Raw genomic sequence first — 82,935 nt, forward strand, 5'->3', positions numbered from 1 at the left:
CCAGATCGCCAGATGCGTGACACCCCGTTCCCGCGCCGCTTCGCAGATGCGGCGACCGCGGTGCACGAAGCGGGCCAGCCGCGCAACGGTCCGCGCCCGGTCCGTCTCCGGTCGCCCGTTTCGCCCCTCACGCGCCGCGATCAGCGCCTCGGCAGTTACGTGGTCGGCTGGCGCGGCGAACGGCAGGCGAAACATGTAGGGGCCGCGCCGGGCCGGCACCTCCGCGGCGGCGAACAGCTCGCGCCACATGGCGAGCTTCGAGACCGGCGATGGATAATAGAGGACCCGCGACATCGGCTGGTTGTGGCCGATGGCGCGGGTGGAGGCAAGCATGGTTCGAGGCTTTGTCTTCTGTTCGCGGGCAAAACACCGCGCCGAACCGGAGACCGGCGAGTGTTTACTCAGCCGTTGCCCGCTATGGCATTTTCGACATCGCCCGAATTGATTGGCATCTTGGCGATCGCCAGAAGGTCCCCGATCGTCCACTCCTTGCCCGCATTGGGACGGCGCGGTCCGCCTGCGAGCAGCGGATCCTTGTCAGGCGACCAAGTCGGGTTCTGGCTGACATAGGAGAGGTGGTCGCCTTTCAATAGTCCGGCGAACACCGCTGCAACGATTGTGCCGCCGACTTGGCCGAGTGTATTTCCACCCTGTTGCACTTGTGCTTCGTGCAGGATGTAGACCCAAAGCGCATTTTGCATCTCGTGCTCCATCTTCACCGGCTCGAAGCCCATGGCTTGTGCTACGGCGGGGCCTGATGGCAGATGGAACCGCCATCCGCGTTGGATGTTTAGGCTGGCCAGTGGATTTGGCGCGCTGTCGTCCTCGGACGGTATATTGGTGACGCCCGGCGACAGGGTGGTATCGAACAGCCCTGCCTTTTGCGGAAAGCCGTCTTCGCCATCCAGGTCGAAGAAAAAATCCCATTGCACGGTATGATCCTTCGGAAGCTGTCGCCCGCCGCGCAGGTCGTCAGTCTTGGAACCATCGGGATTGAAGATCGGAAGTTCGTGCTCGGTGCCGAAGGCACCCTGTCTTGGGAAGTTGAGCTGATAGCCCCTGCGGATGAGGCTATGGCCAAAGCGGTAGGCCGCGACGGAGAATTCGACCGGAATATAGGGGTTCACCTCCCAGCTATAGACCCCCTTGTAGCCGAGTTCGAGGCCCAACCCCTTGCCTTTGTCGGCAAGTGCAGTAGCCCAGATGTCATCCGGCACTATCCGTTTCACGAAGTCGTTCCAGACCAGGTACTGATAGAACCAGCGCACCACGCACTGCGCCTCGTGAAACCGCTCCATTGTCGACAGGCCGGGTGATGCTTCGCTGACACGGGCGAGCACCACGTTGTGCAGGCGGATGATGGCCAGTTGCAGTTGCGAGACGATGATGTTCTCGTCGTTGCGGGGATCGCCTATGAGCGCCACCGCCTTGTTTTGCTGAGCCACCCGCGCCAGGTCCGGCTCTTTGCCGTTTGCGCCGACGCCGGTGATCAGCAAGCCGGTCGTGTTCCCTTTCTCGTCGTGCTCGTACAAATAGGGCTGATCCTTTGGTCCGCGGCCATAGACGCTGTCGAGATCGAGCCGCGGAGTGCGGAAGTTCTTCAGTCCGTCTGGGTCGTTCTGACGTTCGAGACTGGAGGTCGGATCGAAAGTTATATCGTGGTCGATGAACTGGCCGAAATAGGTGTAGCCGGCTGGCAGCGTAGGGTGATCTTGCGGGCTCCCATCATCCTTCGGGAGCATGTGATTGATGGCAAAATCCTCGATGTTACGAATTCGATCCTCATCCTTGTCGCCAGGGGGGACCCAAGGCGGCAGGCGGCCGAACAGGCGCCCGAAGCGGCCGTCGTAGCTGGTTGATCGCGGCACGAAATCCGGGGTGATGGAATGCGGCTTCATGTGTTGCATGGCTGTTGTCTCCCTCCTGTGATCGACGGAGTGAAGCGCAGGCAACCCGTGGTGAAATCAGCAGTTTCCCGTTCGTACTGTCCCCAAGCTTATGGAGCGCGCATGCGAAAACGGCGCGCCGGTTGCCCGACGCGCCGTTTCCGAAGTCCGTGACTGGGTAGTCTGGACTAACTGGTGAGCGGGAGAGCCGGGCTTAGAAGCCCATGCCACCCATGCCGCCCATACCACCCATGCCGCCCATGTCGGGAGCGCCGCCGCCCATGGCGGGCGCGTCGTCCTTGGGAAGCTCGGCAATCATCGCCTCGGTGGTGATCAGCAGCGAAGCAACCGAAGCCGCGTCCTGCAGGGCGGTGCGAACCACCTTCACCGGATCGATCACGCCCATGGCGACCATGTCACCATATTCGCTGGTCTGGGCATTGTAGCCGAAGTTGACCGAGTCGTTCTCGAGGATCTTGCCCACGACGACCGAACCTTCGTCACCGGCATTGTTCGAGATCTGGCGAACCGGCTCCTGCAGAGCCCGCTTGACGAGGTTGATACCGGCCTGCTGGTCGGGGTTCTCGCCCTTGACGGTGAGGGCGTTCGAAGCGCGCAGCAGCGCAACGCCACCACCCGGCACGATGCCTTCTTCAACAGCGGCGCGGGTCGCGTTCAGAGCGTCATCGACGCGATCCTTGCGCTCCTTGACCTCGACTTCGGTCGAACCGCCGACCTTGATCACTGCAACGCCACCGGCGAGCTTCGCCAGACGTTCCTGCAGCTTCTCCTTGTCGTAGTCCGAAGAAGTCTCTTCGATCTGCGCCTTGATCTGCGAAACACGGCCGGCGATGTCGTCCGCGGTGCCGGCACCATCGACGATGGTGGTGTTTTCCTTGGTGATCTCAACGCGCTTGGCAGTGCCGAGCATGTCGATGGTCACGTTCTCCAGCTTGATGCCGAGTTCTTCCGAGATCACCTGGCCGCCGGTGAGGATTGCGATGTCCTCGAGCATGGCCTTGCGGCGATCGCCAAAGCCCGGGGCCTTGACGGCAGCGACCTTCAGGCCGCCACGCAGACGGTTGACGACCAGCGTGGCCAGAGCCTCGCCTTCGATGTCTTCCGCAATGATCAGCAGCGGGCGCTGCGACTGCACGACCGACTCGAGGATCGGCAGCATGGCCTGGAGGTTCGAGAGCTTCTTCTCGTGCAGCAGGATCACCGGATCCTCGAGCACCGCAGTCATCTTCTCGGCATTGGTCACGAAGTAGGGGCTGAGATAGCCACGGTCGAACTGCATGCCCTCGACGACGTCGAGCTCGGTCTCGGCGGTCTTGGCTTCCTCGACGGTGATGACACCCTCGTTGCCGACCTTCTGCATCGCCTGGGCGATCATCTCACCGATGGCAGCTTCGCCATTGGCCGAAATGGTGCCGACCTGCGACACTTCGGAGTTCGAGGAGATGACTTTCTTGGACTTGCCGAGGTTCTCAACGACTTCCGCAACGGCGAGATCGATACCGCGCTTCAGGTCCATCGGGTTCATGCCGGCCGCAACCAGCTTGACGCCCTCGTTGACGATCGCCTGACCGAGAACGGTCGCGGTCGTGGTGCCGTCACCGGCAATGTCGTTGGTCTTGGAAGCGACCGAACGCAGCATCTGCGCGCCCATGTTCTCGAACTTGTCTTCGAGCTCGATTTCCTTGGCAACGGTCACGCCGTCCTTGGTGATGCGCGGGGCACCAAAGGACTTGTCGATGACGACGTTACGGCCCTTGGGGCCCAGCGTCACCTTGACGGCATTGGCGAGAATGTTGACGCCACGGACCATCTTGTCGCGTGCGTCAGTGGAGAATTTTACGTCTTTCGCGGCCATGTGAGGCGCTCCTTACGATTTGGAATGGGAGTTCGGAAGATCGGCGCGGTGCGCTGATCAGCCGATCACGCCCATGATGTCCGACTCTTTCATGATCAGCAGGTCCTGGCCGTCGAGCTTCACCTCGGTGCCGCTCCACTTGCCGAACAGGACGCGGTCGCCTTCCTTGACGTCGAGGGCAACAACCTTGCCGCTGTCGTCACGGGCGCCCGGACCGACCGAAACGATCACGCCCTCGGAGGGCTTTTCCTTGGCAGTGTCGGGAATGATGATGCCGCCAGCGGATTTCTCTTCGCTGTCGACGCGCCGGACGACCACACGGTCGTGCAGGGGACGGAAAGCCATTTTTGCTCCTATCAACCTCTATGATTTCGGGCCTTGTTAGCACTCACTATGGAGGAGTGCTAATGGGCACGGCGGATATAGGAGGGGGGCCTGGCACTGTCAAGGCGATCGGCGAAATCGCTTGCCCATCTACTAGGCGGAGCGTATCCAGCGCCGCTCGCCCACGGGATGGTCCCTTGCGACGAGATGTGACGGGTTGCTAGCGGCACTTTGTGACCACAAGGTGAAGCGGCGCGGCCGGACAGTGGAGAACAGCAGTGGCGGACACAAAAAAGCACGACATCACCCTGCGCCGTACCGGTGGTGCCGGCCCCAACAGCAACTGGCAATGGGAAATCCGCAAGGATGGTCAGGTGATCAAGCAGGGCACGGCGCTGGGCGACGAGGGCAGGGCCTTCGCGACCGCCCGCAAGGTCGCCGACAAGCTCGCCAAGGGCTGACGGCAACACGCCGCGCCATGGCGCGGATCTGAAGAAAGAATGCCCGCCAGGCTTGAGCCGGCGGGCATTGTTACAAGGGCATCACGGGCTGATGTCAGTCGAGCAGGTCGGCAGGCACTTTGCCGCCGTTGGCGGCCAGCTTTTGCAGAACCTGCTTGTGCAGCCAGATGTTCATCGAAGCCGAGTCCGATTTGTCGCCGCTGTAACCAAGCTCGTCGGCCAGTTCCTTGCGCGCCGAAAGACTGCTGTCGATCCCCAGTGCCTTCATCAGATCGACGATCGACGTGCGCCAGTTGAGGGTCTGTCCGCTGTCGGCCACGGCCTGATCGAGAATGGCGGCGACATCGACCTGCGACGCTGGCGTCGGTGCGGCGCCGGCCGAGGCAGGTGCCGTGGACTGCGTGGCTGCAACGGTCTCGGTCGGGGCTGACGGTGCAGGAGCGCCGGGCTTGGGATTGCCGAAAGTGGTCGGCGTTGCCGGCTTGGCGGTTTCCGGGGCACGGTTGAAGATCTTGTCTACGATGTCGCTGAAAAAGCCCATGGTGCTTGATATCTCGCAGTGTTGGCACATGATCGTGCGGTTGGAGGCGATCCGTTCAACCGTTAGCTGTCTGGATCGGGTCGTTGCCCTATCAACGCGCCACGGAGCCGATAGGCTGCACGCGCGCTGTGGTGAGCAACCGAAGCCTGCACCGACCGTTGGTTCGAACAACGCGCCCGAAATGCGTGAAACGGAGTGAACGATGAGCGTAGCCTTCACCAAGGAAGAGAGTTCCGAGACCGCATCGGAAACCCAGCTGCCGCATCGTCCCGTGTCCCAGCACCCAAACCTCGTGACGGCCGAGGGGCGCGCCGCGCTCGAAGCCGAGCATGCGGCGGCCAAGGCCGCGCTGGACGCCGCCAGTGCCATCGAGGATGTCAACGAGCGGCGCCGGCAATCGGCGACGCCGATGCGTGACCTGACCTATCTGGCCGAGCGCCTGCGCACCGCGGAGCTTGTGTCGCCACCCAAGACGACGGACGCCGTGGCCTTCGGCAGCACCGTCGCCATCACCCGTGATGACGGGCGGACCCAGCGCTATCGCATTGTCGGCGAGGACGAGGCCGACCCGAGAGCGGGCACCATTTCGTATGTGTCACCCATGGCCCGCGCGCTGTTCGGACGCGCGGTCGGCGACGACGTCACCGTCGGCGACCATGACTTCGAGATCACAGAAATCGCCTAGGCCTGAGGGTCAGGCGGCGCCGCGGGCCTCCGCCATTTCGGCCCAGGCCTGACGCTTGCGATAGATGGTGGAGGGGCTCAATTCGAGCGCAGCGGCTGCGAGGGTGATATTGCCGCCGAAACTGGCGATGGCGTCTTCGATGATCCGCTGTTCCTGTTGCCACAGAGGCAGGATGGGGCTGCGTAGGCTGGGTTGGATGGCCGGTTCGTCGGGTGTGGCTGAGCCGAGATCGGCGGCGGCCAGCATGGCGGCAGTGACGTCGCCGCCTTCAAACATCACCGCGATGCGTCGCATCAGATTGCGCAGTTGACGCACATTGCCCGGCCAGTCGGCGGCATTGAGATGGTCGAGCGCGTCGGCGCTGAAGCCGGTGAACTGGCGATGCGCCTCGCCGGCGAACCGCGACAGGAACTGTCGGGCCAATTCGCCGACATCGCCGGTGCGCTGGCGCAGCGGCGGCAGGTGCAGGGGCAGCACGTGCAGACGATAGAACAGGTCTTCGCGGAACCTGCGTTCGCCGATCAGCTCCATCGGGTTGCGGCAGGTGGTGCAGATGACCCGTACATCGACGCGGCGGGTGCCGGTTTCGCCCAGCCGGCTGACGGTGCCGGTCTGCAACAGGCGCAACAGCTTGCCCTGCAGGCCGAGATCCATCTCGCTGATCTCGTCGAGCAGCAGCGTGCCGCCATCGGCGCGTTCGGCGGCGCCCGGGCGATCCTCTGAAAGGCCCGCAACGGCGCCATGCGTGACACCGAACAGCTCCTGTTCGAGCCGGTCGCGGCCACTGCTGGCACAGTCGACGGCGACGAACGGACGTGCCGCGCGGCGGCCCAGCTTGTGCAGCACCTCGGCGCCATGGGTCTTGCCGGTGCCGCTCTCGCCGGTGATGAACACCGGGTCGGCCGCCGTCGCGATGCGCGTGATCTGATCGTAGACGACCCGCATCTGGCTCGAAGACCCGATCAGCCCGCCGACCGGACGGCCGGCATCGCCGCTGCCGAAACTGAGAGATTTGCCGTGCCGCTCGGCGAGTTCGGTGATCCGCGCGGCGAGGCTGGTGCCGCCGACCGGGCGCGCCACATGATCATGCGCGCCGGCCCGCATGGCGGCGAGCGATGCCGAGACCGATCCACCGTCGGAAAGCGCGATGAGAAGGGCGCCACGGCTGAGTCGGGCGAGACGCGACACCGCATCCTCGGTGCGCTCGGACAGATCAGTCAGCGCCGCAAGGTCGGCCAGCACGACGTCGAAACTGCCCGAGCGCAGCACGTCGGCAGCCTGGCGGCCGCCGGTGGCACTTTCGATGGCAGGTGCGGGTCTCAACGCCGTTGCAAGGGAGTCGGACAGGGCCGCACTGGCGGACATGTCGCGCTCGACGAGGAGAATCCGGACGGTGGCAGGACCGGGGCCGGAAGCAGTCATCTCAATAGTCCTCGGGCGTCGCTATGGCCTTCGAGTGTTGCCCAACAGGGTAAACAAACCGTTCTGACCAGGCGATCCGGCGGTGAATTGTTGAGCAGCCAAAGCCTTGGCTTTCGACGGCGCCAGCGCAATGCTAGAAGGGAGCAGGGCGTCGAATCCATCGTGCGAACGGGGGCGCAGGAAGCGCAGTGCAGGGCCTCGTCTACATCTTTATCGCACTCGCTGCCGTCGGCGTGGCGGCCGCAGCCTATTTCGGCCTGACCTTTTCACCGATCGAAGCGATCGTCACCGCCATAGCCTTCGGCTCGGTGGCCGTGACGCTGCTCGAGCGCCAGCTGCGCCAGCGCTCCGAGGCGCGGCTCGAAAAGACCCTCGAAGACATGGCGCGCATGCTGTCGAGCGATGCGCGGGCCGGCCAGGTGCTCAGCCAGCGCGTCAACGCCATCGCCGACGTCAATGTCGGCAACCGGCTCGATGGCATCGAGGCCGATATTTCGGTATTGGGCACCGTGGTGCGCCAGGTCGCCGAGGCCGTTGCCGATATCGAGCAGGAGCGCCGCAGCGCAGCCGATGGCTTTGCGCCCGAAGCGAGTGACGAAACCCGCAGTACCTATGCCGCGCCGATCGTCGATGACGATGCCTTCCCCGATCCGCCGATTCCGCCGTCCGAACTGCTGGCGGCGCTCAACGATGACCGGCTGATCTTCCACATCGAACCGATCGTCGTGCTGCCGCAGCGCAAGCCGCTGGGCTATGATCTGGTGCCGCGCATGCGCCACGCCGATGGCGGGCTGGCCGAGCCGGTGGAATTCATGCCGCGACGCGATGGCGACCATCTGATCCGCCGCATCGAGGCCATGGCGCTCGACGAGGCCGTGGTGATTGCCCGCCGTTCGCGCACGGCCGGCACGCCGATCCGCCTGTTCTCGCCGCTGAGCGGCGCGACGCTGCATGACGAGCTGGCGCTCGACCAGATGCTGGTAACTCTGTCGGCCAACCAGGCGATCACCGGCACGCTGCAGATGGTCATCCCGCAAGCCGACTGGAAATCGCTGGAGCCGTTCGAAAAGCGCCAGCTGATCGAACTGCGCAAGGCTGGCGTCGGGTTCGTGCTGAGCGATTCGCCGTCCCTGCGGCTCGATTATGGTGAGCTCGAAGGCATGGGCTTCAGCTCGGTGCGCTTTGATGCGGCGCATTTCCTGAACCGGCCGCAGGACTTCACCGACTTGCATACCTCCGACATTGTTCCTTATGTGAGCCGCTTCGCGATCGAACTGTGCGCCACCGGGGTGATCGACGAGCAGCAGCTGCTCAGCCTGTTCGAGGATGGCATCAAGCTGGCGCAGGGCCCCTATGTGGGTCGCCCCGGCCCGGTTCGTCCCGACCTCGTGGTCGAAAAGCTGCAGGCCGGCACCAGCCGGCGCGCCGCACAGGTCTAGGAGACAGTTCATGGACAATTCGACCGGCCTGCGCGATCTCGCGCCGCGCTATGACGCGGTGCTGAGCGATGTCTGGGGCGTGGTGCACAATGGCATCGTCGCCCATCCGAGCGCCGTGGAGGCGCTGGTCGAATATCGCCGCGGCGGGGGCAGGGTGGTGCTGATCACCAATGCCCCGCGACCCTCGCCGCTGATCGTCGACATGCTCGATGAACTGGACGTGCCGCGCGAGGCCTATGATGCCATCGTCTCCTCGGGTGACGCGACCCGCGACATGCTGGAAAAATTCTCCGGCAAGTCGGTGCATTACGTCGGCCCGCCGCATGACAATGACGCCCTGTTCGAGGGGCTGGACATCACGCTCGGGCCCGCGGAAACGGCGAGTGCCGTAGTGGTGACCGATCTCGACACCGATGACGATACGCCCTCGATGTACACCGACCGGATCACGGTCTGGCTGCAGCGCAATCTGCCGCTGATCGCCGCCAACCCCGATCGTGTGGTCGAACATGGCGACCGCCTGATCTATTGCGGCGGTGCGCTGGCCGATCTTTACGAGGCGCGCGGCGGCATGATCCGCATGGCCGGAAAACCCTATAAGCCGATCTATGCCGAGGCGCTGCGGCTGGCCGAGAAGGCGGCCGGCAAACCGCTGGACAAGTCGCGCATCCTCGCCATTGGCGACTCGGTGCGCACTGATGCGACGGGGGCGGCCGGGTTCGGCATCGACCTGCTGTTCATTACCGGTTCGATCCACGCGGCCGAGCTCGATGCCTTCGGCAATCCCGACCCGGCAGCGATCGAGGCGCTGGTGGCACCTTCCGGTGCGACCATGGCGGGCTACATGTCGCGGCTGGCCTGGTAGGTCAACTTGCCGCCTCCGGGTTCTGGATCAGCCGGATCAGGCTGCCATTCGGATCGAGCAGATAGCCGACGCGGCCGCCCCAGGGTTCGACCCGTGGCGGCTGGAGGCGCGGGAAGCCTGATTTCTGTTCCATGATGCCCGCGTCGCGGCAGACGGCATAGAAACCCTCGAGATCATCGAGCCGGATGCAGCAGCTGAACCAGCTCAGGCCCGGATCGAGATCCGGGTGCGGGAAGAATTCGAGGATCAGCGGCCCGCGTCTGAGGATCATCCAGTTGGCGTCGCGCCAGCTTTCGCGAAAGCCGAGACGCGCAAAGAATTCGGCTGTCTCACGGAAGTCGCGGGCCGGCAGGTTGGGCGTCGTGTGATCGGCCATGGTCTTTGCCTCGCCAATGATGCGCCTGTACTGTTGGGTAGCTTGACCGGTTTTTGCTTCGGAGAAAACCGGATCGGTGCTAGATATTTGCTGTCGGCACTTCTGCCCGGCTGCTCCCACAGATCAGCGACTGCCCCGCACCCTCGGTGCCGACTTCACACATCGCCAAAATCCGAAAGGACGCACATCATGCGTTACCACACACTCGGTGGGACGGGCCTGCTCGTCTCAGAACTTTGCCTTGGCGCCATGACGTTTGGTGGCACGGACGGCATCTGGGCCAATGTCGGCAAGCTCGACCAGGACGCAGCCGATGCCATCGTCACCCGCTCGCTCGATGCGGGCATCAATTTCATCGATACCGCCGACGTCTATTCCGGCGGGCGCAGTGAGGAGATCACCGGCCAGGCGATCCGCAATGCCGGCCGCCAGCGCTCGGATGTCGTGCTGGCCACCAAGGTCAACGGCGCGGTCGGCGAGGGCGCCAATGACCGCGGCTCGTCGCGCAAGCACATCATGGATTCGGTCAAAGCCAGCCTGAAGCGGCTCAACACCGACTATGTCGACCTTTACCAGATCCACGGCCAGGATATGGTGACCCCGGTCGAGGAAGTGGCGCGCGCCATGGAGGATCTCGTGACCGGCGGCTATGTCCGCTATATTGGCTTGTCGAACTGGCAGGCCTGGCGGATCGCCAAGGCGCTGGGGATTGCCGACAAGCACGGCTGGAACCGCTTCGTGTCGCTGCAGGCCTATTACACCATCGCCGGCCGCGACCTGGAACGCGATATCGTGCCGCTGCTCAACGACGCGCAGATGGGCCTGATGGTCTGGAGCCCGCTGGCGGGCGGCTTGCTGAGCGGCAAGTATGACCGCGACGGCAATGGACCGGATGGCGCCCGGCGGACGACCTTCGATTTCCCGCCCGTCAACAAGGACCGCGCCTTCGATGCGGTCGACGTGATGCGCGAGATCGGCGACGCCAAGGGCGTGTCGGTGGCCCGGATCGCCATTGCCTGGCTGCTGCACCAAAAGCATGTGACCTCGGTGATCATCGGCGCCAAGACCACCGACCAGCTCGATGACAATATCGCCGCGACCGAGGTGGAACTGAGTGCCGAGGAGCTTGAACGGCTCGACACGGTCAGCGCCCTGCCGCCCGAATATCCGGGCTGGATGGTCGCCCGCCAGTCGGAGGGCCGTATCCCCGGCAAGTAAGTCTCGACCCTATTGATCGCGAGGCTGTTGGGGTACCCGGCAGTCCGTGCATGGCAGACGCGTCGCCGGACGCCTTGCCAGCCTCGCGGTTTCTTGTCATTACCGCTGCACTTCAAGGGCGGGTAGGAATTTGACCGGCTTCACCAGGCTCGCCGGCCTCGACCAGGTACCAGAGGCGCTCAAGGGCGCCATGGTCGCGATCGGCAATTTCGACGGCTGCCACCGCGGCCACCAGCACGTTTTCATGGCGCTCAAGGCGCGCGCCCGCGAACTCGGTGTGCCAGCGCTCGTGTTGACCTTCGAGCCGCACCCGCGCGACGTGTTCGCGCCCGAACCCTTCATGTTCCGCCTGACCTATGCCGATCAGAAGGCGCGGCTGGCCGAGGCACTGGGGCTCGATGGCATTGTGGTGATGCCGTTCTCGCGCGAATTCTCGCAGATCGAAGCCGAGGATTTCGTCACCCGCTTCCTCGTCGATGCGCTGGCGGTGAAGGGCGTCGAGGTCGGCGCCGATTTCCACTTCGGCTATCAGCGCAAGGGGACGCCCGACTTCCTGCGCGACGCCGGGGCGCGGCACGGCTTTGGCGTCGATATCCTCGATATGCTCGATGAGGGTGACGACCACATCTCGTCCTCCCGCATCCGTACGGCGCTGGGCGAGGGCGATGTTACGGGCGCCAGCCAGCTGCTCGGCTACCACTGGTTCCTCGGCGGTACCGTGGTGAAGGGCGACCAGCGCGGCCGCGAACTGGGCTTTCCGACCGCCAATATCGCAAGCCCCACCGGCTTCGGCCTGCTGCAGGGCGTTTATGCGGTGCGGGTGCGGCTGGGCGACCGGCTGCTCGATGGCGTCGCGAGCTATGGCAAGCCGATGTTCAACAATGAGCGCCCGCCGTTCGAAACCTGGATCTTCGATTTCGACGAGCAGATCTATGGCCAGTATCTCGAAGTGGCGCTGCTCGGCCATGTCCGCGGCCAATTGAAGTTCAAGGGCCTCGACGAACTGATCGCCGCCGTGAACCGCGACGCGACCCAGGCGCGCAAGCATTTGCAGCTTGCCGTGCCGGTTTCGGAGCTCGATAAGAAGCTGAAGTTTTTCAGGTAGTTATCGGATTGTGTCAGGCGCTGCTGCATAATTGCCGCGGGTTTGACATGCCGATGAACGGGTGCTGAGCGGTTTGGAGTGTGCCCGCCGCGTCTTTCGGCGGGCCCAGGATGAGGCGTCTCGAACCACGAGGCCGGGTGCGATCGGGCCGTTGCGAAGCCCTCGATCCCCAATTGAGCCTTTCGTCACTGCGCCGGCCTTGCTACAAGCCCGCAGCTTTCAGGGTATTTGATGATGACCGACACTGCACCAGGCGGCGCGGAGACCGACTACAGCGCGACGCTTTTTCTGCCTCAGACCGAGTTTCCGATGCGGGCCGGACTGCCCAAGCGCGAGCCCGACTGGCTGGCGCGCTGGGAGAAGATGGACATCTACGCGCTGCAGCGCGAGCAGGCCAAGGACCGGCCGCTGTTCACGCTGCATGACGGCCCGCCCTACGCTAACGGCAATATCCATATCGGCCATGCCCTGAACAAGGTGCTGAAGGACCTGGTGTCGCGCTCCAAGCAGATGTTGGGCAACAACGCTGCCTATATCCCCGGCTGGGACTGCCACGGCCTGCCGATCGAATGGAAGATCGAGGAACAGTACCGCGCCAAGGGCAAGGACAAGAACGAGGTTCCGGTGGTGGAATTCCGCCAGGAATGCCGCACCTTCGCCGAGCATTGGGTCGATGTGCAGCGTGAGGAGTTCAAGCGGCTCGGCGTCAATGGCGAGTGGGACAACCCCTATCTGACGATGAGCTTCGATGCCGAGGCGCAGATTGCGCGCGAGCTGATGAAGGTCTCGATGTCGGGACAGCTCTACCGCGGCTCGAAGCCCGTGATGTGGTCGGTCGTCGAGCGCACCGCGCTGGCCGAGGCCGAGATCGAATATGCCGACCACGAGAGCGACACGATCTGGGTGAAGTTCCCGATCCACTCGGGCAATGCGCCTTTCGACAGTGACGCGTTCGAGGATTTCGGCTCGGCCTATGTGGTGATCTGGACCACGACCCCGTGGACCATCCCGGCGAACCGCGCCATCTCCTATTCGAGCCGGATCGAGTACGGCCTTTATGAAGTCACCGAGGCGCCCGAGGGCAACTGGGCTTCGGTTGGCGAGAAATATGTACTCGCCGACAAGCTGGCCGAGGAGGTTTTCGCCAAGGCCAAGGTCGACGCTTATGTGCGGATTGCTTCGGTCGATTGCTCGAAGATCGTTTCGTGCAACCACCCGCTGCGCGGCCTCGCCGGTGGCTACGAGTTCGAGGTGCCGTTGCTCGATGGCGAGCATGTGACCGATGACGCCGGCACCGGCTTCGTCCATACCGCGCCGGGCCACGGCCTCGATGACTTTGGCATCTGGATGGACTCGACCCGCCACCTGCAGGACCTCGGGATCGACCCGAAGATACCCTATGTCGTCGACGACGCAGGTTTTTACACCAAGGACGCGCCGGGCCTCGGGCCGGACGCCGAGGGCGGCGCCGCGCGGGTCATCGACGATTCCGGCAAGAAGGGCGACGCCAACAAGCGCGTCATCGCCGAACTCGCCGCGCGCAACGCCATGGTCGCCCGCGGGCGGGTGAAGCACCAGTATCCGCACTCCTGGCGCTCGAAAAAGCCGGTGATCTTCCGCAACACGCCCCAGTGGTTCGTCTATATGGACATGCCGCTGGACGGCGCTGAGGACACGCTGCGCCACCGGGCGCTGAACGCCATCGACGCGACCAAGTTCTACCCCGCTGCGGGCCAGAACCGCTTGCGCGCCATGATCGCCGACCGGCCCGACTGGGTGCTGTCGCGCCAGCGCGCCTGGGGCGTGCCGATCACCGTGTTCGTGCATCGCGAGACCGGCGAAATCCTGCGCGACGAGGCGGTGAACCACCGTATCGCCCAGAGCTTTGAGGAAGAGGGCGCCGACGCCTGGTTCAAGGACGGCGCCGCCGAACGCTATCTCGGCGAGAACTACGCCGTCGCCGACTATGAGATGGTGCGCGACGTCCTGGACGTGTGGTTCGATTCCGGCTCGACGCATTCGTTTGTGCTGCGCAACAAGCAGAAGTGGCCGCATCTCAAGTTCCCGGCCTCGATGTATCTCGAAGGCTCAGACCAGCATCGCGGCTGGTTCCATTCGTCGCTGCTCGAAAGCTGCGCCACCAATGGCCACGCGCCCTATGACAGCGTGCTGACCCATGGCTTCACCATGGACCACAACGGCATGAAGATGTCGAAATCGCTGGGCAACACCATCGCCCCGCAGGACATCATCAAGCAGTATGGCGCCGATATCCTGCGCCTGTGGGTCTCGACGATCGACTATTCCGAGGATCACCGTATCGGCGACGAGATCATCAAGAATGTCGTCGAGATGTATCGCAAGCTGCGCAACTCGATGCGCTGGATGCTGGGCAACCTGGCTCACTTCAAGCCCGAGGAAGCCGTGCCTGCTGCCGAGATGCCCGAGCTGGAGCGGCTGATGCTGAGCCGGCTGGCGAGCCTCGATGCCGTGGTGCGCGAAGGCTACAACGCCTATGACTACAAGCGCGTCATGTCGGCCGTTTCGAACTTCATGAACCTCGAGCTGTCGGCCTTCTACTTCGACATCCGCAAGGATGCGCTTTATTGCGATCCGATCTCGAGCCTGAAGCGCCGCGCGGCGCTGACCGTGCTCGACCAGTTGTTCAATCATCTCGTGGTCTGGCTGGCGCCGGTGCTGACCTTCACCATGGAAGAGGCCTGGCTGGAGCGGAACCCCGGCGACCACAGCTCGGTGCATCTCGAGCTCTTCCCCGACGTGCCGGCCGACTGGGCTGATGCGGCGCTGGAAGCCAAGTGGCGGAAGATCCGCACCGTGCGGCGCGTCGTCACCGGCGCGCTGGAAATCCAGCGCAAGGACAAGACCATCGGCTCGTCGCTGGAAGCGGCACCGGTGGTGCATGTGACGGACGCGGCGCTGCGTGAGTCGCTGACCGGCGAGGACCTAGCCGAGATCTGCATCACCTCGGACATTTCGATGACCGACACCGATGGCCCCGCCGACGCCTTCCGGCTCGACGATGTCGATGGCGTCGCAGTAGTTTTCGAACGCGCCGAAGGCAGCCGTTGTGCGCGGTCGTGGAAAGTGTTGCCGGAAGTCGGGTCCGACCCGGATTATCCCGACGTCTCGCCGCGCGATGCCCAGGCCCTGCGCGAACGTGCGGCGGCGGGGCTCTAGCGGCTTGACCGCGACCGCATGAGCGCGCTCCGCCGCCCCTATCTGGTGCCGTCCCTGCTGGTGGGGCTCGCTGTGTTCGCGCTCGATCGCGGGCAGAAGTTTGCGCAGATCGAGCTGGCCGGCTGGCGCGGTGGCGAAGTGGTCCGGGTCACGGACTTCTTCGACTATGTGCTGGTGTGGAACACCGGCGTCTCGTACGGCCTGCTCGATACGATGCCGCCGCTGGTTCTTGGACTGATTGCACTGGTGGCGATGACGGCGCTGGCCATCTGGTGGTGGCGGACACCTGATATGCTGGTGCGCTTTGCGCTGATGCTGTGCCTGGGCGGCGCGCTATCGAACGCGCTCGACCGGTTGCTCTACGGCGCCGTCGCCGACTTTTTTCATTTTCACTGGCAGGCCTATTCGTTCTACATCTTCAACATTGCCGACGTCGCCATCTCGGCAGGAGTGTTGCTATTGATCCTCGATTTGGTGGGGATCGGCCGCCGCAAACAGCTGTGATCGTATTGGCGCCTCAATCTGGTTTTACGGCCCCTCATGGTCTATAAGGCCACCGCAGGGGAATAAGGGAAGTCTCAATGCTGCGTGAACTGTCCGGGCGACGGCCCGTTAGCCAAGCCGTGACCCGGGGCGTGCTGTTGTCCCTTGGCCTCGTGAGTGCGCTGGCGCTGAGCGCCTGCACCACCACCGAGGGCACCAACGCCTTCACCGATATCGGCACGTTCGAGCGCGAAGTCGCGACGGAGACGCTGCGCGGTCTCGGCATGATCGAGCGTGAAGAAAAGGACGAGGACGTCACCCCGCGTGGACCGCTGGTGATGCCCAAGACGGCGTCGTTGCCCGCGCCGCGCGAGCGCACCGCCGCCGCCCAGCTGCCCGAGGATTCGGACACCGTTCGCATCGAAGGCGTGTCCGAGGCCGACCTGCGGCGCCTGCGCAACGCGCGTGTGCTTGATGGCCGCACCCAGTCCGGACGTCCGCTGACCGCCGAGGAAACCCGCCGCATGACCGCGCGGATGCAGGGTGCCGCCGTGCAGCGGGCCGAGCGTCCGCTCTACCTGCCGCCGGAAGACTATTATACCACCGTCAAGGGGCAGGATCTCGTCTGCCTCGCGGCCAACGGTGAGCTCGTGCCGCTCACCGATCCGTCCTGCCCGCCCGAGATTCGCAAGTCTCTCGGGGGCTGACCCCAACTCGAAAGATGCGCCGCCCATGAGGGCCCGCAGGAGTTCCAAGAATGTCCAATATCCCCGCATCCTCAGCGGCCGGTGAACGGCTGGCCAAGGTCATCGCGCGTTCCGGCCTCTGTTCCCGGCGCGACGCCGAAGGCTGGATCAAGGATGGCCGCGTAACGGTCAATGGCCGCAAGGTGCTGACCCCGGCCTTCAACGTCTCCGAACGCGACAAGGTCGCCGTCGACGGCGAGCCGCTGGCCGCCCGCCAGGGCACCCGCGTCTGGCTTTATCACAAGCCGCCGGGCCTCGTGGTGACTGAGAAGGACCCCGAGGGCCGTGAGACGATCTTCGATCATCTCGACGAACTCGGCCTGCCGCGCGTCGTCTCCATCGGCCGGCTGGATATCAATACCGAAGGCCTGCTGCTGCTCACCAATGATGGCGGGTTGAAGCGCGTTCTGGAACTGCCGGCGACCGGCTGGCTGCGCCGCTATCGCGTGCGCGCCTTCGGCTCGATCACCCAGCAGCAGCTCGATGGGCTGAAGGACGGCATCGAGATCGACGGCATCCAGTATGGCCCGATCGACGCCGTGCTCGAACGCGAGCAGGGCTCCAACGTCTGGCTGGTGCTCAGCCTGCGCGAGGGCAAGAACCGCGAGGTCAAGAACGTCCTCGGCGAGTTGGGCCTGCAGGTGAACCGGCTGATTCGCATCAGCTTCGGCCCGTTCCAGCTCGGCGACATCGGCGTCGGCAAGGTCGAGACCGTGCCCGCCCGCGTGCTGCGCGAGCAGCTGGGCAAGCGCCTCGCCGCCGAGGCCAACACCGATTTCGACAGCGAAATGCCCGAGATCGACGTCAACCGGCCCAAGGCGGTAAACCCAAATCTGCGCGCCGCGGCCCCCGGCAAGCCGCTGAGCCGCGATACGCCGCGCCGCGATGTGGTGAGCCGCTTCCGCTTCGAGGACGGCACGACCCCAGAGCGCAACGACGCCGACCGGCCGGCCCACAAGGGACGTCCGGGACGATTCGAGCCGGCCCGTCCGTCACGCCCGATGCGCGAGCCCGAAGTCTCCCAGACCCGGCGCGTGTTTTTCGAGGATGGCACCCAGGGCGAGGTGAAGCTGAAGCCCAAGCGGCGCGATGACGATGACCGGGGCGACAAGCCCTTCGGCAAGCGCCCGCCGCGTGCGGGGGGGAAGCCCGCTTTCGATGGCAGCAAGCGCGGGGCCCGGCCGGACTGGGCCGAGCGGCCCAAGCGCGGTGCCGGCGACCGGCAGGAGGTGCGCGCCGGCCGCGGTGGCGAGCGCTCGCAGCGCGATTTTCCCGACCGGCCGAAACGCGATTTCGGCGATCGCCCCAAGCGCGATTTCAATGCCGGCCCGAAGCGGGATTTCGGTGACCGTCCGCAGCGTGGGCCGCGGCCCGATGGCGGCGCCCCGCAGCGCAGCTATGGCGGCAAGCCCGCCGGCGATCGGCCGGCGCGTGGCCCGGGCGACAAGCCGGGGCGGCAGTATCAGGGCAAGCCTGGCGGCAAGCCGGGGGGCTTCGACCGTGGCGCCAAGCCGGGTGGCTATGGCAAGCCCGGCGGTTTCGACAAATCCGGCAAACCCGGTGGCTATGGCAAACCCGGTGGCCGGCCGACGGGCGGTCGTCCGGGCGCTGGACGTCCCGGCGGCGGACGGCCTGACAGCCGCGGGCCGCGTCCCGATGGCGGTGCGCCGCGTGGCCCCAGAAAGCCGCGCGGCTGATGCGGATTGTCGCTGGCAAGTTCCGCGGCAAGACCCTGCTCTCGCCGTCCGATGACAGCATCCGGCCGACCGCCGACCGGGTGCGCGAATCGCTGTTCAACATTCTCGCCAGCCGGCTGTCGCCGCGCTTCGACGGGCTGAAAGTGGCGGACCTGTTCGCCGGCACCGGCGCGCTGGGGCTCGAGGCCCTGTCGCGCGGCGCCGCGAGCTGCATTTTCGTCGAGACCGGCGCCGAGGCACGCGGGCTGATCCGAGATCACATCCAGGACTTCGGCATTGCCGGCATCGCCAAGCTGCTGCGCCGCGATGCGACGACCATGGGCCCCGTCGGCAATATGGGGCCGCTCGACCTGGTGTTTCTCGACCCGCCCTATGGCCGCGGGCTGGGCGAACAGGCGCTCGATTCGCTCCGCGCCGGCGGCTGGCTGAAGCCGGAGACGCTCATGGTGCTGGAAGAGAGCGCCGAGGTCGAACTGGCGCTGCCCGAGGGCTTCGTGCTCGAAGACCGGCGCGAATATGGCGCGGCGGCCATTCACCTGATTACCCAGGCCTGATCGCTTTTTGACGAGCGGCTCGCGGTGCTACCGCGTCCGGCCGAACAGCCGTTCGATGTCGCCCTTTTTCAGCTCCACATAGGTGGGGCGGCCGTGGATGCACTGGCCGGAATGCGGCGTCGCTTCCATGTCGCGCAGCAGCGCGTTCATTTCCTCGAGGCGCAGGCGTCGACCGGAGCGGACCGAGCCATGGCACGCCATTCGGCCGATGATGGCGTCGAGCCGCTCGCCGAGCGCCGCGGCTGAATCCCATTCGGCCAAACCATCCGCCAGATCGCGCACCAGCCCGTGCACATCGGCCTGGCCGAGCAGCGCCGGGGTTTCTCGCACGGCGATGGCGCGCGGCCCGAAGTTCTCGAGCCGCAGCCCGAGCTTTTCGAGCACCGGGGCCGCCTCGAGCAGCCGGTCGCAATCTTCCTCGGGCAGTTCGAGGATCACCGGGATCAGCTGCATCTGGCTGGCGACCGGGCCATCGGCCAGCTGCGCCTTGAAGCGCTCGTAGACCAGCCGTTCATGCGCCGCGTGCTGATCGACCAGCAGAAGGCTGTCGCCGTTCTGCGCGACGATGAAATTGTCGAACATCTGCGCCCGCGCCGTGCCGAGCGGATAGTCGGCGGCGGGGGCAGGGGTCGGTTCCGGCGTGGCGTCGAACCGTGCGCTGGGTTCGGCAAAGCCGGTGAAGGTCTGCGGGGCCGGGGCGGAGGCGGGGGGCGGCCGATAGCCAGACGGCGCGGCGGGGGCAGGGGCCGACGAGGGGGCCGCAGGTGCGGCGGCAGGCATCGGCGCCTGGAAGGCCTCGAGCACGTCTTCTGCCACGCTGGAGGACGCCCGGTGACCCGCGGCTTCGAGCGCATCCCAGATAGCGCGGATCACCGCCCCGCGCACGCCGCCCGGGTCGCGGAAGCGCAGCTCTGCCTTGGCCGGATGGACGTTGACGTCCACCGCCTGCGGGTCGACCGCCAGATAGAGGGCGACCACCGGAAAGCGGTCGCGGAAGGTGTAATCGGCATAGGCGGCGCGGATGGCGCCCATCAGCACCTTGTCGCGCACCGAGCGGCCATTGACGAAATAGAACTGGCTGAGCGAATTGGCGCGGGTGAAGGTGGGAAGCCCGGCGAGGCCTCGGACCACGACGCCATGGCGCACCGTTTCGAGCGTCACCGCGTTCTCGGCGAAATCCGCGCCGATGACCTGGGCGAGCCGCGCCGCCATGGCCTCGGGACCGCGTGGCGTGCCCGGCCAGTTGAGCGGCGCGCGGTCGCTGCCTTCGAGGCGGAAGTGGACACCCGGATTGGCCATCGCGAGCCGCTTCAGCACATCGGTGATGGCGCCGGCTTCGGCCCGGTCGGACTTGAGGAATTTCAGCCGCGCCGGCGTATTGGAGAAGAGCTCGCGCACCTCGACGATGGTGCCACGGTTCATCGCCTGCGGCACGATCGGGCTGCGCTTGCCATAGGCCACCGCGACCCGCAGCCCGCTGTCGGCCTCGGCGGTGCGCGAGGCGACGGAGAGCGCCGCAACGGAGCCGATCGAGGCCAGCGCCTCGCCGCGAAAGCCCAGCGTGCGGATATCGTCAAGCGTTTCCTCGTCGAGCTTGCTGGTGGCATGACGCTCGATCGACAGCGCCAGATCGTCGGCAGTCATGCCGATGCCATCGTCCTCGACCCGGATCAGCGCCTTGCCTCCCGCGCCGGTGGTGACGGTGACTCGCGACGCGCCGGCATCGATGGCGTTTTCGACCAGTTCCTTGACGACGCTGGCCGGCCGCTCGATCACCTCGCCGGCGGCGATGCGGTTGATCAGGTCTTCGCTGAGTTGGCGGATGGGCAAGGGCGATTCTCCTGATCGCCAAAATAGGCGCCGTGGGCCGCCTGTCATACACCCAAGGCGCCGCGTCACCAGATGTTCGCTGCTAACCGATGGAAAGCGCCGCAAGATGACGAAAAAGGCCGCCCCGAAAGGCGGCCTCTCGTGCACGCGTCCGATCGTCGCCGGCGGCGGGGATCAGGCGAGGAACGGCTGCGCGGCAGCGAGCACTTCGTCCTTGCTCATCGGCTCGTCGAAGGCACCATCCCAGCTCTTCTTGCCGCCGATCTTGCGCACGATCGCGGCGTGACGGGCTTCGACCGAGTGGATCTGCAGGGCGGTCTGCAGGATGTCGTCATTGGCCATGAGATTGCCGGCCTGGCCCTTGTAGGCCGCGACGCCGAGATCCTCGAACGTCTGGCTGAGGGTCAGGTAGGTGTCGAAATTGGTCAGGACGTCATCGTACTTGCCGCCCGCTGTCGCATCGATCGCCGGCCGCTTGACGGCATCGGCCCCGAGGACGCTTTCGAGCAGCGCCACATGCTCGGCTTCGTGCAACCCGATATGGCGGAAGATATCGACATATTCATGCGGGATCAGGCCGTCGGCTCCGAGGCCCGAACGGTAGAAATAGTCCTCGATATGCTCGAGCGTCAGCGCGAAGTTTAGGACGTCCTTGATGTCCTGCGGCAACTCCTGACCGAAGGCCTGGGTGGCGCCGACGGCCATGGCGAGCGGCGCACTGGCGAGCAGGGCGAGCTTTCCGGCATTGCCGAAAAAGAAGTCGCGCTTGCCGGCATCGACGCGCTCGACCAGCTCGGGATCAAGGCCGCCGAGAATGGTGTTCTGGTTCTGGTGTGTCATGGTGTTTCTCCTCAGACCAGCGAGTTGGCGGTGACATCGGTGGTGATGAACGGCGCTGCCTTGGGCAGTACGTCGGCGGGCGCATAGGCGACGTCGAGGCCGTTCTCGTCGACCACGTCCGGGCCGGCGAAGGCGACGCTGTTCGGGTTGAGCAGGTCGCGGATGGCAGCGGCGTGACGGGCTTCGACGGAGACGATCTTGCCGGCGGCCAGCAGATAGTCGCCGTTCTCGATCAGCTTGCCGGCGCCGTTATAGGCCCCGACGCCCAGATCTTCGAAGGTCCGCGCCGTGGTGAGCACCGAGTCGCGGGACGTGAAGTCCACTGCGGAAAAGTCGACCTCGAGTGCCGGAATGGCGTTGTCGCCGAGCGCATCCTTGAGGAAGTCGCGATGGGTGACCTCATGGTCGCGAAGGTCGGTGAGAATTGCGGTCTCGTCCTCGGTGATGCCCTCATAGGGGTTGTCGATGACCATGGTGTAATAGGCCGCCTCGAGTTGCTCGAGCGCGTAGGCATAGTTCAGCACCCCGACATCGCCTTCGCCCAGATCGGCCGCGAGCGCACTGGTGATCCCGAAATTGGGCAGCGCAATTCCGCCGATGACCAGCGTCGCTCCGGCGGTGCCGGACCACTTCAGCAGTCGACGGCGATCAATCTTGAAGTCATTTTTCATGTTCTTGCTCCTCATGTCCTGTAGCGAAAGCAGCTACGTGCGGGTGAGGGCAAGAGTTGCGTTATCGTCAAGAAAAGCAACGCAGATATATTTATTTTGGCGAAAATAAACGCGCAACCAAATCAGCAGAACGATCGTTCACACTGACCAAATTATATAAACAATAGTTGATGGAACAAATGCGAAGGCTCGAGCATTCGCGTGGCGCACCCCGCAGAGTGTCATATGGCTGTGTCCGCTCTCCCCTAGTGTCGCGCCGACATGGAGAGCCTGATGACCCGAGAGCCTGCCGTCTCGCCCGCGCTGATGCGGTTCGCCAAGAGTGCCAACGATCTTCCGCCGGCCCATTTCGGCACGCGCTATGACGCGACCGGGCGCTTCCTGCCCGAGCCGGGCAACACCGTGGTCTGTCATCTCGAACCGGGGTCGGCCACCGAGGCGGCGCTCGCCAAGGCGCGTGCGCGGCTGATGACGATGCCCGACGCCGGGCAACTGGCCTTCACGCCGCTTGCCAGTCTGCACATGACCCTGTTCCAGGGGATCATCGAAGGGCGGCGCCGGCGGCCCTATTGGCCTGACGACCAGCCGCTCGAAACAGCGATCGACGAGATGACGCGCATTTACGGCGACCGGCTCGCCGATTTTCCCGGCGGCCCCGACTTTTCGGTGCGGGTCGCCGAGGCGCTGCCGACCGGGCTGACCGTGGTGCCGGCGTCCGCAGCCGATGATGCGGCCCTGCGCATCTGGCGCGACGCGCTCGCGAAGCGCTTCGGCTACCGTCACCCGGATCACGACAGCTATGTGTTTCACATCACTTTCGCCTATGTGATCGACTGGCTGGACGACGCGGAATTGCCGGCCTGGCAGGAGATGTTCGACGAACTGGTCGAAACGATCGCCGCGCAGGCGCCGGTTTTGCAGCTGCGGCCGCCGGCCTTCTGCAGCTTCGAGGACATGAACCATTTCGAGGAACTGCTGGTGCTGGCCCCCGCAGCCGAAGCGGTCGGCTGATCAGCGGGCGCTTGTCCGCGGGGCGGGCGGGCGCTAGGGATCGGCATGGCCGACATCCAATCCTCATCGCCGATGGATCGCGCACTCGAACTCGCCGCCGAAGCCGCCGCTGACGGCGAAGCGCCGGTGGGTGCGGTGATCGTCGAGGACGGGCGCGTGCTGGCCGCCGAGCGCAACCGCATGCGTGCACTGAACGATCCGACGGCCCATGCCGAATTCCTCGCCATCCGCGCGGCCCTGGCGGCGCGGGGCACCGGCCGTCTCGATGGCTGCGACCTCTATGTGACGCTGGAACCCTGTGCCATGTGCGCCGGGGCCATCGCCCATGCGCGGCTGCGCCGGGTCTATTATGGGGCGGAAGACCCCAAGGCCGGCGCGGTGGACAATGGCGTCAGGCTGTTCGCGAGCCCCGCCTGCCACCATCGACCCGAGGTTATCGGCGGGCTGGGCGCGGGCAAATCCGCCGCGCTGCTGAAAAGCTTCTTCGCCGAGCGCCGCTAGCGATCTTCCGCGCGCATCGAGTCTTCCTGATGGGTCTGGAAGGCGTTGATCTTGGCTTCCAGCGCGCGCTTGAAGTGATCCTTGTCCTTTTCGACATGCGCGATGATCTCGCGCACCCGCCAGAATTCCAGGGCGCCGAAGCTGTTGAGGTGCGGGCGCACATAGATGTCGGGCGGATAGGCCGCCATCATGTGCGCGGTCAGCGAATGCATCATGATCTGCGCCGAGCCGAACCACACGTCGATGGCGTTGTGATTGATCTTGGTCATCTGCTCGCTGGGGTCGCCGTTGACGTCGATGCCGACGAGGATATCGGCACCGGCGGCCTGATCGAGCGGCAGCGGATTGACCACGCCGCCATCCACGAGGAGATGATTGGCGAAGGCGACCGGTTTGAACAGGCTCGGAATGGCGATCGAGCCTGCAATCGCCTCGCGCAGCGCCCCCTCTGAAAACACCACCTGATGCCAGGACTGGAAATCGGTGGCGACGACGTAAAAGGGGATCCTGAGTTCCTTGAACTCGAGCGGAAAGGGCTGGGGCAAAAAGGCATCGACGACGCGGGTGGCGTCGAGCTGCACGTTGAACCCGTTCTGAAAAAAGCTGCCGAGGTTGCGGATCTGCGCGCCCCACAGTCGTCCGGCGATCATCCGCATGGTGCCCAGCACGTCGATGGAATGTTCGCGCAACTCGCGCCCGGCCATGCCGCTGGCCCAGCCGGCCCCGATCAGCGCGCCGATCGAGGTGCCCGAAATGACGCTGGGCTTGAGCCCGAGCTCGTCCATCGCCTCGATGAAGGGGATATGGGTGAGGCCCCGCGCCGAGCCGCCGCCGAGCGCCACGCCGATGCGCGGTTCCGACCCCGCCGGGGGTGTTTTCTTGACGAACTCGCCGCGCAGCCGCCGAACGATATCCATGCCCCGCTGCTGCAGCGGAGTGAGGTCGGTCCGGACTGTCGGTTCATTACTCATCGTGGGACCGTTCTAGGCCCGCCGCTGTTGATAACTGGTTCAGCGGTGTGGTTGGCGTTCCCTTACCACTGCGCGCCAGCCGATATCACGCCGACAAAAGCCTTCTGTCCAATCGATTCTGTCGACGGCGGCATAGGCCCGGGCCTGCGCCTCGGCCACCGTGTCACCCAGAGCGGTGACATTGAGTACCCGCCCGCCATTGGCGATCAGCTGGCCGTCGCGCCGCACCGTGCCGGCATGAAAGACCATCAGATCGTCGCTATCGAGCCCTTCGGCCCCAAAAATCTCGCTGCCCTTTTTCGGATTGGCGGGGTAGCCCTCGGCCGCCATCACCACGGTCAGGGCAGGGCGCGGATCGAACTCGGGCGTCATGCCCGTCAGATCGCCCCGCGCCGAGGCAAGCAGCAGCTCCAGTATGTCGGAGCGCAGGCGCAGCATCAGCACCTGGCATTCGGGATCGCCGAAGCGGACATTGTGTTCGATCAGCTTGGGACCGCTATCGGTGATCATGATACCGGCGAACAGCACCCCGGTGAACGGCGTGCCGCGCGCCGCCATCGTGCGGATGGTGGGCGCGATGATTTCGGCATCGACCCGTGCGGTCAGTTCGGGCGTCATCACCGGGGCCGGGGAATAGGCGCCCATGCCGCCGGTATTGGGGCCGGTGTCGCCATCGCCGACGCGCTTGTGATCCTGCGCGCTGGGGAGCAGGACGTAGCGGGTGCCATCGCTGACGGCAAAGATGCTGGCCTCTTCGCCCTCGAGGCATTCCTCGATGACGACGCGGGAGCCCGAAGCGCCGAACGCGCCGGCAAAGCAGTCGCGGACCGCGGCCTCGGCTGCGTCCAGCGTGGCGGCCACGGTGACGCCCTTGCCGGCGGCGAGGCCATCGGCCTTGACGACGATCGGGGCGCCCTGGCTGCGGAGGTAATCGAGCGCTGGCTCGAGCGCATCGAACTGCGCATAGGCGGCCGTGGGGATGCCGGCCTCATCACAGAGTTCCTTGGTGAACCCCTTCGAGCCTTCGAGCTGTGCCGCGGCCATCGACGGCCCGAAGCAGAGGAGCCCGGCCGCGCGGACGGCGTCGCCGAGACCGGCAACCGCCTGTGCATCAGCGCCGATGACGACGAGATCGACGGACTTTTCCTCCGCGAACGAAACGACGGCAGCATTATCGGTGATGTCGAGCACGACGTTTTCGGTGATCGGCGCCGTGCCACCATTGCCGGGGGCGACAAACAGCGTGTCGCACAGCGGTGATCTGGCGATGGCCCAGGCCAAAGCATGTTCGCGACCGCCGGACCCAACCACCAAAACCCGCATCTTTTCTCCGCCGAACTTCGTGCGCCCCATCCGCCGAGCCAAGCGGCGGGTTTCGGCTCCGTCTAGCATGGGGCCAGAGGCCGGGCCACCCTTGACGGCGCGACCGGTTTCCCGCACCTCTGGCCCATGGCCCCACCGCTGACCAACGCCGCCGAATTCACCGTTTCCGAGATCGCCCAGGCCGTGAAACGCTCGGTCGAGGACGAGTTCGGCCATGTGCGTGTGCGCGGCGAAATCTCCGGCTTTCGCGGGCAGCATTCCTCGGGGCACGCCTATTTCACCCTCAAGGACGAAAACGCCGGCATCGACGCCGTGGTGTGGCGCGGGACCTGGCCGCGCCTCGCTTTCAAGCCCGAGGAGGGGCTGGAGGTCATCGCCAGCGGCCGGCTGACGACCTTCCCGCGCGCCTCGAAATATCAGCTGGTGATCGAGCAGATCGAACCGGCCGGCGCCGGGGCGCTGATGGCACTGCTCGAAGACCGGCGGAAAAAGCTCGCCGCCGAGGGGCTGTTCGACACCGACCGCAAGCGGGCGCTGCCCTATCTGCCGCGCGTTATCGGCGTCATCACTTCGCCGACCGGTGCGGTGATCCGCGATATCCTGCACCGGCTCGCCGACCGCTTCCCCTCGCATGTGATGGTCTGGCCGGTGCGGGTGCAGGGCGACACTTCTGCTTCGGAGGTCACCGCCGCCATCGAGGGCTTCAACGCACTGCCGCCGGATGGAGCCATGCCGCGCCCGGACCTGTTGATCGTCGCGCGCGGGGGCGGCTCGATCGAGGACCTCTGGGGCTTCAACGAGGAAATCGTGGTGCGGGCGGTGGCGGCGAGCGCCATCCCGATCATCACCGCCGTGGGGCACGAGACCGACACGACGCTGGTCGACTATTCCTCCGACCACAGGGCGCCGACGCCGACGGCGGCCGCGGAAGCTGCGGTGCCGGTGCGGGCCGATCTCATCGCCTATGTCGACGAACTGGGCAGCCGCCAGCGCCAGGCGACCCGGCGCGCGGCGCTCAACCTGCGCGACCGGCTGCGGGCCGGGGCCGCAGGCCTGCCGCGCCCGGCCGACCTGCTCGCGACGGCGCAGCAGCGGCTCGACCGGGCGGCGACCGGGCTCGAAACCGCCCTGCGCCATGCCGGACAGAAAAAGCGCATCGAATTCGGCCGCTCTGCGGCGCAGTTGACGCCGGCGCTGGTGGCGCGACGGGCAAGCGACGCGCGCACCCGGCTCGACAACACCGCCTTTCGCAGCAGCGCCGCGATCAGCCGCATTGCCGAACGCCGCCGCAGCGCGCTGCAGGCGGTGCTGGGCCGGCTGTCGCCGCAGGCGTTGCGCAGTGAAATCCGCCATGCGCATAATCGGCTCGATCCGGCAGCGGCGCGGCTGGTGCCGGCGATGGCGCGGATCATCGATCAGCGCCGCCAGCGGCTTGGCTCGGCGGCGAGCCTGCTGAATTCGGTCAGCTACAAGAACATCCTGGCGCGCGGCTTTGCCGTGGTGACCGATGTCGAGGGCCGGCTGGTCCGCCAGACCGGGCAGGTGAAGCCCGGCGACGCGGTGACCATCGCGCTCTCCGATGGCGAGGTCGGCGCGATGATCGCCGGCGACGCGCCGCCGGCGCCGAAGAAAAAGTCCCGGCCGCGTGCCGCTGACGACACCGGCCAGGAAAGCCTGTTCTAGCGCCGGCTCACAGCTCGTCGATCGAGACGAGGATCATCTCGACGGTGCCATTGGGCTTGACGCTGGCGCACCATATGTCGCCGAACTCGACCTGGGCATCGCAGCCCGGGGCGGAGCCGAGGCCAGCGCCGAGGTCACGCCAGTTCGAAAAGGCCGCGCCGTCCCAGGTCTTGACCCACAGCGTGTTACCCGGGCCGCGGACGAAAATGTGCAGCATCTGCGACAGGCCGCCGGCGGGCGCCGCCGAGGCCTTGCCCTTGATGGCGCCGCCCAGATTGGCGACGATCACGTCACTGCCGCTGACATGGGTCAGATCGCCCATCTGCACGGCGCTGCCCGAGCCGGTGTCGTAGCAGAAGGCGGCGCTGCCCATGAGATCGGAACAGGCGACGTCGCCTGTAACGGTCAGGTCGAGATCGATCCAGTCGGTCCAGCTGCCGGCCTCGAGGCTCTTGCGGAAGAGACTGTTGGCGGGACCGGAGACAAAGACACTGAGCATGCGCTCGCCGGCCTCGAGCGTGCTGGTGATGCCCGGCGCGCCGGTGGCGTAGCCACCGATATTGCTCCAGTCGCTCCAACTGTGCGCCTGCGCATCGTAGCGCACGTGGAAGACGTTGTTGCCGCTGCCGACCGCCACGCAATCGATGCGGTGCGGGCCCGAGGCCGTGCAGGCCGGGGAACTGGCGATCGCCTGGTTCCCGATCCGGGCCCAGCCGGTCCAGTTGTCGCCCTGGCTGTCGCCGACCTGGGCGTACATGAAGCCGTCCGTGCCGCGCACGAAAGCCGCGACAACATCCTGACCGGCGAACTGATACCAGACAACGCTGGGGTCGCCCTTGGCGGAGCCGCCGAGGTTTAAGGTTTCGATGGCGCTGGCGGCGCCGGCAGTGGCCAGCAGGCTGGCACCGATGATGGCTGAACGGACGATGGAATGCAGCATTTGGGAGCCCCCGGTTTGACTTTGGCCGCCCCGATCGGGCGACGCGTTGGCACCTGGATAGCGGCACCAAGCTGAACCCGGCGCGACCCGCGCGTTCAGACTGGCGACAGGGACGATGGTTTCAATCGACCGCGAACTCTCCTATATCTGCGGGATCGGTCAGCACTGGCAGGACGCCGAGGCACATGAATATCTTCGACAAGAGTTTCACCCCGACAGAGGCGCAGCTTCGCTATCTCGATGCCGACTATGTCGTGCTCAAGCCGGGGACCTTCGTGCGCTGCGCGGTGACCGGTGCAGCCATCCCCATCGATGAGCTGACCTATTGGAGTGTCGACCGGCAGGAGCCCTATGCCAATGCCGACGCGGCCCATGACGCCTATGAGCGCTACGTCGTCAACGCCAAGTGAGTCGGACTGATCGCGGGCGCAAGGCGCCATTCCGCAAGCGGGTTAGCCGCCGGGTCGAAGCTGCCGTGTTCTTCGGGTTGCTGGGCCTGTTCAAGCGCATGGACCCCGACCGCGCCTCGCAGCGGGGCGGCTGGTTCGGGCGAAAGCTCCTGGCGCCGCTGCTGCGCGGCAAGCGCACCTATGCGACCATCGCCACCGCATTCCCAGATCTCGATCGCGCCGGCGCCACCGCATTGATCGACGGCATGGCTGAAAACATCGGCCAGACGCTGGGCGAACTCGAGCATCTCGAGTTCTTCATGAGCGACGCGGGCAAAGCGCGCTTCACCACCGAAGGTCTGGAGCATCTCGAGGCGGCGCAACGGTTGGGCAAACCGCTGTTGTTCACCACCGGCCATTTCGGCAATTTCGAGCTGGGTCTTGCAGCGCTGCACCATGTCGGCATCCACATCGCGGCCGTGGCCCGCAAGCCCAACAACAAGGCGATTGGCGACTATTTTGAGCGCCGCCGGGCTGAGACGGGGCTCGGCAAGCTGTTCGACAAGGGCCCTGAGGGGACCCGCCAGATGGTGCAGTGGCTCAAGGACGGCGGGAACGTCGCGATGTTCGTCGACCAGCACCTGGCCGAGGGCATTCCCGCGCCGTTGTTTGGCCAGGACGCGATGACGACCCACACCCCGGCTACGCTGGCGCTGTCGCATGATGTGACGCTGCTGCCCGGCGCACTGCGGCGCGAGGGAGACGGCACGCATTTCCGGCTGGTCTTCTACCCGCCGATCCTGCCGCCAGACAGTGGCAACGAGGCGCGGGACATTCTGGCGATGACGGCCGAGATGAACCGTTTTGTCGAGGCCGAGGTGCGCGCCAACCCGAAATCCTGGCTATGGATGCACCCGCGCTTCAAGCCGGTCGACAGGCTGTCCCGCAGAGCGCGGCGGCTGCTCGAGGATGCGGCTCAGCCCTGAGGCTGGAAATCGTGGCCGACCCGCAGCTTGAGCGAGGTCACCACCCGGCCGTTCTTGACGAGATTGGCGTCGACCGCGGGGTCGAGCGCGCGGAACCGCTTCAACTGGCGCGCGTCATCGTCGATGGCACCCGGGGAATCGATCAGGATGCCGGTCCAGCCGGCGAAGTCGGCCGGCGGGTTGAGATAGCGGAAGTGCCGGGCATCGCCGCATAGACACAGCACCGGGATGTCCTTGCCGAACAGCCGGTTGAGCTGGGCCGCGCGGATCCAGTTGAATGTCGCGATGAACGTTCTCTCGTTCTGGGGCAAATCCTGCGCGGCCAGCACGTCCCTGAGCCCGTCCCATGGCATCAGCGATGTGGTCGGGTCGCTGCGGAAAAGGCTGGTCACGGTATCATCGAACTGGCCGGTACGGGCCTGCAGCGTGGTGACCGTCGCCAGCCCGCCGAGCAGCAGGCCGTTGGCGACGGCGATGGCCGCCGCAAGCCAGCGCAGAAGGCGCGGCAGCCGTGACAGGGCCTCGCCGAGCAGCGGCAGCACGAAGACCCACCCCGGCATCTGCCAATGCGGCAGCCCCCGCTGAAACAGCGTCAGGCCGGTGAAGATGGCGATGGGAAGGATGGCGAGACAGGCAAGATACCAGCGCCGCTCGCGCCACGGGCCGCGCACCAGCGCCCAGATGAGGACGATCGCCATGCCGAGCGCGATCCACGGCAGCAGATAGATCGACTGGAAGAACAGCGATTCGACGACGCCGAAGGGGCGCATCTCGCCGCCCCAGCCACCGCGGCCCGACTGGAAGCGGAACGAGGCCCAGTCATGCTGCAGGTTCCACACCAGTACGGGCAACAGCAGCACGAGCGCGATGGCGGCAGCGAGCCATGGGCCGGGACGCAGCAACAGCCGCCTGTGCGGCGTGGTGACGAGAAAGATGAACAGCCCCGCGATCAGCAGCACGCCATGGTACTTGGAGAGCAGTGCCAACCCTGCAAGCAGTCCGGCGAGAGCCCAATTGCCCAATTGTTCGCCGGGCCGTGGCGCATAAAGGATGCGCGACACGACAAAAGCGGCGCCGAGCGCCGAGGCGAGCAGCGGCCCGTCGGGCAGGATGAGCGTGCCATGCGCGACACCGAAGATGAGGGTGACGTTGAACAAGGCCGCCGCCCAAACGCCCGCGGCAGCGCTGAACAGCTGTCGCCCCAGCGCGAACAGCAGCAGGCTGGAGACGGCGGAAAGCGCCACGAAGGGCAGGCGCAGGACGAAGAGGTCTTCGCTGCCGGTGAGCCTGGCCCACAGGCCGACCAGCCACAGATGCAGCGGCGGGTGATCATAGTAGCTCAGCGAAATCTGCCGGGCGATGCCGATGGAATAGGCCTCATCGACCCCGACCGGCAGGGTGGCCGCGACAGCAAGCCGTCCCAGCGTCGCCACAAGCGTGATGATAAGCGCCAGCCTTAGCCCATCGGGGGCTTTGACCGCGTCGGCTGGCAGGCTATGGGAGGGGACCGGCGTGCGCACGAAACAGGCGGCCCTCGGGTCGCATTCGGGGAAGCGCCACTGCTAGCCGTCAGCCGGATCGAAGTCAAACCGAAGCCCGGAGATCCGGCCCTGCCCGAAACCCCTGCCGCGACCGTCGTCGAAACCTATCGCTTCACGCCGGCGGATCTCGCCGTCGCGACGCGGCGGCCCGGCATCAGCGCCTTCATGCGCATCCGCAACGGCGCCTATGCGCTGGAAGCGGCAGTTCGCAGCCATATCGAGCATTTCGACGAGATCGTCGCGGTGCACAACCGTTCGACCGACGAAACGCCGGAGATTCTGGCGCGGCTGGCCGGCGAGTACGGGCCCAGGCTGAGAGTGTTCCACTATCTGCCCGAGGTCTTTCCGCCCGGCAGCGACGGTCACAAGGCAACGCCGGCGGATGCGCCGCAGAGCCTGGTGAACTACTATAATTTCGCGCTGAGCCGGACGCGGTTCTCTCACACCACCAAGCTCGATGACGATCATGTGGCTATGGGTGCCGCCACGGCGCGGCTGGTGGCCGATGTCCGCGCCGGGCGCGCTGCGCAAAATGAAATGGCGTGCTTTTCGGGGCTGAACCTGGCGCGTGGCGCCAATGGCCAGATCGGCATCGTGGCGCACGAGCCGTTTGCAGGGAATGGCGATCACTGGATTTTCCCTGTGCGGCCAGACACCTATTTCGTCAAGGATCGGCGCTTCGAGGTATTGCGATCCCAACTCCGACGAAAGTTTCACTCGTTCACATATTGGCACCTCAAATATCTTAAGCCGGACCTTGGTTTCGCCAACTACGATCTCGCCGCCAACCCGCACAGCCGCTACGCGCGGCGGTTGGCGAGGCTCGAGCGGGGAATTGCGCTCACAGATCTAGAAACAATGGCGCGCCACGCCGGTGAGGATCGGCGTTGGCTCGATGTGATTGCGCGGTGGGGACTGCCAGTCCCGTCTCGCGACCGGGTAATCGCAGAACGCAACAAGGCAGCCCGGGCGTTCATGGATGAGGATCTCGAGACGCTGCTGGCGCAAGATCCGCAGATGGGGCGTTTCGCTCAGATCTGATAGCGCTGGAGCAATGCGCCAAGGATAGACTCGCGCGGCGGGGTAGTGCGCTTCAGATCGTGCAGTTTCTCGTTCCACAGGTGCACTGTGAGTGTGTTCTCGGTGACCAGCGTTTCGAGCGATCCACCGGGCGCGTAGAGCGATTCTGCATTGCGCGGATGAAGCGGGTAGAAGACGTCGGTCGGTTGCACATATGGCAAGAGAGAAAATTGCTCACAGGTCGCCGTGATGCCCTTCGGACCATATGTTCCGTGCGGTTGTCGATACGGAGGCACCGGTCGGTCCAGTTGCCTCTGTAGCCAGGCAAGCGGCGCGCGGTGAAAAGGAATCCAGTCCGGCAGCCGATTGCCCTCGTATGCGGTGATGAGGCTATTCAGCGCGGGTGCACTGCTATCCATTCCAAGCACAGCACCATTGACGAAAACGTCCGACTCCCAGCCGGCAACGAAACCGGAAAGTGTGATCGGACGCAGGCACACCACGTCTGTATCCACCCATAGCCCAAGGCCGAAGCGCTGCAACAGGAAGCGAAAATAGTTCGAGACAAGCGCGTAGGAGCCATTGGGATAACGGTGTGCATCAGCTAGCGCTCTGGGGACGATCGTTTCCGCGTCACGGAGTTCCACGCCGTCGGGCACATCGCGCACCTCGCCATAGGTGTAGAGCGCCACGGGGTGCCCATTTGCGACAAAGGAAGAGAGGCTGAGCCGTTCGATGGGACCCAGCGCGCCGCCGACCCACAAGCTGACGATTTGTCTTGGCGCTGCGGCGGGAGGGGTCATTCCGGTTCTGCCCAATTCATGGTCTAAGCAAGCCGCATGGTTACGGTGGAACAGATCGGGCGGCAAGCCGGCATGGCGGACGAGTCGATGGAGGCGGCGCAGCAGCGTCGGCGCATGAATTTCTTGGCGCTGGTCGTGGCCGTGCTGGCGCTGGTGGCGCGCGGCGTCATGGCGGTCAGCATCGGCCTTGATGGCGATGAGGCCTACTACGCCATGTGGGCGGCCTGGCCGTCTCCGGGCTATCTCGATCACCCGCCGGGTGTGGCGCTGTTCATCGCGGCCGGTGAGGCACTGGCCGGTGTGAACTTTCTCGGCGTGCGTCTGATGTCGCTCGTCGGCTCGGTGTTGACCGTGCTGGCGCTGTATCGGACGACGCGACTGCTGGTGCCCTTTCCGGCGGCGCCGGGCCTTGCGGTGATCCTGTTCAGCCTGACGCTGGTGGCCGCTACTGGATTTGTCGCCACGCCGGACGCGCCCTCGATGCTGTTCTGGATGCTGTCGGTCTGGGCCGCAACAGAGGCGGTGGTCCGCGGTCGACCGAACTGGTGGCTGGCCGTGGGGCTGTTTGCGGGCGCCGGGCTGGTCGGCAAATATACCAACGCCTGGCTCGGGGTCGGGCTGGTGCTCTATCTGCTGGCGACGCCTGTTGGGCGGCGGCAATTGCTGACCTGGCAGCTCTGGGCCGGCGGCGCGCTGGCGATCCTCGTCTTCTCACCCGTGCTGTGGTGGAACTACGAGAACGAGTGGCGCTCCTTCCTGTTTCAGGGCGTCCGCATCGTCACCTTCAAGGATGTCTTCGGCAAGCACCTGTTCGAGTTCCTGGCGGGCCAGTTCCTCGTCGTCGGACCCGCGCTGCTGGTGATCTCGGCGGCTGGCGCCATCTGGTGGGCGCTAGGCCGGGCAGGGCGGTATGGCGCCATGCTGGCGCTGCCGGTTCTGACCAGCGCGCCGGCACTGGTCTACTTTTTGGCGCATGGCCTCCATTCCCGGGTCGAGGCCAATTGGCCGCAGCCGCTGCTAGCGCCGATGACGCTGGTCGCCGCCGCTTTGATGGCTGCGCCGGCTGCGGGGCTGTTGGCGCGCTTGTGGCGCCGTGCTGCAGTCGCTGTGCATGTCGTGCTGGGCGCCGGGCTGATCACCCTGGTTTACATTCAGGGTATATTTCACCCCTTCGAACTGGGCGTGCTGGATCGGACCCGGATGCTGCGCGGCTGGGGTGAGATGGCGGCCGAGGTGCGCGCCTACGCCGATTCCGCAGGGGCCAAAGCCATATGGATCGACGGGAGCTATCGGCTCACCGGGGAGATGTTTTTTCACGGGCAGAGCGCAGGCGATCCGCGACCGGTCCGCAGTCTGGGTGAGCGGAAGCGCTATGACTACATTCCCGCCGCGCAGCGCTATCCCGGCGGCACCCCCGCGATTGTGGTCGATCAGGTCGGTGGCCTGGAGGACCCTCGACCGCCCGACGGCTATTTTGCGCAGTCGCGCCTGTTGGGTGTCCTGCCTCGTGGCGGGCAGAAGGAATATTACGCGGTCTGGGCGGTGTCCGAGCCGACCTCTCGGGTGCCGAAGCCTGTCGATTGAGCCACCGGGTCGCGCACGAAGCCAAGGATGACGGCAGTCATGAAGACGAACTGGAAGCCGTGATAGTCAAACCCGAGCAGAATATAGGTAAGCTCGAACGTGGCAAAACCCAAGGCAAGCGTCAAAGCGAGGAACAGCCGAGCATGAAACTGGCTATCGCGCGGCATGAAAAAAGTACCGAGCACAGGGGCTGCCAGCACCAGTATGAATGAGATCACTCCGATTAGGCCGGCGCCAACGCCGAAGTTGGCATAGCCGTTGTGCAGGTGCCGGAAGCTGCTCATGCGCGCCACGGTCTCCGGGGGCACATGCGGGAAAATCGCCGGCACCATATCGCGCCAGCCGTGTCCCCAAATCGGAGAATCCCAAAAGGCGCCCCAAGCGCCTTGCAGCATCGTAAGTCTCTCAAAGCTCGACTTATCGAGTTTTTCCCCGGCAAGCAGCTGCCGCGGGACATCGAGACCGGATATTGAGCGGGTGAGCCCGAGTTGCATCGCTATAAAAAGCAGCACGGCAAACAGCGCCACGGCACCGACGCCGCTGAACAGAATGACTTTGCGATGCTTCGGCATCGTCACCATCGCGAACACGAATGACAGAATGGTCAGGACGGGTGCTGCGAGCAGTGCGCCCCGCGTGCCGCTGATCATAACTGTAAAGACTGCCAACATCGGGCCTGTCAGAAAAATCCAGCGTCGACTGCTCTGATCGGAGAATAGTCCCGCCAGTGACAAGAACCCCAGCAGCATCGTTGTATAAGCGAACTGGAAGGAATTCATCGGTCCGTAGACCCGTGTTCTGCCCTCGATAAAAACCTCGAACAGCGCCACCGCGGTGAACAGAACCGTACCCGCAAATGCCATCCAGGCCACCGTCTCAGCAGCGTTCATCCGCGCCAGACGCTCAAACTGTTTTCGTAGCGGCACCATGAGCAGGTAGGGCGCAAAATTGAAGATATACTTGAAGTCGTTGAGGTCTTCGGAGCTCAGAGCGAATGCGAGACCAAGCGCAACGAAACTGCCAAGAAAAATCCAGTCGACCGGATTGGGCGAGGCTTGTCGTAGTGTTTTCAGAGACGAAGGAGAAAACAGGAGCAGTAACGCGCCGATGGCCAGCGTAACCGATGTATTCCGCCCAACAAGAGCAGGGAGGACGAAAAGCGACAACAGGATCGCATAGCCTACCCAGCGGATATAGGTCGACGGTGCCGGTGCGCTCATTGCGGGTTCCTTGCCTTAGCCACGGCGTCAAGCGCCATCAGTTCCGCGACCAGCCCGTCAAGTTGGTTGAGCGGGATCATGTTTGCCCCGTCGGACGGGGCATTATCGGGGTCTTCGTGGGTCTCGATGAAGACGCCGGCAATGCCCACGGCCACCGCCGCGCGCGCCAGAACCGGCGCATATTCGCGCTGACCACCCGAGGATTCGCCGCGCCCGCCAGGCTGCTGTACCGAGTGCGTGGCGTCGAAGATCACCGGCTTGCCGGTCTCGGCCATGATCGCCAGCCCGCGCATGTCGACGACGAGCGTATTGTATCCGAAGCTGGTGCCACGCTCGGTGAGCAGCACGCCCGTGGCGCCGGCGTCATCGAGCTTGTCGGCGACATTGCGCATGTCCCACGGCGCGAGAAACTGCCCCTTCTTGACGTTGACGATCCGGCCGGTCGCGGCGGCGGCGAGCAGCAGGTCGGTCTGCCGGCTGAGGAAAGCGGGAATTTGCAGGATGTCGACGACCTCGGAGACGGCGGCGCAATGTTCGCGCTCATGCACGTCGGTGGTAACGGGCAGACCGGTTTCGGCTTTCACCGCAGCGAAAATCTCGAGCGCATCATCGATACCGATGCCGCGAAAGCTGCGGCCGCTGGTGCGGTTGGCCTTGTCGAACGAGGATTTGTAGACGAGCGGGATCCCGCGCTTCGCGCCCAGTTCGGCGATGGTGCTTGCCGTCTTCAACGCATGGTCGCGGCTTTCGATGACGCAGGGGCCAAGGATGAAGGTGAGTGGCTGGTACGTGCCGATTTCGAGCGTGGTGCCGCCCGGCGTAGTCAAACGAACGTCAGTCATAAATGCCCCGTAATCGGCCTCAACCCGGCCGCTTGTCCCAGTCTGATAGCCGGTACCTGCCCGAACTGTCACCTGTGATGAGTCCGTAGGCCCCGGTTCTGAGCTTGATGGCTGTCGGGCGTAACTCGGGCGCAACAAGCCCAAGGAGCGCGAAGCGCGCGGCACCATTGCTGGTGACCAGTAGGATGTCGCCATCCGCATCGGCCGCAAAATCGCGCCAGGCGGCGATCCGCTGCTCCGGATCGACATTCCATCCGGCGGGCGGCACCGCAGCACGGTCCCAAGAGGCAAGGGCCTCGGCGCCGATCCGTTCGAGCACGAGATCCTCGGTCTGGTTCTCATCCGGGCCATGGTCGATCTCGGTGAGAAATGTCGCGGTGGCGATCGGCGGGGGAGCGCACTGTGCGCCAAGGATCAGTGTTGCGGTCTGCTGCGTGCGTTGCAGGGCCCCGGCCAACACTGTGGAAAACCGGATGCCCTGGGCCACGAAATGCGCGCCAAGCGCTTCGGCCTGCGTGCGACCCGTTGCCGTCAGCGGCAGATCGGTGCGGGCGCCGATGCGACGCGGCGCCTCGCCCGGCTGAAAGGTATTGCCGTGGCGGACGATGAACAGCCGACTCATGCCGGAGCACGCCAGTCGACGAACGGATCGCCATGGGTCGCGATCAACTGCTCGGCACGGGTAAGGTCGGCCGGGCTGTCGACACCGCTCATGGTGATGGATGCGGGCGGCACGATGACCGTCTGGATATCGAGCCCGAGCGCAATGAGCCGCAACTGCTCGAGCCCTTCCAGCACTTCGTAGCCTGAGGGCGGGGCCGCCTCGAATTCGACGAGCGCGGCGCGGCGATAGCAGTAAAGGCCGATGTGTTGCAGGACGGGTGACAGCGGCTCGCGTGCCCGCAAATCAGTTTCGCCGCGGACGAAGGGCAGGATTTGCTTGGAAAACCAGATCGCCCGGCCGTCGGCGGCACGGATGCAGGTCGTGCCGCTGGCCGGTGTCTGCTGCTTGTGGGCCCGCAGCGCATCTAGCCGGTCCCAGTCGAGTTGCACGACCGGTGTCGTCACCGCCGCGTCGCTGGCGCGGGCCGACCTGACGATCTCGACGATATGGGCCGGTGAGGTGAAGGGCGCGTCGCCCTGCAGATTGACGATGAGCTCGGGCTGCCGGCCGGTGGTCTGTGCGGCCGCAAGGGCGCGCCCCGAGCCCGAGCTGATGGCGCTGTCGGTCATCACCGCTTCGAGCCCGCGTGCCGTGACGGCATCGCGGATGCGGGCGTCGTCGGTCGCGACGACCACATCGATATCGCCGAGTTCGCGCGCGGCAGCGATCGCCAGCGCCGCGACGCGCTCGATCAGCAAACGGCCAGCGATCTCCAGCAACGGCTTGCCGGGGAGGCGCGTCGACCCGTAGCGGGCCGGAATGACGATCAGGTCGGGCATGGCTCAGACGAGCCCGACCCGCAGGCAGTCATGCAGATGCACGATGCCGACGGGACGACCGTCTTCGACAGCGAAGATCGCCGTGACGCGAGGTGTCAGCGTCGTCATGGCGCGCAGCGCCTCGGTGAGCAGCGCATCGCCGGAAATGGTACGCGGCGTCGGGGTCATGACAGTTCCCGCGGTTTCGTTCAGCAGGCCGTCGGCCATGTGCCGGCGCAGATCGCCATCGGTGATGATGCCGGCGAGCCGCCCGTCCGCGTCGATGACACCGGTGCAGCCGAAGCCCTTTGAGGTCATTTCGAGGATCGCGTCCCCGACCCGGGTGTCGAAAGCGACGAGCGGCAGGCGCTCTCCCGGGTGCATGACTTCGCCCACCGTGAGCAGCGCGCTGCCCAGCACACCGCCCGGGTGAAAGACGTGAAAATCGGCCGCCTTGAAACCGCGCCGGCGCAGCATCACCACTGCGAGCGCATCGCCGATCGCCGCCATCATCGTCGTGGACGTGGTGGGGGCTGCCGTGACGTCACAGGCCTCGGCGGCTTCGGGCAGCGGGATCAGGATGTTGGCGGCACGGCCGAGCCGCGAATCCGGGCGGGCGGTGATCAGCGCCAGCGGGATATCGAAACGCGTGCAATAGTTTGCGAGGTCTTCGAGTTCGCGCGTGTCGCCGGATTTCGACAGCATCAGCACGACATCGGACTGGGTGATCATGCCCAGATCACCGTGACTGGCATCGCCGCCATGCACATATTGCGACGGCGTGCCGGTGGAGGCCAGCGTGGCCGCGATCTTGCGCGCGATATGAGCGCTCTTGCCGACGCCGGTGAGGATGACGCGACCCGATGCCTTGCCGATCAGTTCGGCGAGGGCGACGAAGCCACCTTCCAGCGCATCGGCCAGCAGCTCGAGGCCACGGGCTTCGGTACGGATGGCCGCGCGCGCTTCGTCGAGCGCAAGCGCCTGTACCTGTGCGTCGATGGCGATGGGATAGCGCACGCCGTCCGGTCCTCCATATCGGCGTCCGGCTTAGCGCCATCGCGGGTCGGGGGCAAGCGCGGGACTGGCGACAGCGGCGCAATCCGAATAGTCAGTGTGGCGGTAAAGTTCGGAGCGAGGCATTTGGCGGCACGGCGCACCATCGGCGGCAGGATCTATGACGGGCTCGTCGTCGGGCTCTCGTGGCTGCACTATGCGGTGCTGTCGCCTCTTGGAAAAAGCGACGAAGGCGGCGCCGCCTGGTTCCGGCGGCGCCTCAAACCCGCATTGCCCGCGCCTGTCCGCGCACCGCGCGTCTGGATTCACGCGGTCTCCGCCGGCGAAAGCAAGGTGGCCGGCCTGCTTCGGGCGCAGTTGCTGCGCGAGGATCCGTCACTCTGCGTGGTGCTGTCGGCAACAACCTATTCCGGCTTCGAGCGGATACAGGCGCTCGCCGGGCCGGCGGACAGCTTCATCATGCCACTCGATACTGAACCGGCCCAGACGCGCCTGTTTGCGAAGGTAAGGCCGGACCTGCTGGTGCTGGTCGAATCCGAGTTCTGGCCGGCACAGTTCGCGGCCGCCGAGGCGGCGGGCGTGCCGGTTGTGGTGGCCAATGCCACCATGTCGGAGCGCTCGTTTGCCAGACACCAGAAGAATGGTGCCGTAGCGAAGCGGACTGTCCTTAAGGCCGAGCGGATTTTTGCGCAGGATGAGATCATCGCGGCACGCTATCGGGCGCTGGGTGTGCCGGAAGAGCGGATCGCGGTGACCGGCAATCTCAAGCTCGTTCCGCCCGAAGGCGCATCTGCCAGCCCGCGCAGCGGCGCGCCGGTCGTGGTGTTTGGCAATGTGCATCAGGCTGAACTGGCGGCCCTCGCGCCGGCCGTCGCTGCGTTGCGGCGGTCGCGGCGGGACCTGCGCATTGTCCTGGTGCCGCGCTATCCGGGCAAGCTGACCGAAACCGCGTTGCAGCAGCATTTCGGGTCGGGCCTGGCGTTGGTCACGGAGCTGTCGGCGATTGAAGATGGCGGTCCGCTGCTGTGGCTCGACCGGATGGGCACGCTGGCCACGGCCTATGCCCAGGCGACTGTGGGCGTCGTCTGCGGCACCTTCGCACCGATCGGCGGGCATGACCTTGCCGAGCCGCTGCATCTGGGAGCTGCCAGCCTCTATGGCCCGCATGTCGAGCGCCAGAAGGCGCTACACGCGGCGCTGTCGGCGGCAGGGTGTGCCGTGCAGGTCGATGACGCGACGACATTGGCAACCGAAGTGTTGAATCTGCTGGATGACCCGGCGCGACGCGCAACGATGCTGGCCGGCTTCGCAGATCTGAGCCACGAAGCGGAAATCGGGCTCGCAATCATCACCGGTGCACTGAGGAACCTGCTGTCAGAGCGCTAGAAACGGGGGATATAGCCCTCGCCCCAATAGAGCCTGTAGGTGCCCAGCTTGCGTCCGAACCGGGTGATCTCCAGCTCTCGGTAAACGGTCACGGTCTCGAACGATCGTGCGACGACGCCTTCCTCACGTCCGTCGTGGACGATAACCAGGGCGTTCTCGCCGGCATGCGCCTCGGCATCGAACCAGTAGTGATACTGGTTGATCCGCGGATTGATCGCGACGATGTCCGGCCGGTCGAGGGCGAAGGCAGCTGTGCTGGCATCCTCCCATTTCGCTGCCGCAACGAAATCGGGCCGCAGCTCGTCGATCGCCTGCTGGATCGGCGCGGCGACATCCTGCCAACCGTAAAAGCGTGTGCGGGTCGGGTCAGGGCGGTCGATCAGCAGCAGGAGCGGGAAGATGCTAGATGAAATCACGAAGAAGGCAGCAACCAGCAGGCCGAACCCCACGTGAAAGCCGATCAGCACCCGTGAGCGCATATAACTGCCGATGAAAGGCATCAGCAGCACGTAGGCCGCCATGTTCCACCAGAAAAACACCTGATCAGTGAGCGCGATAAAAACGAAGCTCAGCGTGGACAGCCAGAACAGCCAACTCGCCAGCCCCCAGTGAGTCCGTTCATAGGGGTGATCGCCTGGACGCAGCAGGAACCGCAGCATCGCCCAGATGAGGAAGGGAGACAGCATGAGCGCCGTTACGGAACCGAACTGCACCAGATAGCGCGACGTCAGCTCTTGCAGAAAGCCTGCGTCATGGCGGGTGACCAGGTGATACTGGAACGACACCAGGCCATTCTGCAGGTTCCAGATGAGCACCGGCGACGCGATGATGATCACCAGCAGCGCCGCCAGCCACAGGTGCGGATTGCGGACCAGATGGCGCAGGCGCGGGCTGGCGATGATGTAGAACCCAAGCGCCAGGCCGAAGAACACCGCATTGTACTTCGCCAGCGCCGAAACACCCATGAATGCCGCACCGGCATAAAGGTCGGTCAGTTGGCCCTTCTCGCCGCCACGCTCAGCCAGCAGGAAGGGCACGAAGAAGTGCGCCGACAGCAGGATAAAAAACAGCAGCAGATGGTCGCTGGTCGCGAAGACCGAATAGAACCCGAACGCCGGGGCAGCCAGATAGATGACGAGGCCGCGCCAGAACACGGCCTCCCGTTCGGGGCCCGCATATCGGCGCGCCCATGAGTGAAAAATGGCGATGGTGCCGATGGTGGTCGGAATGGCCCAGAACCGCAGGCCAAACAGATTATTGCCGAATACCAGATCCGACAGGCCGAGGAGCCAACCGTTCAGCGGCGGGTGGTCGTAGTAGGAAAGGCCCGGGTGCTGGCCCCACATCCAGTAATAGGCTTCGTCGCTGAACAGGTTCGCGCTGAGCAGCGTGACGAGCTTGATCGCGAGCAGGACAACGACGGTGAGCTTCAGGCCCAGATAACGTGAGGTGGCCGGCATGGTCGCTGTTGCTTCGCTCATGCCGTCCGATCCGTTGCGTGGGGAGCCGACGCCGGAGCGCCGTGCGGTGGCGGGCGACTACTCGTCGTCTTCGGGGTTCAGCAGGCGGTGCACGTGGACGACGAAATAGCGCATCTCGGCGTTGTCGACGGTCTCCTGTGCCTTCTGCTTCCACACGGCCTGCGCAGCGGCGTAGTTGGGATAGACCCCGACCATGTCGATGGCGTCGAGATCCTTGAAGACCACCTCGTCGCCGCCTTCGACCTCACCGCCGAGGACGAGATGCAGCAATTGCTTGGTGTGTTCGGGCTTCTTGCTCACGGTGTCAGTTGCTCCAGATCGAGTTCGTGCGGTTGCGGGCAGCCATAAACCTTGATCAGCGCCGCATGTAGCTTGGCTTTTAGCGAAGGCTCCGCCAGCGCCGCAAGCGCGCCGTGCCGGATTTCCTGCCTGTTGAACCGGATCTCACCAGCGCAGACGTCTTCGAAGTCGATTCCCGCCTCTTTGAGGATGCAGGCGGCTCCGGCGATATCCCAGTCCTGTGCGCCGCGTCGCGTAACGGCCGCATCGAGCCGGCCGGTGGCGACCTGGATCAGGCGATATGCGAGGGAGGGGTAGGCTGGCCCACGGGTATATTCGAGCCCCGCAGCCTGCAGCTCCTGATGTACGGCACCGGGCGCGGGGATCAGCGGCACGGTGGTTGCCGGGTTGCGCTGGCGGACCAGCGGGCGGCCATTGATGCGGGCTCCGGCGCCGAGCGCCGCGTCATACATCTCATCGCGCACCGGCGCATAGACGACACCGGCGATCGGAATGCCGTCCTCGACGACGGCGAGGGCCACGGTCCAGCTGTCCTCGCCGCGGATGAAGCCCCGCGTGCCGTCAATGGGGTCGACCACCAGCACGCGGCGGCGATCGAGGCGTTCCATCGTGTCGGCGGATTCCTCGCTGAGCCAGCCGTAGTCCGGACGGGCCTCGGTCAGCGCCTGATGCAGATAGCGGTCGAGCACGAGATCGGCTTCGCTGACCGGCGAGGCATTCTCCTTGGTCCAGGTCTTCAGGTCGCGGCGGAAATAGCCCGCTGCCAGTATCCCGGCCGTGACCGCGGCGCCGCGCAGCAGGTCGCGGTCCTCGATGGCTGTGGTGCTGGCTTTGATCGCGCCCAATCGTGGCTCCGGTTCTTGTTCCGCCGGCCTTCTAGGCGCATCGCGAGGTGCGGACAAGGGCCGGCACGCTTGCGTGAAGGGCCCGCGCGACCGCGGACCGGCCAAGCGACACTTCGATTTGCATCAATCGCGGTGACGAGCTGCTAACCCTTTTCAAAACAACCCAAACTTAACCCCGTTTCTTAAGCGGCTCAGCAAGGGCGCCGCGTATTGTGGGGCCATCAAAGAGGGCACGACGAAATAAGCTCTCGAAAGTTACAGTGAGGCATATTATGCACCCCAGCGTCGAGATCGAAGGCTCTTCCGTCATCATGCTGTTTGGCGATGGCCGGACCCCGAAGCCCAGGCTTCAGACCCGCCTTTTCGGCCCTGCCAATGACAATGGACCGCGCCAGGCCCAGAAGACCGTGACGGTGCGCCGCCAGCTCGAAAAGAGCGGTGTGGCCATCAAGATCAAGGTGCCTGTCGCCGAGTTCGTCGGTGTTGCGGTCTCCACCAGCATTTCCGAGGAGGGCGTGCTGACCAGCGCCATCGAGCTGCTGCATGACGACCCCGAGCTCAATTATCGCGTGTTCGAAGAGGCCGGAAACGCCAACATCGTCGCCGAATGGCAGAACTGGGGCCGCAAGCTGCGCCTGCCGCTGTTCATCCGCGCTGGCGATGGCAGCCTGCTTGCCTACTCGCAGCAGGTCGATGGTGTAGCCCTTGGCGACAGCACCGAACGGCGCCGCACCGCCGCAGCGGCCGCCCGCCGCCCCCGCTTTCTCAACCGCCGCAAGCCCGGTGAGATGACCACCGCGTGATGCAACCCAAACAAGTTAACCCGCGTTAACTCGTCAAATGCCCGGTCGTGATCCCATGCACGTTTGAACGACCGGAACTCGTAGCGACCTCCAAAACGCTCAATGGGGCTGGTTCGAAAGAACCGGCCCCTTTTTCGTCAGCTGAGCCATCCCGAGACCGCAAGGCAGACCGTAAACGCCAGCCCCACCCAGTGGTTGGAGCGGAACCGCACCAGCGCGTTGGTCGAGTCCTTGGGCTCCAGCGTCAGAAGCTGCCAGCCGAACTGCGCGATGATTGCAGCAAGCCCGAGATAGACCGGCCAGCCGGCCCCGGCGAGCGCCGCTGCCGTGCCCCACAGCACCACGGTGATGGCATAGAAGACGCCGACCAAGAGCCGCGCCTTGTCGCCGAACAACCGGGCCGTCGAGCGCACGCCGATAAGAGCGTCATCCTCGATATCCTGCAGCGCATAGATGGTGTCGTAGCCGATCGTCCACGCAATGGTGCCGATATAGAGCAGGATCGAGGTCAGCGAGATGGCCCCTGTCTGTGAGGACCAGCCCACAAGCGCGCCCCAGGAAAAGGCGAGCCCGAGAAAGAACTGCGGCCACCACGTGACCCGCTTCATGAACGGATAAATGGCGATCAGCGCCAGCGAGGAGGCGCCAAGCAGCACCGTGAACAAGTTGAACTGCAACAGGACGACAAAGCCGATTAGGCCCTGCAGGATCAGAAACACCACCGCATTGCGCTTGCTCACCTGACCCGAGGGAATCGGCCGCGAGCGGGTGCGCGCCACTCTCATGTCGATGTCGGTATCGACGATATCGTTGAAGGTGCAACCGGCCCCGCGCATCACTACCGCGCCGACGAGACACAGCGCCAGCGCCCACCAGTCGAAGGCGCGATCCTGCGGACCGAGCGTCGCCAGCGCGAGGCTGAACCCGCAGGGCCAGAACAGCAGCAGCAGCGGCAGCGGCCGGTCCCAGCGCGCGAGGCGTCCATAGGGCTTGAGCCAGTCCGGCGCGTAACGATCGACCCAATTGCCGCGCTGGGCGTCGGCGACCGTGCCGCCGGGGCTGGAAGGGCTTTGCATGTTCTGTGTCCTGTGCGGTAATGACGGCTCAAAGGCCACCAGTCACGCGTATCACGATGCCGAGATCACACAAATCCCTGCCGCGCCTGTTCGTCGAGGCGCCCCTTTCGGGCGGGAATGCGCTGGATCTCAGCAGAGACCACACGAACTATCTGCTCAATGTGCTGCGGCTCAAGGCGGGTGATGCCCTTATCCTGTTCAACGGCCGCGATGGCGCCTGGATGGCGCGGATCACCTCGGATCATCGCAAGGGCGCCAGCGTCGAACTCGTGGTGCAGACAGCGCACCAGACCGCGCGGCCCGACCTGTGGCTGGGGTTCGCGCCGCTGAAGACCGGGCGGCTCGATTACCTCGTGCAGAAGGCCACCGAGATGGGAGCGGGGGTGATCGAACCGGTGATCACCGAATATACCCAGATGCACCGCCTGCGCCCCGAAAAGCTCGCGGCCAATATCATCGAAGCGGCCGAACAATGCGAAGTGCTGAGCGTGCCGGACCTGGCGCCACAGATCGATCTCGCTGACCTGCTGGGTGGCTGGCGTGAGCGCGAGGGCTTGCGGCGGCTGATCTTTTGCGACGAGGCGGCCGCCTCGGCCTCGCCGGTACGCACGCTGCGCGAGCTCGACGGTCTGCCGGTCGGGCTGCTGATCGGACCCGAGGGCGGATTCTCCGATGGCGAACGCGCCAGATTGCTGGCCGAGGACTTTGTCGTGCCGATCAGCCTCGGACCACGCATCCTTCGGGCCGATACGGCCGTTGTAGCCGCAATGGCGGTGGTGCAATCAACCATCGGTGATTGGCGATAAAGCTTGCTTTGTCTTCGGCGCCGACTATTGTCCGCCGCCAAGCCGGCACAGGTCGGTATCTGATGCCCAAGGGAGCCAAATGGCCGGCGAAGAACATGCCCCGCCCATCGAGTCGCGGACCGATCTGATCGAGGTCATGGCGGCGGGCGGTAAACCCCGCGCCGAGTGGCGCGTGGGAACCGAACACGAAAAGCACGTCTTTCACCGCAACCCGTTGCGCCCCGTTACCTATGGGGGCGAGCAGGGTGTGCGCGCGCTGCTGGAAGGCATTGAGGCGCGGACGCGCTGGCATCCCTTCTTCGATCTCGATAAGCCAATCGGGCTGCGCAACCTGGGCGATATCGGCGGCATCTCGCTGGAGCCGGGCGGCCAGTTCGAACTGAGCGGCGCGCCGCAACTGACGGTGCAGGATTCGGCGGCCGAGTTGGCCAGCCACATGGCCGACTGTCATGCCGTCGGCGACGCGCTGGACATCAATTTCCTCGGCCTCGGCGTGACGCCGCTGTGGGCTGTGTCCGAAATCCCGTCCATGCCGAAATCGCGCTATGCGATCATGACGTCCTATATGGGCAAGGTCGGCAAGCTCGGCACCTCGATGATGTACCGGTCGGCCACGGCGCAGACCAATCTCGACTTCTCCGACGAAGCCGACATGGTGAAAAAGCTGCGCGTCTCGGTGGCACTGCAGCCGGTGGTGACAGCGCTGTTCGCCAATTCGCCCTTCGTCGACGGCAAGCCTTCGGGCTTTCTGAGCTTTCGCTCGGAAATCTGGCGCGACACGGACGCCGACCGCACCGGCATGCTGCCCTTCGCCTTCGAGGATGGCTTCGGTTTTGAGCGCTACGCCGATTATGCGCTTGATGTGCCGATGTATTTCGTCATCCGCAACAACGAATATATCGACGTGGCAGGCGAGGATTTCCGCGCCTTCCTCGCCGGCAAGCTGCCGCAGCTGCCGGGGCAGAAGCCGACGATCAAGGATTGGGAAAACCACCTGTCGACGCTGTTCCCCGAGGTGCGGCTGAAGCAGTTCCTCGAAATGCGCGGCGCCGACATGGGCGATATCCCCCATGTGAACGCGCTCACCGCATTGTGGGTCGGACTGCTCTATGATGAGGCGGCGCTCGACGCTGCGGCTGACTTGGTCAAGGACTGGACGGTCGAAGAACAGGCGGCGATGCGTCAGGAGGTGCCGCGCATGGCGATCCACACCAAGTTCCGCAAGGGCACCGTCGCGGATATGGCGAGGCAGATGGTCGAGATCGCGCGCGCTGGCCTCTCGCGACGCGGCCGAGACGAAGCCTCCTATCTGGCCCCGCTCGAGCAAACGCTCGACAGCGGCAAGACCCAGGCCGAGCGCTGGCTCGACAAATATCACGGCGAGTGGGCCGGTGACCTCACGCGGATCTTCGAGGCGGCCCGGCTGTGAGCCGGGCTTAGCCGCGACCCGCGAGGGTGGAGCGGCCGCCGTCGACGCCGAGAACCTGACCGGTGATCCAGCCGGCGCGCTCCGACAGTAGCAACTCTGCCATCGCCGCGATGTCGTCGGCTTCGCCGAGACGCTGCAGCGGATGCGCCTGTGCCAGCGCGGCGGCCATCTGATCGGTGGCTGTGAGCGCTGCGGCGAGCGGTGTGCGGGTCAGCGACGGCGCCACGCAATTGACCCGGATTTTCGGCGCGAGTTCGGCCGCCATGGCGCGGGTCAGCGCCTCGACCGCGCCCTTGGCCATGGCGATAGAAGCATGTGAGGCAAACCCTCGCGCTGCAGCGACGGAGGAGAACAGCACGATGGAGGCCTGTTCGGACGCCTTCAGGGCCGGCAGGGCGGCGCGGATGGCCTGCGCGGCACCCAGCGCGTTCAGTCGGTAGTCTGCAAGGAAATCCTCGTCCGTGGTGCGCCCCAGCGGCTTGAGCGTGATGGAGCCTACGGCATAGACCAGCCCGGTGAGCGGCGTTCCGGCATCGGCGACCGCCTGTGACAGATGCGCGTCGTCCAGCACATCACCCACGGTGGTGCCTGCATTGAGCTCTTTGCCGAGCGCTGCGAGCTTTTCGCCATTGCGCCCGGCCAGATGCAGCTTCGTGCCACCCGTCGCGAGACGTCGCGCCAGCGCTGCGCCAATGCCGCCGGTGGCTCCGAAAATGAGAACTGTCACTGGATCCTGCTCCGCTTCAGGTGGCTTTCGTAGCGAAGCTACGGTGCGAAGCGGGCATTGGTTTCACAATCACGCCCTTGAGCGGGGCGATCTCATAGGCAGCCGACCACGTGCCGGCGAGAGACGGCGCCCCAGAGGGCGCCGCCGAAGTGCACTCAGAGGTTGCTCGAGAAGAAGTCGGCGAACGAATTCTCGACGAGGGCGCTGACCTCCGGCTGGTCGCTGTAGAAGCCATAGCCATGGTCGGCCTCGGGGACGATCACCGAACTGGCCTCCGGGTAGGCGGCAGCCACGTCGGCGATCTGGTCGGCGGGGATGACGTTGTCCTTGTCGCCGCTGACGATCAGCATGGGGCCGGTATAGGCGCGGTCGCCATCGAGCGGGATGGAATCCAGCATGCCGTCGAACCAGGCGAGGCTGAGCTGCTGCTCCTGCCCGTACTGCGTGGTGTAGTCGGCATAGCCCTGCTCTTCGGCCTCGGCGTAAAGCCGTTCGTACTCGTCTTCGCTGCCGGCGAGCATCAGGGCGAGATCCTTGCCGGGATCAGCCGACGGGGCGAGCAGGCCGACGGCCTTGTACGGATTGTCATCGGCTTCGACGATGGTCAGCGTGACGCGGCCGCCCATGCTGTAGCCGAGAATGCCGAGCTTGTCGGGATCGACCGGGTAGTTCTCGACGAGGTAGTCGCGGCTCGCGTCGGAATCCGACACCATGCTGTCGAGCGTCTGGTCGGTCCAGGGCGACGTACTGTCACCGACACCGGCGAAATCCATGCGGATGGTTGCGAGACCGGCCTCGGCGAGGGCATTGGCGAGCCGTTCGAAGCCGCCGCCTTCCTGCCGGCCGCCGCCATGGCCGTGGTTCATCACCACGGCGGGGAAGGGGCCGTCACCATCGGGAATCACGACGGTTGCCGGCACTGCGCGATCGCCGTTCATCACGGTGACATCGGTGCTGGTCTGGGCCAGGGCGGCGACGCTTGACGTCGCCAGGAGGGAGGCGGCGACGAAGAGGGTCGCGGCGGGCTTGAGCATCGGCATGTTAGGGAGGGTTTTCATGATGGGCGTTACCTAAATTCACTGACGTCCCGACAGTGAACCGCGCAGAAAAAGTGTCAAGTCGATCGCCCTGCAACTTTCGGGCAGCACCCATGCGGCGCCGTCCTGGAGTTGCCCCCCTGTGGCTCGAGGCGGTGGGGTGCGCCTCAGGGTCTGGGGAAAGCCGCGACCAGCATGTCGAGAAAAGCGCGCAGCTTGGCCGTCGGGCGGCGATCCGGGGCATAAAGCACATGCATCGGCCAGGACGGCGCCTGCCACTCAGGCAGCAGCTGTTCCAGCCTGCCATCCGCGAGATAGGGATCGAGCAACACTTCGGCGCCCATGACGATGCCGCTACCGGCTTCGACCGCATGCAGCATGGCGCGCGAGTCGTTCATCCGGATCTGGCCATGGACGGTTACCTCTTCCGTCCGACCGTCGCGGGTAAACCGCCAGGTCCGGTTCGAACTCTCGCTCGACCCGAGATAGACGATGCACTGATGCTCGGCGAGGGCCTGCGGGTCGCTCGGGCGACCGTGTGTGCGCACATAGGCGGGTGCGGCGCAGATCGTCAGGCGGTAGGGGGCGAGCGGACGGGCAATCAGTGACGAGTCCGGCAGTTCGCCGACGCGCACCACGGCATCGAAGCCCTCTTCGATCAGGTCGACCTTGCGATCGCCGAGGATTAGATCAATCTCGACGGCCGGAAATCTCTCGGCGTAGCGGACGAGGAGCGGCGCGATGCAGGCGCTGCCGAAGGTGACCGGGGCATTGATCCTGAGACGGCCGCGCGGTTCGACGGAGATATCTTCGGCGAGCGCATCCGCGGCCTCCACTTCAGCGATGATGATGCGGCACTGCTGGTAATAGGCGCGGCCGAGTTCGGTGAGGTTCTGCCGCCGGGTGGTGCGATTGATCAATCGGCCAGACAAGCGCGCCTCGAGTTCGGCGACGTGCTTGCCCACCATTTGCGCGGACATGTCGAGCTCGGCTGCCGCAGCGGCGAAAGAGCCTTTGTCGGCGACCTTCACGAAGACAGCGATGCTGGCGAGGCGATCCATGATTGCAAACCATGAGTTTCGAGTGATGCGATCTGGAGTCGATTTATCATGAAACGTCAGGGAATTACACAGGCGACATGGCGTTGAGACACGCTGCTGCATTTCAGGAGTAGATCATGCGGATCGGAATTATCGGCGCCGGCTTCGTCGGCCAGAACGTCGCCAAGCTTGCAATTGCCCAGGGGCATGAGGTGATGCTGAGCAATTCACGCTCGCCGAAAACCCTGTTCAGTGTTGCGGCTGCGCTCGGCAGCAAGGTCGGCACGGCGCAGGAGGCGGCGGCGTTCGGCGAAATTGTGCTGCTCGCCGTGCCCATGACCGCTTTGGCCGACGTGCCGGGCGAAGCACTGGCGGGAAAGATCGTCATGGACGCCAACAATTACTACCCGCAGCGCGACGGCCAGATCGCGGAACTTGACGCGCACCGGATCACCACCAGCGAGCTGGTCGCGCAGCACTTGCCGCGGGCGCATGTCGTAAAGGCATTCAGTGCCATTCGCGCGGTCGAGCTCTTCGCGGGCGCAAGACCGGCCGGCGACGCCGAGCGACGGGTTCTGCCCATTGCCGGCGACAGCGAAGAGGCAAAGCGCGTCGTCATCAAGCTGACCGAAGAGCTCGGCTACGAGGCCTACGATGCCGGCGCACTAGCGGACAGCTGGCGCTTCGAGCGCGATCAGCCCGCCTATTGCGTGCCGCTAGATCGCGCGGGGATGACGCAGGCCCTTGCGGCGGCCAGACGGGATCTGTAGCCGCCGCGGCGCCTACTTCGTCTGCGCCGTCAGCACGCGATTGCCGAACCAGGCACCGAGGACGACGAGGGCGATGGCGAGGATCAGCCCGATGCCGACGATGGGGTTGGTGAAGTCGCTGCGGAACACGGCACGCAGCGCTTCGACGATATGCTTGAACGGGTTGAAGTTGGAGAGCGTCTGCAGCCAGCCCGGCGCCAGCGTCATCGGCAACAGGATGCCGGAGAGCAGCAGGATCGGCAGGGCGAGCGAGTTGAGCATCGGCGCCAGAGCATCTTCGCTCTTGGTGGCGATGCCCACCGCGTTGGAAATGAACGAAAAGGCGGCGCCGAGCAGCGCAACGAGGACGAGCCCGACGAGGAAGGCGACGATGGGGATGCGCAATCCCATGAAATAGGCCGCACCACACAGCACGCAGGCCTGAACCGCAATCACGACGACATCGCGCAGCGAGCGGCCGGTGATAATGGCCCAGCGCGAGGCGGGCGTGACAAGCTGCCGCTCGATGACGCCGGAACGCCATTCGGCAATGATCCCGAAGCCGACGAACAGGCCGCCGAAAATGCCGAGCTGAACTAGAAGACCGGGCACGAAAATCTGCCAGGCGTCACCTTCGATGGCCGTGGTTTTCGCGACAGTCTGCAGCAGGGGTCCGAACAGCGTCAGGTAGAGAATGGGCTGCAGCAGCCCGATCGCCACCCACAGCGGCTGGCGGATCGAGGCTCGCATCGAGCGCGAGAAGATCGAGATCGTGTCGCGAGCAAAACTCATGTCCGTGTCTCCGTTGGGTCGTACGGCGGTCAGTCGCGCAGCGAGCGGCCGGTGAGGGTGAGGAACACATCGTCGAGCGTCGGCCGGTTCACGTCGACGCCGATGGCATCGATATTGTCGCGCGTCAGCCGGCCGAGAAGGACGGGCAGGGCGGTGGCCCCCTCCGGCACGTGGAAGCGCACGACATGGGTCTCGGTGACCGGGGTGTCCGCGCCCTCCAGCGAGGCGGCAATGGCCGCGGCCGTGTTGGCGTCCTCAGTGCTGCGCAGCGTCAGCGTGATCGTGTCGCCAGAGACTTTCTTCTTGAGCTCGGCCGGCGTGCCCTCGGCGACGATGGCGCCATGGTCGATGACCAGCAGCCGGTCAGAGAGGGAATCGGCTTCATCCATGTAATGGGTGGTGAGGAACACGGTTGTGCCGAACTCGTCTCTCAGCTGGCGGATATGCGTCCACAGGTTCGCGCGGCTCTGCGGATCGAGACCGGTGGAGGGCTCGTCAAGAAACACCAGCCGCGGCTGATGGATCAGCCCCATGACGATATCGAGCCGACGGCGCTGGCCGCCCGACAGCGAGCCGCAGGAGCGGGTCCAGATGTCGTCGAGATCGAGGGCCGAGAGCAGGGACTGGGCGCGGCGTTTCGCTTCGGCCGGCGCGATGCCATAGAGCTCGGCATGCGAGACGATCTCTTCGCCGGCGCGGGCCTCGCTGGAGGTGGAGCCGGCCTGACTGACATAGCCGATCTTGCGGCGCACGCCGAGCGGATCGCGCCTGAGGTCGGAGCCAACGACCGTGGCCGTGCCGTCGGTTGGCGCGATCAGGGTGCACAGCATTTTCAGCGTCGTCGTCTTGCCGGCGCCATTGGGGCCGAGGAAGCCGACGATCTCGCCCTCATAGACGGTGAGGTCGATGCCGCGCACCGCATCGATGGTCTTGCCCTTGGCGCCGCGCGCCTTGAAGCTGCGCTTGAGGCCGCGCGCCTCGATGATCGGCGTTCGTGCTTCGCTCATCCTGCGTCCCTGAAAGGCGTCTGTTCCGGCGGTGCGGCTATTCGGCCGCGATGGCGTTCGCCGAAATGCTGTCGGGCAAGTGGTCCTGCCCGTCAAGATTGCCCATGGCCGCGATGATGTGGTTGGCCAGCGCGTCATAGATGCTGCCATAGGCGTGGCTGGCGCGCATGATGGCGATTTCGGCATCCCGCAGCCGGGGCAGGTTGCGATCCTCCGCGATGATCCGCATGCCCGGCTGCAGCGCGCTTTCTGGGAGGAAGCCGACGGCGAGATCTGTCAGCACCGCACTGGCGATCGCCATGGCGTTGGACGAGGTATAGGCGATCCGGTAGTCGCGCCCGATCCGGTTGAGCGCTTCGATGGCGTTTTCCTTCCAGCAGCACTTGAGCCCACCGGCGATCGGCAGCGGGTCGGTGCTCAGCGCCTGACCGCCATGCGAGGCGACCCAGAACATCCGCTCGCGCCGGAACAGCTCGCCATACTCGTGATTGGTGCCCTGGGTGAAAACGATCAGGTCGTACTTCCCCGTCGCCATGCCCTCGAGCAGTTCCTCGGACGGCTGGCAGCGCACGTCGACGACGATCTTGGGGTGGGTGCGCTGAAAGCTGGACAGGATCACCGGCAGCAGCCGCACCGCGTAGTCATCGGGTACGCCGAAGCGGATGGAGCCCTGCAGGTCGCCGTCGGAGAACTGGTCGATGATCTCCGCATTGATCCGCAGCATGCGCCGCGCCAAGGCATAGAGGGCCTCGCCGCGCTCGGTGAGGCTGACGGTGCGGCCGTCGCGGCTGAGCAGGCTTTCCTCAAGCCGCTCCTCGAGCCGCTTGATCTGCATGGACACAGCCGACTGTGTCTTGTTCACCCGGCGCGCCGCCTCGGTGAAACTGCCGCAATCGGCAATGGCACAGAAACTTTGCAACTGGTCGAGATCGAGCGGGGCAGCCATCCAAGTCTCCATCACAGTTTTTGATGAGTAGGATGAAATCTATTTGTTGGACGAATGTGACGCAAGTCCCTAGTTTTGCGGTCAACGGTGGTTGAGGCCATCGTCCCTGGCCGCCACGCTGTTGTGGGGCCTCAGCACCTGAATGGAGAAGGACCATGGTCCACTTGCTGTCTAGCGAGCGGCCTGCGATGGCTGCCGCGTCTTCGTCCCCGTTTGCCGCCGTGGTGAACTGGTTCGTCAAACTGCGCGCTGATCGCGCCCGACGGGCCACCTACGAGTCGCTCCTCACTCTTGAGAACAGCCGCCTCGACGATCTTGGCATTACCCGCCAGGACCTGTTCGAGGCGATGAATGCGCCGTCGCGCGCGGCTGGGCTGAAGCTGGCCCGCAGCCGCTCCGAGAGCGCCCGCAACTGGCTCGATCGCTGATCGCGCCTCACCGCATGGCACGATCTTCCCGATCGTCCCATCTGAGCTCGGCTGTTTCAGTCAGCTCTGTTTCCTGATGAACTGCCGGGTCTTCGGACCCGGCTTTTTTCGTTCTGGCAAACGCAAGCCATGACGGGCCTCGGGCGGCCGTCACGCCATCTGGTATTGCGTCTCGATGCGCTCGGCGACCATCTCCTGCAGCCGCCACAGATGGGGATCGTGGATGCCGAGGTCCTCGAGGTGGCGGACGGTCTGGTAGAGATATTCGGCCATCGAGCCGCGGGCGCCGACGGCAGTGGCCAGCACATCGGCAATTGCCGGCTCGTCGAGCCCGCTGACATAACGCCCACTGTTGCGATCGATGCAGAAGGTGAGCGCAGTGATCGTTCCGCCTTCGGACTGCACGTTGACCCAGCGGGGCGGGAAGGGCGACGGCTTGAGGCCCATTTCGCGCCGCACCAGCTTGTCGAGGCATTCTTCGAGCTTTTCGGTGGGCAGCCGGTAGAGGGCGCCCTTGCAGCTGCCGCCGCGATCGAGCGCCAGCATGAGCCCCGGGTTTTCCACCGAACCGCGATGCCTTGTGTTCCAGCCGAGGCAGAATGCGCGATGCCAGCCGCGCAGCAGCCCGGTGCGGATTTCGACGACGTCGCAGGCCGGCTTCCAGATCAGCGAACCATAGGCGAAGACCCAGATCTGGCCCGAGCCGTCGCTGCCGGCGAGGATCTCCGCGACATACTGCCGGTAGTCATCGTCGGTCGCAAAGACCAGACCCGGTGGCGGGCCGGGCTCGACCATCTCGCGGACGAGACGGGCCACATGGTCCTCTGTCAGGCGCATGGCCGCCGGGCTTGGGGGCATGGGTGGAGAAAGTCTCCCTGCTCAGGGCAGTTGTTCGAATCCGTCCTTGAACCCGTTCAGCGAGACCGGAATGCCGATGCCTTCTTCCGGGGTGCGGAACACCACGAAGATCGCATTCGTGCCCGACGACAGGGTGCCGATCAGGGTTTCGTCGAGCACCACCTCGGCGACGCAGCCATTGGGGAGGCAGCGCACAAAGGGCACCCGGCCGATATCCTTGCCGTCGATATTGAGCCCCAACTGATTGGGGAGCAAGACCCCCAGCGGCGCCAGGACGCGCAGCAGGCGCACCTGCTGGTCGGCTGTCTTCAAGACGATGACGCTGAGCCCGATATTCGCCTGATCTTCCGCCGAGACGTTCTGGATCAGCGCGCATTGCTCGAAACTGGCGCCCGGCGGTGTGTCGCAGCTCATCTGCCAGTCGCCATACTGCGCCTTTACCACGCCCTGCGCGAGCGGCGCCGTCGCAGAAAGCACTGCGAGGACCAGCCCACCGACGGCAGCAACGACGGCCTGCTTGAAATTCAGCATCAACACAAATCCCTGTTCATCTCGCGAATCGCCCGACGCGGGGCAGGTTTCAGCCTGTCTCGGTCGCTCGGTGAAGCCTGTCAACCGGCGCGATCCTGTGGCCTTTGGCAATGCAGCGCACACCACTGGCAATTTGCGGCAGGCTTGAGGCAAATCAATGCGCGGCGCAATTTGCCGCACAGTCAGGGTCAGGCGTGAATTGCCTTGCGATCAGCGATGTGGTTTAGACACATTCCAAGTTTCAGCGCTCCGAGGTTGAGTCGGGGCGGCGTTTCCTATGCCGCAGAATCACACCTCAACCTGTCGCGCGAAGACAAGACCTGACGGGTTCTCAAGGGGGTTCTAGTGACCGGCAAGCTTCTCCGTTCGATCAGCGCCGTTTCGGCGGCAGCCGCCGCGCTGCTGCCAGTAGTTGCGAGCGCGCAGGAGGTGGGGGCGCCCATTCCCGGCGCAATCGGTCTGCAGCCATCGGTGACGCCGATCATGGATTCGATCCATGCGTTCCACGATGGTCCGCTGCTTTGGACCTCGATCCTTATTGCCACCCTCGTGTTGGTGCTGCTCATTGTCGTGATGGTGCGCTTCAACGCCAAGGCGAACGCAACCCCGTCAAAGACCTCGCACAATACGCTGATCGAAGTGATCTGGACCGTGGCGCCCGTGCTGGTTCTGGTGATCATTGCCATCCCGTCCTTTGCGGTGCTGACCGACCAGCTGACCATCCCTGACGGCGAGCGCAAATATCTGGGCAAGAACATCTTCTCGTTCGGTGACGTCGACGTTCCGGCCCCCGGCCTGACCGTCAAGGCGATCGGCCAGCAGTGGTACTGGGACTACGAGTATGTCGACGAGGGGCAGTCCTTCTCCTCCAGCATGCTCAAGGAAACCAGCTCAGACGGTATTGACCGCCCGACCCTCAAGCCCGACCAGCCGCGTCTGCTGGCTGTGGACAATGAGATGGTCGTGCCGGTCGACACCACGGTGCGCGTGGAAGTGACCGCCGATCCGACCGGCGTGATCCACTCGTTCGCCATGCCGTCGTTCGGCATCAAGGTCGACGCCGTGCCCGGCAAGCTGAACGAGACATGGTTCTATGCCCGTAAGGAAGGCATCTATTACGGCCAGTGCTCTGAACTGTGCGGTAAGGATCACGCCTTTATGCCGATTGCCATTCGCGTGGTGAGCCAGGCGGAATATGATATGTGGATGACGACGCTGCAGGCCGGTTTTGTCGACGACGCCAACGCGACGCTGCCGCCGCTCTGAGCGGCAAAGACCTGACTGTCCGCACGCAAAGTTACTAAGGGAACGCTGAGAAAATGGCCGACACTCATACCCTGGAAGCCCACGGGAGCGCCTCACAGCCCCACGCTGCCCATGAACATCACGGGCACCCGACGGGCTGGCGCCGCTATGTGCTGTCGACCAATCACAAGGACATCGGCACGATGTACCTTATCTTCGCGATCTGCGCGGGTGTGATTGGTGCCTTGCTGTCAGGTGCCATGCGCCTCGAACTGCAGGAGCCGGGCATCCAGATCTTCCACGGTCTCGCGGCCATGGTCTACGGTGCATCCGGCGATGCCGCGCTCGATGCCGGCAAGCACATGTACAATGTGTTCACCACGGCGCACGCGCTGATCATGATCTTCTTCATGGTCATGCCCGCCATGATCGGCGGTTATGGCAACTGGTTCGTGCCGCTGATGATCGGCGCGCCTGACATGGCCTTCCCGCGCATGAACAACGTGTCGTTCTGGCTGCTGCCGCCGGCATTCCTGCTGCTGGTCATGTCGATGTTCTTTGAGGGGCCCGTGGGTGCCCTTGGCGTCGGTGGTGGCTGGACCATCTATCCGCCCTTCTCTACGTCCGGTCAGCCGGGGCCCGCGATGGACTTCGCGATTCTCAGCCTGCATATCGCGGGTGCGAGCTCGATCCTCGGCGCAATCAACTTCATCACCACAATCTTCAACATGCGTGCCCCGGGCATGACGCTGCACAAGATGCCGCTGTTCCCGTGGTCCGTGCTGGTGACGGCGTTCCTGCTGCTGCTCTCTCTGCCGGTTCTGGCAGGTGGCATCACCATGCTGCTGACCGACCGCAATTTCGGCACCACCTTCTTCGAGCCCTCGGGCGGCGGTGATCCGATCCTGTTCCAGCATCTGTTCTGGTTCTTCGGCCATCCCGAAGTGTACATCCTGATCCTGCCGGGCTTCGGCATCATCAGCCACATCGTGTCCACCTTCTCGCGCAAGCCGGTCTTCGGCTACCTCGCGATGGTCTACGCCATGGTCGCGATTGGTGCCGTCGGCTTCATCGTGTGGGCGCACCACATGTATACCGTAGGCATGAGCCTCGACGTGCAGCGATATTTCGTTGCAGCGACGATGGTGATCGCCGTCCCGACGGGCGTGAAGATCTTCTCGTGGATCGCCACCATGTGGGGCGGCTCCATCAGCTTCCGCCCGCCCATGCTGTGGGCAATCGGTTTCATCTTCCTGTTCACCGTCGGCGGTGTGACTGGTGTGACGCTGGCCAATGCCGGTGCCGACCGTGCGCTGCACGACACCTATTTCGTTGTGGCCCACTTCCACTACGTGCTGTCGCTCGGCGCCGTGTTCGCCATCTTCGCGGCCTGGTACTACTGGTACCCGAAGATGTTCGGCATCATGTACAACGAGACGCTGGCCAACGCGCACTTCTGGATCACCTTCATCGGTGTGAACCTCGTGTTCTTCCCGCAGCATTTCCTCGGCCTGGCCGGCATGCCGCGCCGCTACATCGACTATCCGGATGCCTTCGCGCTGTGGAACCGCGTCTCCTCGATCGGCTACTACATCACCTTCGTCGGCCTGGTAGTGTTCCTCTACCTGCTGTTCGAGGCTGCGCGTAAGAAGCGTCCGGCTCTGGCCAATCCGTGGGGCGATGGCGCAACGACGCTGGAATGGACGCTGCCGTCCCCGCCGCCGTTCCACCAGTTCGAGACGCTGCCGCGCATCGGCGCCAGCTCGAACCACTAAGACCGAAAGGCAACCTTATTGGCCTATGTTGACGACAGTCAGAACATCCCCGCGCTAGCGGACGGGGCTCGGGTGGGTGACTATGTCGCCCTGCTCAAGCCGCGTGTGATGTCTCTGGTCGTCTTCACGGCCTTTGTCGGGCTGCTGCTGGCACCGGGTGGCATCCACCCGGTGGTCGGTCTGATCGCCATCCTGTGCATCGCCATCGGGGCAGGGGCCTCCGGTGCGCTGAACATGTGGTACGATTCCGATATCGACCGGGTGATGAGCAGAACGGCCAACCGCCCGATCCCGGCGGGCCGGATCGAACGCGATCACGCCCTGGTGCTTGGCCTCGTGCTGTCGAGCTTCTCGGTGGGGCTTCTGGGGCTGGCGACCAACTGGGTCGCTGCCGGTCTGCTGGCTTTCACCATCTTCTTTTACGCCGTGATCTATACGGTCTGGCTCAAGCGCTCCACGCCGCAGAATATCGTGATCGGTGGCGCTGCCGGCGCCTTCCCGCCCATGGTGGGGTGGGCCGCGGTGACCGGATCGGTCAGCCTCGAAAGCTGCGTGCTGTTCCTCATTATCTTCCTGTGGACCCCGCCGCATTTCTGGGCGCTGGCGCTCTACAAGCAGGCCGACTACGGCGCCGCCAAAGTGCCAATGCTGCCCAACGTGGCGGGCGAGCCGGCGACCAAGCTGCAGATCGTGCTCTACTCCGTGGCACTGGTCGTCTCGACCCTGGCACCGGCGCTGCTCGGCTTTGCCGGGGTGATCTATGCGGTGGTGGCGAGCGTGCTCGGCGCGACCTTCCTGTGGCTGGCGTGGAAGCTGTTCCGCACCCAGGAGAGCAAGGCCATGCGCCTCGCGGCACGGCGCGTCTTCACCTTTTCGCTGAGCTATTTGTTCGTGGTCTATCTCGCCCTGGTGGTGGATCACGTGGTCCGCATGCTGGGATGGCTATGATGAGTGAACCCGTCAACACGACCCTGAGCCCCGAAGCACTGGCGCGCCGTCGCAAGCGTTCCATCGCGCTCGCGCTGACACTCGGCGCCCTGGCGATCATTTTCTACGTGCTGACGATCGTCAAGATGGGCCCTGGCATTTTCGACCGGGTGCTCTGAGATGAGCGACGCGACCCTGCCGCACGGCAACAGCAACAACAACCGCGTTGCGCTGATCCTGGCCGGGCTGGTCCTCGGAATGATTGCGCTCGCCTATGCTGCCGTGCCGCTTTACCAGATATTCTGCCAGGTCACCGGTTTCGGCGGAACAACGCAGGTTTCGGACGGCAACCCGAAGGGCGCCATCGCCCGCGATATGACGGTCCGCTTCGATTCCAATGTCGAAAGCGGCCTGCCGTGGCGCGTAACCCCGGCCAAGCCCGTGACCGACAAGATCGGCAATGTGGAAACGATCAATTTCGTCGCCACCAATCTGACCGACAAGCCCGTTACCGGACAGGCGATCTTCAACGTCACGCCGGAAGCCACGGGCATCTATTTCAACAAGATCGAGTGCTTCTGCTTTACCGAGCAGACGCTGCAGCCGGGTGAAACCGTGCAAATGCCGGTGACATTCTTCGTCGATCCCGATATCGCAGATGATCAGGATCTCGACACCATCAAGACGATCACCCTGTCTTATACGTTCTACGCCGCTCAAACCCAGGGAAGCTGAACATGGCAGCCCATGCCAAGCCAAACCACGACTACCACCTCGTAAATCCGAGCCCCTGGCCTTTCGTCGGGTCGGTGTCGGCCTTCATCACTGCCGTCGGCGCCATTCTGTGGTTCCACGACATCATGCCCGTGTGGCTGATGCTGATCGGTTTCGTGGGCATCTTCTACACGTTCTATGCGTGGTGGAGTGACGTCGTTCACGAAGCCGAGGAGGGCGACCATACCCCGGTGGTGCAGATGCATCACCGCTACGGCATGATCCTGTTCATCGCCTCGGAAGTGATGTTTTTCGTCGCGTGGTTCTGGGCCTATTTCGACGGCTTCTTCAACCAGGCTGCGCCCGAGCAATACGCCCGTATCGACGCCCTGGGCACCAATTGGCCGCCGATTGGTGTCGAGCTTTTCGACCCTTTCCACCTGCCGCTGTTCAACACGCTGATCCTGCTGACGTCTGGCACCACGGTGACCTGGGCGCATCATGCGCTGCTGCACAATGACCGCAAGGGCCTCAAGGCCGGTCTCGCACTGACCGTTGCGCTGGGCATTCTGTTCACCTTCGTGCAGTTCATCGAGTACTCGTCGGCCGGCTTCTCCTTCACCGGGAACCTGTATGGCGCGACCTTCTTCATGGCGACGGGCTTCCACGGCTTCCACGTGCTCGTTGGCACGATTTTCCTGCTCGTCTGCCTGGCCCGCGCGCAGGCCGGCCAGTTTACCCCCAAGGCGCATCTCGGCATGGAGTTCGCCGCCTGGTACTGGCACTTCGTGGACGTCGTCTGGCTGTTCCTGTTTGCCTCGATCTATGTCTGGGGCAGCTGGGGCGTGCCGATCCATCACGGCTGATCCCGACGGAATCTCCAAAATTCGGGAGGGCGCGGCCACGGTCGCGCCCTTTGCATTTCGGGCTGCCGGCAGCCCCAGACAAAGGCACATCCCATGAGCCAACCAGATCGCCCAGAGCACCTGCCGTCCGCCTTTGCCACGGGCCTGGCCTGTCGCTGTCCCCGCTGCGGCGAGGGGCCGCTGTTCTCCGGCTATCTCAAGACGGTGAAGCGCTGCGAGAGCTGCGGTCTTGATCTCACCTGGGCCGCGGAAACCGAAGGCCCTGCAGTGTTCATCATCCTGATCGTCGGCTTCGTGATCGTGGGTGCGGCCGGCGTGGTCGAGGCATTGTTCCATCCGGCACCATTCGTTCACCTGCTGCTCTGGTTGCCGGGAACGGTGATCCTGTCGCTGCTCCTGATGCGGCCGCTCAAGGCGCTGATGGTCGCGCTGCAGTTCCACAACAACTCCGGCGAAGGCCGCCTCGATGAATGATGCGCCGGTGACGGCTCAAGCGGCACGCCCACGTGCCAACTGGCCCTTTGTCGTGTTCATGCTGGTGCTGATGGCGATCTTTATCGCGCTCGGCACCTGGCAGATCGCGCGGCTTGGCGAAAAGGAAGCGCTGATCGAGGCCGTGGAATCGCGGCTGGATCTGCAGCCGATTGGTCTGCCGCCATCCTCGGAATGGGCCGGGTTCGATCCCGAGCCCTATATCTATCGCACCGTAAATGCCTCGGGCACCTGGCTGCCCGACGGTACGGTGCTGGTGTTTACCAGTCTGGGCGAGGCGCGCGGCCCCTATTCGGGGCCCGGCTATTGGGTCATGACGCCCCTGGCACTCAGTGGTGGCGGTACGGTCTTCGTCAATCAGGGCTTCGTGCCGCAGGCTTCGGGTTCGGCCTTTGCCGGCGGCGGTCCGCTGCCGACAGGGCCGGTGACAGTCCGCGGCGTCGTGCGTGAGGCCGAACGGCCCAGCGCCTTTACGCCGGGGATGGATGGGGCCAGGCGGATCGACTGGATCCGTGATCCACAGCGCTTGGCTGGCCTCGCGCCGGATGCACCGCGTCCCATCGCGCCCGTCTTTATCGATCTGCCTGCGGGGGGCGAGGGGGCGCTGCCGCAAGGGGGCGAAACGCGACTGGAATTTCCAAATAATCATCTCGGCTATGCGATCACCTGGTTCGGTTTTGCTATTCTTGTTCCGATCCTTTTGTGGTTCTGGTTCCACCGGCAGCGCTCTGCTGCATGAATCTTGAATAGGCGGGGCCCTTTCACTAGGGTGCGCCAATCCCGACAGCATGCGACGCATGCGCATAAGAAAATGGGGCACCCCCCGCAATGCAGTTCCAATCGACGCGCGGCCGCGCAGCCGTGCTTGGGTTTTCCGACGCCATTCTGGCCGGTCTGGCAGATGACGGTGGACTCTATCTGCCGGTCAGCTGGCCGCAGCTGACACCCGAAGAGATCGCGGGTTTCGCCGGGCGCCCCTATGCCGAGGTGGCATTCGAGATCATCTCGCGTTTCGTCGATGGAGAGATCGACGATGCGGCACTACGTGACATCATCGATGCCGCCTATGCCGGTTTCCGGCATCCCTCCGTGGCGCCGCTTGTCGAACTGGCGCCGGGCCATTTCGTGCTGGAACTATTCCACGGGCCCACCCTAGCCTTCAAGGACGTGGCCATGCAGCTGCTGGCGCGGGTGATGGATCACATCCTCACCGAGCGCAAGGCGCGCGCCACCATCGTCGGCGCGACTTCTGGCGACACCGGGTCGGCCGCCATCGAGGCCTTCCGTGGCCGCGACAACATCGACATCTTCATCCTGCATCCGAAGGGGCGCACCTCGGAGGTGCAGCGCCGGCAGATGACGACGGTTCTGGACGACAATGTCCACAATATCGCGATTGAAGGCACGTTCGACGATTGCCAGGCGATCGTGAAGCAGATGTTTGCCGATCCGGCATTTCGCACCGAGACGCGACTGTCCGGCGTGAACTCGATCAACTGGGGCCGGATCGTCGCCCAGATCGTTTATTACTTCACCGCTGCGGTGTCGCTGGGCGCGCCGCTGCGCAAGGTCAGCTTCGTGGTGCCGACGGGCAATTTCGGCGACATCTTCGCCGGCTATTGCGCCCGCCAGATGGGCCTGCCGATCGAAAAGCTGGTGATTGCCACCAATTCCAACGACATCCTGGCGCGCACGCTCGAGACCGGGCGGTACGAGACGGGAACCGTCACCCCGACCATCAGCCCGTCGATGGACATTCAGGTGTCCTCCAATTTCGAGCGCCTGTTGTTTGAGGCCATGGAGCGTGACGGGGCCGGCGTCGAGCGCCTGCTGCAGGGGCTGCGCCAGTCGGGCGGCTTTGAAGTTCCCGCGGCCGCGATGAAGTACATTCGCGCCGGCTTTGCCGCGGGGCGTACCGACGAGCCTGAGACCACGGCAACGATTGCGCGCATCCACGAAACCGCCGGCTACCTGCTCGATCCGCATACGGCTGTCGCCGTGTCGGTGGCTGAACGGTTGGCACCCGAGCAGGCGCCGGTCATTACGCTCGGTACGGCACATCCTGCCAAGTTTCCGGCCGCCGTCACCGCGGCTTCGGGCATTGAACCGGCCTTGCCGTCGTGGTTGGCTGACCTTTACGATCGACAAGAGCGCTACGACGTGCTCGGCAACGACAATGGTGAAGTGCAACGCTTCATCGCAGCCCGAACGCGGGCGCAGGAGGAGCTGATTTGACCGTACGGAGTACCACGCTCGACAACGGCATGACCGTTCTCACCGACGACATGCCGCATCTGGAGAGCGCGTCGCTCGGCATCTGGGTCAAGGCCGGTTCCCGCAGCGAGACGGAAGCCGAACACGGCATCTCGCACATGCTCGAACATATGGCGTTCAAGGGCACGTCGAGCCGCAATGCGATGGACATCGCCTCGGCGATCGAAAATGTCGGCGGTGATCTCAACGCGGCGACCTCGGTCGAGCATACCGGCTATTTCGCCCGGGTGCTCAAGGAGGACGTGAAGCTCGCTGGCGACATCCTGTCGGACATCCTGCAGAACTCGCTTTTCGACCAGACCGAATTGCTGCGCGAGCAGCAGGTGATCGTGCAGGAGATCGGCGCGGCGCGCGACAATCCCGACGACCACGTGTTTGATCTGTTCCAGCAGGCGGCCTTTCCCGAACAGGCGATCGGACGCACCATCCTTGGATCGGTGGAATCGGTGCGCGGCTTCGGCCCGGACTCGATCCGCGCCTATCTGGACCGCAATTATGTCGGTGACCGCATGGTGCTGAGCGCCTCGGGCAATGTCGATCACGACCAGCTGGTCGATGTCGCCAGCCAGCGCTTTCACAAGCTGAAGGCCTCCGGCGCCCCGGACCCGCAGATGGCTGCCTATGTCGGGGGTGAACAGCGCCTCGTATCGGATCACGAGCAGGCCCATATCGTCATGGGATTCGAGGGGCGGGCCTATAATTCGGACGGCTTTTACGCCGTGCAGATTCTGGCTTCGATCCTCGGCGGCGGTATGAGCTCGCGCCTGTTCCAGGAAATCCGCGAACGCCGCGGCCTGTGCTACTCGGTCTATGCGTTCCACTGGGCCTTTGCCGACTCGGGGATTTTTGGCGTCGCCGCCTCCACTGGCGAGAATGAAGTGAATGAGCTGATCCCGGTGATTGTCGATGAGTTGCGCCGTGCAGCCGAGACCATTACCGACGAAGAAGTGATCCGCGTCCGCAACCAGATTCGCGCCGGCTTGCTGATGTCGCTCGAAAGCCCATCCTCGCGCGCCGGCCAGCTGGCACGGCAGCAGATACTCTGGGGGCGCCCAATTGCGTTGCAGGAAACGGTGGAGCGGATCAATCGCATCACCGCCGATCGCGTGAAGCAGGTGGCCAGGCAGATATTTGAGGCGGGAAAAGTGTCGCTCGCCGGTATCGGCCCAGTGGCGCATCTGCCCGATTATCGCGATATTGCGAGCAAGATGAAATCGTGACGCGCCGCGCACCAGCCGGCGTTCAGCCTATGGCCACAGGTTTCGAGCGCTGACGGAGCGGCAGGATCGTGATGCTCGGCTGGTTCTCCCGTGACGATACACCGGTTCTGACCGGCAAGACTCTGACGCTGCGCGCGCCTCGCCGATCGGACTATCCTGCCTGGCAGGAGCTGCGACGGTCCAGTCGGGACTTCCTGAAGCCCTATGAGCCGCGCTGGAGCGAAATGGATCTGAATCGGCGGCTTTATCTGAGCCGCATCCGTCGTTCAGCCCAGGAAGCCAGGGCCGGGACGGACTACAGCTTCTTCATTTTCACAACGATCGATGGGCGCGAACAGCTAGTGGGGGGCATTACCTTGTCGAACCTGCGGCGCCGCGCGGCACAATTCGTCAATCTTGGTTACTGGATGGGCGAGCGCTTCGCCGGCAGCGGCATGATGACCGAAGCGGTAGGTGTGGTCGTACCGTTCTGCTTCGAGTCACTTGGCCTCAACCGTATCCACGCGGCATTTTTGCCCGATAACATGGCCAGTCGTCGTGTTCTTGAAAAAAACGGATTCAAGGAAGAAGGCTACGCCGAACGCTATCTGCAGATCGACGGCAGATGGGCCGACCATGTGCTGTTTGCGCTGACCCGCGAGCGCTACGACGCGTCGCGGCGTATGACGGGGCACTAGCGCTTGTCCCATGTCGGAAACCCCGCTACTCAGGTTACCTATTCATGACCGCGGCAGGAATGATTTTACGCTAATGCGTCACATCCTCCACTTCGCGATGTGTATTGCGTTCGCACTGGCCGGGACCCTGTCCGCCCACGCCTTCGACGTCATTACCGCGCCGGAAAATGTCAACGCCGTCAATATGACGGGCGTTGTCGATGTCGTTCCTGGCGAGGACGGCAAGGTGCAGCTGTCGACGGCCCCGGGCGAAGACGGCATCATCCGGCGCATCGAAGTGCTGGCCTCGGAAGGCGGGACCAATCCGAACTGGGCGCTGTTCGCGCTGCGCAATGATTCCGACGTGCAGATCGAACGGCTCGTCGTGGCGCCATTCTTCCGGCTGCCGGGCTCGGGCGTCTTCCGCCCGGACCTCGGTGCGGAACGCATAAAATTCCTCACGCCAAGCGCCGGCCTGCGCCCCACACGGTTGACCGACCGTGAGGCCGATGTCTTCGAGGTGGTGATCGATCCCGGTGCGACGGTGACCTTCGTCGCCGAACTGGCCAGCGACACGCTGCCCGAACTCTATCTGTGGCGGCCCGACGCCTATCGCGACTACGTCAACTCCTTCACCCTGTTCCGCGGCGTGGTGCTCGGCGTTGCGGCGCTGGCGGCTGTGTTTCTCACCATCATGTTCGTGGTGAAGGGCAGGGGCATCTTCCCCGCAACGGCGGCCTTTTCCTGGGCGGTGCTGACCTATCTGCTCACCGATTTCGGTGTGCTAGGACCTTTGCTGGGGATTTCCAACGGCGCCGTGCAGCCTTTCAGGGCGGCGGCCGAGGCGGGCATCGCCACGACCCTGTTCGGGTTCCTCTTCATCTATCTGAACCTGCATCGCTGGCATCTGCGCTTCATTCATCTGGCGCTGGCGCTGCTGGTCGTATTCCTGATGCTGTTCGGCTTTGCCTTCTTCCAGCCCTCGATCGCCGCCACGGTGGCGCGTCTGGTGCTGGCGCTGCTCGGCCTCACCGGTTTTTTCCTGATCCTGCTGCTGGCGCTGCGCGGCTACGACCGCGCCGTGCTGCTGGTGCCGACCTGGATCATCTATATCGCCTGGCTGTTCTACGCCTGGATGGTGGTGACCGGTCAGGTCTCGAACGACGTGGCGCAGCCGGCAGTGGCCGGTGGCCTGGTGCTCATCGTCATGCTGCTCGGGTTCACCTCGGTGCAGCACGCCTTTTCCGAAGGGCAGGTGTCGATCGGTACGCTGTCGGAAGTGGAGCGCCGGGCGCTGGCGCTCACCGGCTCGGGCGATTTCGTTTTCGACTGGAATATCGAGCGTGATCGCGTGGCGGTGTCCGATGAACTCGGCACCCGGCTCGGGGAACGGCGCGGCGCCCTGCGCGGCTCGATCAAGCGCTGGCTCGATCGGGTTCATGCCGAGGATCGCGATCGCTTCCGCACCGCCTTCGACACGCTGGTCGAACTGCGCCGCGGCAAGGTGTCGGCCGATGTCCGGCTGACGGCGCATGATGGCACCTACCGCACCTTCCGCATGCGGGTGAAACCGGTGTTGGGTGGCGACGGTCAGGTGAACCGTATCGTCGGCACGCTGCAGGACGTTACTGAGGATCGCGCCAGCCGCCAGCGCCTGCTGCACGACGCCGTGCATGACAGCCTGACCGGCCTGCCCAACAAGCAATTGTTCCTTGATCGGCTCGAACGGTCGCTAGTGCGCTCGCGCCAGCCAAATGGACACAAGCCGGCGGTGTTTCTCATCGATATCGACCGCTTCATGGAGCTCGAGGAACGCGTCGGGCATTCGGCGGCCGATTCGGTGCTGCTGGCGATTTCGCGGCGCATCGCCCGGATCATGCGGCCCCTCGATACGGTGGCGCGGCTGGGCGGTGACCAGTTCGGTGTGATTCTCGCGTCGGAGCAGGCAGCCGGCAAAATTGCCGAGACAGCCGAGCAGATCCGAAAGGCGCTGAAATCGCCGTTCAACTTCGGCGATCGTGACCTGAGCCTGACGGCGTCGATCGGTGTGACCATCTTCGACGGTAACCCTGTCGCCGCGCCCGAAGTGCTGCGCGATGCTGAACTCGCGATGTATTACGCCAAGCGCCTCGGCGGCGACCGGATCGAAGCCTTCCGTGCTTCGGCGCGATCGATCGCTGCCTATTCCAAGGCCAGCGAAGAGGATCTCGACCGCGGGCTGCGCCAAGGCGAGCTGGCCGTGCAGTTCCAGCCGATCATGGACATTCACAGCGGCACCATTGCCGGCTGCGAGGCGCTGATGCGCTGGAACCACCCGCAGCGTGGCCTCGTGCCGCCGGAAGAGTTCGTGCCACTGGCCGAGCGTAGCGGCATGATGGAACGGCTGGGGCGGCTTGCCTTCGAGCAGGCAGCCGGGCAGGCACGTGAGTGGGCTTCGCAATTCGCGCTTCCCGACGAGTTCTTCGTTTCGGTCAATCTGTCGCCGACGCAGCTGGCGACCGAAACCCTGCTCAACGACATGCGAGCGCTCGTTTCCGACAACCGCCAGTTGGCACGCCACCTCAAGCTCGAGGTGACCGAAAGCCAGGTGATGAGCAATCCCGAGCATTCGGCCTACGTCCTGCATGCGTTGCGTGCGCTCGGACTGGGGCTGGCGCTCGACGATTTCGGCACCGGCAATTCTTCACTGAGCTATCTGCATCGCTTCCCCTTCGACACAATCAAGATCCCGGCGCCTTTCGTGCAGTTGAGTGACGAGAGCGGGATTTCGCACACCCAGGTGCCGATCATCCGCTCGATCGTGACGCTGGCGAGCGAACTCGACATGTCTGTGGTCGCCGAGGGTGTCGAAACCATCGATGAGGTGGAGCGGCTGCAGCAACTCAATTGTCAGTATGCGCAGGGCTTCGCTTTCGGCGCTGCGATGAGCGGCCCTGAACTGGGCAAGCGCCTCGCCTCGCAGTTCACCGGGCGGTAGGGTTAGACGCCCTCGGCACTGACGGCCGCCCAGGCCGCGGCGACGGTGATGGCGATATCAGCATCCTCCAGACGGCGCGGCGGGTTGAGGGCCTGCGCTCAGGCCGTGCCCGACGTCGTGCTGAGGCTGGCGCGGGTGATGCCGAGTTGGCCAAGGGCCGCCTCGTAGCGGGCTTCGATGGGCATGTCGAACAGCAGGTCGCGCGACGAGGGCACGGTGAGCCAGCCATTGCCGGCCAGTTCGGTTTCCAGTTGCCCCGGGCTCCAGCCGCAATATCCCAAAGCAAAAAGCGCCTCGCTGGGCTCGTCGTCAAAGGCGATGGCCTTGAGCACGTCGAGCGTGGCGGTCAGGCAGATGTCGTCAGTGACGACGTAGGAATTGCCGGCCTTGAAGTAATCGGCGGAGTGCAGGACGAAGCCGCGACCCTTCTGCACGGGCCCGCCACGCAGAACCTGCCGGTTCTTGATCGTGTCGGACAGATGGATCAGCTCTTCCGTCTCGCCGAGCTTCAGTTCTTCGAGGATATCGGCAAAGCGCATGTCCTCAAGGCTCCGGTTGACCACCAGACCCATGGCCCCTTCGTCGCCATGGCCTACCATGTAGATGACGGTCTCGCGAAAGCGGTCATCGCCCATGCTGGGCATGGCAACAAGAAACTGGCCTTTGAGCGACTCCATGGCAGGTCCTCCGGCGCACCCTGGCAAACAACTTGGCGCAGGGTGGAAAGATCCCAATCTAGTCTTCCAGCGGCGTGCCCGCCAGCCCGCATCACGATATGACGAGCCGCTTTTCATCCTCTGGTGCCTTCGCTAAGCACTTTGCATGCAGACAATCCGCTCTTTTCTCATTCTGGTCTCGGCGCTTGTTGGCATGGCATCCAGCCCTGCACTTGCTGTCGAGACAGCCTGGCAGGAGGTCGCGCCCGGCGTCCAGGTGCGTCTGATCGGTAGTGGGACGCCACAGCCGGACGGACGCCTGTTGATCGGGCTCGAAGTCGACATGCCGCAATCCACCAAGATCTACTGGCATGTGCCGGGCGAGACGGGCGTGCCGACCGAAATCGATCTGTCGCGATCCTCAGGAATCACTTTGCATGAGACGCTCTGGCCCTATCCGCTTATCGACAACCAGGAGGGGCTGACCGACTACGCCTATTATGGGCACACGGTGGTGCCGGTGGCCGTAACGCTGTCGGGTGGGGCGGCCACGGTCGACGCAAAGCTGATGATGGGCGTCTGTTCCGATGTGTGCATTCCCGTGTCGGCCAGCTTCACCATGCCGCTCAAGCGCGGCGACAGTGCCCCGGGGCAGGATCTGCGCATGGCCCAGGCACTGGCGGAGGTGCCGCTCGAGTGGTCTGACGCGGAGCCGGCCGTTGGCGGCGTGCGCTATGATGCCGCTGACGAGGTGCTGGTGATCGAAGAGGTGGCGCCCGGCATCGATCCGGTGTCGATCATTGCCGACGTCGGGATCGACGGGCAGCTCTTCGGCGCGCCGCAAAAAAGCCGGGATACAAACCTAGTTCTGATCCCGCTATTGGGTGGAGATGGGCTGACCGAAACCGCGGTCCGGCTCACCTTCATGACCGATGAGGGGCCGTTTTCCACATGGTCTGACATCGCCCTGGGCGGGTCGACGGCGGCAGAGCGGTAATCTATGGTCCCGGCGCCGCGAGGCGGCGTTTTTGGGCGAATACTGGACAGATTACATATGATTCATTCCGGCGAGAGCATTCCTTCCGTCCCGGTCCGGCTTGTCGATGAGACGGGGACCAGCGCGGTCACCTCGGATGTTGCGCTGGGCGGTGGACGTGTTGTGTTTTTCGGCCTGCCCGGGGCGTTCACGCCGACCTGCGATACGAACCACCTTCCCGGATTCGTCGCGAATATCGGTAAGTTCAAGGCTTTTGGCGTTGATCGGATCATCTGCGGGTCGGTAAATGATCATCACGTGATGAAGGCCTGGGCCGAGCGTTCGGACGCACTCGGAAAGGTCGAATTTCTCGCGGATGGCGAGGCTGCTCTCGCAGAAGCGCTCGGGCTGTCGACGCACATCCCGGGCATGGGCAAACGCTTCGTGCGTTTTGCCATGATCATCGAACAGGGCAAGGTTCGGGATCTGTTTGTACAGGATGAGGCCGGGGTGACGGTAAGTGGCGCACCCGCGATCCTGATGGCGCTGGAAGCGTCACAGGCGACGGCCTAAGGGGGAATTGGGAATGCGGATTCAACTTGCTGCGCTAAAGGTTGCAGCTTCGGCGACACTGGCGGTCGGGCTGTCTGCCTGTTCGATGGGCAATATGTTTGCACCGGGGCCTGCCGACTCGACGCTGTCGACGGCGAGCCCGACGCAGGCTGAGCTCAGCGCCGTCAATGCGCTGCCGGCCATCGCCACCGAATGCCCGCCGATCAAGGTGCGCCAGGGCGCGCAGGCGCTGTTCAACTACGGCAACGGCCGCAAGGGCAATGCGCGCGACCTCAACTACCAGGCGGTGATCGATCAGGAATCGCGCAATTGCGTGGTGTCCAACGGGCTCATCACCGTGAAGATGGGCGTGACCGGTCGCGTTCTGCTCGGCCCTGCCGGCAACCAGACCAATGTGACCGTACCGGTGCGCTTCGTGGTCGAGCGCGACGATGTCGCCTTGTTCAGCCAGAAATACGAAATCCCGGTTTCGATCACCCCGCCAGCGCAGTCGAACGACTTCGTCAAGGTCGTGGAGAACGTCGGTATTCCCTATACCGGCGGCGAGAACATCGTCATCTGGGTCGGCTTCGACGGCTGAACCATAGGGGCCATGCAAGAGCAGCCGATTGACTCTTTTCGAAAAACACGGCTAGCTCGAATTCGACTGCGGGAGAGTCCGCGCTGGGGCCGTCTTAGGACGGTGACGTTCGCAAGCCCAGCCGGCGCCGAAGGAGCAACCGCCCCGGAAACTCTCAGGCCAAAGGACCGCAGTTCTACGTCACTCTGGAAAGCGGGCGAATTCGCCCCACCGAAGGAGCAACCTGCCCATAGGCGGTAGGGAAATCTCTCAGGTTAGCGGACAGAGGGGGCACCGACGCGTCGGCGGCATTGCCGACGCATGCGATGCCACGACCCGCGGGTGACCGATGACCGACGAGACGCTCAAGACCGTTCCGCTGAATGACCAGCATGTTGCCCTGGGCGGGCGCATGGTGCCGTTCTCGGGCTACAGCCTGCCGGTGCAATATCCGACCGGGATCATCGCCGAACACAAATGGACCCGCGAGCACGCCGGGCTGTTTGACGTCAGCCACATGGGCCCGGCTTTCCTGACGCTCGACAGCGTGAGCGGCGATGCCGAGGTGGACCACGCGGCGATCGCCGCCATCATCGAGCCGCTGATCTGCGGGGATATTGCCGGTCTGCAGCCTGGCCAGATCCGCTACACGCTGCTGCTGAACGAGACCGGCGGGACGCTGGACGACCTGATGGTCGCCCGTTCGCCGGGCTATGCCGGGGCGCTCTATCTCGTCGTCAACGCCGGCACCAAGGACAATGATTTTGCCCGGATCGCCGAGGCCGCCGCCGGCAAGGCGACGCTGCAGCGTGTCGACGACAACGCGCTGCTGGCCCTGCAGGGGCCCGAAGCGGTGGATGTTTTCGCTGGCCTCGTGCCCGGTGTGGCCGCGCTGGGCTTCATGCAATACGGGCCCTTCGATTGGCGTGGAGAGGAACTGATCGTTTCGCGCTCCGGCTATACCGGCGAAGATGGCTTCGAGATTCTGTGCTCGCCCGGACGCGTCGCGGAACTGGTCGAAACCCTGCTCGCCGACGAGCGCGTCAAGCCGATCGGGCTTGGCGCCCGCGACAGCCTGCGGCTCGAGGCCGGCCTGCCACTCTATGGGCACGATCTCGACGAGACCGTCTCGCCGATCGAGGCCGGGCTAAACTTTGCCGTTTCGAAGCGCCGCCGCGAGGCTGCCGATTTCCCGGGCGCGTCCCGCATTCTCAAGGAGCGCGAGGACGGGCCAACCCGCATCCGTGTCGGCCTGACCGTCGACGGCGCTCCGGCGCGCGAGGGCGCCCCAATTCTCGATGCCGACGGCACGGCCATCGGTACCGTTACTTCGGGCGGCTTTTCGCCGACGCTGGGCCGCGCCATCGCCCTTGGTTTCGTGCCGCCGGACCACGCCGCGCCCGGCACCCAGTTGCAGGTCGAGGTGCGCGGTCGCACCCAGATCGCGCATGTCGTTCCCACCCCCTTCGTTCCCCACCGCTACGTCCGGAAAGCCCCGAAATGACGAAATACACCAAGGACCACGAGTATATCCGCCCCGATGGCACCGTCGGCATCACTGCCTATGCACAAGAGCAACTGGGCGATATCGTCTTCGTCGAACTGCCCAGTGTCGGCCAGAAGCTGAACCAGGGCGACGAAGCTGCAGTGGTCGAATCGGTGAAGGCCGCGTCCGAAATCTATGCGCCGGCTTCCGGCACAGTGGTTGCGGTCAATGAGGCGCTCGGCGGCGAGCCGGGACTGATCAATACCGCCCCCGACGGTGACGGCTGGATCTTCAAGCTCGAGCTCGATGATGCGTCGCAGCTGGATGACCTGCTGGACGAGGCGGGCTACGCGGCAATCAGCAGCTGACGCCGGTCGCGCTACGTCCCCCACGCCCATGCGCTTCATGAAGGCCTGTTAGATGAGATATATCCCCCATTCCGACGCCGAGCGGGCCGACATGCTGGCCGTGATCGGCGCCAAGTCGGCTGAAGAGCTGTTTGCAAAGGTGCCCGCCACGGCGCTGCTGAGCGAGCCGGTCGATCTGCCGCCGCACAGCCCGGAATTTCTGGTCGAAAGACACATGCAGGCGCTCGCTGCCAACAGTCATGCGGCGGGTGAGGGGCCATTTTTCATCGGAGCCGGCGCCTATCGGCATCACGTTCCGGCAACGGTCGATCACCTGATCCAGCGCTCGGAATGGCTGACGGCCTATACGCCCTATCAGCCGGAGGTCTCGCAGGGGACGCTCCAGATGCTGTTCGAGTTCCAGACCCAGGTGGCGCAGCTGACGGGCATGGAGGTCGCCAATGCGTCGATGTACGACGGCTCCACGGCGACCGCCGAGGCGGTGCTGATGGCGCGGCGACTGACGCGGCGCAATCGCATCATCCTGTCCGGTGGCCTGCATCCGCATTATCGCGACGTGGTGCGCACCTATGTCGGGCATGGTGAGGAGCTCGAGTGCCTGAGTGCCTCGCCGGAAGGGCAGGGCGATATCCTCGACCGGATCGACGACCAGACGGCCGCGATCGTCATCCAGACCCCGGATTTCTACGGCCACCTGCGCGACGTGAAAAAGGCCGCCGAAGCGGCCCATGCAGCTGGCGCGCTGGTGATCGTGGTCGTGACCGAAGTGGTGTCGCTCGGCCTGCTTGAGGCGCCCGGTGCGCTGGGCGCCGATATCGTCGTGTGCGAAGGCCAGTCGATCGGCAATGCGCTGAACTTTGGTGGGCCCTATGTCGGCCTGATGGCGACGCGGCAGAAGTTCGTGCGCCAGATGCCGGGGCGGCTCTGCGGCGAGACAGTGGATGCCGATGGCAACCGCGGTTTCGTGTTGACGCTGTCGACCCGCGAGCAGCACATCCGCCGCGAGAAGGCGACTTCGAACATCTGCACCAATGCCGGGCTCTGCGCCCTGGCGTTCTCGATCCATATGTCGCTGCTGGGCGAGGCCGGGCTGAAGAAGCTGGCGCGGCTCAACCATGCCAATGCCGTCAAGCTGGCCCGCATGCTGGGCACGGTGCCGGGCGTCGAACTTCTCAACACCAGCTTCTTCAACGAGATGACCATCCGCTTGCCGGTGCCCGCCGCGCCCGTGGTCGAGATGCTGGCACAGGCCGGCGTGCTGGCCGGCGTGCCGGTCAGCCGGCTCGAGCCGGACAATCCGGCCTGTGCCAACCTGATCGTCCTCGCAGCGACCGAGCTGACCACCAATACCGATATCGAGATGCTGGCTGACTGCCTGACCGCAGCGCTGCAGGAGGATGCCCAATGAGCATGAACACCCAGGGCCGGCCCACCGGTGTAGGCACCGCCGGCGTGACCTCCTCGGGCTCGGCCTTGCTGCCCGATGAACCGCTGCTGTTCGAGATCGGCGACACCGAGCATTCCGGCGTCGACCTGCCGGAGCCCGATATCGAGATCGATGAGCGTTTCCTCGGCGGGTTCACACGGCAAAGCGAGATCGGCCTCGCCGGTCTGACCGAACCAGAGGCCATGCGCCACTATGTGCGGCTGAGCCGCCTGAACTATTCGATCGACAGCGGCATGTACCCGCTCGGCTCGTGCACGATGAAGCACAACCCGCGGCTGAATGAAAAGATGGCGCGCCTGCCGGGCTTCGCTGACATCCATCCGCTGCAGCCCACCTCGACCGTGCAGGGCGCGCTGCAGCTGATGGACCAACTGGCCCATTGGCTGATGACGCTGACAAATACTTCCGCCGTCTGCATGTCCCCCAAGGCAGGTGCCCATGGCGAGATGGTCGGCATGATGGCCATCCGCGCCGCGCAGCAGGCCAAGGGCGAAGGGCACCGCTCGATTGTGCTGGTGCCCGAAAGCGCCCATGGCACCAACCCGGCGACGGCGGCCTTCCTAGGCTACTCCGTGCGTTCCATTCCGGCCCGCCAGGATGGCACCGTGGATGTCGTGGCGGTGAAGGCGGCACTGGGCCCCGATGTCGCGGCGATCATGCTGACCAACCCAAACACCTGCGGGCTGTTCGAGCCCGACGTGATCGAGATTGCCGCCGCCGTGCATGAGGCCGGCGCCTTCTTTTACTGCGACGGCGCCAACTTCAACGCCATCATGGGCGTGGTGCGGCCGGGCGACCTCGGCATCGACGCTATGCATATCAACCTGCACAAGACCTTCTCGACGCCGCATGGCGGCGGTGGGCCGGGTGCGGGGCCGGTTGTCCTGTCAGAGGCGCTGGCGCCCTTCGCGCCGATCCCCTTCGTCCGCAAGGGCGAACTGATCGAGCATGTCGAAGACCAGCACCTGGGCCGCGTCACGGCCTTCCACGGCCAGATGGGCATGTATGTGCGGGCGCTGACCTATATGCTGAGCCATGGCGGCGACGGACTTGCCCAGGCGGCCAAGGACGCCGTGCTGAACGCCAATTACGTCAAGGCGCGGCTCGAGACCGAGTTCTCCGCCCCGTTCAGCGGTCAGCCCTGCATGCATGAAGCGCTGTTTGATGACAGCTTCCTCGATGGCACCGGCGTCACGACGCTGGATTTCGCCAAGGCGATGATTGACGAGGGCTTCCACCCGATGACCATGTATTTCCCGCTGGTGGTCCATGGCGCCATGCTGATCGAGCCGACCGAATCGGAAAGCAAACAGACGCTGGACCATTTCTGTGACGTGATGCTGGAGCTGGCGCGAGCGGCCAAATCCGGTGACAGCCAGCGCTTCACCGCGGCCCCGATGAACGCGCCACGTCGGCGTCTGGATGAGACGCGGGCGGCCCGCGCGCCGATCCTCAGATGGGAGCCGCCGACAGATCTGCCGCAGGCAGCCGAGTAGGGCTCAGGCAGACTTGGCGAGCGGCAGTGGCAAATGCCGCTGCCGGTCTGCACAATCGGCGGCGAACTGACTCAGAAGACGGTTGAAGGTATCGGCCTGATCCCAGAACGGCGCATGGCCCGCGTTGGGTATGATGTGGCAGACATTTCGCCACAGACTGCCGTAGGCGAGGCCAGCGATGTAGCCGAGTCGCGCAACAGAATCGTTCTCGCCATTCACCATGGCAATAGGCACCTCGGCACTGACAACCGTTGCGAGCTGGTCGGCGCCGATGGCCTGCATAAGGCTGCGCGAGACGCCGGTGCGTACCCGCCCGTCGGTACGCAGGATATCATCCAGAAATGCCGGATTGCCGGCACCGTGGAAACACAGCTCCAAGAAGCGCTCCGCGTCACGGCGGGAAAAAAACTCTTTGGTCGCGAGCAGAAGGTCCCAGGTCGCCTGAAATCCACGTAGCATGCCGAGCGGGCCGGGAGCGACGGGCGGTGCGCCGGTGAGCATCACGCCGGAAACACGCTGGTCGCTGGCGAGCATTTCGATGGCGATGTGACCACCCAGCGACCAGCCGAAGACGACGGCCTGTTCGACATCGCGTGCATCCAGCACCATTTCGACCGCCCGGGCCATCTGAGGCAACTGATAGTCCTCCGCGGCCACTGCATCCTGTGACTCGCCATGACCGGGTAGATCGAGGGCAATCAGCCGGTGCCGATCCGCCAGCGGGCTGTCGAACTGTCGGGCAAAAACCTTGCGTGAATATCCAGAGCCGTGAATCAATACCAAGGGCGCGCCGGTGCTACAGCTCTCGCTCAGCCGGATATTGCCCATCGGCGTATGTACGGTGCAGTCAAAGCTCGGCATAGCTGCGCGCGGTGCTCCATTTGTAGGCACCGTGCATCAATTGTCCTACGGTGACGTCAAGAGTGGCGGTAAATAAAGCGATAAGTGACGCGGTCGAATGCCCGCCAAAAATTAGGAGGAATACTGCTATAGGCGAAACCGCAAAACATGCTTAAGCTTTGGTTTATGACCGGCTGGGAGACATTGGTGAATTTCGTATTGGACTTGGCTATTTCCGTTTTCAGCATTGCCGTCGTTGTTCAGTACGCGGTATCGCTGCGCACGCATTTTGCGTCTGAAAAGATGCCGACAGGCACCGTCGTGATCTCACTGGTGGTGACCGCGACCAGCTTGCTCTATCTGCTGCTGTTGTGGTTCGGCGAGCAGCATACGGTGCCACAGATCGTTGGCCTTTTGATCGAGGTCGCCGGTATGGCCCTGTTCTGGTGGGCCATCAGAGCATCGCGCGCAGCCCGCCTGAAGATGGCCTTCGACAAGGAAAACCCGCACGGGCTGGTGACGGGTGGCCCCTACGCCTACCTGCGCCACCCCTTTTACACCTCTTATCTGATCTTCTGGGCCGGCTGGGCGATTACCACGTGGTCACCCTGGGCCATCCTGCCGCTGCCGATCATCCTCACCATCTATGTGATGGCGGCACTTGGCGAGGAGCGAAAGTTCTCGAACACGCCCATGGCCGAAGACTACGCGGCCTATCGTCAGCGGAGCGGCTTTTTCTGGCCGAAACTGACGGGTCGCGTCAGCTAGTCGAGGCTTGGTCGAGCAGGATGGTGGCTGGTCTCAAGGCGTTTTAGCGTCTTGCTGAGATAAACGACGGTGCCATCCATGAATGGCTCTTCCACGTCCTCTGTGTAGCCGACCGCGGCATAGAGCTGGCGGTTGGCGGCCATCTTGCCGTTGGTCAACAGGCGGACCTGGTGGTGGCCGGCGTCCCGGGCCAAGCTTTCTGCATGTGCCAGCAGGTCCCGGCCGATGCCGCGGCCCTGAGCAGAGGGCAGGACGGCGATGTTTTCGAGCCAGAAATGGTCAACTCGGGATTCGGTCTCGATGAGCCCGATCACCTTGCCCTCCGCCTCAAGCAGATCGAAGCGGTGAACTCTTAGCACCGCGTCGTAGTCGACCAGCATTGGCCGCGGTTCGCGGCCGAGGATGGGCACCCATTTCTGATAGGCTGCGCGGACCAGCGTTCCGATGGCGGAGGCATCCTCGGGGCGGGCCTGTCTGAACAGTGTAGCGGGCATGGATACTCCTTGCAGCGCCCAAAGAAAAAGGCGGGCCTGAGCCCGCCTTCGTCAATTCCAAGAGGTCGTCAAAGGCTTCAGTTGAGCCGGGCGGCGACGTCCTTGATAGCCTGGTCGAGCATGACATCGCCATTGTCGGCCATCTGCTTGGTGAGCAGCAGGCGGGCCGCTTCGACCGCAAGATCGGCAGACTGGGCGCGGACCTCGGCAATCGCCTGAGCTTCGGCCTGGGCGATTTTCTCGGACACGGCCTTCTCGCGACGGGTCACCATCGCTTCCAGCGCTTCCTTGGCCTCGGCGGTCAGCCGGAAGGCATCTTCACGGGCAGCCGTAACGATTTCCTTGGCTTCGTTCTCGGCCTCGTCACGCCGGCGGGCGTAATCCTCGAGCAGCGCCTTGGCTTCCTTGCGCAGGGCCTCAGCATCGGCCAATTCGGTCTCGATCGCCTTGATGCGGGCATCGAGCATCTTGGCGACAGTCTTGTGAATGCCAAGATAAAGCGCAATGCCAATGAAGATGACCAGGGCGATGGTGGCCCAGATGGTGGCGCCAGTGGTGGCGTCGAACCCGAAGCTCCACATCAGCCTTGCTCCTTGCTCGCCGCAGTCACGGCGTCCTTGGCCTGCTTGGCGGTGACATTGCCCGAGATCCTGGCAACGAGCGCCTGGGCAGTCTCAGCGGCGATGTCGCCGACATTGGCCATTGCCGCCTGCTTGGTGTCGGCGATGCGGGCTTCCGCTTCCGTCACCTTCGCAGCAAGACCGGCCTCCACATCAGCACGACGGTTTTCGATGTCGAGCTTGATGCTGGTGCGGGTCTCTTCGGCAATCCTGTGCGCATTGGAACGCGCCTCGGCCAGAGCCGCGTCGTATTCGGCAGCGGCTCGCTCGGTTTCCATGCGGAGGCGCTCGGCCTCCTTGAGGTCGCCCTCGATCCGCGTACGCCGCGTATCGAGAATGGAGCCGATCCGGGGCAGGGCAACGCGGCTCATCAGCACGTATAGTGCTGCGAACGTGATCGCCAGCCAGATCAGCTGACCCGAGAAATAGGTTGGATCGAAGGGCGGGAAGGCCTCTGAATGGGCCTCGGTGCCGGCATGCGTTTCGCCGACGCCATGCTCTTCACCCACGGTGACGGCGTGGTCTTCGCCAGTCTCCGCGGCCGGTGCCGCTTCCACGACCCCGTCCTGCAGCGCATTGCCGGTTTCAGCCTGCGCCACCACAATGATGTCCTGGGTCGAACCCACCATCTAGTTACCCTTTGCGGCCGCTTCGGCCCCGGAACATTCCGGGACCCTGGCAGTCATGTCCGGCGGCCAGAGCCGCCGGGTCGGAAATCAGACCACGAACAGCAGCAGGAGTGCCACGAGGAACGAGAAGATGCCCAGTGCTTCGGTCACAGCGAAACCGAAGATCAGGTTGCTGAACTGACCGGCAGCAGCAGCCGGGTTGCGCAGCGCGCCGGACAGAAAGTTCGAGAAAATGTTGGCCACGCCAATGGCGGCGCCCGCCATGCCGAAACAAGCCAGACCTGCACCGATAAACTTAGCGGCTTCAGCTTCCATTGTTCAGTCTCCTTGGCAGCGTCGTGCTGCGGGTTGGGAGCCGGACGGTCACTTCGACCGCCGGCGATGGGAAATCAGTGCGACGGGTGGATCGCGTCGTTGATGTACATCGACGTCAGCAGCGCAAACACATAGGCCTGCAGAGCTGCGACGAGGAATTCGAGGGCCGTGATACCGACGGTCAGCGCCAGCGGCAGCAGTGCGCCGAGCCAGCCGAGAAAGCCCAGGCCGCCCATCGAGACGACGAAGCCGGCAAAGACCTTCAGCGTGATGTGGCCTGCGAGAATGTTGGCGAACAGTCGAACCGACAGCGAGATCGGCCGCGACAGGAACGAAATCACCTCGATGACCGCCACCAGCGGCAGGATGTAACCAGGCACGCCGCTCGGCACGAAAAGTTTCAGGAACCGCGGGCCATTGCGGTAAAAACCGTAGGCAATCACCACAATGAACACGAGCATCGCCAGCGCGAAGGTGACGACGATGTGGCTGGTGACCGTGAAAAAGAACGGCACCATGCCGAACATGTTGGCGACCAGCACGAACATGAACAGCGAAAAGACGAAGGGGAAGAATTTCTTGCCTTCCGCGCCGGCGGAATCGGTCACCATTTTGGAGACGAATTCATACATCATCTCGGATACGAGCTGGGCCCGGTTCGGGATGATGCTGCGGCGCTGTGTCGACAGCAGCAGATAGGCGCCGATCAGGCCAACCGTCAGCACCATGAACAGTGCCGAGTTGGTGATTGCAGGACCGCCATCGCCAAACGAGACGATATCGGTGATCTGGAACTGGTGAATCGGGTCGACTTTGTTCGGATCGGCCAACGTTATGTCCCTCAGGCTCGCGCCTATTATTCTTTTTCTTCGTCGTCTGGCACGCCCGTGGCGGCCGCTGGCGGTTGATCCGCCTTATCCATCTGTGCTGCTGCGCGTATCACATTGAGTACGCCCGCTGCAAAGCCCATCATCAGCATCAACAACATCAACCATGGGGTTGTATTCAACCACAGGTCGAGAACGTAGCCGATACCCGCGCCCACGATAATGGCCGCGACGAACTCCGAACTGAGCCGCATGCCGCGACCCCATCCGGATAAATTCTTGTCTCCAGCGCCGCCATGTTCGCCTGCCGCCGCCAGCCTCTTGCCCTGCGCCCGTTCGATACGGGCCGCAAGATCCGAGGTCAGGTCGCCCATCCGCCCACTGCTGCCGGGTGCCTCGGTTTTGCGCTCGTCGTTCATGGCGCCAATCCTAGCAAGCCCGGGCGGCAAAGTGATGGAAAGCCCCCGAAAGTCGGGCGCAACATAGTGGCCGCCCCCAAGGGTGTCAAGGCTGAGCGGAGCTGGCTAAGTATTTGAAATTCAATCATATTCACCCTCCATCGGGTGGTGTGACATTGAGTCATGCATATGGCGGCGGTGTGGCGCCTGTCGCTAGACGGCTGCCCGCACCACTTCCTCGGCGCCTCGGAGGTCCACGGAGACCAGTTGGCTGACCCCGCGTTCGGCCATTGTAACACCGAAAAGCCGGTCGACGCGCGCCATGGTGATGGGATTGTGCGTGATGACGAGGAAGCGCGTCTCGGTCCGCTCGGTCATCGTATCGAGCAGGGTGCAGAAGCGCTCCACATTGGCATCGTCGAGCGGGGCGTCGACCTCGTCGAGCACGCAGATCGGTGCCGGATTGGTCAGAAACACCGCAAATATCAGGCTCATCGCGGTCAGCGCCTGCTCGCCACCGGAGAGCAGCGTCATGGTGGTGGGTTTCTTGCCGGGTGGCCGGGCAATGATTTCGAGCCCGGCCTGGAGCGGATCGTCGCTTTCGACGAACTGCAGCTCTGCCGTGCCGCCACCGAAAAGTGAGGTGAAAAGCGTCTGAAAGTGAGCGTTGACCTTCTCGAACGCCTCGTTGAGCCGGGTCCGGCCCTCGCGGTTAAGGCTCTGGATCCCGGCGCGCAACTTGGCGATGGCGGCAATCAGATCGTCGCGATCGGTGACCATCTCATCAAGCTTTTCGCGGACTTCCTCCGCTTCCTTTTCGGCTCCGAGGTTGACCCCGCCGAGGCGCTCGCGCTCGGTTTTCAGCCGGTCGAGCCGGCTTTCCACCTGCTGTTCTTCCGGCAGCGCCTGCTCGGGGCGCAAGCCGGCGACCTGCGCGGTTGTCCGGGCCTCGACGTTCAGCGTTTCGATCACCTGGCGCTCGATCTGGCCGCGCTGCGCCTGAAGGCCCTTGATGCGCTCTTCGATTCGGGCGGCTTCGGCGCGCAGACCGGCGAGGCCCTCGGCGGCCAGCCGCTGTGCCTTGTCGGCCTCGCGCTGCCGGGCTTCGCCCTGGCTGAGTTCGTCGGTGGTGGCCTCATGGGCCTTCCGTGCTGCTGCGATTTGCGCATCGAGCTCGGCGCGCCGTTCGCCAAGAGCATCCGGGGCGGCTGCCAGCGTCTCCATCTGCGCAGCGACTTCCCGCGCGCGCGCCTGCAGCATATCGAGCTGGGCCGCCGCGCTGTCGCGCCGCCGCTGCCAGCTGGCGAGATCATTGGTAATCTGGGTGATGCGCGACGCCCGCATGCGCGATGCAGTCTCGAAGTTTCCGAGCCGCAGCCGCGCCTGTTCGGCATCGCGCCGTAGAGTGGTCAGCGTTTCCTGCGCGCGCGCCGCTGTTGCAGCCGCCTCGGCGTCATCGGCCAGAGCGGCATGCGCCTCGGTTGCTGCCTGCAGTGCCGTATTGGCTTCTGTCAGATCGGCGGCGAGGCGTTCCGTGGAGTCCTTCAGCGTTGCCTGTTTGGTGGTGAGATCGACCAGCGCGCGTTGCGCTCCGTCGACCTCGGTCTGCGCCTGGGCGATTGCGCGCTG

At 64.5% G+C, this 82,935-nt stretch carries 84 protein-coding genes, 1 pseudogene and 1 riboswitch (1 of these 86 only partly in view); of the genes and pseudogenes, 44 read left to right on the forward strand and 41 right to left on the reverse strand.

Annotated elements, in window-relative coordinates; translation table 11 throughout:
- From ACN0TK_RS11930 to ACN0TK_RS11945, 4 genes are all read right to left on the reverse strand, one after another.
- On the reverse strand, nt 1-333 hold the 5' end (the start) of the coding sequence (locus ACN0TK_RS11930; protein WP_417309721.1) for a hypothetical protein. Its footprint begins 864 nt before the window's first position; 333 of the gene's 1,197 nt are visible here — the first part of the coding sequence; it begins with the start codon at nt 331-333; its stop codon lies beyond the left edge, outside the window.
- Nucleotides 334-401: 68 nt separating this feature from the next.
- Nucleotides 402-1,907, reverse strand: coding sequence for a peroxidase family protein (locus ACN0TK_RS11935; protein ID WP_417309722.1), 1,506 nt, complete (start codon nt 1,905-1,907; stop codon nt 402-404).
- Between the two features lie 193 nt (nt 1,908-2,100).
- Nucleotides 2,101-3,762: a chaperonin GroEL gene (gene groL, locus ACN0TK_RS11940; RefSeq protein WP_417309723.1), complete on the reverse strand. Its 1,662-nt coding sequence runs from the start codon at nt 3,760-3,762 to the stop codon at nt 2,101-2,103.
- 57 nt (nt 3,763-3,819) lie between these two features.
- Nucleotides 3,820-4,107, reverse strand: a complete 288-nt coding sequence (locus tag ACN0TK_RS11945) for a co-chaperone GroES (RefSeq protein WP_417309724.1) — start codon at nt 4,105-4,107, stop codon at nt 3,820-3,822.
- 257 nt (nt 4,108-4,364) lie between these two features.
- Between ACN0TK_RS11945 and ACN0TK_RS11950 the strand changes: the two genes are divergently transcribed.
- Entirely contained in the window at nt 4,365-4,547 is a 183-nt protein-coding gene (locus ACN0TK_RS11950) for a hypothetical protein (protein WP_417309725.1), read from the forward strand.
- Nucleotides 4,548-4,641: 94 nt separating this feature from the next.
- On the opposite strand, the gene ACN0TK_RS11955 is transcribed toward ACN0TK_RS11950, so the two are convergent.
- Entirely contained in the window at nt 4,642-5,088 is a 447-nt protein-coding gene (locus ACN0TK_RS11955) for a DUF3597 domain-containing protein (RefSeq protein ID WP_417309726.1), read from the reverse strand.
- A gap of 202 nt (nt 5,089-5,290) precedes the next feature.
- Here ACN0TK_RS11955 and greA point away from each other — a divergent pair, with 202 nt between their 5' ends.
- Nucleotides 5,291-5,773 (forward strand): transcription elongation factor GreA, encoded by a 483-nt coding sequence (gene greA, locus ACN0TK_RS11960; RefSeq protein ID WP_417309727.1) that lies wholly within the window; start codon nt 5,291-5,293, stop codon nt 5,771-5,773.
- A 9-nt stretch (nt 5,774-5,782) separates the two neighbouring features.
- On the opposite strand, the gene ACN0TK_RS11965 is transcribed toward greA, so the two are convergent.
- Nucleotides 5,783-7,195: a sigma-54-dependent transcriptional regulator gene (locus ACN0TK_RS11965; protein WP_417309728.1), complete on the reverse strand. Its 1,413-nt coding sequence runs from the start codon at nt 7,193-7,195 to the stop codon at nt 5,783-5,785.
- 188 nt (nt 7,196-7,383) lie between these two features.
- On the opposite strand from ACN0TK_RS11965, the gene ACN0TK_RS11970 reads away from it, so the two are divergent.
- Nucleotides 7,384-8,634, forward strand: a complete 1,251-nt coding sequence (locus ACN0TK_RS11970) for an EAL domain-containing protein (protein WP_417309729.1) — start codon at nt 7,384-7,386, stop codon at nt 8,632-8,634.
- Nucleotides 8,635-8,644: 10 nt separating this feature from the next.
- Nucleotides 8,645-9,499 carry a TIGR01459 family HAD-type hydrolase gene (locus ACN0TK_RS11975; RefSeq protein ID WP_417309730.1) on the forward strand — a complete coding sequence of 285 codons (855 nt, stop codon included), beginning with the start codon at nt 8,645-8,647 and terminating at the stop codon, nt 9,497-9,499.
- Nucleotide 9,500: 1 nt separating this feature from the next.
- On the opposite strand, the gene ACN0TK_RS11980 is transcribed toward ACN0TK_RS11975, so the two are convergent.
- Nucleotides 9,501-9,875: a bleomycin resistance protein gene (locus tag ACN0TK_RS11980; protein ID WP_417309731.1), complete on the reverse strand. Its 375-nt coding sequence runs from the start codon at nt 9,873-9,875 to the stop codon at nt 9,501-9,503.
- Between the two features lie 189 nt (nt 9,876-10,064).
- On the opposite strand from ACN0TK_RS11980, the gene ACN0TK_RS11985 reads away from it, so the two are divergent.
- The 7 genes from ACN0TK_RS11985 (at nt 10,065) to rsmD (ending at nt 18,876) form a co-directional block, all read left to right on the forward strand.
- A complete protein-coding gene (locus ACN0TK_RS11985) occupies nt 10,065-11,093 on the forward strand; it encodes an aldo/keto reductase (protein ID WP_417309733.1) in 1,029 nt (342 codons plus the stop codon).
- A 130-nt stretch (nt 11,094-11,223) separates the two neighbouring features.
- Complete coding sequence (locus ACN0TK_RS11990) at nt 11,224-12,198, forward strand: bifunctional riboflavin kinase/FAD synthetase (RefSeq protein WP_417309734.1); 975 nt, start codon at nt 11,224-11,226, stop codon at nt 12,196-12,198.
- A 234-nt stretch (nt 12,199-12,432) separates the two neighbouring features.
- Nucleotides 12,433-15,396, forward strand: a complete 2,964-nt coding sequence (gene ileS / locus ACN0TK_RS11995) for an isoleucine--tRNA ligase (RefSeq protein ID WP_417309735.1) — start codon at nt 12,433-12,435, stop codon at nt 15,394-15,396.
- 18 nt (nt 15,397-15,414) lie between these two features.
- A complete protein-coding gene (gene lspA / locus ACN0TK_RS12000) occupies nt 15,415-15,900 on the forward strand; it encodes a signal peptidase II (protein WP_417309737.1) in 486 nt (161 codons plus the stop codon).
- A 131-nt stretch (nt 15,901-16,031) separates the two neighbouring features.
- Nucleotides 16,032-16,586, forward strand: coding sequence for a hypothetical protein (locus tag ACN0TK_RS12005; protein ID WP_417309738.1), 555 nt, complete (start codon nt 16,032-16,034; stop codon nt 16,584-16,586).
- Nucleotides 16,587-16,636: 50 nt separating this feature from the next.
- Entirely contained in the window at nt 16,637-18,322 is a 1,686-nt protein-coding gene (locus tag ACN0TK_RS12010) for a pseudouridine synthase (protein ID WP_417309739.1), read from the forward strand.
- Entirely contained in the window at nt 18,322-18,876 is a 555-nt protein-coding gene (gene rsmD / locus ACN0TK_RS12015) for a 16S rRNA (guanine(966)-N(2))-methyltransferase RsmD (protein WP_417309740.1), read from the forward strand. The genes ACN0TK_RS12010 and rsmD overlap by 1 nt, the downstream gene beginning before the upstream one ends.
- A 27-nt stretch (nt 18,877-18,903) precedes the next feature.
- Here rsmD and mutL read toward each other — a convergent pair whose 3' ends face one another.
- The 3 genes from mutL to ACN0TK_RS12030 all read right to left on the reverse strand — a co-directional run bounded on the left by mutL (nt 18,904) and on the right by ACN0TK_RS12030 (nt 22,217).
- Nucleotides 18,904-20,706 (reverse strand): DNA mismatch repair endonuclease MutL, encoded by a 1,803-nt coding sequence (gene mutL / locus ACN0TK_RS12020; RefSeq protein WP_417309742.1) that lies wholly within the window; start codon nt 20,704-20,706, stop codon nt 18,904-18,906.
- Between the two features lie 174 nt (nt 20,707-20,880).
- Entirely contained in the window at nt 20,881-21,546 is a 666-nt protein-coding gene (locus tag ACN0TK_RS12025) for a ferritin-like domain-containing protein (RefSeq protein WP_417309743.1), read from the reverse strand.
- Nucleotides 21,547-21,557: 11 nt separating this feature from the next.
- Entirely contained in the window at nt 21,558-22,217 is a 660-nt protein-coding gene (locus ACN0TK_RS12030) for a ferritin-like domain-containing protein (protein ID WP_417309744.1), read from the reverse strand.
- A gap of 273 nt (nt 22,218-22,490) precedes the next feature.
- Between ACN0TK_RS12030 and ACN0TK_RS12035 the strand changes: the two genes are divergently transcribed.
- Both ACN0TK_RS12035 and ACN0TK_RS12040 read left to right on the forward strand, forming a co-directional pair.
- Nucleotides 22,491-23,228, forward strand: a complete 738-nt coding sequence (locus ACN0TK_RS12035; protein ID WP_417309745.1) for a DUF1868 domain-containing protein — start codon at nt 22,491-22,493, stop codon at nt 23,226-23,228.
- A 45-nt stretch (nt 23,229-23,273) separates the two neighbouring features.
- On the forward strand, nt 23,274-23,729 hold the full coding sequence (locus ACN0TK_RS12040; RefSeq protein WP_417309746.1) for a nucleoside deaminase: 456 nt from the start codon (nt 23,274-23,276) through the stop codon (nt 23,727-23,729).
- Here ACN0TK_RS12040 and ACN0TK_RS12045 read toward each other — a convergent pair.
- Together ACN0TK_RS12045 and purD are read right to left on the reverse strand one after the other, a co-directional pair.
- The gene (locus ACN0TK_RS12045; protein WP_417309747.1) at nt 23,726-24,646 is read right to left on the reverse strand and encodes a patatin-like phospholipase family protein; all 921 of its coding nucleotides are present in this window, start codon (nt 24,644-24,646) and stop codon (nt 23,726-23,728) included. The two genes, ACN0TK_RS12040 and ACN0TK_RS12045, sit on opposite strands and share 4 nt — an antisense overlap.
- A 93-nt stretch (nt 24,647-24,739) precedes the next feature.
- Nucleotides 24,740-26,023 (reverse strand): phosphoribosylamine--glycine ligase, encoded by a 1,284-nt coding sequence (gene purD, locus ACN0TK_RS12050; RefSeq protein WP_417309748.1) that lies wholly within the window; start codon nt 26,021-26,023, stop codon nt 24,740-24,742.
- A 126-nt stretch (nt 26,024-26,149) separates the two neighbouring features.
- On the opposite strand from purD, the gene xseA reads away from it, so the two are divergent.
- Nucleotides 26,150-27,706, forward strand: coding sequence for an exodeoxyribonuclease VII large subunit (gene xseA / locus ACN0TK_RS12055; RefSeq protein ID WP_417309749.1), 1,557 nt, complete (start codon nt 26,150-26,152; stop codon nt 27,704-27,706).
- 7 nt (nt 27,707-27,713) lie between these two features.
- Here xseA and ACN0TK_RS12060 read toward each other — a convergent pair whose 3' ends face one another.
- On the reverse strand, nt 27,714-28,646 hold the full coding sequence (locus tag ACN0TK_RS12060; protein ID WP_417309750.1) for a hypothetical protein: 933 nt from the start codon (nt 28,644-28,646) through the stop codon (nt 27,714-27,716).
- A 185-nt stretch (nt 28,647-28,831) separates the two neighbouring features.
- On the opposite strand from ACN0TK_RS12060, the gene ACN0TK_RS12065 reads away from it, so the two are divergent.
- Entirely contained in the window at nt 28,832-29,056 is a 225-nt protein-coding gene (locus ACN0TK_RS12065; protein WP_417309751.1) for a DUF2093 domain-containing protein, read from the forward strand.
- Nucleotides 29,053-30,021 carry a lysophospholipid acyltransferase family protein gene (locus ACN0TK_RS12070; protein WP_417309752.1) on the forward strand — a complete coding sequence of 323 codons (969 nt, stop codon included), beginning with the start codon at nt 29,053-29,055 and terminating at the stop codon, nt 30,019-30,021. The genes ACN0TK_RS12065 and ACN0TK_RS12070 overlap by 4 nt, the downstream gene beginning before the upstream one ends.
- On the opposite strand, the gene ACN0TK_RS12075 is transcribed toward ACN0TK_RS12070, so the two are convergent.
- Nucleotides 30,012-31,541: an ArnT family glycosyltransferase gene (locus ACN0TK_RS12075; RefSeq protein ID WP_417309753.1), complete on the reverse strand. Its 1,530-nt coding sequence runs from the start codon at nt 31,539-31,541 to the stop codon at nt 30,012-30,014. The two genes, ACN0TK_RS12070 and ACN0TK_RS12075, sit on opposite strands and share 10 nt — an antisense overlap.
- Between ACN0TK_RS12075 and ACN0TK_RS12080 the strand changes: the two genes are divergently transcribed.
- Nucleotides 31,518-32,603: a hypothetical protein gene (locus ACN0TK_RS12080; protein ID WP_417309754.1), complete on the forward strand. Its 1,086-nt coding sequence runs from the start codon at nt 31,518-31,520 to the stop codon at nt 32,601-32,603. The genes ACN0TK_RS12075 and ACN0TK_RS12080 overlap by 24 nt on opposite strands.
- On the opposite strand, the gene ACN0TK_RS12085 is transcribed toward ACN0TK_RS12080, so the two are convergent.
- On the reverse strand, nt 32,594-33,385 hold the full coding sequence (locus ACN0TK_RS12085; protein WP_417309756.1) for a hypothetical protein: 792 nt from the start codon (nt 33,383-33,385) through the stop codon (nt 32,594-32,596). The genes ACN0TK_RS12080 and ACN0TK_RS12085 overlap by 10 nt on opposite strands.
- A 36-nt stretch (nt 33,386-33,421) precedes the next feature.
- On the opposite strand from ACN0TK_RS12085, the gene ACN0TK_RS12090 reads away from it, so the two are divergent.
- Entirely contained in the window at nt 33,422-34,969 is a 1,548-nt protein-coding gene (locus ACN0TK_RS12090) for a glycosyltransferase family 39 protein (RefSeq protein WP_417309757.1), read from the forward strand.
- On the opposite strand, the gene ACN0TK_RS12095 is transcribed toward ACN0TK_RS12090, so the two are convergent.
- Genes ACN0TK_RS12095 through ACN0TK_RS12115 form a run of 5 tightly spaced genes read right to left on the reverse strand, consistent with a single transcriptional unit; the run spans nt 34,912 to nt 39,470 of the window.
- On the reverse strand, nt 34,912-36,189 hold the full coding sequence (locus ACN0TK_RS12095; protein WP_417309758.1) for an O-antigen ligase family protein: 1,278 nt from the start codon (nt 36,187-36,189) through the stop codon (nt 34,912-34,914). The genes ACN0TK_RS12090 and ACN0TK_RS12095 overlap by 58 nt on opposite strands.
- A complete protein-coding gene (gene kdsA, locus ACN0TK_RS12100) occupies nt 36,186-37,031 on the reverse strand; it encodes a 3-deoxy-8-phosphooctulonate synthase (RefSeq protein WP_417309759.1) in 846 nt (281 codons plus the stop codon). Before kdsA ends, ACN0TK_RS12095 begins: the two co-directional genes overlap by 4 nt.
- Nucleotides 37,032-37,050: 19 nt before the next feature.
- Nucleotides 37,051-37,653, reverse strand: coding sequence for a histidine phosphatase family protein (locus tag ACN0TK_RS12105; RefSeq protein ID WP_417309762.1), 603 nt, complete (start codon nt 37,651-37,653; stop codon nt 37,051-37,053).
- On the reverse strand, nt 37,650-38,474 hold the full coding sequence (locus ACN0TK_RS12110; protein WP_417309763.1) for a 3-deoxy-manno-octulosonate cytidylyltransferase: 825 nt from the start codon (nt 38,472-38,474) through the stop codon (nt 37,650-37,652). The genes ACN0TK_RS12105 and ACN0TK_RS12110 overlap by 4 nt, the downstream gene beginning before the upstream one ends.
- A 3-nt stretch (nt 38,475-38,477) precedes the next feature.
- Complete coding sequence (locus ACN0TK_RS12115; RefSeq protein ID WP_417309764.1) at nt 38,478-39,470, reverse strand: KpsF/GutQ family sugar-phosphate isomerase; 993 nt, start codon at nt 39,468-39,470, stop codon at nt 38,478-38,480.
- 123 nt (nt 39,471-39,593) lie between these two features.
- Between ACN0TK_RS12115 and ACN0TK_RS12120 the strand changes: the two genes are divergently transcribed.
- On the forward strand, nt 39,594-40,853 hold the full coding sequence (locus ACN0TK_RS12120) for a 3-deoxy-D-manno-octulosonic acid transferase (protein WP_417309765.1): 1,260 nt from the start codon (nt 39,594-39,596) through the stop codon (nt 40,851-40,853).
- Here the strand turns inward: ACN0TK_RS12120 and ACN0TK_RS12125 are convergent.
- The 3 genes from ACN0TK_RS12125 to ACN0TK_RS12135 are packed head-to-tail and all read right to left on the reverse strand — an operon-like array spanning nt 40,850 to nt 43,479.
- On the reverse strand, nt 40,850-42,334 hold the full coding sequence (locus ACN0TK_RS12125; RefSeq protein WP_417309766.1) for an ArnT family glycosyltransferase: 1,485 nt from the start codon (nt 42,332-42,334) through the stop codon (nt 40,850-40,852). The genes ACN0TK_RS12120 and ACN0TK_RS12125 overlap by 4 nt on opposite strands.
- Before the next feature lie 57 nt (nt 42,335-42,391).
- Complete coding sequence (locus ACN0TK_RS12130) at nt 42,392-42,634, reverse strand: DUF4170 domain-containing protein (protein WP_417309767.1); 243 nt, start codon at nt 42,632-42,634, stop codon at nt 42,392-42,394.
- Nucleotides 42,631-43,479, reverse strand: coding sequence for a 3'(2'),5'-bisphosphate nucleotidase CysQ (locus tag ACN0TK_RS12135; RefSeq protein ID WP_417309768.1), 849 nt, complete (start codon nt 43,477-43,479; stop codon nt 42,631-42,633). Before ACN0TK_RS12135 ends, ACN0TK_RS12130 begins: the two co-directional genes overlap by 4 nt.
- 272 nt (nt 43,480-43,751) lie before the next feature.
- Here ACN0TK_RS12135 and ACN0TK_RS12140 point away from each other — a divergent pair, with 272 nt between their 5' ends.
- Nucleotides 43,752-44,282 carry a DUF6101 family protein gene (locus ACN0TK_RS12140; RefSeq protein WP_417309769.1) on the forward strand — a complete coding sequence of 177 codons (531 nt, stop codon included), beginning with the start codon at nt 43,752-43,754 and terminating at the stop codon, nt 44,280-44,282.
- A gap of 137 nt (nt 44,283-44,419) precedes the next feature.
- On the opposite strand, the gene ubiA is transcribed toward ACN0TK_RS12140, so the two are convergent.
- The gene (ubiA, locus tag ACN0TK_RS12145) at nt 44,420-45,358 is read right to left on the reverse strand and encodes a 4-hydroxybenzoate octaprenyltransferase (protein ID WP_417309770.1); all 939 of its coding nucleotides are present in this window, start codon (nt 45,356-45,358) and stop codon (nt 44,420-44,422) included.
- A gap of 56 nt (nt 45,359-45,414) precedes the next feature.
- Between ubiA and ACN0TK_RS12150 the strand changes: the two genes are divergently transcribed.
- Both ACN0TK_RS12150 and ACN0TK_RS12155 read left to right on the forward strand, forming a co-directional pair.
- The gene (locus ACN0TK_RS12150) at nt 45,415-46,164 is read left to right on the forward strand and encodes a 16S rRNA (uracil(1498)-N(3))-methyltransferase (protein ID WP_417309771.1); all 750 of its coding nucleotides are present in this window, start codon (nt 45,415-45,417) and stop codon (nt 46,162-46,164) included.
- A gap of 79 nt (nt 46,165-46,243) precedes the next feature.
- Entirely contained in the window at nt 46,244-47,593 is a 1,350-nt protein-coding gene (locus ACN0TK_RS12155) for a glutamate--cysteine ligase (protein WP_417309772.1), read from the forward strand.
- A 7-nt stretch (nt 47,594-47,600) separates the two neighbouring features.
- Here ACN0TK_RS12155 and ACN0TK_RS12160 read toward each other — a convergent pair whose 3' ends face one another.
- The 3 genes from ACN0TK_RS12160 to ACN0TK_RS12170 all read right to left on the reverse strand — a co-directional run bounded on the left by ACN0TK_RS12160 (nt 47,601) and on the right by ACN0TK_RS12170 (nt 50,418).
- A complete protein-coding gene (locus tag ACN0TK_RS12160) occupies nt 47,601-48,320 on the reverse strand; it encodes an SDR family NAD(P)-dependent oxidoreductase (protein ID WP_417309773.1) in 720 nt (239 codons plus the stop codon).
- Between the two features lie 155 nt (nt 48,321-48,475).
- On the reverse strand, nt 48,476-49,378 hold the full coding sequence (locus ACN0TK_RS12165) for an alpha/beta hydrolase family protein (protein WP_417309774.1): 903 nt from the start codon (nt 49,376-49,378) through the stop codon (nt 48,476-48,478).
- 146 nt (nt 49,379-49,524) lie between these two features.
- A complete protein-coding gene (locus tag ACN0TK_RS12170; protein WP_417309775.1) occupies nt 49,525-50,418 on the reverse strand; it encodes a LysR family transcriptional regulator in 894 nt (297 codons plus the stop codon).
- 116 nt (nt 50,419-50,534) lie between these two features.
- Between ACN0TK_RS12170 and ACN0TK_RS12175 the strand changes: the two genes are divergently transcribed.
- Nucleotides 50,535-51,167 carry an NADPH-dependent F420 reductase gene (locus ACN0TK_RS12175; RefSeq protein WP_417309776.1) on the forward strand — a complete coding sequence of 211 codons (633 nt, stop codon included), beginning with the start codon at nt 50,535-50,537 and terminating at the stop codon, nt 51,165-51,167.
- A gap of 12 nt (nt 51,168-51,179) precedes the next feature.
- On the opposite strand, the gene ACN0TK_RS12180 is transcribed toward ACN0TK_RS12175, so the two are convergent.
- The 3 genes from ACN0TK_RS12180 to ACN0TK_RS12190 are packed head-to-tail and all read right to left on the reverse strand — an operon-like array spanning nt 51,180 to nt 53,891.
- Nucleotides 51,180-51,938: an ABC transporter permease gene (locus ACN0TK_RS12180; RefSeq protein WP_417309777.1), complete on the reverse strand. Its 759-nt coding sequence runs from the start codon at nt 51,936-51,938 to the stop codon at nt 51,180-51,182.
- 29 nt (nt 51,939-51,967) lie between these two features.
- A complete protein-coding gene (locus ACN0TK_RS12185; protein ID WP_417309778.1) occupies nt 51,968-52,945 on the reverse strand; it encodes an ATP-binding cassette domain-containing protein in 978 nt (325 codons plus the stop codon).
- 37 nt (nt 52,946-52,982) lie between these two features.
- On the reverse strand, nt 52,983-53,891 hold the full coding sequence (locus ACN0TK_RS12190) for a LysR family transcriptional regulator (RefSeq protein WP_417309779.1): 909 nt from the start codon (nt 53,889-53,891) through the stop codon (nt 52,983-52,985).
- Between the two features lie 188 nt (nt 53,892-54,079).
- On the opposite strand from ACN0TK_RS12190, the gene ACN0TK_RS12195 reads away from it, so the two are divergent.
- Nucleotides 54,080-54,319 (forward strand): hypothetical protein, encoded by a 240-nt coding sequence (locus ACN0TK_RS12195; RefSeq protein ID WP_417309780.1) that lies wholly within the window; start codon nt 54,080-54,082, stop codon nt 54,317-54,319.
- 150 nt (nt 54,320-54,469) lie between these two features.
- Here ACN0TK_RS12195 and ACN0TK_RS12200 read toward each other — a convergent pair whose 3' ends face one another.
- Both ACN0TK_RS12200 and ACN0TK_RS12205 read right to left on the reverse strand, forming a co-directional pair.
- Complete coding sequence (locus ACN0TK_RS12200) at nt 54,470-55,177, reverse strand: gamma-glutamylcyclotransferase (protein WP_417309781.1); 708 nt, start codon at nt 55,175-55,177, stop codon at nt 54,470-54,472.
- 21 nt (nt 55,178-55,198) lie between these two features.
- Nucleotides 55,199-55,708: an invasion associated locus B family protein gene (locus ACN0TK_RS12205; protein WP_417309782.1), complete on the reverse strand. Its 510-nt coding sequence runs from the start codon at nt 55,706-55,708 to the stop codon at nt 55,199-55,201.
- 345 nt (nt 55,709-56,053) lie between these two features.
- Here ACN0TK_RS12205 and coxB point away from each other — a divergent pair, with 345 nt between their 5' ends.
- From coxB to ACN0TK_RS12265, 12 genes are all read left to right on the forward strand, one after another.
- Complete coding sequence (gene coxB / locus ACN0TK_RS12210) at nt 56,054-56,974, forward strand: cytochrome c oxidase subunit II (RefSeq protein WP_417309783.1); 921 nt, start codon at nt 56,054-56,056, stop codon at nt 56,972-56,974.
- A 53-nt stretch (nt 56,975-57,027) separates the two neighbouring features.
- The gene (ctaD, locus tag ACN0TK_RS12215; RefSeq protein ID WP_417309784.1) at nt 57,028-58,728 is read left to right on the forward strand and encodes a cytochrome c oxidase subunit I; all 1,701 of its coding nucleotides are present in this window, start codon (nt 57,028-57,030) and stop codon (nt 58,726-58,728) included.
- Between the two features lie 18 nt (nt 58,729-58,746).
- On the forward strand, nt 58,747-59,676 hold the full coding sequence (locus ACN0TK_RS12220) for a heme o synthase (protein ID WP_417309785.1): 930 nt from the start codon (nt 58,747-58,749) through the stop codon (nt 59,674-59,676).
- Nucleotides 59,676-59,834 carry a hypothetical protein gene (locus ACN0TK_RS12225; RefSeq protein WP_417309813.1) on the forward strand — a complete coding sequence of 53 codons (159 nt, stop codon included), beginning with the start codon at nt 59,676-59,678 and terminating at the stop codon, nt 59,832-59,834. The genes ACN0TK_RS12220 and ACN0TK_RS12225 overlap by 1 nt, the downstream gene beginning before the upstream one ends.
- Before the next feature lies 1 nt (nt 59,835).
- The gene (locus ACN0TK_RS12230; protein WP_417309786.1) at nt 59,836-60,390 is read left to right on the forward strand and encodes a cytochrome c oxidase assembly protein; all 555 of its coding nucleotides are present in this window, start codon (nt 59,836-59,838) and stop codon (nt 60,388-60,390) included.
- 2 nt (nt 60,391-60,392) lie between these two features.
- Entirely contained in the window at nt 60,393-61,235 is an 843-nt protein-coding gene (locus tag ACN0TK_RS12235) for a cytochrome c oxidase subunit 3 (protein ID WP_417309787.1), read from the forward strand.
- Nucleotides 61,236-61,328: 93 nt separating this feature from the next.
- A complete protein-coding gene (locus ACN0TK_RS12240) occupies nt 61,329-61,709 on the forward strand; it encodes a DUF983 domain-containing protein (protein ID WP_417309788.1) in 381 nt (126 codons plus the stop codon).
- Nucleotides 61,702-62,466 carry an SURF1 family protein gene (locus ACN0TK_RS12245; RefSeq protein ID WP_417309789.1) on the forward strand — a complete coding sequence of 255 codons (765 nt, stop codon included), beginning with the start codon at nt 61,702-61,704 and terminating at the stop codon, nt 62,464-62,466. Before ACN0TK_RS12240 ends, ACN0TK_RS12245 begins: the two co-directional genes overlap by 8 nt.
- An 89-nt stretch (nt 62,467-62,555) precedes the next feature.
- On the forward strand, nt 62,556-63,962 hold the full coding sequence (gene thrC, locus ACN0TK_RS12250) for a threonine synthase (protein ID WP_417309790.1): 1,407 nt from the start codon (nt 62,556-62,558) through the stop codon (nt 63,960-63,962).
- Nucleotides 63,959-65,221, forward strand: a complete 1,263-nt coding sequence (locus ACN0TK_RS12255) for a M16 family metallopeptidase (RefSeq protein ID WP_417309791.1) — start codon at nt 63,959-63,961, stop codon at nt 65,219-65,221. The genes thrC and ACN0TK_RS12255 overlap by 4 nt, the downstream gene beginning before the upstream one ends.
- 71 nt (nt 65,222-65,292) lie before the next feature.
- Nucleotides 65,293-65,898 carry a GNAT family N-acetyltransferase gene (locus ACN0TK_RS12260; protein WP_417309792.1) on the forward strand — a complete coding sequence of 202 codons (606 nt, stop codon included), beginning with the start codon at nt 65,293-65,295 and terminating at the stop codon, nt 65,896-65,898.
- 73 nt (nt 65,899-65,971) lie between these two features.
- Complete coding sequence (locus tag ACN0TK_RS12265) at nt 65,972-68,854, forward strand: EAL domain-containing protein (protein WP_417309793.1); 2,883 nt, start codon at nt 65,972-65,974, stop codon at nt 68,852-68,854.
- A gap of 98 nt (nt 68,855-68,952) precedes the next feature.
- Here the strand turns inward: ACN0TK_RS12265 and ACN0TK_RS12270 are convergent, their stop codons facing one another.
- Nucleotides 68,953-69,531, reverse strand: coding sequence for a YqgE/AlgH family protein (locus tag ACN0TK_RS12270; RefSeq protein ID WP_417309794.1), 579 nt, complete (start codon nt 69,529-69,531; stop codon nt 68,953-68,955).
- 145 nt (nt 69,532-69,676) lie between these two features.
- Between ACN0TK_RS12270 and ACN0TK_RS12275 the strand changes: the two genes are divergently transcribed.
- The 7 genes from ACN0TK_RS12275 (at nt 69,677) to gcvPB (ending at nt 76,415) form a co-directional block, all read left to right on the forward strand.
- Nucleotides 69,677-70,507 (forward strand): protein-disulfide reductase DsbD domain-containing protein, encoded by an 831-nt coding sequence (locus ACN0TK_RS12275; protein ID WP_417309795.1) that lies wholly within the window; start codon nt 69,677-69,679, stop codon nt 70,505-70,507.
- Between the two features lie 57 nt (nt 70,508-70,564).
- On the forward strand, nt 70,565-71,059 hold the full coding sequence (locus tag ACN0TK_RS12280) for a redoxin family protein (protein ID WP_417309796.1): 495 nt from the start codon (nt 70,565-70,567) through the stop codon (nt 71,057-71,059).
- Between the two features lie 13 nt (nt 71,060-71,072).
- Complete coding sequence (locus ACN0TK_RS12285; protein WP_417309797.1) at nt 71,073-71,639, forward strand: hypothetical protein; 567 nt, start codon at nt 71,073-71,075, stop codon at nt 71,637-71,639.
- A 175-nt stretch (nt 71,640-71,814) separates the two neighbouring features.
- Nucleotides 71,815-71,914: riboswitch (glycine riboswitch) on the forward strand.
- Nucleotides 71,915-71,967: 53 nt separating this feature from the next.
- Complete coding sequence (gcvT, locus tag ACN0TK_RS12290; protein WP_417309798.1) at nt 71,968-73,122, forward strand: glycine cleavage system aminomethyltransferase GcvT; 1,155 nt, start codon at nt 71,968-71,970, stop codon at nt 73,120-73,122.
- Nucleotides 73,119-73,472, forward strand: coding sequence for a glycine cleavage system protein GcvH (gcvH, locus tag ACN0TK_RS12295; protein ID WP_417309799.1), 354 nt, complete (start codon nt 73,119-73,121; stop codon nt 73,470-73,472). The genes gcvT and gcvH overlap by 4 nt, the downstream gene beginning before the upstream one ends.
- Nucleotides 73,473-73,524: 52 nt before the next feature.
- On the forward strand, nt 73,525-74,880 hold the full coding sequence (gene gcvPA / locus ACN0TK_RS12300; protein ID WP_417309800.1) for an aminomethyl-transferring glycine dehydrogenase subunit GcvPA: 1,356 nt from the start codon (nt 73,525-73,527) through the stop codon (nt 74,878-74,880).
- Nucleotides 74,877-76,415 carry an aminomethyl-transferring glycine dehydrogenase subunit GcvPB gene (gcvPB, locus tag ACN0TK_RS12305; protein ID WP_417309801.1) on the forward strand — a complete coding sequence of 513 codons (1,539 nt, stop codon included), beginning with the start codon at nt 74,877-74,879 and terminating at the stop codon, nt 76,413-76,415. Before gcvPA ends, gcvPB begins: the two co-directional genes overlap by 4 nt.
- 3 nt (nt 76,416-76,418) lie before the next feature.
- Here the strand turns inward: gcvPB and ACN0TK_RS12310 are convergent, their stop codons facing one another.
- Entirely contained in the window at nt 76,419-77,276 is an 858-nt protein-coding gene (locus ACN0TK_RS12310) for an alpha/beta fold hydrolase (RefSeq protein WP_417309802.1), read from the reverse strand.
- Nucleotides 77,277-77,462: 186 nt separating this feature from the next.
- Here ACN0TK_RS12310 and ACN0TK_RS12315 point away from each other — a divergent pair, with 186 nt between their 5' ends.
- Nucleotides 77,463-78,023 carry a methyltransferase family protein gene (locus tag ACN0TK_RS12315; RefSeq protein WP_417309803.1) on the forward strand — a complete coding sequence of 187 codons (561 nt, stop codon included), beginning with the start codon at nt 77,463-77,465 and terminating at the stop codon, nt 78,021-78,023.
- On the opposite strand, the gene ACN0TK_RS12320 is transcribed toward ACN0TK_RS12315, so the two are convergent.
- From ACN0TK_RS12320 to ACN0TK_RS12350, 7 genes and pseudogenes are all read right to left on the reverse strand, one after another.
- The gene (locus ACN0TK_RS12320; protein WP_417309804.1) at nt 78,020-78,517 is read right to left on the reverse strand and encodes a GNAT family N-acetyltransferase; all 498 of its coding nucleotides are present in this window, start codon (nt 78,515-78,517) and stop codon (nt 78,020-78,022) included. The two genes, ACN0TK_RS12315 and ACN0TK_RS12320, sit on opposite strands and share 4 nt — an antisense overlap.
- Before the next feature lie 77 nt (nt 78,518-78,594).
- The gene (locus ACN0TK_RS12325; RefSeq protein WP_417309805.1) at nt 78,595-79,098 is read right to left on the reverse strand and encodes an ATP F0F1 synthase subunit B; all 504 of its coding nucleotides are present in this window, start codon (nt 79,096-79,098) and stop codon (nt 78,595-78,597) included.
- Nucleotides 79,098-79,766: an ATP F0F1 synthase subunit B gene (locus ACN0TK_RS12330; RefSeq protein WP_417309806.1), complete on the reverse strand. Its 669-nt coding sequence runs from the start codon at nt 79,764-79,766 to the stop codon at nt 79,098-79,100. The genes ACN0TK_RS12325 and ACN0TK_RS12330 overlap by 1 nt, the downstream gene beginning before the upstream one ends.
- A gap of 87 nt (nt 79,767-79,853) precedes the next feature.
- A complete protein-coding gene (locus ACN0TK_RS12335; protein WP_417309807.1) occupies nt 79,854-80,081 on the reverse strand; it encodes a F0F1 ATP synthase subunit C in 228 nt (75 codons plus the stop codon).
- A gap of 74 nt (nt 80,082-80,155) precedes the next feature.
- Nucleotides 80,156-80,917 carry a F0F1 ATP synthase subunit A gene (locus tag ACN0TK_RS12340; RefSeq protein ID WP_417309811.1) on the reverse strand — a complete coding sequence of 254 codons (762 nt, stop codon included), beginning with the start codon at nt 80,915-80,917 and terminating at the stop codon, nt 80,156-80,158.
- Between the two features lie 20 nt (nt 80,918-80,937).
- The gene (locus tag ACN0TK_RS12345) at nt 80,938-81,327 is read right to left on the reverse strand and encodes an AtpZ/AtpI family protein (RefSeq protein ID WP_417309808.1); all 390 of its coding nucleotides are present in this window, start codon (nt 81,325-81,327) and stop codon (nt 80,938-80,940) included.
- Nucleotides 81,328-81,519: 192 nt separating this feature from the next.
- Nucleotides 81,520-82,935, reverse strand: a pseudogene (locus tag ACN0TK_RS12350) (chromosome segregation protein SMC); the annotation flags it as partial.

It is taken from the genome of Devosia sp. (assembly GCF_048261455.1).
Classification (GTDB): Bacteria; Pseudomonadota; Alphaproteobacteria; order Rhizobiales; family Devosiaceae; genus Devosia_A.

What these genes read in the sequence shown, in the direction of transcription:
- ACN0TK_RS11935 (WP_417309722.1), bottom strand. Translation starts at nt 1,907, where the DNA reads ATGCAACACATGAAGCCGCATTCCATCACCCCGGATTTCGTGCCGCGA.
- groL (WP_417309723.1), bottom strand. Translation starts at nt 3,762, where the DNA reads ATGGCCGCGAAAGACGTAAAATTCTCCACTGACGCACGCGACAAGATG.
- ACN0TK_RS11945 (WP_417309724.1), bottom strand. Translation starts at nt 4,107, where the DNA reads ATGGCTTTCCGTCCCCTGCACGACCGTGTGGTCGTCCGGCGCGTCGAC.
- ACN0TK_RS11955 (WP_417309726.1), bottom strand. Translation starts at nt 5,088, where the DNA reads ATGGGCTTTTTCAGCGACATCGTAGACAAGATCTTCAACCGTGCCCCG.
- greA (WP_417309727.1), top strand. Translation starts at nt 5,291, where the DNA reads ATGAGCGTAGCCTTCACCAAGGAAGAGAGTTCCGAGACCGCATCGGAA.
- ACN0TK_RS11965 (WP_417309728.1), bottom strand. Translation starts at nt 7,195, where the DNA reads ATGACTGCTTCCGGCCCCGGTCCTGCCACCGTCCGGATTCTCCTCGTC.
- ACN0TK_RS11975 (WP_417309730.1), top strand. Translation starts at nt 8,645, where the DNA reads ATGGACAATTCGACCGGCCTGCGCGATCTCGCGCCGCGCTATGACGCG.
- ACN0TK_RS11980 (WP_417309731.1), bottom strand. Translation starts at nt 9,875, where the DNA reads ATGGCCGATCACACGACGCCCAACCTGCCGGCCCGCGACTTCCGTGAG.
- ACN0TK_RS11985 (WP_417309733.1), top strand. Translation starts at nt 10,065, where the DNA reads ATGCGTTACCACACACTCGGTGGGACGGGCCTGCTCGTCTCAGAACTT.
- ileS (WP_417309735.1), top strand. Translation starts at nt 12,433, where the DNA reads ATGACCGACACTGCACCAGGCGGCGCGGAGACCGACTACAGCGCGACG.
- lspA (WP_417309737.1), top strand. Translation starts at nt 15,415, where the DNA reads ATGAGCGCGCTCCGCCGCCCCTATCTGGTGCCGTCCCTGCTGGTGGGG.
- ACN0TK_RS12010 (WP_417309739.1), top strand. Translation starts at nt 16,637, where the DNA reads ATGTCCAATATCCCCGCATCCTCAGCGGCCGGTGAACGGCTGGCCAAG.
- rsmD (WP_417309740.1), top strand. Translation starts at nt 18,322, where the DNA reads ATGCGGATTGTCGCTGGCAAGTTCCGCGGCAAGACCCTGCTCTCGCCG.
- ACN0TK_RS12025 (WP_417309743.1), bottom strand. Translation starts at nt 21,546, where the DNA reads ATGACACACCAGAACCAGAACACCATTCTCGGCGGCCTTGATCCCGAG.
- ACN0TK_RS12030 (WP_417309744.1), bottom strand. Translation starts at nt 22,217, where the DNA reads ATGAAAAATGACTTCAAGATTGATCGCCGTCGACTGCTGAAGTGGTCC.
- ACN0TK_RS12035 (WP_417309745.1), top strand. Translation starts at nt 22,491, where the DNA reads ATGACCCGAGAGCCTGCCGTCTCGCCCGCGCTGATGCGGTTCGCCAAG.
- ACN0TK_RS12040 (WP_417309746.1), top strand. Translation starts at nt 23,274, where the DNA reads ATGGCCGACATCCAATCCTCATCGCCGATGGATCGCGCACTCGAACTC.
- ACN0TK_RS12045 (WP_417309747.1), bottom strand. Translation starts at nt 24,646, where the DNA reads ATGGATATCGTTCGGCGGCTGCGCGGCGAGTTCGTCAAGAAAACACCC.
- purD (WP_417309748.1), bottom strand. Translation starts at nt 26,023, where the DNA reads ATGCGGGTTTTGGTGGTTGGGTCCGGCGGTCGCGAACATGCTTTGGCC.
- xseA (WP_417309749.1), top strand. Translation starts at nt 26,150, where the DNA reads ATGGCCCCACCGCTGACCAACGCCGCCGAATTCACCGTTTCCGAGATC.
- ACN0TK_RS12060 (WP_417309750.1), bottom strand. Translation starts at nt 28,646, where the DNA reads ATGCTGCATTCCATCGTCCGTTCAGCCATCATCGGTGCCAGCCTGCTG.
- ACN0TK_RS12065 (WP_417309751.1), top strand. Translation starts at nt 28,832, where the DNA reads ATGAATATCTTCGACAAGAGTTTCACCCCGACAGAGGCGCAGCTTCGC.
- ACN0TK_RS12080 (WP_417309754.1), top strand. Translation starts at nt 31,518, where the DNA reads ATGGGAGGGGACCGGCGTGCGCACGAAACAGGCGGCCCTCGGGTCGCA.
- ACN0TK_RS12085 (WP_417309756.1), bottom strand. Translation starts at nt 33,385, where the DNA reads ATGACCCCTCCCGCCGCAGCGCCAAGACAAATCGTCAGCTTGTGGGTC.
- ACN0TK_RS12090 (WP_417309757.1), top strand. Translation starts at nt 33,422, where the DNA reads ATGGTTACGGTGGAACAGATCGGGCGGCAAGCCGGCATGGCGGACGAG.
- ACN0TK_RS12095 (WP_417309758.1), bottom strand. Translation starts at nt 36,189, where the DNA reads ATGAGCGCACCGGCACCGTCGACCTATATCCGCTGGGTAGGCTATGCG.
- kdsA (WP_417309759.1), bottom strand. Translation starts at nt 37,031, where the DNA reads ATGACTGACGTTCGTTTGACTACGCCGGGCGGCACCACGCTCGAAATC.
- ACN0TK_RS12105 (WP_417309762.1), bottom strand. Translation starts at nt 37,653, where the DNA reads ATGAGTCGGCTGTTCATCGTCCGCCACGGCAATACCTTTCAGCCGGGC.
- ACN0TK_RS12110 (WP_417309763.1), bottom strand. Translation starts at nt 38,474, where the DNA reads ATGCCCGACCTGATCGTCATTCCGGCCCGCTACGGGTCGACGCGCCTC.
- ACN0TK_RS12125 (WP_417309766.1), bottom strand. Translation starts at nt 42,334, where the DNA reads ATGAGCGAAGCAACAGCGACCATGCCGGCCACCTCACGTTATCTGGGC.
- ACN0TK_RS12140 (WP_417309769.1), top strand. Translation starts at nt 43,752, where the DNA reads ATGCACCCCAGCGTCGAGATCGAAGGCTCTTCCGTCATCATGCTGTTT.
- ubiA (WP_417309770.1), bottom strand. Translation starts at nt 45,358, where the DNA reads ATGCAAAGCCCTTCCAGCCCCGGCGGCACGGTCGCCGACGCCCAGCGC.
- ACN0TK_RS12150 (WP_417309771.1), top strand. Translation starts at nt 45,415, where the DNA reads ATGCCGAGATCACACAAATCCCTGCCGCGCCTGTTCGTCGAGGCGCCC.
- ACN0TK_RS12155 (WP_417309772.1), top strand. Translation starts at nt 46,244, where the DNA reads ATGGCCGGCGAAGAACATGCCCCGCCCATCGAGTCGCGGACCGATCTG.
- ACN0TK_RS12165 (WP_417309774.1), bottom strand. Translation starts at nt 49,378, where the DNA reads ATGAAAACCCTCCCTAACATGCCGATGCTCAAGCCCGCCGCGACCCTC.
- ACN0TK_RS12170 (WP_417309775.1), bottom strand. Translation starts at nt 50,418, where the DNA reads ATGGATCGCCTCGCCAGCATCGCTGTCTTCGTGAAGGTCGCCGACAAA.
- ACN0TK_RS12175 (WP_417309776.1), top strand. Translation starts at nt 50,535, where the DNA reads ATGCGGATCGGAATTATCGGCGCCGGCTTCGTCGGCCAGAACGTCGCC.
- ACN0TK_RS12180 (WP_417309777.1), bottom strand. Translation starts at nt 51,938, where the DNA reads ATGAGTTTTGCTCGCGACACGATCTCGATCTTCTCGCGCTCGATGCGA.
- ACN0TK_RS12185 (WP_417309778.1), bottom strand. Translation starts at nt 52,945, where the DNA reads ATGAGCGAAGCACGAACGCCGATCATCGAGGCGCGCGGCCTCAAGCGC.
- ACN0TK_RS12190 (WP_417309779.1), bottom strand. Translation starts at nt 53,891, where the DNA reads ATGGCTGCCCCGCTCGATCTCGACCAGTTGCAAAGTTTCTGTGCCATT.
- ACN0TK_RS12195 (WP_417309780.1), top strand. Translation starts at nt 54,080, where the DNA reads ATGGCTGCCGCGTCTTCGTCCCCGTTTGCCGCCGTGGTGAACTGGTTC.
- ACN0TK_RS12200 (WP_417309781.1), bottom strand. Translation starts at nt 55,177, where the DNA reads ATGCCCCCAAGCCCGGCGGCCATGCGCCTGACAGAGGACCATGTGGCC.
- ACN0TK_RS12205 (WP_417309782.1), bottom strand. Translation starts at nt 55,708, where the DNA reads ATGCTGAATTTCAAGCAGGCCGTCGTTGCTGCCGTCGGTGGGCTGGTC.
- ctaD (WP_417309784.1), top strand. Translation starts at nt 57,028, where the DNA reads ATGGCCGACACTCATACCCTGGAAGCCCACGGGAGCGCCTCACAGCCC.
- ACN0TK_RS12225 (WP_417309813.1), top strand. Translation starts at nt 59,676, where the DNA reads ATGAGTGAACCCGTCAACACGACCCTGAGCCCCGAAGCACTGGCGCGC.
- ACN0TK_RS12230 (WP_417309786.1), top strand. Translation starts at nt 59,836, where the DNA reads ATGAGCGACGCGACCCTGCCGCACGGCAACAGCAACAACAACCGCGTT.
- ACN0TK_RS12235 (WP_417309787.1), top strand. Translation starts at nt 60,393, where the DNA reads ATGGCAGCCCATGCCAAGCCAAACCACGACTACCACCTCGTAAATCCG.
- ACN0TK_RS12240 (WP_417309788.1), top strand. Translation starts at nt 61,329, where the DNA reads ATGAGCCAACCAGATCGCCCAGAGCACCTGCCGTCCGCCTTTGCCACG.
- ACN0TK_RS12245 (WP_417309789.1), top strand. Translation starts at nt 61,702, where the DNA reads ATGAATGATGCGCCGGTGACGGCTCAAGCGGCACGCCCACGTGCCAAC.
- thrC (WP_417309790.1), top strand. Translation starts at nt 62,556, where the DNA reads ATGCAGTTCCAATCGACGCGCGGCCGCGCAGCCGTGCTTGGGTTTTCC.
- ACN0TK_RS12260 (WP_417309792.1), top strand. Translation starts at nt 65,293, where the DNA reads ATGCTCGGCTGGTTCTCCCGTGACGATACACCGGTTCTGACCGGCAAG.
- ACN0TK_RS12265 (WP_417309793.1), top strand. Translation starts at nt 65,972, where the DNA reads ATGCGTCACATCCTCCACTTCGCGATGTGTATTGCGTTCGCACTGGCC.
- ACN0TK_RS12270 (WP_417309794.1), bottom strand. Translation starts at nt 69,531, where the DNA reads ATGGAGTCGCTCAAAGGCCAGTTTCTTGTTGCCATGCCCAGCATGGGC.
- ACN0TK_RS12275 (WP_417309795.1), top strand. Translation starts at nt 69,677, where the DNA reads ATGCAGACAATCCGCTCTTTTCTCATTCTGGTCTCGGCGCTTGTTGGC.
- ACN0TK_RS12280 (WP_417309796.1), top strand. Translation starts at nt 70,565, where the DNA reads ATGATTCATTCCGGCGAGAGCATTCCTTCCGTCCCGGTCCGGCTTGTC.
- ACN0TK_RS12285 (WP_417309797.1), top strand. Translation starts at nt 71,073, where the DNA reads ATGCGGATTCAACTTGCTGCGCTAAAGGTTGCAGCTTCGGCGACACTG.
- gcvT (WP_417309798.1), top strand. Translation starts at nt 71,968, where the DNA reads ATGACCGACGAGACGCTCAAGACCGTTCCGCTGAATGACCAGCATGTT.
- gcvH (WP_417309799.1), top strand. Translation starts at nt 73,119, where the DNA reads ATGACGAAATACACCAAGGACCACGAGTATATCCGCCCCGATGGCACC.
- gcvPA (WP_417309800.1), top strand. Translation starts at nt 73,525, where the DNA reads ATGAGATATATCCCCCATTCCGACGCCGAGCGGGCCGACATGCTGGCC.
- gcvPB (WP_417309801.1), top strand. Translation starts at nt 74,877, where the DNA reads ATGAGCATGAACACCCAGGGCCGGCCCACCGGTGTAGGCACCGCCGGC.
- ACN0TK_RS12310 (WP_417309802.1), bottom strand. Translation starts at nt 77,276, where the DNA reads ATGCCGAGCTTTGACTGCACCGTACATACGCCGATGGGCAATATCCGG.
- ACN0TK_RS12320 (WP_417309804.1), bottom strand. Translation starts at nt 78,517, where the DNA reads ATGCCCGCTACACTGTTCAGACAGGCCCGCCCCGAGGATGCCTCCGCC.
- ACN0TK_RS12325 (WP_417309805.1), bottom strand. Translation starts at nt 79,098, where the DNA reads ATGTGGAGCTTCGGGTTCGACGCCACCACTGGCGCCACCATCTGGGCC.
- ACN0TK_RS12330 (WP_417309806.1), bottom strand. Translation starts at nt 79,766, where the DNA reads ATGGTGGGTTCGACCCAGGACATCATTGTGGTGGCGCAGGCTGAAACC.
- ACN0TK_RS12335 (WP_417309807.1), bottom strand. Translation starts at nt 80,081, where the DNA reads ATGGAAGCTGAAGCCGCTAAGTTTATCGGTGCAGGTCTGGCTTGTTTC.
- ACN0TK_RS12345 (WP_417309808.1), bottom strand. Translation starts at nt 81,327, where the DNA reads ATGAACGACGAGCGCAAAACCGAGGCACCCGGCAGCAGTGGGCGGATG.